Consider the following 93,834-nt stretch of genomic DNA (forward strand, 5'->3'; position numbering starts at 1 on the left):
AGAGGTCAAAAAGTGGTTGAAACCGAGATAGGCTTCCTCCTAATGAGCATGAATCTAACGAAATTGGCTAAGAAATTAGTCCAAGAGAGTAGAAAAAGAAAGAAAAACACAGACAGTTCGGCTGGATTTCATCAAAATCAGCTCAATCTGTCTGTGTATTTTTTAGTTATTGGCTAGTTATTGGCTAGTTTTTGCCCAGCCTCTTTTTGTTTTTTTCATTTTTTACCGTTTGGCCATTGATACAAAAGTGACCTTATCTGGTCGATAGGTGATGGTTCCGTACTGAAAAGGACGGCCGTCCGCCAGAAAGGTGGTACTGGTGACGGAAACCACCATGTCGTAGCCAGCCAGATCCAGCAAGGATTTTTCTTCCTCCGTTGCAAAGCGGAAGGAAATTTCCCGGCGTGAATGAGAGATTCCTAAGCCCAGGTCCGATTCTAGATACTGATAAATCGATTTTTCAGCGATTTCCTTGCTGAGATAGGGAACAATCCTGCGGTCAAAGTAGGAAATCTCATACTCTAATCGTTCTCCGTCAATAGTCCGAACGCGACTGACACGGTACAGATCCGTTTTTTCATCTACTTCCAATTCCTTCATGACTTCTAGTTGACCCTGTACGATGTAGAGATTGGTCAGTTGGGTCTGGACTTGATGGTGGGCAGAGCGGTTGAGTTCGCTAACGGTCTTCAATTCAGACACGTACGGTTTTCTGATCAGGTTGTGGTCCAAGATAATCGAGTTTCTCCCCTGACGCTTTTGAATATAGCCATCCATTTCTAATAGCGATAGTGCCTTGCGGATAGTATCCTTGGAATAGGAGTAGATCTCCATTAGCTCATTTTCGGTTGGCATCTCCTGATTGGCCTGCCAGATATTTTGTTCAATTTTTTCCTTGATGTCTGCGTAGACTTTCTTATATTTACTCATGGTGACTCCTCAACTCTTCTGTCACTAGTTTAACATATTTAGGAATAATCGTCAGTTTTATAGCTTTTTTAAAAGAATTCTAGAATAATTACGTAAAAGTTTCTAAATTGTTCCGTAAAAGAGTTGACAAATGGAAACGTTTACGTTACAATTAGTTTACAAATACGGAAACGTTTTATTTTAGAATACGATGAAGAAAGGAGACCTATGAAATTACTAACAGTCAATGTCCATGCCTGGTTAGAAGAAAATCAAGACCAAAAGTTGGACATACTTGCTCAGACCATTGCTCAACAGCAATACGATGTGATTGCCCTGCAAGAAGTCAATCAACTGATGGCAAGTCCCTTGGTAACAAAGGACTTACGCAAGGACAATTATGGTTTGGTTTTGCTTGAAAAGCTGAAAGAGCTGGGAGTAGTAGAATATTCTTATTTCTGGTCCAATTCTCATATCGGCTATGATAAGTATGATGAAGGTATTGCTTTTCTAACAAGATTACCGGTCTACGAAGTGGATGCCTTCTATTGTAGTCAGCACCAAGATCTGACATCAATCCTGTCTCGCAAGATTATTGGATTGACGGTGGCATGTGGGAATGAGTTGATTGACTTCTATTCCTGCCATATCAATCTTCCAGATAGTCAAGAAGAAAATCAGTTGGAAAATATTCGCTCGATTATTGAGAGAACGGATTCGAATCGCTTGAAAATTCTCATGGGTGATTTCAATACGGATGCTTTATCTAATCCCCAAGCCTATCAAGCTATCAAGGACCTGGGCCTTTATGATAGTTATGATTTGGCAGAGGAAAAGGACAGCGGTATCACTGTTGAAAAAGCCATTGACGGATGGGCAGGTCATAGCCAGGAAAAACGTCTGGACTATGTGTTCTTAAATCAGGAAAGACAGGTTCAATCCAGTCGAGTGATGTTCAACGGGGACAATCTTCCTGTAATATCGGACCACTTTGGTGTGGAAGTAAGATTAAGTATTTAATGGTCAACAGACCAAGAAAAATTTAAGGAGAAAAACATGAAAAAATTTCTTAGTTTCGAATTTTGGCAAAAATTCGGGAAGTGTTTGATGGTCGTGATTGCCGTTATGCCAGCGGCAGGTCTCATGGTTTCTATCGGGAACTCGATTCCACTAATCAGCCCAGAATCAGAACTCTTGATTCGTATCGGGAACATCATTGCTCAAATCGGTTGGGGGATTATCGGAAACCTTCACTTGCTCTTTGCCTTGGCAATTGGTGGTAGCTGGGCTAAGGAAAAGGCTGGTGGTGCCTTCTCAGCAGGTCTTGCCTTCATCCTTATTAACTTGATTACAGGTCACTTCTTTGGTGTGACGACTGACATGTTGGCAGATGCGACTGCGACAGTCAGCACAGTTTTTGGTACTGAGATTCCGGTTTCAGGTTACTTCGTCAATATCTTGGGTCAACCTGCCCTTAACATGGGTGTCTTCGTTGGTATCATTGCTGGTTTTGTAGGGGCAACAACCTATAACAAATACTACAATTATCGCAAATTACCAGATGTATTGACTTTCTTTAACGGTAAACGCTTCGTACCATTTGTGGTCATCTATCGTTCTGTGCTTGTGGCACTTGGTTTGGCAATTTTCTGGCCAATCGTTCAAACAGGTATCAACAGCTTTGGTAAATGGATTGCGACTTCGCAAGAAACAGCTCCAATCTTGGCACCATTTGTTTACGGTACCTTGGAACGTTTGCTTCTTCCATTCGGTCTTCACCACATGTTGACCATTCCGATGAACTATACATCACTTGGCGGTACCTATGACATCTTGACAGGTGCTCAAGCAGGTACACAGGTATTTGGACAAGATCCGCTTTGGTTGGCTTGGATCACAGACTTGATTAACCTGAAAGATGCAGGCGACATGGCTCAGTACAATGATCTCCTTGCTAATGTAACACCAGCTCGTTTCAAAGTTGGTCAAATGATTGGTTCATCAGGTATCCTTATGGGCTTGACCTACGCTATGTATCGCAACGTTGATCCAGATAAGAAGAAAAAATACAAAGGTATGTTCTTATCTTCTGCACTTGCAGTATTCTTGACAGGTGTAACCGAACCAATCGAGTTCATGTTCATGTTTGCGGCAATGCCACTTTATGTCGTTTATGCTTTTGTGCAAGGTGCGGCCTTTGCCATGGCTGACGTTGTTAACTTGCGTATGCACTCATTTGGTAATATCGAATTCCTTACACGTACACCGATGGCGATTAAAGCTGGTATCGGTATGGACGTAGTTAACTTTATTTGGGTAACAGCCCTCTTTGCAGTTGGTATGTACTTCATTGCCGACTTTATGATTAAGAAATTCAATCTAGCAACAGCTGGACGCAATGGCAACTATGATACAGAAACAACAGATGTAGTTTCTAACTCAAACGTAGATACTGCGGATGCCAATTCACAAGTAGTTCAAATCATCAACTTGCTTGGTGGCCGTGATAATATCGCAGATGTGGATGCTTGTATGACTCGCCTTCGCGTTAGTGTCAAAGATGTGGCACAGGTTGGAGATGAAAATGCTTGGAAACAGGCTGGTGCTATGGGCTTGATTATCAAAGACTCAGGTGTTCAAGCAGTCTACGGACCAAAAGCAGATGTTCTCAAATCAGACATTCAAGACTTGCTAGAATCAGGCGTAGCTATTCCTCGTACAGAGATTGTGGCGACAGAAGAAGTTGCTCCTGAGACTCAGTTCAAGGGTGTGACGGAGACAGTTTTCTCTGTTGCTGAAGGGCAAGCTATTGCCATCACAGAAGTAAAAGACCCAGTCTTTTCACAAAAAATGATGGGCGACGGTTATGCAGTTGAGCCTAGCTCCGGCAATGTTTACGCACCAGTTTCAGGTATTGTAACTAGTGTCTTCCCAACCAAACACGCTGTCGGTATTTTGTCTGACAAGGGTGTAGAAGTCTTGGTGCACGTCGGCCTAGATACGGTTGCACTAAACGGTGCTCCATTCTCGGCTAAGGTAACAGATGGTCAACGCGTTGAAGCAGGAGACTTGCTCCTTGTTGCAGACCTTGAAGCTATTCGCTCAGCAGGACGTGAAACAACCATCGTCGTTGCCTTCACAAACACAGCTGAAATCAAATCTGTCAGCCTTGAAAATCTTGGACAGATCAGTCAAGATGGCCAAGTTGCGACAGTTGAGTTGTAAAATGAAAAGACAAGTTCATGCGAGCTTGTCTTTTGCTTTTAAAAATCTTCTCAATCCTTGCTATTTATGATATAATAAAGCGATTTTATAAAATGTAGGAGGTTCCCCATGGGACGTAAATGGGCCAATATTGTAGCCAAGAAAACCGCAAAAGACGGTGCTAACTCAAAAGTTTACGCCAAATTTGGTGTTGAAATCTATGTAGCAGCGAAAAAGGGTGACCCAGATCCAGAAACAAACTCAGCGCTGAAATTCGTTATCGACCGTGCTAAGCAAGCGCAGGTTCCAAAACACATCATTGACAAGGCCATTGACAAGGCAAAAGGAAACACAGACGAAACCTTCGTGGAAGGTCGTTACGAAGGCTTTGGACCAAATGGTTCAATGTTAATTGTTGATACACTTACTTCAAATGTAAACCGTACAGCTGCTAATGTTCGCTCTGCCTTTGGTAAAAACGGCGGTAACATGGGTGCATCTGGTTCCGTATCATTCATGTTTGATAAAAAAGGTGTGGTTGTATTTGCTGGTGATGATGCAGATGCCATCTTCGAATTGCTCTTAGAAGCAGATGTCGAAGTCGATGATGTAGAAGCAGAAGACGGCACGATCACTGTCTATACAGCCCCAACTGATCTGCACAAGGCCATCGTGGCACTCAAAGAATCAGGAATCCAAGAGTTCAACGTCACTGAACTTGAAATGATCCCACAATCAGAAGTATCACTTGAAGGCGATGACCTCGCAACATTTGAAAAACTCTACGACGCCCTCGAAGACGACGAAGACGTCCAAAAAATCTACACGAATGTAGATGGCTTTTAAGCAACAAAAACTGTCCATGAGGACAATTTTGGGCTTAAAAGGTTGGTGATTGGAACTGCCGGTAGGCAGTTTTCTTTTTATCTAAAAAATAGTAGCACTTTTTTTATATTAAAAGGTTAGAAATTCTGGGGGACAGTCATTTTTATTAGAAGGTTGGAAATAGAAATCGTCGGCAGACGATTCTCATTGGACTGGGACGTCCTAGAAGGTTGGAGATGAGAACCAGCGGCAGCTGGTTTTCTATTTGTTTAAATGTTTGATAGCTACCAGTACTTTAAAGGTAGAAAATGAGGTATAAGAGATAACTATAGCAATCCTTAGTAATTAGCTATTTGAAAGCTTGTAGCTTTTCTGTTATGATAGAACAGTATCATTTTTAGGAGGAGCTATGTCAAATAATTTACTTGTTTTACAATCGGACTTCGGTCTGGTAGACGGTGCTGTGTCAGCTATGATTGGTGTGGCTCTTCAAGAGTCACGTGACTTGGTTGTCCACAACCTGACCCACGATATTACACCCTACAATATTTTCGAAGGTTCTTACCGTCTCTTTCAGACCGTAGAATATTGGCCAGAAGGAACAACCTTTGTTTCGGTCGTTGACCCAGGAGTGGGTTCTAAGCGTAAAAGTGTCGTGGCCTTGACGGAGCAGAACCATTTTATCGTAACCCCAGACAACGGAACCCTTTCCTTCATCAAAAAACATGTCGGTATCAAGGCGGTTCGTGAAATTTCAGAAGTGGCCAATCGCAGAGCCAATACGGAGCATTCCTACACCTTTCACGGTCGCGATGTGTATGCTTACACAGGTGCCAAATTGGCATCTGGTCATATCAGCTTTGAAGAAGTGGGGCCAGAGTTGGATGTAGCTTCCATCGTTGAAATTCCAACTGTTCCGACTGAAATAGGTCCTGATTTTGTAAAAGGAGCCATCGATATTTTGGATGTTCGTTTCGGTTCACTTTGGACCTCCATCACGCGTGAGGAATTTTACACCTTGAATCCTCAGTTTGAGGACCGCTTTGAGGTGACCATCTACAACAACGATATGTTGGTCTATCAAAACCAAGTGACCTACGGAAAGTCCTTTGCGGACGTGCGAATTGGTCAACCCTTGCTCTATATCAACTCGCTCTACCGAGTGGGATTGGCTATTAACCAAGGTTCCTTTGCCAAGGCCTATAATGTTGGTGTCGGTCAAAACTGGCACATTGAAATCAAACGCATTAGTAATTAAAGAATTATAAGGAGATACTTATGAAAAATAATTCAATCAGAACTGTCGTTGCGACCGGTATCGGTGCTGCCCTCTTTGTTGTCATTGGCTTGCTAATCAATATTCCTACCTTTGTTCCAAATACTTCTATTCAGCTCCAATATGCTGTTCAGGCACTTTTGTCAGTCGTGTTTGGTCCTGTAGTTGGCTTCCTTGTTGGTTTTATTGGGCATACGCTTAAAGATTCTTTGACATACGGTCCTTGGTGGTCATGGATTTTAGCCTCAGGAGTAGTTGGTTTGGTCATTGGTTTTGCCAAAAATCGTCTTCGTGTTCAAGAAGGGATTTTTGAAGGAAAAGATATTTTGGTTTTCAATATTTTCCAAGTTGTAGCCAATGTCATCGCCTGGGGGATTATCGCTCCAGTTTTGGATATTGTTATCTAAAGTGAAGCAGCCAATAAGGTTTTCACTCAAGGCTTGGTAGCAGGAGTTGTCAATAGCATTACAATAGCCATTGCTGGTACTATCCTTCTTGGTGTGTATGCTCGTTCCCAAACTAAAACAGGTAGTCTGTCAAAAGATTAATGTTTTTCAATACCTGTAGATGTAAAAATAGAATAAGTTCAAATGATGTGATCAACCTAGAAAATTTCTAGGTTGATTTTTTTGAGAAAACAATTGATAGTATGATATAATAATATAAAAGAAGGGAGGGATTATGTATGGCTTGGACAGAAGAAAATCTAGCTCCTCTCATTCACTCTATTCTCAATCCAGGTGAGGAGATACTAACGATTTATCAGTCAGAAAGGACGGATTCTCTCTATGTCTGTGTCCTGTGGAATACCTGTTATTATAAGGTCTTTCGTATCAGCAATCATTCTTCCACCTCAAGCTATAAGCAACCGACCTTCTATGACTTTCACGGAGAATTTTATATGAAGGGGGCTATCCGAAATTACCTTTATCAAGAGGGGAGCTGGTACGCCTTAACCAAACAAGGTTACTACTTACTTCAATTTTTCCAGAAGGCTTGGGATGTCAAGCAGGATATTTTTGCAAGTTGGTATAAAGGAAGGTTGCAGGTTCGGTTGCTCATAGAGGAAGAAGAAGGAAACTGTATGGTTCACTACCGGTTTCCTGATCATCAGGCTAGGGAGGTTGAGCGCCTTTTGGCATCAGGCTTACTAACAGCCACCTATCTTTCTCGTTCCTCTCTCAAGTTACGGATTAGCCGGTTTGTAGCACCCTATATAGAGGTTATCCGACAAAGCCACCTCTACCGTAAAAAACCGAGTAAATCCATGCTTCAATGGGAAAAATACCAGTCCCAATTGATTGAGCTTCAAAGGACTTACCGTTTGGTAGAAGAACCACCACCATCTACACTTATTGGAAAATGCCTGCGCAGGCTACAATTTTATCTTTGCTCTGCTATTGTCAGCTACTGGGAAGAAGTGATAAGAGATGTGGAATGGCAGGAGAGCGAGGAAGTGGAGGAACCTAAAAAAACGGATAAACAGAGCAATCCTATCGAGGATAAGTGGCAGAAAAATATTTCTAAGCGACACAAGCGAAAAGTGGGGCAACTTATTGGAGATGACACCTTGGAAAAATTAGAGAAACTCAAATCTGAATTGGAAGAATAAGTTTCAGTTCAGATTTTTGTTTTTTAGTCTTGTAAGCGGTATAATAGTCCTTGACTTTTATGAGAAATGTCAGAAATCTATCATCTATTGCAAAGATTGAGAAGGAGAAATCATGTCAAAAGACATTCGCGTATTGTTATATTACAAGTATGTTCCAATTGAAAATGCCAAAGAATATGCTGCAGAGCACTTGGCTTTCTGTCAGTCTATCGGACTCAAAGGCCGTATCTTGATTGCCGACGAAGGTATCAACGGTACCGTTTCTGGTGACTATGAAACAACTCAAAAATACATGGACTATGTTCATGCCAACCCATTGTTCAGCGATTTGTGGTTTAAGATTGACGAAGAAAATGAGCAAGCTTTCAAGAAAATGTTTGTTCGTTATAAAAAAGAAATCGTTCACCTTGGTCTAGAAGACAACGACTTCGACAGTGACATTGACCCACTTGTAACAACAGGTGCTTATTTGTCACCAAAAGAATTCAAGGAAGCTCTTTTGGACGAAGACACAGTTGTTCTAGATACCCGTAATGACTACGAGTACGACCTTGGGCATTTCCGTGGTGCCATCCGCCCAGACATCCGCAACTTCCGTGAATTGCCACAATGGGTCCGTGATAACAAAGAGAAATTCATGGACAAGCGCGTAGTTGTTTACTGTACTGGTGGTGTTCGCTGTGAGAAATTCTCAGGCTGGATGGTTCGTGAAGGTTACAAGGATGTCGGTCAGTTGCACGGTGGTATCGCAACCTATGGTAAAGACCCAGAAGTTCGTGGTGAATTGTGGGATGGTAAGATGTACGTCTTTGACGAGCGTATCGCTGTCGATGTTAACCATGTTAACCCAGTTGTCGTTGGTAAGGACTGGTTTGATGGTACACCATGTGAGCGCTATGTCAACTGTGGCAACCCATTCTGTAACCGCCGTATCTTGACATCAGAAGAAAACGAGCACAAGTATGTTCGTGGCTGTTCAGCTGAATGCCGTGCTCATGAGCGCAACCGTTACATCACTGAAAACGGCTTGACCCGTCAAGAATGGGCAGAGCGCTTGGAAGCGATTGGGGAAACCTTGGCTCCAGCAAATGCCTAATAACATCAAGATTGCATTGAGAAATCAGTGCAATTTTTCTTTTCCTGTCTTGTGCTGTCTGTTACTTGGTGAGTGCTAGGAACGAAAGAGTTAACCAGTATTTTCCAAGCTAGGCCGAATGAATAGAAATAAGTAGTTCACGAAGAAGCGTCCCCTTTAATCGTTCGTCATAGCTTATGGATTGGGAGAAAGGGAGAATTCTTCCTTTTTTTCATGCTGGATTCTGATATAATAGGAATATGAAAAAAGTCATCGAATTTAAGAATTTTTCCTTTAAATACAATGCGCAGACGGATGCGACCTTACATGGTATTGATTTGACCATTTATGAAGGAGAGAAGGTGCTGATTATTGGGCCATCTGGTTCAGGTAAGTCCACTCTCGGTCAGGTCTTGAATGGGATTATCCCTGCCATCCATAAGGGAACCCATACAGGGGATTTTGAACTGATGGGGGTCTCTGCCTTTGACCAGTCTATTTACCAAAAATCTCTTCTGGTCAGCACCGTTTTGCAGGATACGGATGGTCAGTTTATTGGGCTTTCTGTAGCGGAAGATTTGGCTTTTGCGCTGGAAAATGACATGGAAACCTTGGCGACCATGAAGGAACGAGTTCATGACTGGGCTGTACGCTTGGACTTAAAAGAACTGTTGAACCTTCGTCCCCAGGATCTTTCGGGAGGTCAGAAGCAACGGGTCAGTCTTGCGGGGGTCCTAATCGATGAAAGTCCGATTTTGCTATTCGATGAACCCTTGGCTAATTTGGATCCAAAATCTGGACAGGATACCATTGACTTGATTGATCGTTTGCATGCACAAGAGGGAACGACGACCATTATTATTGAGCACCGCTTGGAAGATGTCCTCTATCGTCAGGTAGATAGGATTGTACTGATAAATGAAGGGCGGATGTTGTTTAATGGTCATCCAGATCAGCTCCTGCAGACCAGTCTTCTCAAAGAAAATGGCATCCGTGAGCCGCTTTATATTTCCACCTTACGAGCCTTGGGTTATCCCATCCAAACAGCGGGTCAGCTCTCTTCAGTTTGGGATATTGATTTGGGTCAATTAGAAATGGGCAAACTCCCTGAAATCAGCTTGGAAGAAGTGGCAAAGGAAGTTTTGCTTGAAGTACGTGATTTACAATTTGCCTACTCGGATAGGCTCATTCTTTCAGATATCCATTTGAAGATACATAAAGGTGAGCGTTTGGCCATTGTCGGGAAAAATGGAGCTGGAAAATCAACCTTGGCCAAGGCCTTGTGTGCCTTTATCCAACCCGATGGGGAAATGCTGTGGCAGGGGCAATCAATCAAGGATGATTCTGTCAAAGAGAGGGCGGAGCGGATTGGCTATGTCCTTCAGAATCCAAATCAGATGATCAGTCAGACCATGATTTTTGATGAAGTGGCCCTTGGCTTGCGAATGAGGGGAGTGACTGAGAAGGAAATTGAAGCCAGGGTCTTTAAGATTTTAGAGGTCTGTGGTTTGTACCAGTACCGCAAGTGGCCGATTTCAGCCCTGTCCTACGGTCAGAAGAAGCGGGTGACCATTGCTTCTATCTTGGTGCTCAATCCTGAGATTATTCTATTGGATGAGCCGACGGCTGGTCAGGATCAACGTCACTATCAGGAAATGATGGACTTCTTGGACCAACTAAATGCCCAGGGGCACACCATTGTGATGATTACCCATGACATGCAGTTGATGTTGGATTACTCGGATAGGGCTATTGTTGTGGTGGATGGACAGATTATTGCGGATGCTAGTCCTGCTGAAATCTTGTCAGATGCACAAGTCATAGAAGAGGCTAATTTGAAAGAAACATCCATATTCCACTTGGCGGAACGTTTAGGCGTTAATCCACTGGAATTGACTATGTTTTACATGCAAGCAGAAAGGAGGGGGCAATGAGTCAACAACATTTAATTGGTTATCATAAGGGAACAGGCTTTATTTATGATTTGTCTGCTGTGAGTAAGCTCTTATTTTTCTTGATTGTGACCATTCTTGCAATGGTGACCTACGATACGCGTTTGATTGCCTTTATTGCTCTATTTTCGCTTTCCTTGTTTAAATTATCAGGTATTCGCTATAAGGATGTTTCCTTTGTCTTGCTGTTGACCATTGTCTTTGCCCTGCTTAACGCTCTGATGGTGCATCTTTTTGCTCCAAGATACGGAGTGGAGCTATATGGTGCGGAGACGGTTTTGATCTCTGGTTTGGGTCCCTATTCTCTAACCAGTCAACAACTCTTTTATCTTGTCAATCTACTCTTGAAGTATTTTTGTACAGTACCCCTGGCCCTTGTCTTTTTGATGACCACTCACCCAAGCCAATTTGCCTCAAGTTTAAATCAGATTGGGGTATCCTACAAAGTTGCTTATGCGGTTAGTTTGACCATGCGGTACATTCCAGACATTCAGGAGGAATTCTATACCATTCGGATGTCCCAGGAAGCGCGTGGTTTAGAGTTATCACAGAAGGGCAAGCTAATGGATCGGATAAAGGGGAATCTAGCCTTGGTTATTCCCTTGATTTTTAGTTCGCTAGAGCGGATTGATACCATTTCAACGGCTATGGAGCTGCGTCGATTTGGAAAAAATAAAAAACGGACCTGGTATACCTACCAAGCCCTGCAAAGGGTAGATTATCTTGTTCTAGCCCTTATTGTAGTTCTAGTTCTAATTACAATCGGTCTGTTAGTTGTAAACGGTGGTCGTTTTTACAACCCGTGGAGATAGAAAAAGGAGTTTCAGTCGAAACTCCTTTTATAGCGGTCGTTTATTAGGCATACCAGCCTTGCGTGGAAACTTGTTTGGGGTTTCCTTTTTCTTTTCAACGATGGTCAAGGTGCGAGGGTCGCCGTTTGGTAATTGGTAGTCAATATTTTCAATGACCTTGCCAAAAAGGAGGGTGAGGGCATTCTTGGCTTGGGCCAATTCATCCTCGGCACTGGATGCCTTGAGGGCAATGAGTTTGCCATTGAGTTTTAAGTATGGAATGGTCAATTCTGATAAGATTTGCATACGAGCAACTGCCCGAGCTGTAACCAGGTCAAATTGGGCACGAAATTGCTTGTCTTGGGCAAAATCTTCTGCTCGACCATGATAGAAATGAACATTTTCCAACCCTAATTCCTCTGCCAACAAATGCAAGAAATTGATCCGCTTGTTGAGAGAGTCAATGATGGTTACATCTAATTGAGGGTAGATGATTTTCATGGGCAGACTTGGAAATCCTGCCCCTGCTCCGATGTCTAATAGGCGGAGGGGCTCATTTTGGATATGCCCTTGCAGAATTGGCGCGATAGAGTCATAAAAATGCTTGAGATAAACATCCTCTTCTTCTGTAATGGCCGTCAAATTGATTTTTTCATTCCATTCTACTAAGAGTTGAAAGTAGCGGAGAAATTGTTGTTTTTGTAGGTCAGTTAGTTGGATGCCTTGGTCAGCCAAGGTCTTGTAAAATACTTCAGGTTTCATAGTTTTATCTTACCATAAATTCTTGAAATTGTGGAGAGGTGGATAAGGAAGAACAGACAAGAGCGCCTATTTAGTTAGTTTATAGTCATTTGAAGAGCTTTGATACATGGTCACTTTCGGATTGCTGGACTTTAAGGAAGTGACCTGCTTGGCATGTCCTATTTCCAACCTAGAACAGCCTCTAGGCTGTTCTAGCAACCTGTACCTCAGTTCCTTGTCTGAAAGCTCTTCATTCGTCTATTGTATTTGTAACCCATACAATAAGAAAAGGCTGGGCTTAGGCCCAACCCTGTTCTTATTGACCATCCGAGGATTGCTCTGAGGATGAAGTATTGGTTGCTTCTGAGTCAGCTGTAGTATTTTCAGTTTGAGATTCTGAAGAGGAGCTTTGTGTTGATTGCTCAGTTGATTCACTGGAACTAGACACTGTGCTACTATAGTTATTGTAAGTATTATAATTATTATAACTATTATAAGCATTGGATAAAGAGCGGCTGCCTCTCAAATAGTAATTTGAACCATAGCGAACCAAACCACTCGGCACTTCCCATTCAGTAGCAGTATAGTCAGAATGCATATAGGCCATCATATTGTGATAAACGTCTGTAGCAACTCGCATCCCATTATCTAAGATCGGGGTCATACGGTTGGTGTAACCGGTCCAAACGGCCATGGCATACTGGCTAGAGTAGCCGACGAAGTTCTCATCTGGAACGACACTGTAGCTATAGTTAGCTTCAGGAACAGAAGCAAGAATGGATTCTGTTTCGCTGTCGGTATAGTTTGAGGTACCGGTTTTACCAGCCATCGGAATACCGCTGACAGTAGCGTTTAGTCCGTAACCATAACTCAATACAGATTTCATCAAATCTGTCATCATATAGGCTGTTTCTTCCGTCATAACACGGTTCCCTTGAGGAGCATACTCCGAAACTGTTCCATCGCTAAAGACAATCTTATTGACATATTGTGGAGCGTAATAAGTTCCGCCATTGGCGAAGGCAGCATAGGCAGCAGCCATTTTTTCAGAACTTGCTCCGTACTGACGACCTGTATCGGAAGTGTTACTAGAAATCGCATTTGAATAGTGCATTTCAGGATAGTCAATACCGATACTGTTCAAGAAAGCTAGAGAGTTTTCCAAACCAGTTGCTTCTAGGGCCTTGACCGCTGTAACGTTTCGTGAGTACTGAATAGCCGTCTTAACCGAAATAGATCCGTAAAATTGCTTATCCCAGTTATTGATAGGAATGGTAGTGCCTGGGAAATTGTAAGGACCGTCGACGATAATGTCTGCTGTTGACGTGTAGACGCCATGTTCGTAAGCAGGGGCATAGTCGGTGATTGGTTTCATAGTCGAACCAAAGTCACGGTTGGTTTCAACGGCCTGGTTGGTACCGAAGGAAACATTACTTGATTGGTGCCGTCCGCCCAACTGTGCAACGACCTTACCGTTTGATACATCCACGACCGTAGAGGCTACCTGCATCAAATCATCCGGGTAGCTGACATACATATCGGTATTGTAAATGTCCCACAACTGCTGTTGAGCAGCAGGATCTACGTTTGTATAGACATCCATACCCGTAGTTAACAAGTTGTAGCCTGTTTTAGCCTCAACTTCTTCGATAACCTGCTTGAGATAGTTATCCATATAAGCAGGATAAGCTGCTTCATTGGATAGAGCCTGTAAACCATCAGTGACTGGAGTCAGCACAGCTTGCTCGTACTGGGCATTGTCGATGTACTTTTCTTCCAACATTTCAGCTAGGACTAAATCTCTGCGTGTTTTAGCATCTTCAGGGTTGGTATAAGGATCGTATTGGTTAGGAGCTTGAGGCATACCTGCCAGTAAGGCGAGCTGGGCTAAAGTAAGATCTTTCAATTCTTTACCATAGTAGGAATGTGCAGCTGTTTTCATCCCGTAGTTTCCATTGGCCATAAAGACTTTATTGACATAGTAGGTCATGATTTCTTGCTTAGTCTTGTCTTTTTCCAGTTGGGTTGCTAACCAGGCTTCTTGAATTTTCCGTTTGATGTTTTGGTCTTCGGAAGAAGTTGAGAAGTAGGTCAGTTTGATGAACTGCTGATCAAGTGTCGAACCACCTTGTAAGCGTCCGCCCGTCAGGTTGTTAACCAAAGAACCAGCGATACGGATAACGTCCACACCCCTATGGTTGAAGAAGCGCTGATCTTCAATCGCAACGATGGCATTGACCAAATCAGTCGGAATTTCTTCGATTTTTGCGCTGGATCGTTTTTCTGCTCCTAGGTCAGCAATCAGACTGCCATTTTTGTCATAAATCTTACTGGATACTGTGGCTGTCAAGCTTTCTTCGGTTAGCTTGGGTGCTGTTGCGATCCAGTAGCCTACCAAGAGAGAACCAGCTAGAAAGGTAATAATAAAGCCAGCTAATAAGATATTTGCAACTACTAGGAGAGTTTTTTTAATACTTGTAGTTTTCAAAAGAGTCACCACCTAATAATTTTTTTTCAACCACTTCAAGATAAGGTACGCTAGGAAAACGTCCCATTTGAACCTCAAAGCCAAATTGCCTAATGAAAGAGAGAGGCATAGATTTACTCCCCTTATCTGTTTGATAAAACTCAATCAAGTGGACAGCCGGTAAGAGATAGGTTTCTTTTAGCGTTGAAAAGTGAAGAAGAACAAAGCATACGCCACCCTGCTTTACAACCTGTTTCATGTGTTCAATCTGATGCTCATGAAAATTCTTCATGGGCATGGATGCTTTTTGTCGCGTTTCCTTGGCTTCGAAATCGATATAATGTTTTTTGAAGACTCCTGAATAATCCGTTGTAGACGCTTGGCGAAAATAGGCCTCAACAATTTTCGCACGGCTTCTCTTGGGATAATCAACCTTTACAATCTGCACAGGAGTAGGTTTCTTGTGTATAACCGCGATCTCGTGAGCTAGGTAGTACAGATTGCTATCATTGATGGCAGCTTCAAAGGACATTCCTCGATTGGCGAAGCTAATTTTTTGAGATGAAACAGAATTGGTTCTATTGATTTTTTTAGCTATCTTATGAGGATAATTGACCATAGAACTCCTTCTTGATAAAATAATATCAGCATATTATACCACAATTAGTGAAAAGAGTACAAGGAATGGATACTAAAAGCCTTTTGATAACAGGGTACAAACATACGGATTTAGGTATTTTCTCAGACAAGGATCAACGGTTAGCTATTATAAAGTTGGCTATCAAGCAGGATCTTGTTCGATTTTTGGAGGATGGGGTTACATGGTTTGTCCTGACAGGTCAGTTGGGTTTTGAATATTGGACTTTAGAAGTTTTAGAGGATTTGCGTTCGGAAGGTTATAGGTTTCAAATAGCGACCATTTTCATGTTTGAAAACCACGGAGAACACTGGAATGAAGCCAATCAGCTAAAGTTACAGCGCTTTAAACAGGCGGATTTCATCAAGTTTGCCTATCCACGTTATGAAAATCCTGGTCAATTTAGAGATTACAATCAATTTTTAATTGACAATACAGATGGTGCGTATATTTTTTATGATTCCGAAAATGAAACCAACTTGAAATATTTGTATCATCAAGTCTTAAACAAAGAGGAGTATGATAGAAAAACGCTTACCTTTGAACAACTGAATGAAGTTGCAGAAAATTTTTCAAATTCTGAGTGATTTGACTTGATTTTTCCCTATTTTTTTTAATATAATAGGGCTAATGATGTTTTAGATATGGGAGAGAGAAATGGCAAGTATTAAATTTACAACTAAAGATATTTTTGAACAAGATTTTAAGATTGGTTTCCGTGGCTATGATCAGGATGAAGTCAATGACTTTTTGGATGATATTATGAAAGATTACGACGCCTATGAAGCCATTATCAAGGAGTTGAAAGGCGAGATTGCTCGTTTGAAGGCCCAGGTAGCAAACGCTCCTAAAGTCGCTGCTGTTGAAGAAGTGAAAGATGTTCTTCCGACGGAACGTCCATCTTCAGCTACAAACTTTGATATTCTTCGTCGCTTGAATCGTTTAGAAAAAGAAGTGTTCGGTAAACAAATTGTTCAAGACTAGTATAGTCTTGTGTGCAATTTTTGGATAATCGCGTGGTAGTTTACTACCATGAGGAAAGTCCATGCTAGCACTGGCTGCGATGCCGGTAGTGTTTGTGCTAGGCGAATCAATAAGCCTAGGGACGTTGATTAACGTTACGGCGGTTAAAATGGCTACGTCTTCGGATATGCCAAAGTAGACCTGAAAGTGCCACAGTGACGAAGTTTTTATGGAAACGTAAAAAATGGAACGCGGTAAACCCCTCAAGCTAGCAACCCAAACTTTGGTCGGGGCATGGGATGGATGGAATTGAACAGAAATCCTGACTGCGAAAGCAGTAGACAGATGATTATCGAAGGTGGTAGGACCTAGTACCACTGGAACAAAACATGGCTTACAGAAAATTGCATAATAGGTAGCTAGCTTTGCTAGCTTTTATTGTAGAGGAAAAAGATGAAAAAACAGTTTGAATTGATAGCGACAGCCGCTGCTGGTTTAGAGGCAGTTGTTGGTCGTGAAATTCGTAATCTTGGCTATGACTGCCAAGTTGAAAATGGTCGTGTACGTTTTGAGGGGGGAGTGGATGCTATCGCTAGGACAAACCTCTGGCTACGTTCGGCAGACAGGATTAAAATTATTGTTGGACAATTTCCAGCAAGAACCTTTGAAGAACTCTTTCAAGGGGTCTTTGGGTTGGATTGGGAAAATTATCTGCCCTTAGGTTGCAAGTTTCCAATTTCCAAGGCCAAGTGTGTCAAATCCAAGTTGCACAATGAGCCAAGCGTACAGGCTATTTCGAAAAAAGCAGTTGTTAAGAAATTACAAAAACACTTCTCTCGCCCAGAGGGAGTGCCGCTCCAGGAAGTTGGGGCAGAGTTCAAGATTGAAGTATCTATCTTGAAAGATCTAGCGACAATCATGATTGATACGACTGGGTCTAGTCTCTTCAAACGTGGTTATCGGGTAGAAAAAGGTGGAGCACCGATTAAGGAAAATATGGCAGCAGCGATTTTGCAACTGTCCAACTGGTATCCTGATAAGCCTCTCATCGATCCAACTTGTGGCTCAGGGACATTTTGTATTGAAGCTGCTATGCTGGCCAAAAATATAGCCCCTGGCTTAAAACGCAGCTTTGCTTTTGAAGAATGGCCTTGGGTGGATGAGCAGTTGGTAGCAGATGTCCGAAAAGAAGCCCAGGCTGCTATAAAATCAGATTTGGTCTTGGATATTGCGGGTTCAGACATAGATGCTCGTATGGTTGAGATTGCCAAGAAAAATGCCTTTGCGGCTGGAGTAGACCAAGATATAGTATTCAAACAGATGCGTGTTCAAGATTTACGGACGGACAAAATCAATGGAGTTATTATTTCCAATCCCCCCTATGGTGAACGTTTGTTGGATGACGATGCAATTATCACGCTCTATCGTGAGATGGGGCAGACCTTGGAACCCTTGAAAACCTGGTCTAAGTTTATATTGACCAGTGATGAGCAATTCGAGAAGCGTTTTGGTAAGCAGGCAGATAAAAAGAGAAAATTATACAACGGTACTTTAAAAGTTGACTTGTACCAATTTTTTGGTCAGCGAGTGAAACGCCAGACCGTAGAAGAGAAAGAGTAGGAGGATATTGTGGAAGAAAATAAGAATAAACTACCTTTGGAAAATGAAAAAGTTTTGGATTTCGAGGTAGCCAAAGATTTAACCATTGCAGAAGCTGTGAAAAAACATAAGGAAATTGAAGCAGGTGTGACGGAAGATGATAGTCTTTTAGACCGTTATATCAAGCAGCACCGTGATGAAATCGAATCACAGAAATTTGAAACCAAGGTCAATCATTTGTCCCTGGTGGAGCCTTCTACCGATGAAAAAGTAGATGTAGTACAGGCAGCAAGTCTTTCAACTACCTTGCCTGAGGATCTTCAAGTAGCTAGCCAGAAGGTAACAGAGCTTGTGGAAGAACCAACAGCGACCTTGGAAGAAACGATAGTTGCAGGCGCTGCTGTCGTTGACAGTGTAACAAGCACTCCTTTAGCTGAAGAGGATGATTGGGGTCAGGCAGAGGAAGCAGAGAAGGATAGAAAGAAAAAAATCTATTTCTGGTCTGCACTAGCAGCTCTCTTTCTTGCTATCCTCGCAACAGCCTTCATGTGGTTGAACTCTGTCAATAAATCGACCACAGAAACAGCTAGCAGTTCAAGCAGTAGTCAGACATCGACCACTGCAAGTAGCTCGGCCGATGCTAACAGCCTAGCTTTTGAACAGCTCTATACTAGCTTCTTTACAGACAGTAGTTTGACCAAACTGAAGAATTCCGAGTTTGGTAAATTGGCTGAGTTGAAGGCTCTCTTGGACAAGATGGATCCGAATTCGGAGACTTATAAAAAGGCTAAAGAACAGTACGATAGCCTTGAGAAAGCCATTGCTGCTATTCAGGCAATGAATGGGCAATTCGATAAAGAGGTCATCGTAAATGGTGAAATTGATACAACTGCCACAGCTAAAGCAGATGCCAGTCTTTCAGCTACTAACACTGGTATTAGCTCGGTGGATAGCTTATTGGCTTCTGTTGTCAATTTTGGACGTTCACAGCAGGAAGTGGCGGCTAGCTCGGCTACAGCCGTTGCTGCTCCAGCTGAGAATACTCAAGCTGCTGCGACAAGCACCGAGACCAGTGCCCCAGCTTCAACAGAGAGCGCAGTAGCTAGTGGTGTGGCTGTTACTTCTGTTTCTGGAGCAGCGACTGCCTATGGTATTCCTGTACCAGATGGAGTAGTTCTGCAGCGTGATCGCAGCCGTGTGCCTTACAATCAAGCCATGATTGATGATGTCAACAATGAAGCTTGGACGTTTAACCCTGGTATACTAGAAAATATTGTGGCTATTTCGCAACAACGTGGCTATATTACTGGTAATCAATATATCTTGGAAAAAGTGAATATTATCAACGGTAATGGTTATTACAATATGTTTAAGCCAGATGGGACCTATCTCTTCTCGATTAACTGTAAAACGGGTTACTTTGTTGGTAATGGTGCTGGTCATTCGGATGCCTTGGATTACTAAGCAAAACAAAAAAGCGGTTGACCCGCTTTTTTTTGTACCCTAGATCTTAGATCGGTTTTCTTTCAAAGGCATCGCTTGAAATGCCTTGTGAAACAATCAATTTTGCCCATTCTTTAGCTGAATGCAGGCTGTGGTCCTTGTAGTTGCCACAGGATTCAATGGTTGTCCCTGGGACGTCTTCCCAAGTAATGCCATCAGCAATTTCTTGCAAGCTAGCCTTGATGACTTGAGCGATTTCTGCAGGGTCTTGCTTGCCCCACATAATCATGTGGAAACCTGTACGGCAACCAAAAGGAGAGCAGTCAATCAAACCGTCAATGCGTTGACGAATGAGCTTGGCCAAAAGATGCTCGATAGTATGCAAACCAGCAGTATCCATGGCATTTTCGTTGGGTTGAATTAAACGAATGTCAAAATTTGTGATGATATCGCCTTTTGGCCCCACTTCCTCTGAAATCAAACGGACATAGGGTGCCTTAACAATGGTGTGGTCCAATTCAAAACTTTCAACGGTAACATCTTTTTTCATGTCTTCCTCCAAACTATTTGATGAATTTATTATAACATATTTGTCAATTTGGAATTGTGAAATCGGTTCAAATATGATAAAATAGAAACAGATTTTGTGAAAATCGAATTTAAAAAAGAGGTAGAAATATGGAACTCATTACACTTGTAGTGGCTCTTGTTTCTGCTCTCATTGGTTTAGTAATTGGCTACTTTGCCATTTCTTTGAAGATGAAATCTGCAAAAGAAACTGCAGAATTAACCCTTTTAAATGCAGAACAAGAAGCTAGTAATGTTCGTGGTCGTGCGGAAGAAGAAGCGGAAGCTATTTTAAAAACAGCTGAACGTGACCGTCAGACCTTGAAAAAAGAATTACTCTTGGAAGCTAAGGAGGAGGCTCGTAAGTACCGAGAAGAAATCGCAGAAGAATTTAAGTCAGAACGTCAGGAATTGAAACAGATTGAAGTACGTTTAACCGAACGTGCCAGCAATTTGGATCGAAAAGATGACAATTTGACCAATAAAGAAAAGACTTTGGAGCAAAAAGAACAAAGTCTAACTGATAAATCTAAACACATTGATGAGCGAGAGCAAGAAGTTGCTAAGTTAGAAGAGCAAAAAGCTCTTGAATTAGAACGTGTGGCAGCACTCAGTCAAGAAGAAGCTAAAGACATTATCTTGACCGATACTCGCGACAAGTTAACGCATGAAATCGCAACTCAAATTCGTGATGCTGAACGTGAGGTCAAAGAGCGTTCGGACAAGATGGCCAAAGACTTGTTGGCCCAAGCCATGCAACGGATTTCAGGTGAGTATGTGGCAGAACAAACTATCACATCTGTTCATTTGCCAGATGATGCCATGAAAGGTCGGATTATTGGACGCGAAGGGCGTAACATCCGTACCTTTGAAAGTCTGACTGGTATTGATGTTATCATTGATGATACGCCAGAAGTCGTTGTCTTATCAGGTTTTGACCCAATTCGTCGTGAAATTGCTCGCATGACTATGGAAACCTTGCTTCAAGATGGTCGGATTCACCCGGCTCGTATTGAGGAATTGGTTGAAAAACACCGTGTGGAAATGGACAATCGCATCCGTGAGTATGGTGAGGCTGCTGCCTACGAAGTTGGCGCACCGAACCTTCACCCAGATTTGATTAAGATTATGGGACGTTTGCATTTCCGTACCTCTTATGGTCAAAATGTTCTTCGTCACTCGATTGAAGTGGCCAAATTAGCTGGGGTCCTCGCTGCTGAGTTGGGCGAAAATGTCAACTTAGCTCGCCGTGCAGGTTTCCTCCACGATGTTGGTAAGGCCATTGACCGTGAGGTAGATGGTAGCCACGTTGAAATTGGAACAGAATTGGCTAAGAAGTACAAGGAGCATCCGATTGTGGTTAACACCATTGCCAGCCACCATGGAGATGTAGAAGCGACAAGTACCATTGCTGTTATCGTAGCGGCGGCTGATGCCTTGAGTGCAGCTCGCCCAGGTTCTCGCCGTGAGTCTATGGAAGCCTACATCAAGCGTCTACAAGACTTGGAAGAAATTGCCAATAGCTTTGATGGAATTAAACAATCCTATGCTATTCAAGCAGGTCGAGAAGTGCGGATTATTGTTCATCCGAATAAGATTTCAGATGATCAAATTACCATCTTGGCCCATGATGTCCGTGAGAAAATCGAAAATAACTTGGATTATCCAGGAAATATCAAAATCACTGTCATCCGGGAAACAAGAGCAACTGATATTGCTAAATAAGTTAGGGGGAGCTAGACTAGCTCCTCTTTCTTTGTGAAAAAATCTTTTGCTCATTTAAAATCAGTTGAAATTCCTAGGGATTTTTGTTACACTAGAATGAAAGATTTTAAAGGAGATATCATGAAAGAGCGAGGCTTACTCATCGTATTTTCCGGCCCGTCGGGAGTTGGGAAGGGAACGGTTCGAAAGGAAATTTTTGACAGTTCGGATAACAAATTTGAATATTCAGTGTCGATGACGACACGCCCACAAAGACCTGGTGAAGTAGATGGAGTGGATTATTTCTTCCGTAGCCGTGAGGAATTTGAAGACTTAATTCGCCGTGGTCAGATGTTGGAATATGCTGAGTACGTTGGCAATTACTATGGAACTCCTTTGACCTATGTCAATGAAACACTTGATAAGGGAATCGATGTTTTCTTAGAAATTGAAGTGCAGGGCGCTCTTCAAGTTAAGAAAAAGGTTCCAGACGGTGTCTTTATCTTCTTGACGCCACCAGATTTGGAAGAACTACAAGACCGCTTAGTTGGTCGAGGAACGGATAGCGAGGAAGTCATTGCCCAGCGTATTGAACGTGCCAAGGAAGAAATTGCCTTGATGCGTGAGTATGACTATGCGGTTGTCAATGATGAAGTTCCATTGGCAGCTGAACGTGTAAAACGCATTATCGAAGCGGAGCATTTCCGTGTGGACCGGGTGATCGGCCGCTATGATGAAATGATTCGTGATGTAAACAAGTAACAGAACCTTAATAGAAAGTAGAGAGAATCCTATTATGATGTTGAAACCATCTATTGATACCTTGTTGGATAAGGTACCATCTAAGTACTCATTGGTTATTCTTGAGGCCAAACGTGCCCATGAATTAGAAGCAGGTGCCAAGCCAACTCAAGAATTTACTTCTGTAAAATCAACCCTTCGTGCCTTGGAAGAAATTGAATCTGGTAATGTGGTTATCCACCCAGACCCAGAAGCAAAACGAGAGGCAGTTCGTCGCCGTGCCGAAGAGGCGAAGCGTTTGGCGGAAGAAGAAGAGAAGAAAATCAAGGAACAAATCGCTAAAGAAAAAGAAGAAGGCGAAAAGATTTAATAAAAAACTCGGTTGGGATTACCATCCGGGTTTCTTTTCACTTACGGATTGATAGAATATTTACAGAAAGGAGGCAGTATGTTAGCACAGGTTATTGTAGACGTCCCTTTGATGCAGACAGATCAAGCCTATTCCTACCGCGTTCCAGCTGAGTTGGAAGAGGTGCTCATGGTTGGTGTGCGTGTCCACGTCCCCTTTGGCAAGGGAAATCGGCTGATTCAAGGGATTGTGGTTGATTTGATTGATGAAGATGACGTAAATAAGATACAAGACTTGAAAGAGCTTGCTGAGGTTCTGGACTATAGTCCCGTTCTCAATCAAGAGCAATTTTGGTTGGCGGACCAGATGAGGAAGTCAGTCTTCTCCTATAAAATTACCCTCTTAAAATCCATGCTGCCCAGCTTGCTCAATTCGACCTATGACAAATTGCTCCGTCCAGGGCTTGGTTTGGAAATGGCAGAGCAGCTTAGTCTATTTGGTGATAAGGAGCAGATCCGTTTTTCTGACTTGGACGTGACAGAGCAAGGAAAAATCATGCGCCTCGCCCAGTCAGGAAAAATCTTGGTAGACTATGTGGCCAAGGATAAGAAACAAATTAAGACAGAAAAATGGTACCGTGTTTGTTTGGAGAAATTACGAGAAGCAGAAATCAGCAATCGAGCCAAGAAACGCCAGCAATTAAGGGAATTTCTTCTTGAACACTCTGAAGACCAGCTCCTTTCAAACCTAAAATCGGACTATTCAGCTGATACGCTCCGCTATTTCCAAGAAAATGGCTATATAGAAGTCTGGGAAGAGGAAGTGTCGCGGACTCAGGGTGTTTTTGATAAGGTGGAAAAAACGCAGGCCTTGGATTTGAATCCGGAGCAGGCCATTGCGGTTCGTGAGATTGTGGCCTCTATCGGTCAGGAAAGTCAGACCTATTTGCTTCAAGGAGTGACTGGTTCTGGGAAGACGGAGGTTTATCTCCAGGTCATTGATAGGGTTTTAAAAATGGGGAAAACGGCTATTATGCTGGTACCTGAAATTTCCTTGACCCCTCAGATGACCAATCGTTTCATCTCTCGTTTTGGTCAGCAGGTTGCTATTTTGCATTCGGGCTTGTCTGAGGGTGAGAAGTATGACGAGTGGCGGAAGATTGAGGCGGGAAATGCCCAGGTGGTTGTCGGAGCTCGCTCAGCTATTTTTGCACCATTGACAAACTTAGGTGTTATCATCATTGATGAAGAGCATGAGGCGACCTACAAGCAGGACAGCAATCCGCGCTACCATGCACGTGATGTGGCAAAGTTGCGGGCTGATTATAATCGGGCAACTCTGGTCTTGGGGTCTGCTACGCCCAGTCTTGAAACACGGGCTCGGGCTAGTCGAGGAGTTTATGGAAGGCTGACTCTTAACCAGAGGGCCAATCCCTTGGCTCGTATTCCAGAAGTGGAAGTTGTGGATTTCCGTGATTACATTGGTCAGCAGGAGGCTAGTAGTTTTACCCCTATTCTGATTGATAAGATTAAAGAAAAGCTGGCTCGTAAGGAACAGGTCGTTCTTATGTTGAATCGGCGTGGTTATTCTTCTTTTGTCATGTGTCGTGATTGTGGGAGTGTTGACCAGTGTCCCAACTGTGATATTTCCCTGACGCTCCACATGGACACAAAAACAATGAATTGCCACTACTGCGGTTTTCAAAAGGGGATTCCTCAGACCTGTCCAAACTGTCAAAGTCGTTCCATTCGTTATTATGGTACGGGTACGCAAAAGGCCTACGATGAATTGCAGGAGCTCTTGCCAGAAGCTAGAATTTTGCGTATGGATGTGGATACTACCAAGAAAAAAGGTGCTCATGAGGACTTGCTCGAACGGTTTGGTCGAGGCGAAGCGGATATTCTTCTGGGAACTCAGATGATTGCCAAGGGCTTGGATTTTCCCAATGTAACGCTGGTTGGGGTGCTCAATGCTGATACGGCCCTCAATTTGCCTGATTTTCGGTCTTCTGAGCGGACCTTCCAGTTGCTAACTCAGGTAGCCGGTCGGGCCGGTCGAGCTGATAAGGAAGGGGAAGTCCTGATTCAGACCTATAACCCCAATCATTATGCCATTGCTTTTGCTAAAGAGCAGGATTATGAAGGTTTCTATCGTTATGAGATGGGCATTCGGAAAAATCTTGGCTATCCACCTTACTATTTTACCGTTGGCTTAACCTTTTCGCACAAGTCGGAAGAAGTTGTCGTGAAAAAAGCCTATGAAACAGTAGCCTTTCTCCGTCAACACTTAACAGATGCAATTCAAATCCTGGGACCGACGCCCAAGCCCATTGCCAGAACCCATAATCTCTACCACTACCAGATTATCTTGAAATACCGGCATGAAGACCGATTGGAAGAAGTCTTGAACCAGATTTTGGATTGGACACAGGAGAGAGAAAATCAAGATTTGCGGCTGATTATTGACAATGAACCGCAGAATATGATGTGATACCTTCACTAGAAAGAAGCTTATGAGCCTACTACCAATCAATCAATTTGCAAAAAGAGCGGGGTAACTTCCGAAACCCTGCGGCACTATGATCGTATTGGTCTCCTAAAACCCTATTCTCAAAATGAGAGTGGGGTTCGTTTTTACCATGTAGAGCAATATGAAAAACTCAGTACCATCAAGGAATTAAAATCTTTGGGTTTGACCTTGGCAGAAATAAAGGACTTTTTGAGGACTGTCAGATACAAACAAGTATGAATCTGATAGAATATCAATTACAGGTTGTCCGACAAGGTCAGGATCACTTGAGAAAAAAATTAGTCAGACGGCAAGAATTTTTGCAAGAGGTTCTGCAGGGAGACTATGAATTCCTGGTTGTCCGAAAGCAGTTGCCAGAAGTATCATTTTTACGTCAAAGTCTATACTTTGAAAATCCAGTTCAGTTATACGAAGCGGTTATGGAAACGAATAGAATAAATCCTACTGACTTATAGCTAAAGCTATTTTGAGTTTAATAAATGGTTAATGAATTATTAGATACCAGTGAAACATTTTGAGTCATACAGCTGATTCTTAAGCTGTTTTTTCTTACACGGAAAATTGCGAAAATCGTGAAATTGTTTTCAGTAAGCTGTTTTCGCTTGCACATTTTCTATATTATGGTATAATTATTTTCTGTGAGTATCCCTCACTTACTCGTGGCTAGACCATGAGTCATTAGACCAAAAGGAGGAACATATCAATGGCTAAATACGAAATTCTTTATATTATTCGTCCAAACATTGAAGAAGAAGCTAAAAACGCTTTGGTAGCACGCTTTGACTCTATCTTGACTGACAACGGTGCAACGATCGTTGAATCAAAAGCATGGGAAAAACGTCGCCTTGCATACGAAATCAAAGATTTCCGCGAAGGTTTGTACCATATCGTTAACGTTGAAGCAAGCAACGATGAAGCTCTTAAAGAGTTTGACCGTTTGTCAAAAATCAACGGCGACATTCTTCGTCACATGATTGTCAAACTTGACGCGTAAGAAGGTAGTTTATGATTAATAATGTAGTATTGGTTGGTCGTATGACCCGTGATGCAGAACTTCGTTATACTCCGTCTAACCAAGCTGTTGCGACTTTTACTTTGGCGGTTAACCGCAATTTTAAAAATCAAAATGGTGAGCGTGAAACGGACTTTATCAACGTAGTCATTTGGCGTCAACAAGCTGAGAATTTGGCGAATTGGGCTAAGAAAGGTGCTCTGATTGGTGTTACAGGTCGTATCCAGACTCGTAGCTATGATAACCAGCAGGGACAGCGTGTCTACGTGACTGAGGTGCTTGCAGATAGTTTCCAACTCTTGGAAAGCCGTACTGCCCGTGAAGGTCAAGGTGGTGCTTATTCGGCTGGCAACTCGTTTGCTGGTGGGAATGATTACAGTTCGCCTTATCAAGCACCTGCACAATCTACACCAAACTTCGCTCGAGAAGAAAGTCCATTTGGAGCAAGCAATCCAATGGATATATCAGACGATGACCTGCCATTCTAGGTCTGAAAATAATAATATAAAGGAGAACACACATGGCTCAACAACGTCGTGGCGGTTTCAAACGCCGTAAAAAAGTTGACTATATCGCAGCTAACAAAATTGAATATGTTGATTACAAAGATACTGAGCTTCTTAGCCGTTTCATTTCTGAACGTGGAAAAATCCTTCCACGCCGTGTAACTGGAACTTCAGCTAAAAACCAACGTAAAGTAACAACAGCTATCAAACGTGCTCGCGTTATGGCATTGCTACCATTCGTAAACGAAGATTAAAAAAACAACCCCGACGGGTTGTTTTTTCATGAGCTTGAAAATGAGAAAGCGAGTAGGTCCAGTGGACCATTTTTTCTTGCGCTCTGGAAATATGAAAAGCGCAATAACAGTATGGACTGTTTTTTCATGAGCTTGAAAATAAGCAAGTGAAGAATATTATCTATCCAGTCTGTTTCAGCTGATTATACAGGCTTATGTCAATGAATAGCATTTCCAGGTGTCTTGATAGCTGGACTGTATAGATGGATAAAAGCGACTGGAATATTCCAATCGCTTTGTTTTATTATTGAACTGGTGACATGGCATTGCGGATATTGTATTTCTTCTTCAAGAAGTAGCGACCTCCGAAAGCTGCAGCTCCAATAAGGATGGTAACAAGTGGAGGCAAGACAGGGTTTAGGCTAGTAGGGATTAGTGCTGCCAAGAGGAAGACAAGTGACCACGCCAGTGTAGCAAGACCAAGGAAGAGGACTGCTTTCAGTAATTTAGGGCGTTGGCCAGTTTTGATTTGCTCTCTGTAAACGAAGTGATACATAAAGTACATACCTGCCCCGACACCAAAACCAATAACTAAGAGGGTAAAGAATCCATATTGGGCACCTTGTCCTAACAAGTTCATCAAGCCATTGATACCAGCGATGATAGCCAGCATAAAGAGACTAGAATCCAGCCACATCAACCAAGGATTTTCGTTGTATTCTACCTGGTCTTTCTTCTCTTGTTCAGAAAGGCTCTTGCTAGCTGCCCACTCACTTGGTGCTCCATAGAGATTGCGAGCTGTTACGCCAGTTTTTTGTTTCTCGATAATAGTCGGCAAGATTTCTTCCAAGAGTTCTTTAATTTCACTATCAGACTTACCATCTTTGATAAGCTGGTTGGTTGCGATGTGGATGAATTCCTGGTTTTTCTTGGTTAATTCTTTAAATTCTGTAAATGACATTGTAATCTCCTAATGTTAGAACCATCTCTTACGAATGAAGTAGAAGGTTAATGATAAGCTGATGGCAAAGGCGAAGAGGATAATCCACCAAAATGCGTAGGGAATATCGTTAAAGGGAATGATGTTATCCTTAAAGTTCATACCATAGGCAGAGAAGACCATGGTTGGAATGGACATGACAATGGTCATGAGGGCCAAGGTTTTCATGATGGTATTCTGGTTGTTGGAAATGATGGAGGCAAAGGCATGGGTCATCGAATTCAGGATGGAACCATAGATATCTGCCATCTCGATTGCCTGTTGTGTTTCGACCAAGGTGTCTTCCAGCAAATCTTCGTCTTCTTCGTATTTTCGAAGGAGACGAGAAGAACTAGCCAACTTTTTGACTAACCGTTCGTTGGTTTTAAGGGATGCCTTGAAGTAGACGATGGTTTTTTCCAATTCCATGAGGACGATTAATTCTTCGTTACGAGTTGCTTCATGGAGTTGTTTTTCGATTTCTTCACTCTTTCTGTCGATAGTCCGTAGGGCTGACAAGTAGAGTTGTGCATTGCGGTACAAAATTTGGAAAACAAAACGTGACCGCATAAAAGTATAGAAATTGCGCAGTCTCCGATGGATAAATTGATCAAAGAGAGGCAGAGGTTCCAAGCAAGTGGTGATAATGGCATCTGCGGTCAAGACAATACCAAGCGGAATGGTGATATAGTAGGTCTTATTATTTCGCTCTTCAAGAATAGGAACGTCCACCAAGATTAGTGTGTAATCATCTTCGACGGTGATACGAGAAGATTCTTCCGCATCGAGCGGTGCTCGTAGGTCAGCGATATCAATCTTATAGTGTTCAGCCACTTCCATGGACTCGCTCTGGGAGGGGTTGACCAAATTGATCCAAGCCCCAGGTTCAAAGGTTTGGATTTCTTCTAAATCAGTCATGGTTGATAGAAAAATCTGTTTCATATGATGCCCTCCTTTGTACATTGATGCGTTGACGCAACCTCTATTATACCAAAAAATGTACTATTTCGGAAAGGTTTTATGCAGAAATGTGTTATAATATGGAGACATTTAAGTGAGTAAGTTGTACGGTCTTTTTTTATCTCTCATGGTACAGCTTAGAGCCTCTTAAGAAAGGAATTGAATACGCCTTAACCACTGTGTGAAAAATGGTCATTTCCGTGTATACGGATGAGAGTTTTTGTGTCTAAGAAATCAAAGATTTCGGACTTACCACCTATTTTCACCGTAGGTTTTACGTGTTTTGTATCTTAAATTATGCAAGAAAATATTGTGATTCATGGGGCGCGTGCCCATAATTTGAAAAATATTGATGTGACTATTCCGCGTGAGAAGTTGGTGGTGGTGACTGGTTTGTCGGGATCTGGTAAGTCGAGTTTAGCTTTCGATACTCTGTATGCCGAAGGCCAACGTCGTTATGTGGAAAGTCTATCAGCCTATGCTCGTCAATTCTTGGGCAACATGGACAAACCTGATGTGGATTCCATAGAGGGTCTCAGCCCTGCTATTTCCATAGACCAAAAAACAACTTCGCGTAACCCTCGTTCGACGGTTGGGACGGCGACTGAAATCAATGATTATCTCCGCTTGCTCTATGCTCGGGTCGGGGTGCCTTACTGTATCAATGGTCATGGTGCAATTGCGGCTTCTTCGGTGGAACAAATCGTTGATGAGGTCTTGGAATTGCCTGAACGCCAGCGTTTGCAGATTTTAGCACCTATTGTGCGAAAGAAAAAGGGGCTACACAAGACCATTTTTGAGAAAGTGCAGAAGGATGGCTATGTTCGGGTCCGTGTCAATGGAGATGTCTATGATGTGTCGGAAGTGCCTGAGTTGTCTAAGAGCAAGGCTCATAACATTGAGGTTGTGGTCGATCGGATTGTCATCAAAGAAGGCATTCGTTCGCGACTTTTTGACTCCATTGAGGCGGCCCTGCGGATTGCGGACGGCTATGTCATCATCGATACCATGGACGATAAGGAACTGCTTTTCTCTGAGTACTACGCCTGTCCAGTTTGTGGCTTTACGGTGCCTGAGTTGGAGCCTCGCCTCTTCTCTTTCAATGCTCCTTTTGGGTCTTGTAGCGACTGTGACGGTTTGGGCATGAAGCTGGAAGTGGATACGGATTTGATTGTCCCAGATGCCAGCAAGACCTTGCGTGACGGTGCCTTGGCTCCTTGGAATCCAATCTCTTCCAACTACTATCCTCAGATGCTGGAGCAAGCTATGAACCATTTTGGTGTGGACATGGACAAGCCTTTCGAGGAATTGACGGAAGAGGAGAAAAACCTGATTTTCAACGGTTCTGACGGGAAGGAATTCCATTTCCATTATGAAAATGAGTTCGGTGGGGTGCGGGATATTGACATTCCATTCGAGGGCTTGATTACCAACATCAACCGCCGTTACCGTGAAACCAATAGTGATTATACACGGACAGTCATGAAGACTTACATGAATGAATTGACCTGTGGGACCTGCCACGGCTATCGCCTCAATGACCAAGCCTTATCTGTCAAGGTCGGTGGTGAGAAGGGACTTCATATCGGGCAGTTGTCTGACTTGTCCGTAGCGGATCATCTGGAAGTCATTGAAAATCTGACCTTGTCTGAAAATGAAGCCACCATTGCGACACCGATTGTCAAGGAAATCAAGGACCGCCTGTCCTTCCTTAATAACGTAGGTTTGAATTACCTGACATTGTCCCGAGCAGCAGGTACCCTTTCGGGTGGGGAGAGTCAGCGGATTCGTCTGGCGACCCAGATTGGCTCCAACCTATCTGGTGTTCTTTACATCTTAGATGAGCCGTCGATTGGTTTGCACCAGCGGGACAATGACCGCCTGATTGCTAGTCTGAAAAAGATGCGTGATTTGGGCAATACCTTGATTGTGGTGGAGCATGATGAGGACACCATGCGTGAGGCGGACTGGTTGATTGATATCGGTCCAGGCGCAGGTGTCTTCGGTGGAGAAATCGTGGCCTCTGGAACGCCTGCCCAAGTAGCTAAAAACAAGAAATCCATTACAGGTCAGTACCTGTCTGGCAAACGAGAAATTCCAGTCCCTCTAGAACGCCGTGTCGGAAATGGTCGTTTCCTAGAGGTAACAGGTGCCAAGGAAAACAATCTGCAAGATGTAACGGTCCGTTTTCCACTCGGAAAATTTGTTGCGGTGACAGGGGTGTCTGGATCTGGTAAGTCAACTCTGGTCAACTCCATTTTGAAAAAAGCTATCGCCCAGAAACTCAATCGCAATTCGGACAAGCCAGGCAAGTTTAAAACCATTTCAGGAATTGAACACTTGGACCGCCTGATTGACATTGACCAAAGCCCGATTGGACGGACACCACGTTCCAACCCAGCTACCTACACAGGTGTCTTTGACGATATTCGTGACCTCTTTGCCCAGACAAATGAAGCCAAAATCCGTGGCTACAAGAAGGGGCGTTTCTCCTTTAACGTCAAAGGTGGTCGTTGTGAAGCCTGTTCGGGTGATGGGATTATCAAGATTGAAATGCACTTCCTGCCTGATGTCTTTGTTCCTTGTGAAGTCTGTCATGGACATCGCTACAATTCTGAAACCTTGGAAGTACACTACAAGGAGAAAAATATCGCTCAGGTCCTTGATATGACGGTTAATGATGCGGTCGAGTTCTTCAAACACATTCCAAAAATCGAACGCAAGCTCCGCACCATTCAAGATGTGGGCTTGGGCTATGTGACTTTGGGGCAACCTGCGACAACTCTTTCGGGTGGTGAGGCTCAGCGGATGAAATTGGCTTCTGAACTCCACAAGCGGTCAACTGGTAAGTCTTTGTATATCCTGGACGAGCCAACGACTGGCCTACATACTGAGGACATTGCCCAATTACTCAAGGTCTTGGCCCGATTTGTCGATGACGGCAACACTGTCCTTGTCATCGAGCACAATCTGGATGTGATCAAGACGGCTGACCACATTATCGACATGGGGCCAGAAGGCGGTGTCGGTGGCGGTACCGTTGTCGCGACAGGAACGCCAGAAGAAGTGGCTCAAAATCCAGCCAGCTTTACAGGCCAGTATCTGAAAACTAAGTTGAAATAAGCAAGTAAAAAAGAGCCGTCGGCTCTTTTTTACTCTTGAGAATACTTTTTTTTACTTGCAATTGCTTAAATGGCATAAATTCGCTATAATAGAAAAAATAAGGTTTCAATAAGGAGATGTCCATGCAATCTGAATACGTTTTACTCTGCAGTCCATACCGATATAGCTCGGTTTTTGCGAATGTAGTGAATAGACAATTTATCGAAAAAGAACTACTGAGTGTCGTCATGCCAGGTGTCAACATTACGACAAGAAGTATGCTGAGAACCATGTTGGAAACAAACTATGGTATTACGGATGAGTCGAGTTTGAAGGAAGAAATTGCCAAGCTTGAAAATGGTGATTATCATGCTTTAGAAGATATTTCTTCATTTCTCAATGGAATAGAGAATTCAGAGGTAAAAGAATTTTATCTTTCTTTACATGAATTAACAGATTCTCGAAACATCCAAGGCTTTGACGATTGCCGTATTATTGATGTCTTAACGAAATCCTATGCAGCTCGCTTGATTTCCAAAGAAGAATTTGAGGAACTCTTTACTAAGCAAACGGAACGTATCAGAAATGGTTATCAAACTTGGGAACAGTATCTAGCATCTTGTGTACTTGGAAAATTGCTTCAATTTATCCCAGCTTCAGAAACCATTAAAAGTGTTGAAGATTACATCATAGATATTTATTCCTTCTGTATTGCACCGACCAATGTATTTGCCTATGGGACGTTTTGGGCAAATCACGACTTGGCTCATTTGACAGCCTTGTTAGAAAACTTCTTGCCCGAGGAAATTCTTACAGATATCAAATCCAGACAAAATCTTGTCGATTATAAGGGGCAGATTCCAGGCTTGAATGCACCTTCAAATGCCTTGATTGCTTACTTTGATGAAAAATACATAGACACAAATTTGATTGATACCAATCGTTATGATTATCTAAGTCAGCTTGCGGACTATGTTTTTTGGACACCACTGGTTGAGAACAATCTGGAATGGCTGATTACAGAAAAGAATCTGAAAGAACAAGACACAATTCTGTTGCCGACAGAATTTGCCAGCTATTATTCAGCCAGCGAATTTTGGGATTGTTACAAAAAATACCCTGAATTACAGAATGAACATATTTTTGCCATGTTTAAAGGTGTTTTCAGTATAACTGTCTTGTTTACGGAAGAAGCAGCATACACCTTTAAGAAAAAATTATTCGGAAAACCTGCACTGGTTAAAATCCCTTGGGACCAAGTTCCTTTACAGGCTTCCCTTGATTTAGAATTTAAAGAGAGCAGAATCCTTTTGGATAAAAAGGTTATTTCTGATGTCAGTCCAGTTTTAAGTGAAATTGGTTTAAATGAAGACACATTATCAAGCCTAAATTCTCAAGAAAGAAAAGCACTTGAAAAGGAATGGCAAGAAAAAATGAATCAGTTCCTAGAGAGTATTCCACAACGAATTCGTGAATTCAAAGGGAAATGAGAGGAAACTGGTTGAGTTGTTCAAAAAGTCGCATTAGCGGCTTTTTATTTTGCTGCTGGAAAAAATTGGTATTTGCCCGCATTTCTGCTATAATAGTTACAAAATCTTTGGAGGTGTAGAATGCAAAAAAGACTTGAAAAATTTGAAGCAAAATTAGCCCAATCAGATGTGGATGGGATTTTGGTAACAGGTCAGAACAATATTTATTACCTGACAGGTTTTTGGGGAACAGAGGCAACTGTATTCATCAGTGGCAAACGCCGTTTGTTTGTAACGGATGCACGCTATACTTTGATTGCCAAGGCGACAGTGCAAGGCTTTGATATTATCGACAGCCGTTTTGCTCTTGAAGAGATTGCCAAGCTAATAAAAGAAGATCATCTTGAAAAAATTGGTTTTGATAGCGAGGTAACTTATGGTTTCTATCAAAGTCTGACCAGCATTTTTGAGGGGTATCAGTTGGTCGCTATGTCCAACTTTATTGAAGACTTGCGTATGATTAAGGACGAGAAAGAAATTGCGACCATTCGTCGTGCTTGTCAGATTTCGGATCAGGCTTTTATGGATGTTCTTGACTTTATCAAGCCAGGTCAGACGACTGAGATGGATGTCAATCATTTTCTGGATCACCGCATGCGTCAACTCGGTGCAGAAGGGGCATCGTTTGAGTTTATCGTAGCGTCTGGTTACCGCTCTGCCATGCCCCACGGAAGAGCTTCAGAAAAGCTAATCCAAACTGGTGAAAGCTTGACCTTGGACTTTGGTTGTTACTACCAGCATTATGTCAGCGATATGACGCGGACTATCCATATCGGCCATGTTACTGATCAGGAGCGAGAAATTTACGATGTGGTCTTGCGTGCCAATAAAGCCTTGATTGAGCAGGCCAAAGAGGGTGTGACTTACCGAGAGTTTGATGCGATTCCTCGTGAGATTATCAATGCGGCGGGTTACGGAGCCAACTTCACCCATGGCATCGGTCACGGAATCGGCTTGGATATTCATGAGTATCCATATTTTGGAAAATCTGACGAACCTATCAAGGCAGGAATGGTCTTGACGGATGAGCCTGGAATTTATTTGGATGACAAATACGGTGTCCGTATCGAAGATGATTTGCTAATCACGGAAAATGGCTGTGAAGTCTTGACCTTAGCTCCAAAAGAATTGATTGTTCTATAGTTTTCAGTTTATCTTTTATTACGTCGGCAAATGAGGAAACTTCGTTTCGATATTTCCAACTTCAAATACTCCACTGGAGTATTTGAACTCGCCTCGCCGTACCTTAGTACAGCCTTCAGCTCGTTGCCTAGTACTAAAAGTAAACTGATAAACTATAAACTAGGAGTATTTTCTAATGTAGTATTAGAAGATTTGAGAAATTTGTCAGTTTGTGGTAAAATAAAACGAATAAATAAATTTTTGAAGAGGTATTCAATACAATGATTGAAGCAAGTAAACTTAGAGCAGGTATGACCTTCGAAGCTGAAGGAAAATTGATTAAGGTTTTGGAAGCTAGCCACCACAAGCCAGGTAAGGGGAACACAATCATGCGTATGAAATTGCGTGATGTGCGTACAGGTTCTACTTTCGATACAACTTACCGTCCAGATGAAAAATTTGAACAAGCCATCATCGAAACTGTTCCAGCACAATATCTTTACCAAATGGATGATACAGCTTTCTTCATGAATACTGAAACATACGACCAGTATGAAATTCCAGTAGCGACTATCAAAGAAGAATTGCTCTACATCTTGGAAAACTCAGATGTGAAAATCCAGTTCTACGGAACAGAAGTAATCGGTGTGACTGTACCAACAACTGTTGAATTGGTTGTAGCAGAAACCCAACCATCTATCAAAGGTGCTACTGTGACTGGTTCAGGTAAACCAGCTACAATGGAAACAGGTTTGGTGGTAAACGTACCAGACTTTATCGAAGCAGGTCAAAAACTTGTGATTAACACAGCTGAGGGAACTTACGTATCACGCGCTTAATCGTTTCCTCCTAGAAAGGAGAGCTTATGACAACAGAATACCAAGGTGAAATTGTTATTGCACCACGCGTTCTTGAAGTGATTACAGGTATTGCAGCAGCCAAAGTAGAAGGAGTACATTCTCTCCAAAACAAACGTGTTGCAGATACTTGGTCAAAAACATCCTTAAATAAAGGCGTCTATCTTCAAACGGATGAAGAAGGTAAGGTAACAGCAGACATCTATGTTTACCTAGAGTACGGTGTCAATGTTCCAGCTGTGTCTATGGATATTCAACGTACAGTCAAAACCGCTATCTTTAACTATGCGGAAGTTGAAGTCAATGCTGTCAATATCCATGTTAACGGCATTGTTCCTGACAAAACACCTAAACCAGCCTTGAAAGATTTATTCGGAGAGGATTTCCTCGATGAAGAATAATAGACATGCCCTGCGTAAGTGTGCTTTGCAGGCGATCGTATCCCTAGAATTTGGTCAAGAACCTGTTCAGGCAGCTCAATTCTCTTATCTTTACGATCAAGAAGAGGAACAAGACGGCATTGAAATTCCACTTTTCCTCCTCAATCTTGTCAATGGTGTTGCAGATTACCGTGAGGAATTGGACAAGGACTTGTCTAGCCGATTAAAAGCTGGCTGGACCTTGGACCGCTTAACCTTGATTGATAAGAACATCATGCGTTTGGGTCTTTTTGAAATCTTGCATTTCGAAGAAACTCCAGACCGTGTAGCTGTCAATGAAGCTATCGAGCTAGCCAAAGAATTCTCAGACGAAGCTTCAGCCAAGTTCGTTAACGGTGTTTTGAGCCAATTTGTGAAAGAAGAAGCCTAATCAGGTTTCTTTTTGTTTTTGGGCAATCGTCATTTAGTTTTTCTTTTATTACTTCGTTAACTCGCCTTGCCTAACTCTAGTTATGCCTGCGGCTATTGAGGCGAAATTGCTTCGCCCAATCTCCAGCCTTCAAAGGTTCCCCGAACCTTTGAAGCGAGTACTAAAAGTAAACTAAAAGACTATAAAAAACCGTACCCGATTTCTATCAAGTACAGTTTTGAATGACAATTAAATGCTGGCCCCTGCTAACAGGGATACCGGTAGGATGTAGTTATGCTTACTCAATTCCTTACCCTCGATTGTATCAATCAATAAATCAACCATAAGTTTAGCAATGTCATCTAAGGGTTGTTTGATAGTCGTTAGTTGAGGATAGAAGTTTTCAATAAAATGGGTTCCATCATAGCCGATGAGCTTTATATCGCGAGGAATGGAGAGATTGAGTGAACGTGCTACATTCCAGACCAACATAGCTGTCGCATCACCGGATACAAAAATCCCATCCGGCTGGTGTTTTTCGATGATGGTACGGATTTCCATTTCTTTGCGAACAGGAGTAAAGTCACTAGATACGTGATAAACGATGGCATCTGGTAGGATAGAAAGAAAGCCTAATTGACGAAGTCCAGTCGGTGAATTGGAATCGTCATTACCAGAAATCATAATCGGACGTTGGCAGCCTGATTTTTTAAGAGTACGGGCTGCCAGAACACCTCCGGCATGGTTATCAGAAGATACAACTGGGATGGAAGGGGACAGGTTGCGGTCAAAGGCAATGATCGGTGCGGATACACGGTCGTAGTCCTTGATCCCCAAGTTATGACTGCCTGAAATGATCCCATCCACCTGGTTGGCAGCCAACATCTCCAAGTATTCTCTTTCCTTTTCGGATTCATGCTGGCTATTGCAAATAATCGTCTTGTAACCACGGTTGAAGAGTTGGCTTTCCAAATGGCTAATTAACTCGGCATAGAATATATTGTTGATATTAGGGAAAATCAAACCAACTAGCTTGGCAGACTTACCTTGCAAACTACGCGCTAAGTTATTAGGTTTGTAGCCTAGTTCTCGCATGGCTTCTTCAACTTTGCGGACCGTTTTTTCCGATAAGTAGCCCTTTTTATTGATAACACGAGAAACCGTTGTCGGGCTAACTCCAGCAAGCTGGGCGACATCAGTTAGTTTTGCGACCATAATCTAAATGGTAGTAGGTTCCAGTCGGATTGCCAGCAGTGATGGCGATACCATTTTGATCTGCATGAGGGAAGACACGACCAGAAAATACCTTTTCTCCTTTATTGATGAAAATTTCAAAGACTGATTTGTCAATGAAGATATTGGCAGTTAATGCACCTGCCTCAATAGCACATGAGCGGCTTGTACCGAAATCTAAAGCAAATGGCTGGCCACAATGTTCACGGTCCACTGTAATCTGTCCCTTCTCTGTATCGACAGTCAAGACAAGACCCTGATTGTCTTTATTTGCGAATAGAACGATTTCATGCTTAGTATCTGCTGAAAAATCAAGTTCCAATTCATAAACATTGTTGGTTTCGCTTTGGTTTGAAAATGGCTGAGCTTCTTGGCGAAGGCTGGTAATGGCTTCCACAGGGTACTGATAAAGTTTACCGTCCTTGATAGATAATTCTTTAACCAATGACAAACAGCCTTGGTAATCATAAGCATCTGTTGGGTATTCCACATCGGGAAGAGCCAACCAGCTGACTGACAAGGTGCGACCATCTGGAGCGTTGAAGGCTTGCGTTGCGTAGCACTCAAATCCGTAGTCTAAGTTGATCAATTCACTTGGTTCAACAATAGTTGCTGTTTCAGGATCAAAGCTCTGACCAATCTTGTACATATTTGGATAGATGTTGCCGTAGTCCAAGACTTCTTTGTCCAACCCTTGTGGGCAGTAGAGAAGGATTGGTTGCTCACCGACGAATGCAATATTTGGACATTCCATCATATAGGCAGTTAAGTCGTTTGCAAAATCCAAATCGCCGACCAAGGTCCAGTTGAGGTAGTCATTGTTTTCAGCCTTATAAAGTTTGACAATCCCTTTCTTGTCCAAGTTTTGTCCACCGACAATGGCATAATATTGGCCTTTGTAGTTGAAGATTTGCGGATCGCGGAAGTGGTCTGTCGTATCTTCTGGTTGGTCAATCAAGATTTTGTTAATTTTTTCGATATTTCCATCCTTGTCCATCAAGGCACCGATTTGGTAGGGGTGGCGGACCCAATTTTCATCACGAACATTTCCTGTATAGAAGAGGAAGAGTTTGTCGCCAAATTCCATAGCAGAACCTGAGTAGGCTCCGTGGCTATCAAGTGGTGTATCGGGATACATCACCGTACCAGTTTCTTCAAAGTGCACCAAGTCCGTTGATTCAGTATGTATCCATGATTTTAAGCCATGTGCAGCACCGAATGGGAAGTACTGGTAGAAGAGGGTCCATTTTCCGTTGAAATATGAAAAGCCATTTGGATCGTTTAAAAGCCCGTGTGGAGTTTCAATATGAAAGTTGGTTCTCCAAGGGGAACTTTCAGTGTTTTTCTTGATTTTTTCAATGTATTCAGGTGTCCAGTCAGCGTAAGCTCTGTAACGTTCTTCAGTAGTAAAAGCCATACTATCTCCAATTTTATCTAATATTTCAATTATTATAGTAAACGTTTTCTTGTTAAAAATCAAGCTTTTACCATGATTTTAAGAATTTTTTAAAAAATTCTGCAAAACGTTTGACATATTTTGTAAAAGTGATATAATTAAACCATCGAAAGAGTGAAAACACTTTCAAAAACAAATAATATTTATAAGGAGATTTTTGCAAGATGAACAATACAGAAATTGCAAAAAAAGTCATTGACGCCCTTGGCGGACGTGAGAACGTACGTAGTGTTGCCCACTGTGCGACTCGCCTTCGTGTCATGGTTGTTGATGAAGGAAAAATCGACAAGGATACAGTCGAAGACATCGAAAAAGTACAAGGTGCTTTCTTTAACTCAGGTCAATACCAAATCATCTTTGGTACTGGTACAGTAAACAAAATCTACGATGAAGTCGTTGCCCTTGGTTTGCCAACAGCGACTACTGGTGAGCAAAAAGCGGAAGCTGCGAAACAAGGTAATGCTTTCCAACGTGCAATCCGTACATTCGGTGACGTATTCGTTCCAATCATTCCTGCGATCGTAGCAACTGGTCTTTTCATGGGTCTTCGTGGCCTTCTTGGAGCTCTTGGTTATACTCTTCCAGAAGATTTGAACGTTTACTCACAAATCTTGACAGATACAGCATTCATCGTATTGCCAGCCTTGGTAGTATGGTCAACTTTCCGTGTATTCGGTGGTAACCAAACAATCGGTATCGTTCTTGGTATGATGCTCATTGCGGGTCAGTTGCCAAACGCTTGGGTTGTAGCATCAGGTGGCGATGTGAAACCAACTATCTTCTTCGGTTTCATCCCAGTTGTAGGTTTGCAAGGTTCAGTATTGCCAGCCTTCATCGTCGGTTTGATTGGTGCTAAATTTGAAAAAGCTGTCCGCAAGGTTGTTCCAGAAGTTCTTGACCTCTTGGTAACACCATTCGTAACTCTCTTTGTTATGTCTATCCTTGGCTTGTTTGTCATTGGTCCAGTCTTCCACGTGGTTGAAAACTACATCTTGGCTGGTACACAAGCTATCTTGAACTTGCCAATGGGTCTTGGTGGTCTCCTTATCGGTGGTGTTCACCAAGTTATCGTGGTATCAGGTGTTCACCATATCTTCAACTTCTTGGAAGCTCAATTGGTAGCAAACACTGGTGCTAACCCATTCAACGCTATCATCACTGCAGCTATGACAGCACAAGGTGCTGCTACAGTAGCGGTTGGTGTGAAAACTAAAAATCCTAAATTGAAAGCTCTTGCTTTCCCAGCAGCTCTTTCTGCCTTCCTCGGTATTACTGAGCCAGCTATCTTCGGTGTTAACTTGCGTTTCCGTAAGCCATTCCTTCTTTCATTGATTGCTGGTGCGATTGGTGGTGCAGTTGCGTCAATCCTTGGCCTTGCGGGCACAGGTATGGGTGTTACCATCATCCCAGGTTTGACACTTTATGCAGGTAATGGTCAGATTCTTCCATACATCTTCATGGTAGCTGTATCATTTGCCCTTGGTTTTGCTTTGACTTACTTCTTCGGTTATGAAGATGAGGAGAAAGATGTAAAAAAGCCTAGCGCTTCAGCACAAGAAACAGCAAAAACGCTTGAAGAAGCAGAGACAGGACTTGTAGCTGAAGAAACTCTTGTATCTCCACTTTCAGGTGATGTTGTTGCTCTTGAAAATGTAAATGACCCAGTTTTCTCATCAGGAGCTATGGGTAAAGGTTTGGCAGTTAAGCCAACTGAAGGTGTTGTTTACGCACCAGCAGATGCAGAAGTAACTATTGCTTTTGAAACAGGTCACGCTTATGGCTTGAAAACAGCTTCAGGTGCTGAAATCCTGATCCATATCGGTATTGATACAGTATCAATGAACGGTAATGGATTTGAGAAATTGGTAGCAGCAGGCGATAAGGTAAAAGCTGGTACGCCACTTGCTAAATTCGATGCAGCTAAGATTGCTGAAGCAGGTCTTGATGATACAACGATGATCATCGTGACAAACACTGCAGATTTCACAGAAGTTTCACCACTTGCTGAAGGTACAATTGCTCATGGTGCTGACTTCTTGAAAGTTGCTAAATAATTCTAGCCCCCCTCTTTGCTTTCATTACTTCGTTAACTCGCTTTGGCGTACTTCAGTTATGCCTGCAGCTCGTTGCCTAGTACTGAAAGTAAGATGAGAGCCTAGAAGTAAAAATATTTAGAAAAAGGCGGTAAGCCTTTTTCTTCTGTTTCTTTCTGTGGTATAATAGAACAAATAAAAAATAGGAGATATTCAGATGACAAAACTATACGGAAGCTTGGAAGCTGGTGGTACAAAATTTGTATGTGCTGTCGGTGATGAGAACTTTCAAGTAATTGAAAAAACACAATTTCCAACGACAACACCATATGAGACCATTGAACGTACAGTAGAATTCTTCAAACGCTATGAAGACCGTTTGGCAGGTATTGCCATTGGTTCATTCGGTCCAATTGATATTGACCAAAATTCACAGACCTACGGTTACATCACATCAACACCAAAACCACACTGGTCAAATATTGACTTGCTTGGTTTGATCGCCAAGGAATTTAATATCCCATTCTACTTCACGACAGATGTTAACTCATCAGCCTATGGTGAAACCTTGGTTCGTAAGGGTGTTAAGAGCCTGGTTTACTATACTATCGGTACGGGTATCGGTGCTGGTGCTATCCAAAATGGTGAATTTATCGGTGGTTTGGGCCATACAGAAGCTGGTCATACTTACGTAGCTTTGCATCCATATGATGTCAAGCATGAGTTTAATGGAACTTGCCCATTCCATAATGGTTGTTTAGAAGGATTGGCAGCGGGTCCTTCTCTTGAAGGTCGTACTGGTATCCGTGGTGAGTTGATTGAACTCAACTCAGATGTCTGGGATGTTCAAGCCTATTACATTGCTCAAGCAGCTGTTCAGGCAACTCTGCTCTACCGTCCTCAAGTCATTGTATTTGGTGGTGGCGTTATGGCACAAGAACACATGCTCAATCGTGTGCGTGAAAAATTCGTTGGTTTGATGAACGATTACCTTCCAACACCTGATGTCAAAGACTACATTGTAACGCCGGCTGTTGCTGAAAATGGTTCAGCTACACTTGGTAACTTTGCCTTGGCAAAACAAGTATCTGAAAAATAAAGGAAAATCCGAGTTATTCGGATTTTTTTGTGGCTAAAAAGCTGGTGCGAAAGGATGTAAGGGAAAGACTCTTGTAAAGACGAAGAGGTAAAGACGAAGAAGGGAATAGGATTCCTATCATCCAACATAGAATTAGGCAAATACTGCTCAAGTATGGTATAATAGGTTTTTGAAAGGACTAACTTATGATTAGAAAAGAGAAAAGATTTCCGCTAGTAGCTGATAATGAAGTGCTAGTAGGAGTAAATCCAATTATGAGTTTATATGATGAAAGCGACTTGATTAGTAATATCAAGGGGCCTTATCAAGAAAAAGAATTTGCTGGTGTATCATCTAGTCAGCCAGCGATAAGAGAGACTGGTCGCCTTGTGACAGACGATGACCTCTTGCCTCCACTCTTTGAGGCCAAATCCAGTCATTATTCGCGGAGAGAGCGTCTGCAACAATATACCCAAGCCAAACCAACTCAGGTTAAGACTCAGGGTCAAGTGGCCCGTGAGCAAGCCCGTGAGGATTTGAAGAAGAAACGGTCTGCAACCTACCTGAGAGATGAAAAACCAACGCCGGCCAAGGTCTTTGTCAAGCCACCTGTTAGCCCAACACCAGAGGTGAAGGCAGGAACCTTGTCCCACTTGGCAGATAAGCTTCGTCAGACAGACTATATCTTGGCAGATATTCCTGCGGTCTATTCCTTGAAAAAAGAGGATCGTGAGCAGGAGCAACCGGTGAGAAAAAATTCCTATGACTTTTTGAAGAAAAGCCAGGTTTATAACTATCCTGAGCGCCAGCAACAAAGAGATCGTCGCATTGCACAGGAATTAAATTTAACAACTATAGAAGAGGACTAACATGACAAAAACCTATCATTTTATCGGAATTAAAGGTTCAGGCATGAGTGCCTTGGCACTGATGTTGCACCAAATGGGCTACAAGGTTCAGGGAAGTGATGTAGAGAAATACTACTTCACTCAACGTGGCTTGGAACAAGCAGGTATCGACATTTTACCTTTCGATGAGAAAAATATCACGGCTGATGTTGAACTAATCGCTGGAAATGCCTTCCGTCCAGATAACAATGTGGAGATTGCATTTGCCGATGCACAGGGCTTTAGCTACAAACGCTACCATGAATTCTTGGGTGAATTTATGAAGGGCTTTACCAGCCTTGGTGTAGCAGGTGCCCACGGTAAGACATCAACGACAGGACTTTTGGCCCATGTGATGCGCAATATCACAGACACCTCTTTCCTGATTGGAGATGGAACAGGTCGTGGCTCAGCCAATGCCCAGTATTTTGTCTTTGAGTCAGATGAGTATGAGCGCCATTTTGCCCCTTACTATCCTGAGTACAGCATCATTACTAACATTGACTTTGATCATCCAGATTACTTCACCAGCCTAGAGGATGTCTTTAACGCCTTTAACGATTATGCCAAACAAGTCAAAAAAGGTCTGTTTGTCTATGGTGAAGACGAGCAGCTGCGTCGGATTACGGCTAATGCCCCAATCTACTACTACGGAACAGGTCCAGACAATGACTTTGTAGCCTATGATTTGAAACCATCGACGACTGGTTCACAGTTCAAGGTCCGTCACAAAGAACAAGAATTGGGAGAGTTCCAAATTCCAACCTTTGGCAAGCACAATGTCATGAATGCAACAGCCGTTATTGCTAACCTTCACATGGCTGGTTTTGATTTGAGCTTGGTTGCAGAGCACTTGAAGACCTTTGCAGGTGTCAAACGCCGCTTTACAGAGAAGGTTGTCAACGATACAGTCATCATTGATGACTTTGCCCACCATCCAACAGAAATCATTGCGACCATTGACGCGGCTCGTCAGAAGTATCCAAGCAAGGAGTTGGTAGCTATTTTCCAACCTCACACCTTTACGCGAACCATTGCCCTTTTGGATGAATTTGCGGAAGCCCTAAATGGAGCAGACGCTGTTTACTTGGCACAGATTTACGGTTCGGCGCGTGAAACAGATAATGGTCAGGTTAAGGTAGAAGATCTGGCAGCTAAAATCAATAAAAAAGGTGGTCTGGTTACTGTCGAAAATACCTCGCCGCTTTTGGATCATGACAATGCTGTCTATGTATTTATGGGGGCTGGAGATATTCAGTCTTATGAGTATTCATTTGAAAGATTGCTTTCCAGCTTGACAAATAATGTTCAATAAGAAGAAAGACGGAGGCCTATGGCCCCTGTTTTTCCGCTATTTAGGGGGATGTTTATGGAGATTCGTTTTGCTCGACTATCAGATCTAGACCAGGTTCTGGAACTTGAAACTGCTAATTTTTCCAAAGAAGAACGGATTTCGGAGCAGGTTCTGGCAACCTTTTTAAGAGAAGTACCGCAGACTTGCTTGGTCATGGAAGTAGAGGGCCAATTAGCAGGCTTTATCCTGGCCAGTCCATGGGCCTCTGCCACAGTTACAGATGAAATTTTCTATCTGGAGTCTGGTCAGTTGCCGACAGGTCAACACCTGGCTATAGCTAGCCTATCAGTAGCTCCCAACTATCAAGGCCAGGGGATAGGGACCCTCTTGCTTGCAGGTCTAAAAGAAGTAGCTGTCCAAGGAAACTATCAAGGGATTGCCCTGACCTGTAAGGAGAGCCTGATCAAGTATTACCAAATCAATCAATTTGAGGACCAGGGACCTTCACAATCTCAATTTGGAGGAAAAACCTGGTATGATATGTATTGGAAAGCTTGATATAAAGGGAATTTCTTGCATTTCCTAGGCCTTTGAGATATAATGTATAGTAACTGTGTGAAAGGAGCGATAGCGTGACAAAGGATACGAATGAAAATAACACGCAGTCTTCAAGTTTTCGCGATCAGATTTTGCGGGATTTGGAAGAATTGAAATTAAAACGTTTGGCAGACCAGGCCATCAAAGGTCAGACGGAACAACCAAACCAAGTGAAGGTTGACCAGCAAATAGAATTCCCTGCGGAACCAGTTAGCCAAAGAGAAACCATTCCAGTTGGAGAAATGACTTATCCGGAGACCTATTTGGCAGAGGAAGGTCAAGAAAATCTTGAAGAAGAGGTTGAGGAAATCATTCCATCAGAGCCTGTTGTTGAGACGGAAGACCTTGTTGTCGAGAAGGAAGAAGTACCAACTTCGGCTCCAGTGACCCAAGATACAGTCGAACGCAATCTGGAAGAGTTGAGAAGATTGGTTGCAGCGAATACCACTGGTTTTGAAAATGAACCATCACCAGTTGCGACTCCAGAAACAGAAGTTGAACCCAGCTTAGAAGAGACATTTGTTGATTTTCCAGTAGAAGATGTTTCAGCAGTGACTGGTGATACAGAAATCATCTCCCTAGAAGATACCCTTCTAGCTTCAAAAATCAATGAAACGCCTGCAGAAAAGTCAGAAGAGCCAGTAGTTGCAACAGCCCTGCCATCTAGGAAGAATCTATCGAATAAGAGCAGTCTTCAACGCCGCAAGAAACAAGACAAGGCAGCCAAGCGCATCGTATCGGTGATCATGTCTTTGATTCTCCTAGTGGTAGTTGTGACTGGAATTGCAGGTTATATGTGGATCAAATCCAGCTTAGAGCCTGTTAATGCAAAAGCTACAGAAGCTGTTCAGGTTGAAATTCCAGAAGGCTCCTCTACTTTAGAAATCGGTAAGATCTTGGTAGACAACCAGTTGGTGAAGAATGCAACGGTCTTTAATTACTATTCAAAAATCAAGAGCTATAATAACTTCCAAAGCGGTTATTACAATTTGAAGCAAAGCATGTCGGTTGACGATATTGCAAAAGCCTTACAAGAAAGTGGGACTCCGACTCCTCAGAAAGAGCCGGCAGGTAAAATCTTGATCGTCGAAGGGTATACACTGACTCAAATCTCACAGGCTATTACCAATAATACCAAGACAGAAGATAAGAACGATAAGACACCATTCACTTCAGAAGAATTTATGGCAACAGTGACCAACCCAGATTTCATCAATCGTATGGTTGCTGCTTATCCACAATTGTTTGCTAGTCTTCCAACAGCAGACAGCGGTGTTATCTATCAATTAGAGGGTTACCTCTTCCCAGCTGTCTATGAATATACTGAAGAAACAACAATGGAAGAGTTGGTTGAACAAATGATTGCGGCTATGGATGCTCGTTTGCAACCTTACTATGAGGCTATTGCTGCGAAAAACTTAACGGTTAACGAAGTGCTGACTTTGGCCTCACTCGTTGAAAAAGAAGGTTCTACAGATGAGGATCGTCGCAATATTGCAAGTGTATTCTTCAACCGTCTCAATAATGAAATGCCTTTACAGTCTAATATTGCTATTCTTTATGCACAAGGCAAGCTTGGTCAAGAAACAACTTTGGCAGAGGATGCTGGAATTGATACCAACATTGATTCACCATATAACATCTATTGGAGGGCTGGCTTGATGCCTGGTCCAGTAGATAGCCCAAGTGTATCAGCGATTGAAGCGGTTATCAATGCCAACACAACGGATTATCTTTACTTTGTGGCAGATGTAACAACAGGTACGGTTTACTATGCGAGAACAATCGAAGAACACGACCAAAACGTTGCTAAGTATGTCAACGCTCACTTAGAGTAAATTAGAAATTTATAACAAAATTATGTGGATTTCCACATAATTTTGTTTTCACAGAAAATGATAGAAAGAAAAGGAAATATAATGGCAGAAAAAACCTATCCAATGACCTTGGAAGAAAAAGAAAAATTAGAAAAAGAATTGGAAGAGCTTAAGCTCGTCCGTCGTCCAGAAATCGTAGAGCGTATTAAAATTGCACGTTCTTATGGAGACCTTTCAGAAAACTCTGAGTACGAAGCGGCTAAAGATGAGCAAGCCTTTGTTGAAGGTCAAATTTCAACGATTGAAACCAAAATTCGCTATGCTGAGATTGTCAACAGCGATGCCGTTGCTGCAGATGAAGTAGCGATTGGTAAAACCGTTACAGTTCAAGAAGTCGGTGAAACGGAAGAGGAAGTTTACCACATCGTAGGTGCTGCGGGTGCAGATGCCTTTGCAAGTAAGATTTCTAACGAAAGTCCAATCGGTCATGCCTTGATTGGTAAGAAGACAGGAGATGTGGCTATGATTGAAACACCTGCTGGCAGCTACGAAGTTAAAATCTTGAAAGTTGAAAAAACAAAATAAGGTGTGGAGAGAGTCGAATGATTCTCTCTTTTTTGCATTAGAAAACAACCATCCGACCAGATGGTTGTTCAGAACGCAGACAAACTCCTAAAAATACAAAAAATTGAAGAAGTTTGTGAATGATAGCAAGTCAATAAACTCTTAGAAACGTTGATATTTCGGTGTTTCTGAGAGTTTTTTGTTTTCAACATAAAGAAAAAAGATTGAAGAAAATTGTCCAAAATGGACTTTTTCTTCAATCTGAACAACTATCTGACCAGATGGTTGTTAGGTTTTATCTAGACCGTTGCTTGCCAGCATTTCGATTGGTCTTCTTAGAAGCTTTTTCTTCAATGATGGCAGATGCTTTTGGAGTAACATCTTTTACTGTAGATTTGTAAGGTTTTGGTGGATTGTTCTTAAATTCTTCCTCTACCTTAGCGCGAACTTTTGGCTTGAGGATGAAGTTGGTCAAGGCTTGTTGGACAAGTCCGATCATACCACCGACTACCCAGTAAAGAGTGACACCTGCTGGTGAAGTCCAGGAGAAGATGACAATCATGATTGGGTTCATATAGGCTACAGTTTGCATTTGCTTTTTCTGCTCTTCATCCATCCCCACCTGCATCAACATAGATTGGGCATAGTAGAGGATACCTGCTATAGCAGTTAGAATCATACTTGGTTGACCAAGAGGAATTCCCAGGAATGTCGCTTCGGAAATACCTGGTGTGTAGCGGGCTGCGTAGAAGAGGGCAGTGAAGAATGGCATTTGGATGAGCAGTGGAAGACAGCCCATACCGCCAAACATGCTGACACCGTATTGTTTTTGCGCCGCAAAGAATTCTTGCTGGGCAGCCAATTGTTCCTCTTGAGAACTTGCATTTTTCATGCGTTCTTGGATAGGTCCCAAGATTGGCTTGAGGTAGTTCATTTTTTCTGACTGATAGGTTGACTTCCATGATTGGTAGATACCCAATGGCATGATGAGGAAGCGGACAATCAGGGTCACTACAATGATAGCCACACCAAATCCTAAACCTTGGTTTTCAGCGAAGAAGGTGATTAGGTTCCCCATTGGTTCAACCAGATAGTTGTAAACCCATCCTTCACCGGTTGGAACACCCTTGCCATCTGTTTTGACACATCCAGCTAAAAATACAAGGCTGGCAAGAGCCATGCTGGCTAAGAGTAGACGTTTATTCTTTTTCAAATTGATACATTCCTTTTAATACATGATAGATTCTATTTTACTGTTTTTATGCACAATTTTCAAGTTTTACCTATGGCTGACCTGAAAATCATGGTAGTCTTCGAAATTGGCTAGGGTCACATCCAAATAGCTCACTTTTGCCATACGAGAGGGGCCTTTTCGGACTTCATGGATAAAATGGCTGAGCTTCTCAGCGTTCTCGGATTGAGCCAGGATGGTGACTGTCCCATCTTCATTGTTCCAAACCCTGCCGAAGATGTCTCCGATTTCCACTGCTAAAAATTGAACAGCCCAACGAAAACCAACTCCCTGCACCCGACCAGATGCAATCATTTTAACCTTTCTCATAAGTTTCTCCTTTTGACAAGACCTTTACTTTATTATATCATGGTTGGGTAAGAAAGAAAATGAGGAAATTATGGAAGTTATCCGTTCAAAATCCAATAAATTAATCAAGCAGATTAAGAAATTACAGCAGAAAAAATACCGTCGTTCATCCTACTTAATTGAGGGCTGGCATTTGTTAGAAGAGGCTTTGGCTGCTGGTGCAAGGATTGAACACATTTTGGTAGTAGAAGAGCATGTGGACAGGGTTGCCCAGTTGGAAAAGGTGACAGTGGTTAGTCCAGAAATCATGCAGGACTTGGCTGATTCCAAGTCACCTCAAGGAGTAGTAGCCCAACTGGCCCTTCCTAGTCAGGAACTCCCTGACCAGCTAGCAGGTAAATATCTGGTCTTGGAAGATGTGCAGGATCCAGGAAATGTGGGGACAATCATTCGGACGGCTGATGCAGCAGGTTTTGATGGTGTATTTTTGACCCATAAGTCAGCTGATATTTACAATATGAAGGTCCTTCGTTCTATGCAGGGTAGTCACTTTCATTTGCCGATTTATCGCTTTCCAATCGGGGATATTTTCTCTACCTTAAAACACCATCAGGTGGAGATCTTGGCGACGACCCTATCTAGTCAGTCTGTGGATTATAGGCAGGTAGCACCAGGGGCTAGTTTTGCACTTGTGATGGGAAATGAAGGTCAGGGGATTTCGGATTTTGTGGCTGAGGAAGCCAATCAGCTGGTTCACATCACCATGCCTGGTCAGGCAGAGAGTTTGAATGTTGCCATTGCAGCAGGAATTTTAGTCTTTAGCTTTATTTAAGCCAAGAAGCATAAACTGTGTTATAATAACAAAACGAGGTTTACATCTATGGGTGCTTATAAAAAAGATAAAGAATATATGGCTTATGTCGGTCACTTGATTGACACTAAAAAGGTGCAGAAGTTGGCGGACATTCCCCACCACTATCATTCGACTCGCTTGGAACATTCGATCAATGTTTCCTATACTAGCTATAAAATCGCTAAGAAGTTTGGCTGGGATGCCAAGTCGACTGCTCGAGGTGGTCTTCTACACGACCTTTTCTTCTATGACTGGCGTGAAACAAAATTTAACAAGAGTCATGCCTGGGTCCATCCACGGATTGCCAAGCGCAATGCAGAAAAATTGATTAAACTCAATAAGGTAGAAGAAGATATTATTGTCAAGCATATGTTTGGTGCAACCATTGCTCCGTCGCGTTATAAGGAATCATGGATTGTGACCTGTGTAGACAAGTATTGGGCAGTACGTGAGTTTACCCTGCCCTTACAATATAAATGGAAAAATCGAAAGGTCCTGCGTTTTCAGTAGGATGTAAAAGGAGAAGTATATGAATAACGATTCATTTATTATCAATCAGGTGGATAATACCGCCCTCAACCGTTTCTTTGGTAAGATTTATGGTGTAGTTGCTATGGGGATTGGCTTGTCAGCCCTTGTTTCCTTCTTGGCCGTTACCGTCTTCCAGCAGTTGCTTTATGCCTTGCTTAGTGCAGGTTCCATTGTGATGATGTTGGTCATGTTGGGACAGATTGCCTTGGTGGTTTCAGCTTCTACAATGGCTGCCAAAAATAGTCCAATGGCCTTGCCAATCTTCTTGGCCTACTCGGTAACAAACGGCTTGACCATCAGCATGGTCTTGATGTTTTATACGACAGAAACAGTTGCCTTGGCCTTCCTATCAGCTGCTTTGATGTTTGCTATTATGGCAGTTATCGGTATGACAACCAAGAAAAATCTTTCTGGTATGGCCCAAGCTCTGCGCGCTGCCCTCTGGGGAATTTTGATCGCTAGCGTCATCAATATCTTCCTTCGCAGCTCAGGTATTAGCTTTGCTATGTCTATCGTATCTGTCCTTGTTTTCTCAGGTTTGATTGCCTATGACAACCAACGTATCCGCGACGTTTTCGAACAGACAGGCGGCAATGTGCAGAATGGTTGGGTAGTGTCAATGGCCCTTCAACTCTACCTTGACTTTGTCAACCTCTTCCTTAACTTGCTTCGCATTTTTGGAATGATGAACAGAGATTAGTAGAATAGCGATGATAAAAAAACTCAGAAGTTTTTGGACTTCTGAGTTTTTTTGCTTACTTTGTGTCATTAGCATGGCTGGCGATGATCTCCATTTGACCAGTGAGGGTCCAGTCAGTTACATCCGCAGGTAGGATAAAGTGGCTTCCTTTTTGAAGTGGGTAGCTGGTTTCGCCGACTTGGATGGCACCTTGACCGTCAATAACACTGACGAGCAGGTAAGGAACGGTTTGCTCCATCTGGATTTCTCCCTTGGTCTGCCACTTATAGACTGTGAAGAAGGGATTTGATACCAGGAGGGTGGTGTCCAGCTTGCCTACTTTGAGTTGAGCAGGTGTTGAATTAGCTACAGGACCGATGGTCAAGACATCAATCGATTTTTCAATGTGAAGTTCACGGAGATTACCTTCATCATCACGGCGGTCAAAGTCATAAACACGGTAGGTCGTGTCGCTAGACTGCTGGGTTTCTAAAATCATGATTCCCTTACCGATGGCGTGCATGGTGCCGCTAGGGACGAAGAAGAAGTCGCCTTTTTTAACGGGTACATGGGTCAAGAGCTTGTCCCAATCTCCAGCTTGGATTTGCTGGCGGAGTTCTTCTTTGGATTGGGCATTGTGACCGTAGATGATCTCAGCCCCTTCTTCGGCTTCTAAGATATACCAACATTCTGTCTTGCCAAGTTCGCCTTCGTGAGCCAAACCATAGTTGTCATCAGGATGGACTTGGACACTGAGCCAGTCTTCTGCGTCCAGAATTTTTGTTAGGAGAGGAAAGACTTCATCTTTTGGATTGCCAAATAAATGCTTTTCATTTGTGTAGAGGTCATCTAGTCCTCTGCCCTTGTAGCGACCGTTTGAAACGGTGGTAACCCCATTTGGATGGGCAGAAATAGCCCAGCACTCGCCAGTTTTATCGCTTGGGATGTCATAGTTGTAATTGGTTTTCAGGCGATTGCCACCCCAAATTTTTTCATGCATGACAGGTGTGAGGAATAATGGTTCCATGATCTTCTCCTTATTGTTGACTTTCTATGACTAGTATAACAGATTATGGAAGAATTTTGTAGTGGGATAGAAAGGTAGGTCTTACTTGATTATGAGCTTGTCGGCTTGGCAGGCTCTATTATGAGGAAAAGGGCTAGTTGTTTTCCCCTCCCGCCCCTTGCTTGTGGTATAATATACTAAAACCGAAAGAGAGGGAAGACATGACCGTTTTTGTAAAAGACTTACTTGAAAACTTACGGATTGAATCTGCCTATAGTACAGAGGAACTGCTCCAAAAAGAGATTACGACTTCCGATATTACCCGGCCTGGTTTGGAAATGACAGGCTACTTTGACTATTATTCTCCCGAGCGTATTCAGCTCATGGGGATGAAGGAATGGTCTTATTTGATGGCCATGACAGCCCATAACCGCTACCAAGTGCTCTCGCAGATGTTCCAGCCAGAAACGCCAGTAATCATTGTGGCGCGTGGTTTGGAAATCCCAGAGGAGATGTACCGAGCGGCGAAAGAAAAGAAGATTGCTATCTGTCGCAGTAAGACAGCGACCAGCCGTCTGTCAGGAGAATTGTCCTCCTATCTGGACAGCCGATTGGCCCAACGGACCAGCGTTCACGGTGTCTTGATGGATATCTACGGCATGGGTGTTCTTATCCAAGGGGATTCTGGTATTGGTAAGAGCGAAACGGGTCTGGAGTTGGTCAAGCGTGGTCACCGTCTGGTTGCGGATGACCGTGTGGATGTCTATGCCAAGGATGATGTGACCCTCTGGGGTGAGCCAGCGGAAATTCTGCGCCACCTATTAGAAATCCGTGGTGTAGGGATTATCGACATCATGAGTTTGTATGGTGCTAGCGCGGTTAAGGATTCTTCAGAGGTCCAGTTGGCTGTTTATCTGGAAAACTATGAAACAGGTAAGGTCTTTGACCGTCTGGGGAATTCTGGTGATACCATTGAAATTGCGGGTATTTCGATTCCACAAATCCGCATCCCTGTTAAGACTGGTCGCAACATCTCTGTGGTCATTGAGGCTGCAGCCATGAACTACCGTGCCAAACAGATGGGTTATGATGCAACCAAGATTTTCGAGGAGCGTCTAGGCAAGCTTATTCAGCAGAATAAGGAAGAGGTCTAGTATGGATCCGATAGCGATTAGATTAGGTCCTTTAGAAGTTCGCTGGTATGCCATCTGTATCTTGCTAGGGTTGGTAGTGGGTGTTTACTTGGCGACCAAGGAAGCACCACGCAAGAAGATTTTGCAGGATGATATTTTAGACTTTATCTTGCTAGCCTTTCCGCTTTCCATTATCGGAGCCAGAATATATTATGTCGCTTTTTCATGGAGCGAGTACAAGGATAATCTCTTATCTGTCTTTGCTATTTGGAATGGTGGAATTGCTATCTATGGTGGTTTGATCACAGGGGCAATCGTACTCTATTTCTTCACCCGGCACCGCTTTATCAATACGCTAGACTTTCTGGATGTGGTGGCTCCCTCCGTCATGATTGCGCAAGCCATTGGGCGTTGGGGAAATTTCTTTAACCAGGAGGCCTATGGTAAGGCTGTGGAAAGCTTGAACTACCTACCATCTTTTATCCGAGAACAGATGTATATTGATGGCGCCTACCGTCAACCGACCTTCTTGTTTGAAAGTCTGTGGAATCTGCTTGGTTTTGGCTTGATTTGTGTCTTACGCAGAAGACCAAACCTGCTTAAGCAAGGTGAAATCACAGCCTTTTACCTGATTTGGTATGGTTTTGGTCGCCTCTTGATAGAAGGCCTGCGGACAGATAGCCTCATGTTCTTGGGCATCCGTATTTCCCAATGGTTGTCTGGTATTCTTATCTTAGTTGGAATCAGCATGGTTGTGGTGCGGAGAAGACAATCGTCTATTCCATTTTATCAATCCTAAAGGAGAAAATATGATTATCGAAATTTCTGTCTTGATTATTGCCCTGTCCATCGCGGCAGTAGCAGTTTACATTGTTTTGCTCTTGAAAAAATTGGGAACGGTGACGGATGAAGCCCAGCAAACTCTCAAGGTCTTGACCAGTGACATCAATGTGACCCTCTATCAGACCAACGAACTCTTGGCAAAAACAAATGTCTTGGTGGAAGATGTCAATGGGAAGGTTTCAACCTTGGATCCCTTGTTTGTTGCAGTGGCGGATCTATCCACTTCTGTGTCTGATTTGAATGCTTCGGCGCGTGATCTGACGGTCAAAGCCAAGTCGGCAGGTGCCAATACGGTAAAAGCTGGCGGAGCCCTCTCTGCCTTGTCAACTATCTCATCTCTCTTAGGTAAGAAAGGAGAAAAAAATGGTAAAAAAATCTAGTGTCTTAACCAGCCTCTTATTGGGTGTAGCAGGTGGTGCTGCCGCAGCAGCCTTCCTAGCAAGCAAGACTGGGCAGGTGGTTAAGGAAAAAGTCCTTAACTTTGCTAATGACTACAAAGAAAAACATGAGGAAATCAATGCGGATTTGGTCAACAAGGCTCAGGACTTGAGCAAGCAAGCCTCAGAGCGCTTCACAGAAGTCAAAACTCAGTTGGAAACTGGTGAATTGACAGTGGAAGATTTGGTCAAGTCAGGTAAGGAAAAATCTGTCGAAACCTTTGAGCAAATCAAGGAAAAAATCGCAGAACAAAACCTGTCAACGGCTGACATCTTGGAAGCTATCAAGGCTAAGACAGTCAAGGCACCGACTGTAGAGCTTTCTGAAGACGAGGTTGAGGATGCTGTGGTGGTGTCTGAGGATATTGAAATTGATATCGAAGATGTTCAAACTGAAGTAGTATCAGAAACTGTTTCAGAAGTAGCAAGTGAAACTGCTTCAGAAACAGGTGAAGGATAAAAAATGGCTCGTTATTAACTGTAATGGGTTGATGTTAGCTACACCTAGAGAGGATTTATTGATCCTCTCTTTTTTAATGTTGAAGGTACTTTGTATATTTATACAATTTTTGAAAGAATATGGTACAATAAGGGCAGAATAAATAAAAGTAGGAAGTCTTATGAAATTACCACGTTTTGGCGTTGAGGAATGGCTGAATGTCCATGAAAATAGCGCCATCTATGACATTGCAGGAGTATCCATTTCTGCCTTAACCTTAGAAGAATTGTTTGCCTTGTCGGGTACCAATCCTGAGGATTTTTATAAGAAATTGCAGGGCACCAAGCTCAACTATGGCTGGATAGAAGGTTCGCCAGCATTTAAAAAATCGGTTAGTCAACTCTATACAGGCGTCAAGCCAGAACAAATTCTCCAGACCAACGGGGCAACAGGGGCCAACTTGTTAGTTCTTTATAGTTTGATTGAACCAGGAGACCATGTCATTTCCCTTTATCCGACCTATCAACAACTCTACGATATTCCAAAGTCCTTGGGAGCGGAAGTGGATTTGTGGCAGATTGAGGAGGAAAATGGCTGGTTGCCAGACTTGGAAAAACTGCGTCAGCTCATTGGTCCTAACACTAAGATGATTTGCATTAACAATGCCAATAATCCAACTGGTGCTGTCATGGATAGGACCTATTTGGAAGAATTGGCGGAAATTGCTGCTGAAGTGGGGGCTTACATACTCTCGGATGAAGTCTATCGTTCCTTTTCTGAGCTGGATGTGCCATCCATTATAGAAGTCTATGATAAAGGAATTGCTGTCAATAGCTTATCCAAGACCTACTCCCTGCCTGGTATTCGTGTGGGCTGGGTGGCTGCCAATCATCAAGTGACAGATATTCTGCGAGATTATCGGGATTACACCATGATTTGTGCAGGTGTTTTTGATGATCTGGTAGCTCAATTAGCTCTGGCTTCTCGCCAAGAGATTTTGAAGAGAAATCGGCGCATTTTAGAAGAAAATCTAGCTATTTTGGACCAATGGATTGAGAATGAACCTCTCGTTTCCTATATTCGTCCAGCGGTTGTTTCTACCAGCTTTGTCAAGATTGCAGTGGATATGCCCATGGAAGATTTTTGCTTGCAACTTCTGCAGGAATACGGTGTTCTTCTGGTACCGGGCAATCGTTTTGAACGTGACGGCTATGTCCGTCTAGGTTTTGCCTGTGAACAAGAAACTCTAATCAAAGGATTAGAAAAACTATCCCAATTTTTAAGAAGATTTGATAAAGAAAACTAGCTCAGGTGGTTGAGCTAGTTTTCCTTGTTTTCAGGTGTAGTTCTTTGGAACAATTTCCGCCAATCTGGTAGAGAGATTTCAGGGCTTGGAATGGAAGTGCTAATATTGTCCCTCCAAATTTGGTAGCGGGTGTCAAAGAGTAGCCGAATGAGTTTGTCCATCATGTCCGCCTCTTGAGGAGATAATTCTTTTCTCAATCGGTCCATTTCCTGTAATTTCTGTAGGGGATTTACCGTGATGTCGCTAAATCGTTCAATCCCTGCTTGGATGAAAATTCCGAAAAAGAGGTCAAAGAAATCTTTCAATTCTTCATCCGTTAGACTAGCAGTCCAAGCTTTTAAAGTCTGGTCGGTTTGAAGGCTGTCGCTAGTTAGGGCAGGGGCTGACTTGAAATCAGTTCCTTCAATTTCCCAAGAAAATGTGATGTGTTGGAGAAGACCGATGGTGTTGCTCTGAACAATTTGGGCATTTTCAGGTGTTTCCAACATCATTCCCACGATGGAATTTTGTGGAATGAGGGGGTAAATCCGATTTTGAATGGCTCGGTAGCCAGGAGCTTCCAAATGCTTTTTATGGAGCCCTGGTGCGTCAAAGGGATAGACAGCCACAATTCGCTCTTGTAAATCTGAGGACTGCTTACTTGCGGAATAAAGGGCTAAATTACCACCTTTGGAATGCCCTGCGATATAGAAGTTCTCCTTTTGATTAGACATTATTTTTTCCAAATAATCACTTGCAGAACGCTGGGCAGGAATTTCATCCATATAGGTCATTTGGAAGTCTTCCTTCCAACCGATAATGGTGTCATCTGTTCCCCTAAAACAAGTCAGGACAGTCTGTCTGTCCAAGTGGTAGCTAATGGCGGCGAATTGTTGCTCTTGGTCCAACTGATAATCGTCAACGAAGCCAAATGCCTTGATAGACTTGAAGCGTATGGATTTGGCAAGAAGGGCAAATAAGGCTAGGCGATTTTTGGTCACCATAGAAAAGGGAGGGAAGTCATTCTGATAAGTTGCTTCAAAATGCTCAGCCAGATGATCCAGTCGGATACCATTTTCGGTAAAGGAGGTGGGCACAAGCTTGTCGAAAGGCAGGTAGGAAAGCTCAGTCAGGGCCAAAATGTCCAGTTTGTTCAGGGGCTGGTCGTAAAAACTGTCGTATTGACTTTCTTCTATGTAATTTAATAAATTTGGCATGGTAATCCTTTCCTTTTTCTTCTAGTATAGCGAAATATGTGTGGAATGACAAATTTTGATTGGAGATTTAGAAAAATCCCCCTTTTTTCCTGAATTTTAGGCTATAATATATAGTATATATGAAAAAGTGAGAGAGAGCGATGCAGAAAATACTTCTTGTTGAAGATGATAAGACCATTAGCCAACTAGTTGCCAAAAACCTGATAAACTGGGGTTATCAGGTCCAAGAGGTCAAGGATTTTCAGACGGTTTTGGACCAGATAAGAGATTTTCAGCCCCATTTGATTTTACTGGATATTGGCCTGCCTTTTTTCAATGGCTATTACTGGTGTCAGGAAATTCGCAAGACATCCCGTGTGCCCATTATGTTTCTGTCTTCCCATGATCAGCCCATGGATATTGTCATGGCGATCAATATGGGAGCAGATGACTATGTGACCAAGCCCTTTGAAATGACGGTTCTCCTAGCCAAAATACAGGGGCTTTTGCGGAGAACTTACGATTTCGTGGGTGAACAAAGTTTACTCTGGTTTGAAGAGGCTTCCTTAGATTTGAAGACTATGCAGGTGTCATATGGACAGGCTGTAGAGGAGTTGACACGAAATGAATTTCAGATATTACGGGTGCTTTTTGAGCATGGTAAGGAAGTGGTCAGTCGTGAGGAGCTGATGAGAGAACTCTGGAACAGCGATATTTTTGTGGATGACAATACCTTGTCGGTTAACATCGCTCGCCTGCGTAAAAAGTTGGCAGAACTGGGTCTACCAGATTTGATTGCGACCAAGAAAGGAGTGGGTTACGGCCTGGTGTGGACACATGAATAAGGATGATTTTAGCTCACTAGTATCAGAATTTTTACCCACTTGGCTCCGTCATCGTTGGCTGTTTTTAGTTAGCTACGGTCTTTTTGCCACGACAATTATGGCTTATAGTAGTCTCTTTGACATCGAGAGGGACCTGGTTCTCTATGCCCTCATCCTCCTTAGCATTTGTTGGCTCTTTGCCCTCCTCTGGGATTTTGTCAGGGAATTTTTCCGCTTTGGAAAAATCTGGCGTGGTCAGAAAGTAGCCACTGGTACAGCCAGTGAACGTTGTTTGCAGGAGAGAGTGGAGCGACTAGAAGTCCAAAACAAGCTCCTGCTGGAAAAACAACGTCAGGAACAGACAGAATTAGATGACTACTACACCCTCTGGGCCCACCAGATGAAAACGCCTATCGCAGCCAGTCAGCTCTTGGTAAAGGAAGTAGGCAGTAGTTCAGTCCGTCATCAGCTTGAATCAGAACTTTTTAAAATCGAACAATATACAGGTTTGGTCTTGAACTATCTCCGTCTACAGTCTTTCCATGATGATTTGGTTATCGAATCTGTCAATTTGGAAGAACTGGTCAGAAGTTTGGTCAAGAAATATTCCCTCTTTTTTATTCAGGCCAGTACCAGCTTGGACTTGGGACCGCTGGATAGGACAGTAAAGACCGACAAACGCTGGCTGGGTCTCTTGATTGAGCAGATTTTATCCAACGCCCTCAAATATTGTCAGGGGGGAACCATTTCGATTGCTCTGGACGGAGATGAGTTGGTCATTCGTGATACAGGAATAGGGATTGCAGAGAGTGACTTGGAGCGGGTTTTTGAGCGTGGTTTTTCAGGTTTCAATGGCCGCAGAACCCAGCAATCTTCGGGTCTGGGACTTTATCTCTCCCGGAAAATCGCTGCGGAGCTGGGCTATTCCCTCAAACTAAGCTCCAAAGTGGGTCAGGGAACAGAGGTGCGAATAGGTATCAAAGAAGTGGAGATGATTTTTGACTAATCTTACAAAATTGTCACGCAAATGAAAGCTAGGGCTATGGCAGACTGTCGGAGGATGGGCTAGAATGGGGGTAGAAAAAGAAAAGGAGGCAGTAAGATGACACTTTTAGATGTACAACACGTTCAAAAAATTTACCAAACCCGCTTTCAAGCCAGTCAGGTTGAAGCCTTGAAAGACATTCATTTTACAGTTGAAAAGGGTGAATATGTCGCCATCATGGGGGAATCTGGTTCTGGAAAATCCACCTTGCTCAATATTTTGGCAACCCTTGATAAGCCAACGCATGGCAAGGTCCTGCTCAATGGTGTCAATACAGAAACGATTAAGAGCAAGGAAGCTGCAGCCTTTCGTCGAGAGAAATTGGGATTTGTCTTCCAAGATTTCAACCTCTTAGATACCCTCTCGGTCAAGGACAATGTGCTCTTGCCTCTGGTTTTGTCTCGCTATCCGATTGATGAGATGAACAAGCGACTGGTTCATACACTGAATAGTCTAGGAATTGCGACCTTACAAGACAAGATGCCCTACGAGCTTTCAGGCGGTCAGCAGCAACGGGTTGCGGTGGCGCGTGCCATCATTACCCAGCCAGAAATCCTCTTAGCGGATGAGCCGACTGGAGCCCTCGACTCCAAATCAACGGCCACCCTTCTCGATATTTTTGAAAAAATCAACCAAGAGGGGCAAACCATTTTGATGGTAACCCACTCGACAGCGGCAGCTAGCCGTGCCAAACGGGCCCTCTTTATCAAGGATGGTATCCTCTACAATCAAATCTACCGAGGTGAAAGAAACAATCAGGAGATGTACCAACTGATTTCAGATACCTTGACAGTCATGGCGAATCGAGGTGAGTAATATGTTTGGACTAACCTTTCGATTGGCTCTGACCAATCTCAAAAAGAACCGCAGGCTCTATTTTCCCTATGCCCTGATGACCAGCTTGTCCACAGCCATTGCCTATATTTTCACTGCGCTTGCCTTTCATCCTGATTTAGGTCAGGTCAAGGGAGCCAATGGGGTAACCATGGTTTTGGGCTTCGGTATGATTGTAGTCATGTTGGCAGTTGCCATCATGGTCTTCTATGCCAATAGTTTTGTCATGAAGCAGCGGTCAAAAGAGTTTGGTGTCTATAGTATCCTAGGCTTGGAGAAAAAACACCTTCTCTTGATGACTTTTCTAGAAAATCTAGTTTTTGCAGCCGGTACCATTCTGACAGGCTTGTTGCTAGGATTGACCTTGGATAAACTATTCTATGCCCTCTTGCTGAAGACCATGCAGATGCCTGTGGTCCTGGCTTCAACCTTCCAGTTGAAGAGTCTGGTCACAGTGCTTATCTATCTCTTTGGGATTTTCGCCTTGGTCAGTCTATTTAATATTGGGAAACTGGGCTTGACCGACTCGCTCAAACTGGTTCAAGGTAAGAAGCGAGGGGATAAGAAAACTGGCTTCCTCTGGCTACAAACCCTCTTAGCCCTTATCCTATTGGGGTCAGGCTATGCCATTGCCCAGCTAGTGACCAATCCTTTTCAGGCGGTTCCGAGTTTCTTTGGTGCAACCTTACTGGTTATCTTTGGGACCTACCTGCTCTTCCAAGCAGGTGTTATCAGTCTCTTAAACTGGCTAAAACACCGTCAGACCTATTACTACAAGCCTGAGAATTTTATTTCTGTATCCAACTTGATTTTTCGTATGCGGAAAAATGCTCTGGGCCTTGCGACCATTACCATCCTCTCAAGCATGTTCTTGGTGACCATGGTTGGAGGACTTAATATATACATCGGTGGCAAAGATTATATTGCCAATCAAAATCCAAATGATTATTCGATTGATGTTGGAATGCAACCAACCACTTCAAAAGATCAAACGGTGAAGTGGGAGGAGTGGGCGGAAGCTATCTTAGAAGAGACGGATATTCCTGTTGAAAGTAAGGTAGTCTATCCTTACCAGCAAGCCTATTTTTCTGAGGTGACAACCCAGCAAATAAAATTTTTGACGGATGAAGAGGCCGCTGGTATGGATTTCTCTGATCGAGTGGGGATCGGTTTTGTCCTTGATCAAGCCAGCTATGAAAAGATGACAGGAGAAGCACTCCAGTTGGCATCTGACCAAGTGGCAATTTTTAGTAAGGGAGTCCAGTATCAAGCTGGTCAAACCCTCACCTTTGATGAAAAGGAGATGGAAGTTGCCCAAGTCTTGCCCAAGAATGTGACTTTAGGACATCTACCAGACCATGGTTCCTTCCTTCTCAGCCAGTATCTGGTCATTGTTGTTCAAGACTTGGCTGTTTTTGAACATCAAGCTGAGAATCGCTATTATATGGGCTTTGAAAGCAGTTTATCAGAAGAAGAGCAGGTAGATAGCCATGAATCAGGACGTTTTGAAAGTGAGCTTTGGGAGTCCAATATATTACCGAATGGAACGAACTCCATCATTCTGGCCTATCGTGCCTATGCGATGCGTGGTTTCTTCAGTTTTGCAGGTTCACTTTTCTTCATCGGCCTCTTGTTATCACTCATCTTTTTGATGGCGGTGGTGCTGGTGATTTACTTCAAACAGATTTCAGAAGGCTATGAAGACAGAGATCGCTTCGTCATTATGACCAAGGTTGGTCTGGATGAGGATCAGACGAGACAGTCCATTCGCAAGCAATTGCTGACCGTCTTTTTCCTACCTATCCTACTTGCCTTTGTCCATCTTGCCTTTGCCTACAAGATGCTATCATCCATTCTTTTGTCTATCGGCGTGGTTAATGCAGGGCTTATGTTGCAGGTGACAGCAGGCATCTGTGGTGGCTATCTCCTACTCTACCTAGTGGTCTATGCCATCACAACACGATCTTACAAACAGATTATTTCCTAAACTTGGGGTGACCCAAGTTTTTAATTTTTCCACTATTTTGTTTTACATACTAGTCACCTTGTGTTATACTATAGGTACAAAGCTAATAGGTAAAACAAACTAGTGATAGAAGACAAAGAAAATCACTTTTATTTTTATCAGACTAGTCGGTATTACAAACTAAGGAGAGGAGAGCTTATGAAAGAAACCCAGATGCTTAAGGGGGTCCTGGATGGCTGTGTATTGCAAATAATCAGCCAGAAGGAGATTTATGGTTATGAGCTGGTTCAGGAATTGCGAAGTCAGGGCTTTGAAAACATGGTCGGAGGGACAGTCTATCCCCTCCTTCAGAAGTTAGAGAAAAATAGCCTGATTTTTAGTCAGAACAAGCCATCGCCAGACGGGCCAGACAGAAAGTATTTTTATCTGACAGACCAGGGGAAGGCTTATTTAGAAGATTTTTGGTCTCAGTGGGCTGAGCTGGTTCAAAAGGTTCAGCGATTGAAAGGAGAATAAGATGAGCAAACAAATGGAATACCGCAAGCAGATTGAAGTGATTGAAAGCCAGTTGACCAAGGAAAACAAGGAGTATATGGGCCGTATCAATGGCTATATGATGATTGCCTCTGTCTTTCACAGGCAGGAAGAAGCAGTGACTGCCCAGCTCTTATCCATTTACCAAGATGTTCTTGAAGCCCAAAAAGACGGGCTTTCGGCGGAGGATTTTCTGGGTAAAGATAGCAAGCAGATGGCGGACGACCTACTCAGCTATCTCCCACCCATTGGTTTTTCTGAAGTCGCCAATCTGAGCGGCCTCATGCTGGTCATCTATCTAGGTAGCCAATGGCTGATGGATTTTGCAGGGACAGGAACCATCTCCCTCAACTGGCTGGACCTGATATGCGACGCGCTACTTAGCCTCCTCCTCCCTGCTGGGATTTTCCTCATCATTCGCAGTCTGATTTACCAGACCAGCAAAATCAAGATATGGGCAAGCTTTCTCTGCATTCCCCTTCTTTTTCTTGTTATTTGCGGACTTCGTCTCTGGGCAATGCCCAAGGAACCTGACCTAGTCTTGACTGGCTGGGGACTTCTAGTGCCACTCACCTTGCTCGGTCTCGCTCTGCTATTTTTCCAAAAGGAAAAATTAGTCCGCTATGTCTTTTTACCGACCTATCTCTTTATGATTGTTGGTGGTGTGGTAAATATGGTCATGACCGTTCCAGTTTGGCTCAATCTGATGTTGGTCATCCTTCCAGCCATGGCCTTTTGGATCGGAACTGCGATTTTGTTGGTGGGGAAAAGGAAATAGATGGTATATTTTGGTATAATAGAGTGAGGTTTTTAGGGTTCGATTGATAGACTGGAAATAAGAAGTCACATTCGGCGCGTTATGCTAGCCCCTCGTGTCAGGTAAACTGCGGGGGTATTCTGATACTAGACTATATTTTGCCAATTCAGAGATAGTCTATGAATCGCTAACGAAAATAAACCATTTGACAATTGAATAAAGGGGTGCTATACTCTAAGTAATGATGATGAGAGTTCCAAAGGAACACAAAAAGCCCCCAACGTTGCAGCGTTGAGGGTTTTCTTTTTGGCTCTAAGCTTTTTCAAGCTATGCCCTAGGGTTATTTGTTGCGTGAGTTGAGCCAATACTCAAACAATGCTGTCAGGATAGATACCAGCAAAGGAGCAACAAACGTGATGATAAGTAATTCCATTTAGAACACTTCACCCCCTTTCTATCCCAAAGGGGCAAGCAAAGTATATCAGAATAGCGATTGACCTGTCAATCGCTCGAATTCATCCCTATTTGCTTATTTGTAATCAGATTATAGTTCTAGCAAGAAGCACCCCTGTATGAACGGAATATCTAGTAAAATCGGAGATAGAAGATGACCGACAGGAAAAAAGGCTGTTTCATATTACGAAAAAGCCATCAATACTCTCTAGGGTGAATACGAGGGTGAACAAATTACTAAAACAACTCATTCCAAGGTTACAGAAACCTTATTAAATCAACATTTATAGACAACAAAGGAGTAAACCATGACATTTGAAGAGATTTTACCAGGCCTCAAGGCCAAGAAAAAGTATGTTCGCACAGGCTGGGGCGGGGCGGAGAACTACGTCCAGCTCTTTGACACCATTGAGGTCCACGGGCAAAAGCTGGAGGCGACGCCCTACTTCCTCATCAACGTGACGGGCGAGGGCGAAGGCTTCTCCATGTGGAGCCCGACCCCTTGCGACGTCCTTGCGACCGACTGGGTAGAAGTTCATGACTAAGACAGCCCTCATCACAGGCGTTTCCAGTGGCATCGGACTAGCTCAGGCAAGGATTTTTTTGGAAAATGGCTGGCGTGTCTACGGGATTGACCAGGCCAGCAAGCCTGATTTGGCAGGCGATTTCCACTTTCTACAGCTGGACCTGACTGGCGATTTAAGCCCAGTCTTTTCCTGGTGCCAGACAGTTGACGTCCTTTGTAATACCGCAGGCATTTTAGACGATTACCGACCCCACCTCGATATTGAGGAGGATGAATTAGTTCGCATTTTCGCGGTGAATTTTTTTGCGGTGACAAGACTGACTCGCCCCTATCTACAGCAAATGGTGGACAGACAGGCCGGTATCATTATCAATATGTGCTCCATTGCTTCTAGCCTTGCAGGTGGAGGAGGCTCCGCCTATACGGCCTCCAAGCACGCTTTGGCAGGTTTTACCAAGCAGCTGGCACTGGACTATGCCAAGGACAAGGTTCAGGTCTTCGGCATCGCCCCTGGTGCAGTCCAGACAGGTATGACCCAGAAGGACTTTGAGCCTGGTGGCCTAGCGGACTGGGTGGCAGATCAGACCCCTATCGGACGCTGGACCCAGCCCAGCGAAATAGCAGAGCTGACCTTCATGCTGGCTACTGGCAAACTTGCCTCCATGCAAGGCCAGATTATCACCATTGACGGCGGCTGGAGTTTGAAGTAGAAAGGAGCACCCATGACCCCTACACAACTCTGGCAAGAATTTCTTGCCATCAACCCCCAAGCAGGTCCTGAGCCAGAGGCCTGGGCTTTTGGGGCGGAAGCTGATCGGCTGGCTGACTTGGTGGCTAGAGGCATAAAAACTTCGACCAGCTCTGCCCATGCCCTCTACGCAGTAGAGGGAGAAGAAATTCCAACAGCTGGTGGCTATGCCATCATTCTGGACGGTCAAGGTCAGGCTGCCTGCATTATCCAGACCACCAAGGTCTATGTGACGCCCTTTTCCCAAGTGACGGAAGATCATGCCTATAAGGAGGGCGAGTTCCGTCAGGAAGGGGACTTGTCCGTTGTAAAAGAGAAAAGTTTGGCTCACTGGCGACAGGTCCATGAAGAACTTTTCACGATTTGGCTGGCAGAAGCAGGCCTGTCCTTCTCAGAAGATATGCTAGTCGTCTGTGAAGAATTTGAATTGGTTTACCCTAAATAGACCATTCTACTGGATGCAACCAACCTGTAGTTTGTTTTCTAATACTAACATTTTTTGAGAAACTGGCTTCATTCCAGTTTCTTTTATTGTTCACGAAAATTCCTTATCATACTGCCATTTTCCAAAAAAAGTAAAATTTGCTATAATAGGGTCATAACAATGAAAAGAGAGATACTTATGAGCAATAACTATGCAATTATCCTAGCGGCGGGTAAGGGAACTCGCATGAAGTCTGACTTGCCAAAGGTCTTACACAAAGTGGCAGGAATTACCATGTTGGAGCATGTCAAACGGGCTGTAGATGCTATGGAACCTGCTAAAACAGTAACCATTGTCGGTCATAAGGCAGAATTGGTGCAGACTGTTCTCGAAGGGCAGTCAGAGTTTGCCCTTCAATCTGAACAGTTGGGGACAGGCCACGCCGTTATGATGGCAGAGCCAGCTTTGGCAGGACTAGATGGTCATACCCTTGTTATTGCAGGTGACACACCACTGATTACAGGCGAGAGCTTGAAAAACTTGATTAACTTCCACATCAGCCACAAAAACGTTGCGACTATTTTGACAGCTCAGGCTGATAATCCTTTCGGCTATGGTCGTATTATCCGCAATGCAGACGGCGAAGTCTTGAAAATTGTTGAGCAAAAAGATGCCAATGATTTTGAAAAACAAGTCAAGGAAATCAATACTGGAACCTACCTTTTTGACAACAAGCGTTTGTTTGAAGCCCTTAAGGACATCAATACGGATAATGCCCAAGGTGAATACTATTTGACGGATGTTATTTCCATTTTCCGTCAGGCAGGGGAAAAGGTCGGTGCCTATGTCCTCAAAGACTTCGATGAAAGTCTGGGTGTCAATGACCGTATCGCCCTTGCGACTGCAGAAGCTGTCATGCGCAAGCGGATCACTGAAAAGCACATGATTAACGGAGTAACGTTTGTTAATCCAGAAGCGACTTATATTGACATCGATGTGGAAATTGGTGCAGAAGCAGTCATCGAAGCCAATGTTGTCTTGAAAGGTCAAACAGTCATCGGTGAGCGAACTGTCTTGACAAACGGAACCCGAGTACGTGATTCAAAAATCGCAGCAGATGTCGTTATTAGCAATTCAGACATTGAAGAATCAGTTATCGAGGAAGGAGTGACAGTAGGACCATTCGCCCATATCCGTCCAGATAGCCTTCTGAAAAAAGATGTTCACGTTGGAAACTTTGTGGAAGTCAAGGCTTCGACACTGGGTGAAGGAACCAAGTCAGGTCACTTGACCTATTTGGGTAACGCAACTATCGGCAGTAATGTCAATGTTGGTGCAGGTACCATTACTGTCAACTACGATGGGAAGAACAAATACAAGACGACCATCGGCGACAACGCCTTTATCGGTTCCAACTCAACCATCATCGCTCCAGTAACAATCGGTGACAATGCCCTGCTTGCTGCTGGCTCTGCCATTACCAAGGACATTCCAAAAGATGCCATCGGTATTGGTCGTGGTCGTCAGGAAAACAAGGAAGGCTATGCGACCCGCTTTCCCTTCCATCCAAGCCAAAAATAGGTGATACCATGAATTTTGAAGAAAAAACAATTGAGCGAAAAGAGATTTTCAAGGGGCATATCTTTGATGTCGTTGTTGACGATGTCTTACTGCCAGATGGTAACACAGGCAAGCGTGAACTGATTTTCCACAAGGGGGCAGTATGTGTCTTGGCAGTCACTCCTGAAGGTAAAATGATTTTGGTTAAACAATACCGCAAGGCTATCGAGCGTGCTATCTATGAAATTCCAGCAGGTAAGTTGGAACTAGGCGAAGAAGATACGCTGGAAGATGCTGCCTTGCGTGAATTGGAAGAGGAAACAGGCTATACCAGTGACAAGCTGACCTTGTTAGCAGATTTTTACTCTGCTATCGGTTTTTGTAATGAGCGTATTCGCCTCTATTTAGCTGATAACTTGGTTAAAGTGGAAAACCCTCGTCCCATGGATGAGGACGAGGTCATTGAACTGTCTTATGTAACTCTAGAAGAAGCCTTGGAGCTTATCGCAAGTGGAGATATTTGTGATGCCAAGACCATCATGGCGGTTCAATATTTACAACTCATGAGAAAGTAGGAGATGACAGTGGGCAAGCCCTTGTTAACGGATGACATACTAAAACGAGTGAAAAAAATGCAGGAAGCTGATACAGATGAACGCTTTGGGCATTTTAGTCCCAAGCAAACGGTATCCATGGATGAAAAGATTTTTGAGCCCATTTTAGATGAAGACTACCAAGGCTACGAGGAAGGACAGACCATCCGTATTCCCGTCAAACCATCGGTGGTAAAAAGTCGTAGAATTGAAACCATCAAACGCGAAGAATTTCGGGGAAAAGTCAATAAAATTCTCTTTTGGGTCATCCTTTTACTAATTGTCTTTATTATTGCTGTCTTGTTTATTTAAGGAGAAATCATGAAATTTGGAATTATCGCAGCCATGCCCCAGGAGCTGAAGATTTTGGTAGAGCAGCTCCAAGACAAGGTAGAAGTAGCTGTCTTGGGTCGGACCTATTACCAAGGCCGTATTGGTCAGCATGAAGTAGTGCTTGTCCAGTCGGGCATTGGCAAGGTCATGTCAGCTATGTCGGTGGCCATCTTGGCTGACCGCTTTGCAGTGGACGCCATTGTCAACACAGGCTCAGCAGGGGCAGTAGCTGACGGGATTGCCATCGGTGATGTGGTGGTAGCTACTCACTTGGCCTACCACGATGTTGATGTGACGGCTTTTGGCTACGCCTATGGGCAAATGGCAGGGCAGGAATTGTATTATCCAGCTGACCAAGTCTTGTTAGAACAGTTAACAGGCGTTTTGGCAGAGCAGGAAATAACCAGTCATCAGGGTCTGATTGTGACCGGTGACAGTTTTATTGCTGGTCAGGATAAGATCGCCAGCATAAAGGAAAACTTCCCAGATGTTCTTGCTGTGGAGATGGAAGGAGCGGCCATTGCCCAAGCGGCCGTTAATACAGGTAAACCTTTCTTAGTCATCCGTGCCATGAGTGACACAGCTCAGGGAGATGCCAATATCACCTTTGATGAATTTATTATCCAGGCAGGTGAACGGTCTGCTCAGACCCTGATTGCCTTCTTAGAACAAGCATAAAGCAAGCCTCGCGAGGCTTGCTTTTTCTGAAAACCATGAAAAGACCTTTGAAACAGCTGAAAATACCGAATTTTTATCTATAAAACACAAAATTGCTTGACCAGATACTTTTTTTTTTTAGTATACTAGTGAAAGTGTTTTTTGACACAAAAATATGAATATAAAACGGAGGTTTTTATATGAAACTCAAAAGATGTTCTAGCAAGAAACAACTTCATAAGTGGGCCAAGTCGGGTGTTGTTTTTGCTTCAATCGCAGTCCTTGGTGGCGTGGTTGCTCCTGTGGGCGGTCAGCTACTGAATACTCCTAACACTGTTTACGCTCAGGAGAAGACTACTAAGGTTATTTATGGTATCAGTAAGTTTTCGAGCAGCTCTATGACGAGTGAAAGTTCGACAATTATTGAATATATACCTACAGGTGTCTCAAAAACATACGTAGCCCCTGTTATCGAAGGGTATAGGTTAGAAGCTGCTAGGGCAAGCTATCTAGATACGATGACGACCGTTCCTCATAAGGATGGGGTTGTTACTTTGCCGGATGGGTTTAGTGATAGTGTTATTGGAGTAACTTTTGCATATTTTGCAATTGAACAGCCGGTTGAGACTCCAGTTGAACAACCAGTTGAGCAGCCGGTTGAAACCAAGCCAACCGAAACCAATCCGTCAGATACTAAGCCATCAGCTTCAAGCGAGTCCACTAGTCCGTCCAGCACTAGCCAATCAAGCGCCACTAAGCCATCAGCTTCAAGTAGCTCCACTAGTCCGTCCAGCACTAGCCAATCAAGCGCCACCAATCCATCAGCTTCAAGCAGTTCCGCTAGCCAATCAAGCGCCAGCAAGCCAGATGAGACGAAACCAACCGAAACCAAGGTTACTGAGGACCAAGTATCCACTTCACCAGTCTATCGCCTTTATCATGAAGACTTGAAGGTCCATCTCTATACCAGAGATGCCCATGAATATAAGGTCTTGGCAGGTCGTGGTTGGAGACAGGAAGGTCAGGCATTCTTGTCCGCATCAAAAGGTAGCCCAGTTTATCGTCTCTATCATGAGGGTTTGAAAGTCCATCTCTATACCAGAGATGCTCACGAGTACAAGGTTTTAGCAGGTCGTGGTTGGAGACAAGAAGGCACTGCCTTTTACTCAGTGACAGATGGCATACCTGTTTACCGCCTTTACAATGAAGGATTGAAAAAACATCTTTACACTACAGATGCAAATGAATACAAAGTGCTAGCTACACGTGGCTGGACACAGGAAGGAATCGCCTTCTACTCGGCTAAGTAAATAGAACATGCATAAAGCAAGCCCATTGGACTTGCTTTATTTCTTATTCACGAACGACAAGGACAACATTTCTAGTGATTACTTCTTGCTCAGCTTTACAACCGCCTCTGTTCGTGCGGTATGGGGAAACATATCAACGGATTGGATGTATTCCACCTTATAAGCCTTGGTTAGCTCTACTAAATCTCTGGCTAGGGTTGAAACGTTGCAGGATACATAGACCATTTTCGCTGGTTTGTATTCCAAGATGGTTTTGAGGAGTTTTTCATCGAGTCCAGTCCGTGGTGGGTCAACTACTAAGGCATCTGCACGGTAGCCTTCTTTGTACCACTTAGGAATAATCTCTTCTGCCTTACCAGCTTCGTAGTAGGTATTGGTCAGTCCCATTCGTTGAGCGTTGGCCTTGGCATCTTCGATGGCTTCTGGGATGATATCCATGCCACGAACAGACTTGACCTTTCGTGCAAAGGCAAAGCCAATGGTTCCCACGCCACAGTAGGCATCAATCAAATCTTCATCGCCAGAAATATCCAGTGCCTTGACTGCTTCTCCATAGAGAACTTCCGTTTGTTGGGGATTTAATTGGTAAAATGCCCGAGGTGACAGGGAGAACTCGTAGTCCAAAACAGCTTCTTCAATGGCCTGTTTGCCCCATAGAATTTCTGTTTTTTCCCCATAGATGTCGCTGGTTTTCTGCCTGTTCCAGTTAAGAGCAACAGTGACAATAGTTGGAAATTGTTTGGTTAAGTCTCCAATGAGTTTGGTCAGATTGACCTGACAGGAGGTGACAAAAATGACCTGAACTTGACCAGATTGACGGGCTCTGCGGACCATAACCGTGCGAATGCCCTGTTCTTTACGCTCGTTGTAAATGGGAATGCGGTGCTTGGTCAGCAAATCAGCAATGCTATTGATAATCTTCTGGGTCTCTTGGTCTTGAACGTAGCAGTCTGTAATACCAATCAAGCGGTGGGAATTTTCAGCATAGAGCCCAGCCTTGACCTGCCCCTTGAAAGAGCGGGTTTGGAATTGTAATTTTGCCCGGTAATGACTTGGCTGATCCATACCAATGGTCGGATGGATAGTATAATTTTCATAGCCAGCTGGTTTGAACTTCTTCAAGGCTTGTTGTAGCAGGTCTTGCTTGAAATCCAGTTGCTTGTCATAGCGGAGGTGCATGATTTGGCAGCCTCCACAGGCTTGGTAGAACTCACAGGCAGGCTTGACACGGAATTTGGATTCCTTATTGATTTTTAAGAGCTTGGCTTCGACAAAATTTCGTTTGACCGAAGTGACCTGGCAATAGATTTCTTCTCCCTTGAGGGCACCAGGAACGAAGACTAGCGTTTTTTGATAAAAGCCGATTCCTTCGCCATTGATACCCATTCGCTTGATTTTCAAGGGAATTCGTTGGTTTACTTGTAGATTCATATTATTATTTTACCGAAAATTCCTGTATAATGAAAGAATGAAAATCACAAAAATTGAAAAGAAGAAACGCCTCTATCTCCTAGAAGTTGAGGGGCAGGAAAATACCTATGTTACGGAAGATACCATTGTCCGCTTCATGCTTAGTAAGGACAAGGATATCACAGAAGAGGAATTTCATGTCATTCGGGATTTTGCCCAGTTCTCTTATGGAAAAAATTTAGCCTTGTATTTTATTTCTTTTAAACAGAGAACAAGAAAAGAAGTGCTTGATTATCTGGCAAAGTATGAAATTAGCGGAACACCTGCTCAAAAAATTGTCGCAAACTTGGAAGAGGACAAGTGGATTGACGATAAAGGCTATGTGGAGGCCTACATCCGTCAGAATGGATTGAGTGGTGACAAGGGACCAGCTATGCTTCGTCAAAAGTTAATGGCCAAGGGAATTTCAAAAACCTTGATTGATGGCAGCTTGGCAGAGGTCGATTTTTCAGACCTGGCTGGTAAGGTGGCAGAGAAGTTGCTTCGGAAATACCAGAACAAGTTGCCTCTACGTGCCTTGCAGGATAAGCTGGTTCAGGGCTTGATGGCTAAAGGATTTTCCTATGAGCTGGCCAAACAGAGTATGACTCAATTAGAATTGACTTCAGATGAAGAAAATGAGACAGAGTTGATTTTCAAGGAGTTAGATAAGCAATACAGGAAATACAGTCGAAAATATGAGGGATATGAGCTGAAACAACGTTTGATGCAGGCTTTGGCTCGCAAGGGCTTTGATTTTGATACCATAAAATCTGCTCTTCGTGAATATCTATGAGAAAAATCTTCGCCTAGGTTGAAAAAATATGGTATAATAGTCAAGATAAATTGTAATAGTAGAAAGTTGGTAACAAAGTGAAATTACCAAAGGAAGGCGACTTTATTACTATTCAAAGTTATAAACATGACGGTGAAATTCATCGCACTTGGCGTGACACCATGGTATTAAAAACAACGGAAAATGCTATTATTGGAGTCAATAATCATACCTTAGTGACTGAAAATGACGGCAGACGTTGGGTAACGAGAGAGCCAGCAATCGTTTATTTTCATAAGAAATACTGGTTCAATATCATTGCAATGATTCGTGAGAACGGAGTTTCCTATTATTGCAATCTTGCCAGCCCTTATGTTCTCGACAATGAAGCACTCAAGTACATCGACTATGACCTAGATGTTAAGGTTTTTGCGGATGGTGAGAAAAGGCTCTTGGATGTGGACGAATATGAGCGTCATCGCAAGGCTATGAAGTATTCCAATGATATTGATTTTATTTTGAAAGAAAATGTCAAGATTCTGGTGGATTGGATCAACAATCAACGTGGTCCCTTCTCTCCAGCCTATGTCAATATCTGGTACAAACGCTATTTAGAACTGAGAAGTAGATAAAGTTAGAGAAAGAAAATCCTGTTTTGCAGGTTTTTTTCTTACCATAAAGGAGGAAAGATGGCTTTTGATCAAACAAATGGACGATACGCAAGTTTTGGTATTGTCACCTCATTGCCTGGAGAGGTTATTGACAGTTTTTGGTATTTTATTGATAACTACTTAAAGGGAGTTATTCCCTTAAAAAGTGTCCTGCGTTTTTCCATCAAAAATCGAAAAGGAAAGGTGACACTTGTTTTTTCTCAAGAGGGCTATAAAAATGCCATTGCTCTAGATTTGAACAGTCGTTTCGATCCTTTTTATCCGTCAACGATTTTAGTGATGGATAAGCAGGGCAAGGAAACCATTACTCTGCCAGATGAGGTGACCTTGTTATAGGTCGGATGGCTGTAGGGAGCTGGAGACTGTTTGACCCATGAAAGTAAAAGGATAGAAAATTCCTATCTACCACGTTATATGTATTGTTAATATATGATATTTATTGTAAAATAAATATAGAGATTTCGTTGGTTAGAAAGGAGGACATGATGGTCAATCAAGTTGATGAGAAACCCCTTTATTTGCAACTGGTCGATGAGCTTGAGGTGGCTATTCGTGAGAGGATGGCTCCAAACGATAAATTATTCTCAGAACGCGAATTGACACAGGTCTATGGGGTTAGTCGCATTACTGTTCGTCTGGCCTTGCAGGAATTGGAGAAGCGTGGTCTTGTTTATAAGAAACATGGAAAGGGGACCTATGTTTCAGAAATTTCGAATACAGCTGTGGATTTATCGCAAGCCTATAGTTTTACCGAGCAGATGAAAAAAATTGGGAAGTGCCCACGGACAGCTATTTTATCTTTTGGATGCGTTCAAGCTACGGATTATATTGCCCAACATTTGCAGGTTAATCTTGGTGAGAAAGTCTTTGAAATAGAACGTCTTCGCCTAGCTGATGAGGTTCCAATGATGTTGGAAAGAACCTATGTACCTGCTTCCCTCTTTCCTGCCTTGACAGCCAGCAGGATGAGTGAAAAACCACTCTATGAAATCTTTCTTGAAGATTATGGTCAGATGATTCGATTGGCAGAAGAAGAGTTTTACGCTAGCATTTCTTTAGACAATGAAGCGAAGATTTTAGGTATTCCAAGTAACAGTCCAGTTCTTCATTTGGTGAGAAAAACCTATAATGATAAAAATAGGATAATAGAGTTTACCTTTAGTATTGCTAGGGCAGACCAGTTTCGCTATAAGATTAGCCATCAGAAACAGAAAAACGCAGATAGTTAAGTCTGCGTTTTTGCTTTTAACGGTGGTTGGCCGTGATTTCGAATTTATAGTATTTCCAGTGCTTATAGGTTTCAGTATATTCCATAATTTCGCCACTTGCACTGTGAGTGGTCGTTTTGTTTTGAAGAACGGCTGGCTCAGTGGTTTTCAACTGCAAGTGTTTTGCAACTTCTTTTGGACATGGGCTAACAATTTCATTTGTTTCCACAAATGGTTCTTCAGACATGTGGATGTTGTAATCCAACTTGAAGCGTTGGTAGATAGATTGGTAGTGCTCTAGTGGAGCATCTGGATTTTGGATATATCGTTGTGGAATATAGGAGTTATGGAAAATGTATGGCGTATTTTCTGCTGAACGGACACGAACAATTTTATAATAGAAATCATTTTTGTCTAAATTAAGTTTTTCAAGGATTTCAGGATCATTGCCTTTTTCACAAGAGAGCACGACGATGGTATCTTTATCCATAGGGAAAACTTCAATATCAGAGAATTCCACCAAACGTCCTTTACGTGAACGAGATACAAAGGTTCCTTTACCCTGCTGACGAACTAGATAACCATCTTTAACCAATTCATTGACAGCACGGATAACCGTAATAGAGCTAACATTAAAGAGCTTGGTTAATTCAGATTCTGTGTAAAATTTGTCGCCATTTTCAAATTTACCAGAAATAATCTGTTGACGTAAGTCATTCTGTATAAGTTGATACTTAGGTACTTTCATCTTTATTACTTCCTTTCTAGCGATTATTATACTAAATGGATAGAAAAAAATCAAAAAATATAGCTAGAATTTCTAAAAAAATCCTTGTAAACCCCTTTCATGACGGGATTTATCAAAAAATGTAGAAATTATTTCAAAAAATAATAAAAAGTAGTGGACATAACCAGTAAAAAGTGTTATTATATTAACAGAAAGGTATATGGTTATAAAGGTGACAAGATGACAGAGTTCTATATAAAAGATCAAATTTACTTAGATCATCAACCCTTTAAAATTTTATCGGGTGCTATCCACTATTTCCGAGTACACCCTGATGACTGGTATCATTCCTTGTATAATTTGAAAGCTTTAGGTTTTAATACGGTTGAAACCTATGTTCCTTGGAATATGCACGAACCTAAAAAAGGGGAGTTTTGCTATGAAGGAATACTAGATCTTGAGCGCTTTTTACAGCTGGCTCAGGATTTGGGGCTTTATGCTATTGTTCGCCCTTCCCCATATATTTGTGCTGAGTGGGAATGGGGAGGTCTCCCCGCTTGGCTGATGCAGGAAGAGCTGCGGGTTCGTTCGCATGACGAGCGCTACCTAAAGCACTTAGATGAATATTACGCTTCTCTTCTTCCTAAATTAGCCAAGTTCCAACTCGCACAAGGTGGTAATATCCTTATGTTCCAGGTAGAGAATGAATATGGCTCTTATGGTGAGGACAAGGAATACCTGAGAGCAGTAGCAAGTCTGATGCGTAAGCATGGCTTGACAGCTCCCCTCTTCACCTCGGACGGTGCTTGGCGGGCGACGCTTCGAGCAGGAACGCTGATTGAAGATGACATCTTTGTGACGGGTAACTTTGGTTCAAAAGCCAAGGAAAATTTTGCAAATATGCAGGCTTTCTTTGAGGAACATGGTAAAAAGTGGCCCTTCATGTGTATGGAATTCTGGGATGGCTGGTTCAATCGCTGGGGCGATGAGGTCATTCGCCGTGATCCAGACGAGATGGTCGATGCTGTTATGGAATGTATTGAATTGGGTTCTATCAATCTCTACATGTTCCATGGTGGAACCAACTTTGGGTTCATGAATGGTTGCTCTGCCCGCGGTCAGATTGATTTGCCACAGGTAACTTCTTACGATTACGATGCGATTTTAGATGAGGCTGGTAATCCAACCAAGAAATTCTATGCCTTGCAAAAACGTATGAAGGAAACCTATCCAGATTTGGACTATGCTGAGCCACTGGTAAAAGAAGCCAGGGCCTTGCCAAGTGTGGACTTGAAGGATAAGGTAAGCCTCTTTGCTGTAGCAGAAAATGTAAGCGATTACTCCTCTAGCTTCTATCCAAAAAATATGGAAGAGCTGGGGCAATCGACGGGCTATATCCTCTATAAAACGCAGTTAGAGCGGGATAAGGAGGAGGCAGAACGGCTTCGTGTCATTGATGCGCGTGACCGTATTCAAGTCTATGCAGATGGTCGTTTGGTTACCACACAATACCAGACAGAAATTGGTGAAGACATTGCACTAGAGTTTGCATCCAACCATGTTGAACTGGCTGTCTTGGTTGAAAACATGGGACGGGTCAATTATGGTCATAAGTTGACAGCACCGACGCAGTCTAAAGGTTTGGGTCGAGGGGCTATAGCAGACTTGCACTACATTGGTAATTGGGACATGTATCCATTGCCACTGGATGATATTTCTGGTCTGGATTTCACGAAAGAGTGGCAGGAGGGTCAACCAGCCTTCTATCGCTACCAGTTTGAAGTGGAAGAACTGGCAGATACTTACTTAGACATGACAGGTTTTGGTAAGGGTGTCGTATTTGTTAATAATGTCAATATCGGACGTTTCTGGGAAAAAGGTCCAATCCTCTATCTCTATATTCCAAAAGGATACTTAAAGAAAGGAGTTAATGAAATAGTCGTTTTTGAAACGGAAGGGCAATATAGAGACAAGATTAGCTTTTCACAGGAACCCGTTTATAAAAAAGTATAGGTGCTCCGCTGAGGGTGTCTAACAGAAAGATTTATGAAGAAAAGGAGAACACTGTATGGCAATTATTGCTACACGTATTGACGGTCGTTTGATTCACGGTCAGGTTGCTAACCTTTGGACTACAAAATTAAATATTAGTCGTATCATGGTTATTGACGATGCTGTTGCTCAAAACGACATTGAGAAACAAGGTTTGAAATTAGCTTGCCCACCGGGTGTAAAATTATCTATTTTGCCAATCGAAAAAGCAGCTACTAACATCAAGGAAGGTAAGTATGACGCACAACGCTTATTGATTGTTGCTCGTCGTCCTGAAAACTTCCTGCGCTTAGTTGAATATGGTGTAGAACTCGCTGAATTGAATGTCGGCAATATGTCACAATCACCAGAAACTCGCTCTGTTACTCGCTCCATTAACGTTGTAGATAAAGACATTGCGGACTTTGATGCCTTGGTTGCTAAGGGAGTAAAATTGATTGCTCAAATGGTACCAGGCGACTCACCAAAAGACTTTATGCCTCTCTTGGATAAGGTTAGATAAATTTCGGATATTTTTGAAAAATTTAAAAGGAGGTTCACTATTATGCAATGGTGGCAAATATTACTTCTAACGCTCTACTCTGCTTATCAGATCTGTGATGAGTTGACAATTGTATCGTCAGCTGGTTCACCAGTCTTTGCAGGGTTCATCTCTGGTTTGATCATGGGTGACATGGCAACTGGTTTGACTATTGGAGCGTCACTTCAATTGATGGTACTTGGTGTCGGTACGTTCGGTGGTGCATCACGTATCGACGCAACTTCTGGTGCGGTTCTTGCAACAGCTTTCTCAGTATCACAAGGTATTGACCCAGAATTGGCCGTATCTACTATCGCAGTACCTGTAGCAGCACTTCTTGTTTATACAGATATTGCAGGTCGTTTCTCTACTACATACTTCGCACACCGTGTAGATGCTGCTGTTGAAAAATTTGACTATGCAGCAATCGAACGCAACTACCTACTTGGTGCTATTCCATGGGCTGCATCTCGTGCACTTCCTGTGTTCCTAGCGCTTGCATTTGGTGGTGAGTTCGTAGAATTGATGGTTACAAAAATCCAAGAATATCAATGGATTGCAGATGGTTTGACTCTTGCAGCTCGTATGCTTCCAGGTCTTGGTTTTGCAATCTTGCTCCACTACCTTCCATTGAAACGCAACCTTCACTACTTGGCAGTTGGTTTTGCCCTTACAGCTATGTTGACTGTTCTTTACGGTAACGTTTCAGCTTTGGGTGGTGCTGTTGCTGGTATCGTTGGCACTCTTCCTGAAGATGCAGGTATCGCTTTTGTGAACAACTTCAAAGGCTTGTCAATGATCGGTATCGCTATTGTGGGTGCTTTCCTTTCAGTGCTTCACTTCAAAAATAGCCAAAAAGTAGCAGTGGTTGCTCCATCAGTTTCAGAAAGTGGGGAAATTGAAGATGACGAAATCTAATTACAAACTAACAAAAGAAGATTTTAATCAAATCAACAAACGTAGCTTGTTCACTTATCAGTTGGGCTGGAACTATGAGCGCATGCAGGGTTCTGGTTACCTCTACATGATTTTGCCACAGCTTCGTAAAATGTATGGAGATGGTACTCCTGAATTGAAGGAAATGATGAAATTGCATACTCAATTCTTCAACACTTCTCCATTCTTCCATACTATCATTACTGGTATTGACTTGGCGCTTGAAGAAAGCGACGGTGTCGCTTCTAAGGATGCGGTTAACGGTATTAAGACAGCCTTGATGGGACCATTTGCCCCAATCGGTGACTCTATCTTTGGTTCCCTTGTTCCAGCTATCATGGGTACTGTAGCAGCGACTATGGCTAAAGAAGGAACTCCAGCAGGTATCTTCCTTTGGGTAGCAGTAGCAGTAGCTTATGACATCTTCCGTTGGAAACAGTTGGAAATTGCCTATAAAGAAGGGACTAAACTCATCACAACTATGCGTGATAAGTTGACAGCTCTTGTAGATGCTGCTTCTGTAATGGGTGTCTTCATGATGGGTGCCTTGATTGCAACTATGATTAACTTTGAAGTATCTTGGGCTCCAAGTGTTGGTGAAAAAGTGATTGATGTACAAGACTTGCTTAACACTATCTTCCCTCGTTTGGTACCAGCTATCTTCACAGGCTTTGTCTTCTGGTTGCTAGGACGCAAAGGTATGACTTCTACTAAGGCTATCTTGATTATCATTGTGCTTGCGGTAACGCTTTCAGCAATCGGTAAGTTTGTCTTTGGCATGTAAGCATATGGGTAAGAGTTTAGTTTTAGTAAGTCATGGTATCTTCTGTGAAGAGTTGAAAAAATCAACTGAGATGATTATGGGTCCTCAGGAGGACATCTATACAGTAGCCCTCTTGCCAGAAGAAGGTCCAGAAGACTTCCAGAAAAAATTTGAAGAAACAGTTGCTGAATTAGATGACTTTGTTGTATTCGCTGACTTGTTGGGCGGAACACCAGCTAACGTTGTTTCCCGTAAATTGATTGACGGTGGGCAGTTTGACCTCTATGCAGGTATGAACATGCCGATGGTCATTGGTTTCTTGAACGGCGTCCTACTTGGTGAAGCAGTTGACTATGTGGAATTTGGTACAAGCAACCTCGTCCACGTCAACAACCTATTAACAAGTGATGAGGATGATGAAGATGAGTGAAACAGTCAGGGAAGTGACTGTTTCAGCCCGAGCTTAGAAACTGGAAAGCGAGGGGGAGTGGGAAAGAACTCGATATGTTGAAGAGAGTTCGTCTTCCCACCCCCGCACAGTTGATTAGGTTAGCTTTGGAGTATATAATGCGAACAAAGCTACCAATCAACCACTGCGCTGAGATGTTGCATGAAATCTGAGAAGTGGTGGAAACTTATCACCCAGACAGTTCGGTACATTTTAGCGCAGGAGAATTGCTCTCCTTCTAGTTTTCTGACTAGTCATCTATATGATGAGGCTTTAAGTATCCTGAGGGGAAGCACGTTGAATGCCTCCCCTCCTTTGTTTTCGTGAGGAAAAGCAATGATTGAAGTAAAAGAATTTGGTGAAAAAGCGAAGCTCTATTGCTTGAAAAATAAAAATGGTATGCAGGTCAGTCTGACAGATTTTGGTGCTAGAGTGGTGGAAGTGCTTTTGCCAGTAGAAGAAAATGGTGGTTTACGAAATGTCAGTTTGGCGGCAGGGGCAGATCTTGATTACCGTAAGACAGATTTGTATCCTGGTTCTACTATTGTTCCAGTTGCTGGACGGATTTCAGGTGCACAGGCTGAGATAAAGGGAACACGCTATCATTTCACAGAAAATGAACCAGGTCGAACCTTGCATGGTGGGGTTGACACGGCCAATGAGCAGTATTGGAATGTTGAGCTGGACCAGGAACACAATCAAGTGACCTTTGGTATGGTCCTAAAAGATGGTTTTAATGGTTTTCCTGGTGATGTGCGGGTCAAGGCTATCTATGGTTTGACAGACCAAAATGAGTTGACGGTTGACTATCAGGCTGTGTCAGAAAAGGATACGATTTTCAACCCAACCAACCACATCTATTTCAACTTGATGGGAGATTTTCAGCAGTCGGTGGCAGAGCATAAAATTCGGATTGCGGCCAATCGCTATGCTCCACTTGGTGAGGACAATCTGCCGACAGGTGTTTTAGAGGATGTGACAGGAACACCATTTGACTTCAGAGAATTGGCTCCATTTGCTCAGGGATTTGATAGCCAGCACCCTCAGAATGTCCTTGTGAAAGGCTACGACCATCCGTGGCTCTTGGAGGATGTGGATAGGCCAGTTGAAGTGGTCAGTCCAGATGGAAAAATTGTTCTGCGCGTGCGAACCAATCAGCCATCAGTGGTTATCTACACCTACAATTATCCTGTCGAAGCTTTGGCTGCCTATCATGGAGCTTTTAGCTTGGAATGTCAGGCCTTGCCGAATGCTTGCAACCTAGATGGCTTCGGCTCTATTTTGCTGGAAAAAGATGAGGAATTCTTGTCCCAGACTGTTTATCAATTTACATGGTAAGAATGAGAAGCTCTAACTGTTATACAGATAGGGCTTCTTGTCTTTTTTGGAAAATGTGGTATAATAAATCGGTGTGTTTCGATTGAAGCAGACGAAAGAGGAAAATAATGACAAAAGAACAAGAATTTTTAAAGGAATTTGAAGCTTGGGTCAATACTCAAGTTATGGTAAACGAGATGGCGGTGGAAGAAAGCCGTCGTGTCTTGGAAGAGGATAAGGATGAGCGGGCAGCGGATGCTTATATTCGTTATGAAAGTAAGTTAGATGCCTATCGCTTTATCCAAGGGAAATTTGCCAACTACCATGCTGGCAAGGGCTTCCATGATTTACCAGATGGCTTGTTTGGCCAGAGACATTATTAAAGAGAGGATAGAAATCTTGGCAAAGAAAAAAGTAAATCGTAAGAAACAATTGAAAAAATACATAGCAGACTTAAGACGTGCAGGTCATCTGACTACGAATGTAGCGCGTGAGGTTGTTGCACCTGTCGCTGAAAAGGTAGAAACGGTAGTGGAGAAGGCTCTTGAACAAGTAAAAGAAGTTGCAGCAGAGGTGTCTTCTTCAGCGCCTTCTTTGGAAAACTTTTTGGCACTTCCTAAGTTGGAAGGCATTGCGGCAGCACGTTTGGAAACCTTCTACCAAGCAGGTATTCAATCTGTGGCTGATTTTGCAAACCATACAGAAAAAGAGCTCTTGGCTCTTAAAGGTATCGGTCCTGCAACCATCAAGCAGTTGAAAGAAAAAGGGATTGACTTGAAAGCTTAAATCCCTTGCTTTTCAAGGTGTATTTTGTTACAATAAAGCCATTCAGAGGTGTTTTGAGCCCCATTTGTCACAGGAAGCGGTGATACTGAGAAATCCGCACAAATGTCAAAACTGGTTGCTGATGATGTGAATCGAATAAGCAAAGTGCAGATAATCTATCTGAACAAGGGTGGTACCGCGGAATAACTTCGTCCCTGTCTAGCAAGTCTAGGCAGGGATTTTCATTTGGAAAGGAGAAGATATGCTACATCATGTTGAAATATATGTTTCAGACTTGGAAACCTCACGTGCATTTTACGATTTTCTTCTGACCAAGCTGGGCTACTCGCTCTATCAGGAGTGGGATAAAGGGCTGTCTTATAAAAAAGCAGAGCAGTACCTGGTCTTTATCCAAACGCCAAAGGATTTCCTAGAGGCAGGCTATCACCGTTGCCGAACAGGTCTCAATCATCTAGCCTTTCATGCGGGAACACCTGATGACATTGACCAATGGCGGAAGGAATTTTTGACCAGACGAGTCAAACTGCTCTACGATGACCGCTATCCCCACGCAGGAGGACCAGACCACTATGCACTCTATTTGGAAGACCCAGATGGGATCAAGATAGAGTTGGTGGGGGAGGAAGGATGAATCTAATTATTATTGGAGCACAAGCTTCTGGCAAGATGACCGTTGGGCAGGAAGTTGAGAAATTGACAGGGATGACCCTCTTTCATAATCACGATTCGATTGATTTTAGCCTACGATTTATCCCTGAATTTTCTGAGGATATGTTTGACCTCAATACACGTATTACATTTGCTGTTTATGATGTATTTGCTAGGTCAAACCGCCCACTAATCGGAACTGCCTTGATTAATTTTAAAAATCCCATAGATGTTCAATTCCTTACAACAGTTCAGACGATTTTTCATCATCATGGTCAGGAAATTTTATTTGTTGAATTGGAAACTGCTTTAGAAGAACGTCTGCGGCGTAATCGGACAGAAAATCGACTGGCCCATAAACCTTTGAAACGAAACATTGAAGTTTCAGAGGCTGAGATTCTTTCTACAGCTGAGACATGTCAATACACCTCATTAGGCATTCCAGAGGGCATTCAGTATTATCTCAAAATTAATAATACCCATCTTTCTGCCAATGATGTAGCTCAACTGATTATCCAAAAAATGGAGGAGCTTGAGCAAGAACAAACGAAATAGCCAGCCCAAGGGACTGACTATTTCTAGGAGATTATATGAAAAAGAATTGGGCTATTTCTAGCTTGAGGATAGTATAAACCAATTTTCTTAAAGAATACTAAAGGAGAAAAAATAATGTCAAAAGAATTATCACCAAAATACAATCCAGCCGAGGTTGAGGCTGGTCGTTACCAAACTTGGTTGGACCAAGATGTCTTTAAGCCGTCAGGCGATGCGGAGGCTAAGCCTTATTCTATCGTCATTCCGCCGCCAAACGTAACAGGTAAGTTGCACCTGGGGCACGCTTGGGATACCACTCTTCAAGACATCATTATCCGTCAAAAACGCATGCAGGGCTTTGATACCCTCTGGCTTCCAGGTATGGACCACGCGGGGATTGCTACTCAGGCTAAGGTTGAGGAACGCTTGCGGGAGCAAGGCGTGACTCGCTATGACTTGGGTCGTGAAAAATTCCTCGACAAAGTCTGGGAATGGAAGGATGAGTACGCAGCGACTATTCGTGAGCAATGGGGCAAGTTGGGTCTGTCTTTGGACTACCAACGTGACCGCTTCACGCTGGACGAAGGCTTGTCGAAAGCTGTTCGCAAGGTCTTTGTAGAACTCTATAAAAAAGGCTGGATCTACCGTGGTGAATTTATCATCAACTGGGACCCAGCGGCTCGCACAGCTCTTTCTGATATCGAAGTTATTCACAAGGACGTAGAAGGTGCTTTCTACCACATGAATTACATGTTGGAAGATGGCTCTCGTGCCCTTCAAGTTGCGACAACTCGTCCTGAAACCATGTTCGGTGACGTTGCGGTTGCGGTTAACCCAGAAGACCCACGTTACAAGGACTTGATTGGTAAAAACGTTATCCTACCGATCGTTAACAAGCCAATCCCAATCGTTGCGGATGAACACGCAGATCCAGAATTTGGTACAGGGGTTGTGAAAATCACTCCAGCCCACGATCCGAATGACTTCCTCGTAGGTCAACGCCACAATCTGCCACAAGTCAACGTTATGAACGACGACGGCACTATGAACGAGTTGGCAGGCGAATTTGCAGGTATGGACCGCTTTGAAGCTCGTAAGGCAACGGTTGCTAAGTTGCAAGAACTTGGAGCCCTTGTGGAAATCGAAAACCGTGTGCATTCCGTTGGACACTCTGAACGTACAGGTGTGGTAGTTGAGCCACGTTTGTCAACCCAGTGGTTTGTTAAGATGGACCAACTGGCTAAGAACGCCATTGCCAACCAAGACACAGCTGACAAGGTAGAATTTTACCCACCACGTTTCAACGACACCTTCCTACAATGGATGGAAAATGTACATGACTGGGTTATCTCGCGTCAGCTTTGGTGGGGTCATCAAATTCCAGCATGGTATAACGAATCTGGCGAAATGTACGTCGGAGAAGAGGCTCCAGCAGGTGACGGATGGGTACAGGATGAGGATGTCTTAGATACCTGGTTCAGCTCTGCCCTTTGGCCATTCTCAACTATGGGTTGGCCTGATGAAAATGCGGCGGACTTCCAGCGTTACTTCCCAACCTCAACCTTGGTAACGGGCTACGACATCATCTTCTTCTGGGTGTCACGGATGATTTTCCAATCGCTTGAGTTTACAGGCCGTCAGCCATTCAAGAATGTGCTGATCCACGGTTTGATCCGTGACGAAGAAGGTCGCAAGATGTCCAAGTCGCTCGGAAATGGTATCGACCCAATGGACGTCATCGAGAAATACGGTGCGGACGCTTTGCGTTGGTTCCTGTCAAACGGCTCTGCCCCTGGTCAAGATGTTCGTTTCTCTTATGAGAAGATGGACGCGTCTTGGAACTTCATTAACAAGATTTGGAACATTTCCCGCTACATCCTCATGAACAATGAAGGGTTGACCTTGGAAGCGGCGCGTGAGAATGTCGCCAAAGTTGCAGCTGGTGAGGCTGGTAACGTGACGGACCGCTGGATTCTCCACAACCTTAACGAAACCATTGCCAAGGTCACTGAAAACTTCGACAAGTTCGAGTTTGGTGTGGCTGGTCATATCCTTTACAACTTTATCTGGGAAGAGTTTGCCAACTGGTATGTTGAGTTGACCAAGGAAGTGCTTTACAGTGCTGACGAGGCTGAGAAAGTCATGACTCGCTCTGTTCTTCTCTACACGTTGGACCAAATCCTTCGTCTCCTCCACCCAATTATGCCGTTTGTGACGGAAGAGATCTTCGCCCAGTACGCAGAGGGCTCTATCGTAGTGGCGGCTTACCCTGTGGTTAACCCAGCCTTTGAGAATACAGAAGCACATAAGGGAGTGGAAAGCCTCAAGGATTTGATTCGTTCGGTGCGAAATAGCAGAGCAGAAGTGAATGTTGCTCCTTCTAAGCCGATTACCATTTTGATTAAGACGGCAGATAGCGAGCTTGAAACCTTCTTCAAAGCTAACGAAAACTACATCCGACGCTTTACCAATCCAGAACATCTGGAAATCAGCTCAAGTATCGCTGCACCAGAACTAGCCATGTCAGCCGTTATCACCGGTGCTGAAATCTTCTTGCCACTAGCCGACCTCCTCAACGTAGAAGAAGAGTTGGCTCGTCTAGACAAGGAACTTGCCAAATGGCAAAAAGAACTAGACATGGTCGGCAAAAAACTCAGCAACGAACGCTTCATCGCCAACGCCAAACCAGAAGTCGTTGAAAAAGAAAAAGAAAAACAAGCCGACTACCAAGCAAAATATGATGCGACAGTAGGACGGATTGAAGAGATGAAGAAACTGGTCTAGTGGCCTAACATCACTTGATACTTCGTCAACTCACCTTGCCGTACTCAAGTACTGCCTGCGGTGTCGTTTCCTAGTCTCAAGCAGATGTTAACCGCACTAGATTAAACAAATGCCCAGCCTAAAAAGGGCTGGGTTTTGTGGTATAATAAGGCTAGAAATTCAAACAGGAGGAGCCTATGCAACCAACTTACAATATTGATAATCCCAACCTTTCCTACGAAGCCAAGCAAGAACTCTGGGAAACAGGTTTTGGTCTTCAAAAAGTGGATGGGTTGACTCCGTCTGTTTATATGGAAGAGTTGGCTGATAGGCAGGCTCGTGGAGAGTATACCTATGAGCAGGTGTACGAGGAAATTACGAAATATCACCAGTCAACTGATGCTAGTACGCAGGAGGCAGATATTGTATCTCTCCGAATTGTTGAAATGCTCTCTCAAAACGGTTTTAGCCTCCGACCAACTACCCTCTTACATATCCACAAAGAGCTTTTTCAGGGTATTTTTGACAGCAGTATTCCAGTTGGTGAGTATCGAACGGTTAATATTACAAAAAATGAGCCAGTTTTAAAGGGGGATACTGTGATTTATTCAGATTTTCCATTGATCGCCGCCACTTTGGACTATGATTTCCAGCAAGAAAGAGATTTTTCTTATGTTGGATTAGATAAACAAGCCATTGTTGCCCATATCCAATCCTTTATTTCAGGTATTTGGCAAATCCATCCCTTCCGAGAAGGAAATACTCGAACAATCACTGTATTTCTCATCAAATACCTTCGCTCACTTGGATTCGACATTGACAAGGAGCCTTTCCAAAAACATGCCAAATATTTCCGAGATGCCCTTGTACTTGACAATGCGAAGCTATTCGATAAACGCTCAGACTTTTTGACAGCTTTCTTTGAAAATCTCCTCTTGAATGGGCAGAATGAGTTATCGAGTGAGAGGATGTATGAGGAGTTGGGGATTATTGAATATCAATAAAGACAGGATAGTTTTCAATCCGGAAATAGACCAGTGAATACTTGGGCTTTTGACTTTTCGTTGATAAGCTTGTTAGGTAATTTGGAGAAATCATATGTCCTATTATTATGAAAAATCAACGGGTAAGGTTGCAAAGCATCTTGCTCGTTTTCCCTATTATGCTACCGATAAGATTCTGAACTTATTGCAATTTCAAGATAGTAATCAGCAATTTCTGATAAGCGATAAGCATTTACACGATTACTTTGAAGAACAAAAACATCAACTAAGTACCGATGAAAAACTCGCCATTCTGCTCAATCTTTTTAAGGGGCGTTTGGATGTCTATGCGAAGTCCTATATTGATGAAAATGGGAAAATCAACTATTTTCCTTCTTACAACTATGGTTGGAAAAACCTTCCTGTTGAAAAGAGAACCTGTCAACCCTTGACTAAACAGGTATTATTGGCTCACCTACGTGGCGAAATGAGTATTGGCATTTTTCCAATGAGCCTATCAGACACGTGTTCTTTTTTGGTGATTGATTTTGATAAAAAGAATTGGAGAGAAGAGGTCTCCATTCTACGAGATACAGCAGAAAAATATGGTTTTGAGGGTCATATTGAAATCTCTCGTTCTGGCAATGGTGCTCACCTCTGGTTTTTCTTCGAGGAAGAAATTGCTTGTCAGCAGGCAAGAAATGTTGGGAAACGATTGCTGGAATTGGCTATGCAGGAGTCAAAAGAGATTCGCTTTTCTTCATTTGACCGTATGTTTCCAAATCAAGATATTCTGCCCAAGGGAGGATTTGGCAATCTTATCGCCCTGCCCTTACAAGGGGAAACTTTCAAGAAGGGAAGAACCGTTTTTGTTGATAAACATTTTCAGCCCTTTTCTGAACAATGGATCTATCTTCAACAGGTTCAAAAGATTGGACAGAAGAAAATTCTAGATTTCTTAGGGCAGGAGTTTTCGGATTCTGTAGATGATACAGTGTTAGATTGTAGCCTATCAAATCTTATTCGAGTTGAGAAGAGGACAATTTCTTCAAAGACAAATTATTTATTGAGAAAGCTGGCATCTTTTCCTAATCCTGAATTTTATCTAAAACAAGCGACCAGACAACCAACCTATCAGACTCCAGAACGTATCTACTTATTTGAAGAAACGGATGAAGCCTTGCATCTTCCAAGAGGAATACTTGCTAGCTTACAAGAAATATTTGAAACAGTAACTGTTAGGGATAATCGCAACAGTTTATCTCCGATTCAGATTTCCTTCAAAGGGAGGTTGCGTTTTGAGCAGGAGCTTGCTTTGGCAGATTTATTCGCTAGTGAGAATGGTTTGCTATGTGCTGAAACAGGTTTTGGGAAGACAGTTCTGGGGGCAGCCTTGATTGCACAAAGGAAATGCCGAACGATTATCTTAGTCCACAATCGTCAACTGCTGGAGCAGTGGTTGGAAAGGTTGGGTGAATTTTTAGAGATTGAAGAGGAAGAAGCGGTTCGCTATACTCCTTCAGGGCGTATAAAAGTAATAGGGCATATTGGGCAATATGGTGCTTCTAAAAAATGGAGGAGCAAACTGGTGGATGTAGTTATGATTCAATCTCTCTTCCAATTGGACACTATTTCTGGCTTTTTGTCGGAATACGATATGATGATTGTGGATGAGTGCCATCATGTAACAGCCTTGCAGTTTGAAAAGGTAGTTGCTCAATTTGCTGGTCAATATCTATATGGTCTAACAGCAACGCCAGAGCGTAAAAATGGACATCAACCGATTGTCTTTCAACGGATTGGCCCAATTTTACATACTGCCCAATCAGGCCGATACGATTTTAAAAAGAGGTTGCTACTCCGTCTAACATCTTTTGGGAAATTGGACTTGGAACAGTCGAATAGTACGAACTTTTCAGCCCTTAATGATTGGCTTGCCAAAGATTTACATCGCAATACGTTGATCGTGCAAGATATTTTCAAACTATATCAAGAAAAACGAAACATCCTTGTCTTAGTCAATCGACGGGAACATATAGAACTATTGGAAAAGCTACTTATTGAAAAAGAAATGACCAATATTTTTTGTCTGAGTGGAGCGAGTAAAAGACGAGATACGAAAGAACTCCTGAAAAGAATCAGTGAGCTAGATGAGAATAGTCCCTTTGTCCTCATTTCAACAGGAAAGTATATTGGTGAGGGTTTTGATATGCCAAAGTTGGATACATTAATTTTGGCCGCTCCTTTGTCTTGGAAAAATAATCTTATACAGTATGCAGGGAGGCTTCATCGTCCCTATCAAGGCAAAACTGAGGTGAGAATAGTTGACTATCTTGATATACACGTTCCCTATCTTGAAAGAATGTACCAGAAACGTCAGATAGCCTATCGTAAAATGGCCTATCAGGTTGGAGAGAAAGAACAAACCCAAGTATTGTTCAGTGGTAGGGACTATGAAGAGAAATTTAGAGAGGATTTGCGGAATACACGTTCAATAGTCTATTTACAATTGCATTCCTTCACTTCTAATAAGCTTCAAGAGTTATTGGGGTTGTTACAAGGAAAACAAGTAGTTATTTATGTTTCCAAAAATCATAAGTTAAGTGAGTGGCTGACGGGGGTAAACAGTGACAATGTGAAGGTGAAGCTTGTACCAGAAAGGATTGGTACGACCACAGTCATCTTAGATAGTAATCTCGTTTGGTATGGCAATTTTACATATCATTCGGATGACCAAGCTAGTTTGCTAAGGTTGGAAAGTCAATCGATCGCAACTGAGTTGCTTGAAAAATTTGATGATTTAAATTTAAACATTAGATAATGAACAAAAAACCGAAAAATGTATTCAGATTTTTCTTTAAAAAATAGATCGTTTTTGTAGTGAAATTTAATGTTTTTTATAAAAATATGATAGAATGATGTAAATGGAGGTGTTTATGGAAAGAGAAATTTTTACACCGAATCAAAGCCAAGCTATTGTAGATGCTATATTAAAAGGATATAAGTCATATCTTGATGAGCGAATTGAAAAGAGAAAATCAATGCATGTTTCTGCGGGTTATGCTTGGACTAAAGCGAACCATATCAATGATGCCCTTGCGGTTGCGGACTTAACCTTCATTGATACATTTGAGTTAAAACATGCCGGTCAATCTTGGGAATTTTTAGAATTTAACTCAGAAAATCAACTGTTAGGGCGTGTATGTTTTGTTTTGAAGGGGCTGACGCGCTTGCAACAGGTTTTTCCGACAGCAGTAAAAAGTGGAAAGGGCTATTTATTTGACTATGCTCAAATAAATACAGCTTACCTAGAAAATCTTTCACGGCATACCGATGAAAGTACGCCTTTCCCAGTTCAGATGGAGCTGTTTGATGACAATTTATTTGAACTTTTGAATCGGTCTGAACAATCTATCAATAACTTTTTCTTTATCACATATCAGGCTGATGAATTACATCACTTGACGAATATTCAAGTCATCATGCCTGATTCAAGAAATGGAAAATTGATTGAAATACAAGATCTATCAACATATATTTCTACAAGTAGTATCGATTTTAGCGATGAAAAATATCAAGAGTTACAAGGCTTATCAGAGATTGATGATGTAGCTGATTTTGAGATTATCCCACGTCTCGCTTCAGAAAAAGAAGCTTAGAAAGGCTTAGAAATGTTTAATGGTTCAAGGCTAGAAGAATTACGACTTCTGAATGGTCTTACGCGTGCAGATTTGGCAAAGGAGCTAGGCGTAACTGAACAGGCCATTTGGCAATTTGAAACTGGAGTAACACTTCCAAAAATGAAAAATAAGATAGCAATGGCTGGATTTTTTCAAGTCGAAGTGGACTATTTTGATGGTTTTGAGGAAGTGTTCTCGTTTGCTCTTAGTCGCATTGCCTTTCGGAATGCAGACCTTGAGGCTAAGAAGACCATTCACATTCAAATGGTTTATTTGGAAAAAATGAACCAGATGATAGATTATCTGGAGGACTTTGTGTCTATTCCCAACCAGTCGATCTATCGTTTGATTGATAGTGTCCAGAAAAAGCTTCGACACAATGAGTCGCTTGAGCATATTGCAGATTATGCTAGAGAGGTATTGGCAATAGCCGTTGATAATGCCAATCTGCTTTACTGTTTGGAAAAATCAGGTATATATATTTCGGAGAGATTAATCAATGGGAATGCGGATGCCTATAGTGCCTGGTCACGTAACGGTCGTCCGTTTATCGTTTTGGGGGTTGGAAAATCAGCGGTACGACGTAATTTTGATTTAGCACATGAACTAGGACACCTACTCTTGCACAACCAAGTAGATTTTGAGGAACTATCGAAAGAAGAATTAGAGGAAAAGGAGAAGGAAGCAAATCAATTTGCTTCGTATTTCTTATTATCTAGGAAACAATTTTTAATGGATTTTGAGAACATTGTAGGTAAGCGTGTCAGCAATCCTGACCAATACATCTTGTTAAAAAAACGGTACAATGTTTCTATTCAAGCCTTAGAATATAGGGCGTATAAGCTTGGTATACTTACTCCGCAACAAAACTCCTATTTTTATCGTCAGATTTCTAAGAAGGGCTATAAAACTGTTGAGCCACTAGATTTAGAAATTCCCTTAAAAAAACCAAGTAAAATCAGAAGTATCTTAGATGTTATCCTTTCAAACAATCTTTTAACTCTGTCAGATATTGAACGAAACCAGAGGGTATCAAAGAATTTTATCAGCCAATTATTTGCATTTGATGTGCAATTTTTTGATAAGTATTTGCTGCCTTCAGATACATTTGATAATGTCATTCCTTTATTTTCTAGGAAGAGAGGATGATCTAGGAAAATAATGAACAAATCTAATTCTTACCAAGTCCACCTCCCCTCTCTCCTCCCTTTCGGTTTCATATTTTCTGACAATCGTTACACCTACCGTGAGGTGTTCATGGAGGGGCAGTTTGAGGTGGTGGTGGAGGTTGATGAGGCTGGTCAGCTGTCGTCCTTTGTCTGGGATTGTGAGATGGAGGAGGTCTATACCGCCCATCTGGTAACTGCGCCAGCTGGGGCTTTTGTGGGGCAGGTGAGAGAAAGCTATCAGTCCATTTTGGCTCGGGTTGAGGAGGCTTGTTGTGTCGCTCTGCCATTTTCAAAAGACCAAAGCAACCGCATAGCCCAACTCATCAAGGAGAAGTGGGGTGACCTACCTGATTATCCTTTTGCCAAGTCGCCGACCTATGGGGCCTTTCGCCACCCTTCCAATAACAAGTGGTACGCTTTGGTCAGTCAGATTCCGAGAGATAAGTTGGACGGAAGTGGGTCGCAAGAGCTGGTGGAGATTATCAATCTCAAGGTTGACGGTCGGGAAATAGCAGAGCTGCTGAGCCAGTCGGGCATCTATCCTGCCTATCATATGTCAAAGAAGACCTGGGTGTCGGTCTTGCTGGATGATACTGTGGAGGACCAGATGGTTTTTGCCCTCCTTGAGAAGAGTCGCTATCTGGTAGGACCAAAATCCTACAAGGCGGAGCAAGGGCCTGATTACTGGGTTATTCCAGCCAATCCCAAGGTCTATGATATTGATACCGAGTTTGCGGAAAATAAGGTAGTCTATTGGCCACAAAAATCAACCATTCAAGCCGGGGACATCGTTGCCATATATGTGACGGCACCTGTACAGGCCATTCGGTATGTTTGTCGTGTCTTGGGGTCGAATCTAGAAAATCATGGACAATCAGACATTCCGACAGAAAAGAAAGTCATGCAGGTGGAATTGCTCGCTCAGTTTTCCGATGATGTTTTGCCGAGAGCGCGCATGATGGACCTGGGTGTCAGGGCGGTACGTGGGCCAAGACGCTTAACTGAGGAGGTGATTCGCTACCTGACATCAAAAGTTAAGATTTTTTATTAAATTATCAGAATTTTTAATAAAAAGACTTTACAAGTAGGTAAAAAAGAGTATAATAGGGTGTATAAATTTAAGGAGGTAAGGTATGAAGAAAAGCTTCATTCATCAGCAAGAGGAGATTTCTTTCGTCAAAAATACATTCACTCAGTATTTGAAAGACAAGCTAGAAATCGTAGAAGTGCAAGGACCGATTTTGAGTCGTGTCGGGGATGGTATGCAGGATAATTTGTCCGGTGTGGAGAATGCGGTTACGGTTAATGTGAAGCTGATTCCAGATGCGACCTATGAAGTGGTTCACTCACTTGCTAAGTGGAAGCGCCATACCTTGGCTCGTTTCGGTTTTAATGAGGGAGAAGGGCTCTTTGTTCACATGAAGGCTCTTCGTCCAGATGAGGATTCCTTGGATCCCATTCACTCAGTTTACGTTGATCAGTGGGACTGGGAAAAGGTTATTCCTGATGGTCGTCGGAATTTAGCTTACTTGAAAGAGACAGTGGAGCAGATTTACAAGGCTATCCGTCTGACCGAATTGGCCGTTGAAGCTCGTTACGACATTGAGTCTGTTTTGCCTAAGAAAATCACCTTTATCCACACGGAGGATTTGGTCAAGAACTTCCCAGACTTGACACCAAAAGAGCGTGAGAACGTGGTTGCCAAAGAATACGGTGCAGTTTTCCTAATCGGTATCGGCGGTGAACTGGCAGATGGTAAACCACATGATGGACGCGCCCCAGACTATGATGACTGGACAAGCCCATCAGAAGCAGGCTACAAAGGACTCAATGGCGACATCTTGGTTTGGAATGAAGCGCTTGGATCAGCCTTTGAGTTGTCCTCAATGGGGATTCGTGTGGATGAAGAAGCGCTGAAGCGCCAGGTTGCTATTACAGGTGACGAGGATCGTTTGGAATTTGATTGGCATCGTGCCCTTTTGAATGGGCTATTCCCACTTTCGATTGGTGGCGGTATCGGTCAATCCCGTTTGGCCATGTTCTTGCTTCGTAAGAAACATATCGGTGAAGTGCAGTCCAGTGTTTGGCCACAAGAAGTACGTGATAGTTTTGAAAATATTTTGTAAGAGAGAATAAAAGGTGAGTCTGTGCAAGATATTCATGATGGATTCGCCTTCACCATTGAATAATGAAAACGAGCATATAGCCCTCACCAGGTGTATAACCTTAGTGGGGGCTTTGTGATTTACGAGCTAATGATGTTAGTAATTGTAGGGAAAACTAATCCTTGGAAAGGTAACACTTTTCTGTACAAAATTTATAAAGTATTTTTGTTATACGATTGCTATTATAGACAATATGTAAAGACCCCCAGTTGAGAATTCGTGGATTTACCTGTACACTAGAATAAAAAACAATCAACTTCTAGCAGGAATTACCACACTCAATTGGAGGTCTTATATGTTTC

General features: G+C 42.9%; 93 protein-coding genes, 1 other RNA gene and 1 pseudogene. 79 read left to right on the top strand and 16 right to left on the bottom strand.

The features are described from left to right. Nucleotides 1-222 precede the first annotated feature (222 nt). Entirely contained in the window at nucleotides 223-930 is a 708-nt protein-coding gene (locus tag C1G57_RS02165) for a UTRA domain-containing protein (protein WP_105113565.1), read from the bottom strand. A gap of 207 nt (nucleotides 931-1,137) precedes the next feature. On the opposite strand from C1G57_RS02165, the gene C1G57_RS02170 reads away from it, so the two are divergent. The 9 genes and pseudogenes from C1G57_RS02170 to C1G57_RS02210 all read left to right on the top strand — a co-directional run bounded on the left by C1G57_RS02170 (nucleotide 1,138) and on the right by C1G57_RS02210 (nucleotide 11,665). Beyond that, entirely contained in the window at nucleotides 1,138-1,929 is a 792-nt protein-coding gene (locus C1G57_RS02170; RefSeq protein WP_105113566.1) for an endonuclease/exonuclease/phosphatase family protein, read from the top strand. Between the two features lie 36 nt (nucleotides 1,930-1,965). Further along, on the top strand, nucleotides 1,966-4,134 hold the full coding sequence (locus C1G57_RS02175) for a PTS transporter subunit IIBC (protein ID WP_105113567.1): 2,169 nt from the start codon (nucleotides 1,966-1,968) through the stop codon (nucleotides 4,132-4,134). A 108-nt stretch (nucleotides 4,135-4,242) separates the two neighbouring features. Beyond that, the gene (locus tag C1G57_RS02180) at nucleotides 4,243-4,959 is read left to right on the top strand and encodes a YebC/PmpR family DNA-binding transcriptional regulator (protein WP_105113568.1); all 717 of its coding nucleotides are present in this window, start codon (nucleotides 4,243-4,245) and stop codon (nucleotides 4,957-4,959) included. Between the two features lie 388 nt (nucleotides 4,960-5,347). Next, a complete protein-coding gene (locus C1G57_RS02185) occupies nucleotides 5,348-6,196 on the top strand; it encodes an SAM hydrolase/SAM-dependent halogenase family protein (protein WP_105113569.1) in 849 nt (282 codons plus the stop codon). Nucleotides 6,197-6,210: 14 nt separating this feature from the next. Beyond that, a pseudogene (locus tag C1G57_RS02190) lies at nucleotides 6,211-6,762 on the top strand (ECF-type riboflavin transporter substrate-binding protein). 137 nt (nucleotides 6,763-6,899) lie between these two features. Continuing rightward, a complete protein-coding gene (locus C1G57_RS02195; protein WP_105113570.1) occupies nucleotides 6,900-7,826 on the top strand; it encodes a hypothetical protein in 927 nt (308 codons plus the stop codon). A gap of 112 nt (nucleotides 7,827-7,938) precedes the next feature. Then, nucleotides 7,939-8,922 (top strand): rhodanese-related sulfurtransferase, encoded by a 984-nt coding sequence (locus tag C1G57_RS02200; protein ID WP_105113571.1) that lies wholly within the window; start codon nucleotides 7,939-7,941, stop codon nucleotides 8,920-8,922. 239 nt (nucleotides 8,923-9,161) lie between these two features. Next, the gene (locus tag C1G57_RS02205) at nucleotides 9,162-10,835 is read left to right on the top strand and encodes an ABC transporter ATP-binding protein (protein WP_105113572.1); all 1,674 of its coding nucleotides are present in this window, start codon (nucleotides 9,162-9,164) and stop codon (nucleotides 10,833-10,835) included. Continuing rightward, nucleotides 10,832-11,665 (top strand): energy-coupling factor transporter transmembrane component T family protein, encoded by an 834-nt coding sequence (locus C1G57_RS02210; protein ID WP_105113573.1) that lies wholly within the window; start codon nucleotides 10,832-10,834, stop codon nucleotides 11,663-11,665. The genes C1G57_RS02205 and C1G57_RS02210 overlap by 4 nt, the downstream gene beginning before the upstream one ends. A 27-nt stretch (nucleotides 11,666-11,692) precedes the next feature. On the opposite strand, the gene rsmG is transcribed toward C1G57_RS02210, so the two are convergent. The 3 genes from rsmG to recU form a co-directional block, all read right to left on the bottom strand. Continuing rightward, complete coding sequence (rsmG, locus tag C1G57_RS02215; protein WP_105113574.1) at nucleotides 11,693-12,406, bottom strand: 16S rRNA (guanine(527)-N(7))-methyltransferase RsmG; 714 nt, start codon at nucleotides 12,404-12,406, stop codon at nucleotides 11,693-11,695. Nucleotides 12,407-12,701: 295 nt separating this feature from the next. After that, entirely contained in the window at nucleotides 12,702-14,873 is a 2,172-nt protein-coding gene (gene pbp1a / locus C1G57_RS02220) for a penicillin-binding protein PBP1A (protein ID WP_161941089.1), read from the bottom strand. Further along, nucleotides 14,854-15,471 (bottom strand): Holliday junction resolvase RecU, encoded by a 618-nt coding sequence (gene recU / locus C1G57_RS02225; protein ID WP_105113576.1) that lies wholly within the window; start codon nucleotides 15,469-15,471, stop codon nucleotides 14,854-14,856. Before recU ends, pbp1a begins: the two co-directional genes overlap by 20 nt. Before the next feature lie 65 nt (nucleotides 15,472-15,536). Here recU and C1G57_RS02230 point away from each other — a divergent pair, with 65 nt between their 5' ends. From C1G57_RS02230 to C1G57_RS02250, 5 genes are all read left to right on the top strand, one after another. Beyond that, nucleotides 15,537-16,076, top strand: a complete 540-nt coding sequence (locus tag C1G57_RS02230; RefSeq protein WP_105113577.1) for a DUF1273 domain-containing protein — start codon at nucleotides 15,537-15,539, stop codon at nucleotides 16,074-16,076. Between the two features lie 70 nt (nucleotides 16,077-16,146). Then, complete coding sequence (gene gpsB / locus C1G57_RS02235; RefSeq protein ID WP_105113578.1) at nucleotides 16,147-16,473, top strand: cell division regulator GpsB; 327 nt, start codon at nucleotides 16,147-16,149, stop codon at nucleotides 16,471-16,473. Between the two features lie 16 nt (nucleotides 16,474-16,489). Beyond that, an RNA gene (gene rnpB / locus C1G57_RS02240) (RNase P RNA component class B) lies at nucleotides 16,490-16,854 on the top strand. Between the two features lie 51 nt (nucleotides 16,855-16,905). Then, nucleotides 16,906-18,072 carry a THUMP domain-containing class I SAM-dependent RNA methyltransferase gene (locus C1G57_RS02245; protein WP_105113579.1) on the top strand — a complete coding sequence of 389 codons (1,167 nt, stop codon included), beginning with the start codon at nucleotides 16,906-16,908 and terminating at the stop codon, nucleotides 18,070-18,072. Between the two features lie 9 nt (nucleotides 18,073-18,081). Beyond that, complete coding sequence (locus C1G57_RS02250; RefSeq protein WP_238595256.1) at nucleotides 18,082-19,515, top strand: cell division site-positioning protein MapZ family protein; 1,434 nt, start codon at nucleotides 18,082-18,084, stop codon at nucleotides 19,513-19,515. A 46-nt stretch (nucleotides 19,516-19,561) separates the two neighbouring features. Here C1G57_RS02250 and C1G57_RS02255 read toward each other — a convergent pair whose 3' ends face one another. After that, entirely contained in the window at nucleotides 19,562-20,044 is a 483-nt protein-coding gene (locus tag C1G57_RS02255; protein WP_105113581.1) for an S-ribosylhomocysteine lyase, read from the bottom strand. Nucleotides 20,045-20,172: 128 nt separating this feature from the next. Between C1G57_RS02255 and C1G57_RS02260 the strand changes: the two genes are divergently transcribed. The 9 genes from C1G57_RS02260 (at nucleotide 20,173) to rpsR (ending at nucleotide 27,156) form a co-directional block, all read left to right on the top strand. Continuing rightward, a complete protein-coding gene (locus tag C1G57_RS02260; RefSeq protein WP_105113582.1) occupies nucleotides 20,173-21,786 on the top strand; it encodes a ribonuclease Y in 1,614 nt (537 codons plus the stop codon). 120 nt (nucleotides 21,787-21,906) lie between these two features. Continuing rightward, nucleotides 21,907-22,527, top strand: coding sequence for a guanylate kinase (gene gmk, locus C1G57_RS02265; protein ID WP_105113583.1), 621 nt, complete (start codon nucleotides 21,907-21,909; stop codon nucleotides 22,525-22,527). Between the two features lie 34 nt (nucleotides 22,528-22,561). Further along, complete coding sequence (gene rpoZ, locus C1G57_RS02270; protein ID WP_004195201.1) at nucleotides 22,562-22,876, top strand: DNA-directed RNA polymerase subunit omega; 315 nt, start codon at nucleotides 22,562-22,564, stop codon at nucleotides 22,874-22,876. A gap of 78 nt (nucleotides 22,877-22,954) precedes the next feature. Then, the gene (locus tag C1G57_RS02275; RefSeq protein WP_105113584.1) at nucleotides 22,955-25,345 is read left to right on the top strand and encodes a primosomal protein N'; all 2,391 of its coding nucleotides are present in this window, start codon (nucleotides 22,955-22,957) and stop codon (nucleotides 25,343-25,345) included. Between the two features lie 45 nt (nucleotides 25,346-25,390). Continuing rightward, nucleotides 25,391-25,603, top strand: coding sequence for a MerR family transcriptional regulator (locus C1G57_RS11635; protein WP_105113649.1), 213 nt, complete (start codon nucleotides 25,391-25,393; stop codon nucleotides 25,601-25,603). Then, nucleotides 25,600-25,839 (top strand): hypothetical protein, encoded by a 240-nt coding sequence (locus C1G57_RS02285; protein ID WP_105113585.1) that lies wholly within the window; start codon nucleotides 25,600-25,602, stop codon nucleotides 25,837-25,839. Before C1G57_RS11635 ends, C1G57_RS02285 begins: the two co-directional genes overlap by 4 nt. 248 nt (nucleotides 25,840-26,087) lie before the next feature. Then, nucleotides 26,088-26,378: a 30S ribosomal protein S6 gene (gene rpsF, locus C1G57_RS02290; protein WP_024418487.1), complete on the top strand. Its 291-nt coding sequence runs from the start codon at nucleotides 26,088-26,090 to the stop codon at nucleotides 26,376-26,378. Between the two features lie 11 nt (nucleotides 26,379-26,389). Next, complete coding sequence (locus tag C1G57_RS02295; protein ID WP_105113586.1) at nucleotides 26,390-26,884, top strand: single-stranded DNA-binding protein; 495 nt, start codon at nucleotides 26,390-26,392, stop codon at nucleotides 26,882-26,884. Between the two features lie 32 nt (nucleotides 26,885-26,916). After that, a complete protein-coding gene (gene rpsR / locus C1G57_RS02300) occupies nucleotides 26,917-27,156 on the top strand; it encodes a 30S ribosomal protein S18 (RefSeq protein ID WP_002939250.1) in 240 nt (79 codons plus the stop codon). A 283-nt stretch (nucleotides 27,157-27,439) separates the two neighbouring features. Here rpsR and C1G57_RS02305 read toward each other — a convergent pair whose 3' ends face one another. Further along, nucleotides 27,440-28,096 carry a DUF1129 domain-containing protein gene (locus C1G57_RS02305; protein ID WP_105113587.1) on the bottom strand — a complete coding sequence of 219 codons (657 nt, stop codon included), beginning with the start codon at nucleotides 28,094-28,096 and terminating at the stop codon, nucleotides 27,440-27,442. Nucleotides 28,097-28,111: 15 nt separating this feature from the next. Beyond that, a complete protein-coding gene (locus tag C1G57_RS02310) occupies nucleotides 28,112-29,056 on the bottom strand; it encodes a magnesium transporter CorA family protein (protein WP_105113588.1) in 945 nt (314 codons plus the stop codon). 315 nt (nucleotides 29,057-29,371) lie between these two features. Here C1G57_RS02310 and uvrA point away from each other — a divergent pair, with 315 nt between their 5' ends. The 6 genes from uvrA (at nucleotide 29,372) to nusB (ending at nucleotide 36,494) form a co-directional block, all read left to right on the top strand. Further along, on the top strand, nucleotides 29,372-32,197 hold the full coding sequence (gene uvrA / locus C1G57_RS02315; protein ID WP_105113589.1) for an excinuclease ABC subunit UvrA: 2,826 nt from the start codon (nucleotides 29,372-29,374) through the stop codon (nucleotides 32,195-32,197). A gap of 122 nt (nucleotides 32,198-32,319) precedes the next feature. Beyond that, nucleotides 32,320-33,666: a DUF1266 domain-containing protein gene (locus C1G57_RS02320; RefSeq protein WP_161941090.1), complete on the top strand. Its 1,347-nt coding sequence runs from the start codon at nucleotides 32,320-32,322 to the stop codon at nucleotides 33,664-33,666. Nucleotides 33,667-33,786: 120 nt separating this feature from the next. Then, entirely contained in the window at nucleotides 33,787-34,848 is a 1,062-nt protein-coding gene (locus tag C1G57_RS02325; protein WP_105113591.1) for a M24 family metallopeptidase, read from the top strand. Nucleotides 34,849-35,108: 260 nt separating this feature from the next. Next, nucleotides 35,109-35,666: an elongation factor P gene (efp, locus tag C1G57_RS02330; RefSeq protein WP_029998462.1), complete on the top strand. Its 558-nt coding sequence runs from the start codon at nucleotides 35,109-35,111 to the stop codon at nucleotides 35,664-35,666. A 26-nt stretch (nucleotides 35,667-35,692) separates the two neighbouring features. Beyond that, the gene (locus C1G57_RS02335; protein ID WP_105113592.1) at nucleotides 35,693-36,085 is read left to right on the top strand and encodes an Asp23/Gls24 family envelope stress response protein; all 393 of its coding nucleotides are present in this window, start codon (nucleotides 35,693-35,695) and stop codon (nucleotides 36,083-36,085) included. Next, nucleotides 36,075-36,494, top strand: a complete 420-nt coding sequence (gene nusB / locus C1G57_RS02340) for a transcription antitermination factor NusB (protein ID WP_105113593.1) — start codon at nucleotides 36,075-36,077, stop codon at nucleotides 36,492-36,494. Before C1G57_RS02335 ends, nusB begins: the two co-directional genes overlap by 11 nt. 228 nt (nucleotides 36,495-36,722) lie before the next feature. Here the strand turns inward: nusB and C1G57_RS02345 are convergent, their stop codons facing one another. Both C1G57_RS02345 and C1G57_RS02350 read right to left on the bottom strand, forming a co-directional pair. Next, a complete protein-coding gene (locus C1G57_RS02345; protein WP_105113594.1) occupies nucleotides 36,723-37,688 on the bottom strand; it encodes a LacI family DNA-binding transcriptional regulator in 966 nt (321 codons plus the stop codon). Further along, the gene (locus C1G57_RS02350) at nucleotides 37,669-39,123 is read right to left on the bottom strand and encodes a sucrose-6-phosphate hydrolase (protein WP_105113595.1); all 1,455 of its coding nucleotides are present in this window, start codon (nucleotides 39,121-39,123) and stop codon (nucleotides 37,669-37,671) included. Before C1G57_RS02350 ends, C1G57_RS02345 begins: the two co-directional genes overlap by 20 nt. A 203-nt stretch (nucleotides 39,124-39,326) precedes the next feature. On the opposite strand from C1G57_RS02350, the gene C1G57_RS02355 reads away from it, so the two are divergent. The 7 genes from C1G57_RS02355 to greA all read left to right on the top strand — a co-directional run bounded on the left by C1G57_RS02355 (nucleotide 39,327) and on the right by greA (nucleotide 47,453). Further along, nucleotides 39,327-41,216, top strand: coding sequence for a sucrose-specific PTS transporter subunit IIBC (locus C1G57_RS02355; RefSeq protein WP_105113596.1), 1,890 nt, complete (start codon nucleotides 39,327-39,329; stop codon nucleotides 41,214-41,216). Nucleotides 41,217-41,412: 196 nt separating this feature from the next. Then, nucleotides 41,413-42,294, top strand: coding sequence for a fructokinase ScrK (gene scrK, locus C1G57_RS02360; protein ID WP_105113597.1), 882 nt, complete (start codon nucleotides 41,413-41,415; stop codon nucleotides 42,292-42,294). Between the two features lie 185 nt (nucleotides 42,295-42,479). Further along, complete coding sequence (locus C1G57_RS02365; RefSeq protein ID WP_105113598.1) at nucleotides 42,480-43,142, top strand: hypothetical protein; 663 nt, start codon at nucleotides 42,480-42,482, stop codon at nucleotides 43,140-43,142. Nucleotide 43,143: 1 nt separating this feature from the next. Next, nucleotides 43,144-44,475, top strand: coding sequence for a UDP-N-acetylmuramate--L-alanine ligase (gene murC / locus C1G57_RS02370; RefSeq protein ID WP_105113599.1), 1,332 nt, complete (start codon nucleotides 43,144-43,146; stop codon nucleotides 44,473-44,475). 54 nt (nucleotides 44,476-44,529) lie between these two features. After that, a complete protein-coding gene (locus C1G57_RS02375; RefSeq protein WP_105113600.1) occupies nucleotides 44,530-45,012 on the top strand; it encodes a GNAT family N-acetyltransferase in 483 nt (160 codons plus the stop codon). 74 nt (nucleotides 45,013-45,086) lie between these two features. Continuing rightward, complete coding sequence (gene mltG / locus C1G57_RS02380; RefSeq protein WP_105113601.1) at nucleotides 45,087-46,889, top strand: endolytic transglycosylase MltG; 1,803 nt, start codon at nucleotides 45,087-45,089, stop codon at nucleotides 46,887-46,889. 81 nt (nucleotides 46,890-46,970) lie between these two features. After that, entirely contained in the window at nucleotides 46,971-47,453 is a 483-nt protein-coding gene (gene greA / locus C1G57_RS02385; RefSeq protein ID WP_105113602.1) for a transcription elongation factor GreA, read from the top strand. 274 nt (nucleotides 47,454-47,727) lie between these two features. Here greA and yidC read toward each other — a convergent pair whose 3' ends face one another. Both yidC and C1G57_RS02395 read right to left on the bottom strand, forming a co-directional pair. Further along, nucleotides 47,728-48,645 (bottom strand): membrane protein insertase YidC, encoded by a 918-nt coding sequence (gene yidC / locus C1G57_RS02390; protein ID WP_105113603.1) that lies wholly within the window; start codon nucleotides 48,643-48,645, stop codon nucleotides 47,728-47,730. Between the two features lie 66 nt (nucleotides 48,646-48,711). Then, nucleotides 48,712-48,993, bottom strand: a complete 282-nt coding sequence (locus C1G57_RS02395; RefSeq protein WP_105113604.1) for an acylphosphatase — start codon at nucleotides 48,991-48,993, stop codon at nucleotides 48,712-48,714. Nucleotides 48,994-49,063: 70 nt separating this feature from the next. Here C1G57_RS02395 and C1G57_RS02400 point away from each other — a divergent pair, with 70 nt between their 5' ends. From C1G57_RS02400 to C1G57_RS02410, 3 genes are read left to right on the top strand one after another with little or no spacing between them, the layout of a single operon-like run. After that, a complete protein-coding gene (locus C1G57_RS02400; RefSeq protein WP_105113605.1) occupies nucleotides 49,064-49,804 on the top strand; it encodes a TrmH family RNA methyltransferase in 741 nt (246 codons plus the stop codon). A 48-nt stretch (nucleotides 49,805-49,852) separates the two neighbouring features. Then, nucleotides 49,853-50,335: an HD domain-containing protein gene (locus C1G57_RS02405; RefSeq protein WP_105113606.1), complete on the top strand. Its 483-nt coding sequence runs from the start codon at nucleotides 49,853-49,855 to the stop codon at nucleotides 50,333-50,335. A 19-nt stretch (nucleotides 50,336-50,354) separates the two neighbouring features. Then, a complete protein-coding gene (locus C1G57_RS02410) occupies nucleotides 50,355-51,056 on the top strand; it encodes a Bax inhibitor-1/YccA family protein (RefSeq protein ID WP_105113607.1) in 702 nt (233 codons plus the stop codon). 55 nt (nucleotides 51,057-51,111) lie between these two features. Here the strand turns inward: C1G57_RS02410 and manA are convergent, their stop codons facing one another. Beyond that, nucleotides 51,112-52,065, bottom strand: a complete 954-nt coding sequence (gene manA / locus C1G57_RS02415; protein ID WP_161941091.1) for a mannose-6-phosphate isomerase, class I — start codon at nucleotides 52,063-52,065, stop codon at nucleotides 51,112-51,114. Between the two features lie 197 nt (nucleotides 52,066-52,262). On the opposite strand from manA, the gene hprK reads away from it, so the two are divergent. The 5 genes from hprK to C1G57_RS02440 all read left to right on the top strand — a co-directional run bounded on the left by hprK (nucleotide 52,263) and on the right by C1G57_RS02440 (nucleotide 56,199). Further along, nucleotides 52,263-53,195, top strand: a complete 933-nt coding sequence (hprK, locus tag C1G57_RS02420; protein ID WP_105113609.1) for an HPr(Ser) kinase/phosphatase — start codon at nucleotides 52,263-52,265, stop codon at nucleotides 53,193-53,195. Nucleotide 53,196: 1 nt separating this feature from the next. Next, the gene (lgt, locus tag C1G57_RS02425) at nucleotides 53,197-53,973 is read left to right on the top strand and encodes a prolipoprotein diacylglyceryl transferase (protein WP_105113610.1); all 777 of its coding nucleotides are present in this window, start codon (nucleotides 53,197-53,199) and stop codon (nucleotides 53,971-53,973) included. A gap of 13 nt (nucleotides 53,974-53,986) precedes the next feature. Next, on the top strand, nucleotides 53,987-54,397 hold the full coding sequence (locus tag C1G57_RS02430; protein WP_172029289.1) for a DUF948 domain-containing protein: 411 nt from the start codon (nucleotides 53,987-53,989) through the stop codon (nucleotides 54,395-54,397). Then, entirely contained in the window at nucleotides 54,381-54,914 is a 534-nt protein-coding gene (locus tag C1G57_RS02435) for a YtxH domain-containing protein (RefSeq protein WP_105113612.1), read from the top strand. Before C1G57_RS02430 ends, C1G57_RS02435 begins: the two co-directional genes overlap by 17 nt. A gap of 160 nt (nucleotides 54,915-55,074) precedes the next feature. Beyond that, on the top strand, nucleotides 55,075-56,199 hold the full coding sequence (locus C1G57_RS02440) for an aminotransferase (RefSeq protein ID WP_105113613.1): 1,125 nt from the start codon (nucleotides 55,075-55,077) through the stop codon (nucleotides 56,197-56,199). Nucleotides 56,200-56,213: 14 nt separating this feature from the next. Here the strand turns inward: C1G57_RS02440 and C1G57_RS02445 are convergent, their stop codons facing one another. Next, nucleotides 56,214-57,395, bottom strand: coding sequence for a DUF2974 domain-containing protein (locus C1G57_RS02445; RefSeq protein ID WP_105113614.1), 1,182 nt, complete (start codon nucleotides 57,393-57,395; stop codon nucleotides 56,214-56,216). 140 nt (nucleotides 57,396-57,535) lie between these two features. On the opposite strand from C1G57_RS02445, the gene C1G57_RS02450 reads away from it, so the two are divergent. From C1G57_RS02450 to C1G57_RS02475, 6 genes are all read left to right on the top strand, one after another. Then, nucleotides 57,536-58,219: a response regulator transcription factor gene (locus C1G57_RS02450; RefSeq protein WP_105113615.1), complete on the top strand. Its 684-nt coding sequence runs from the start codon at nucleotides 57,536-57,538 to the stop codon at nucleotides 58,217-58,219. Continuing rightward, the gene (locus tag C1G57_RS02455) at nucleotides 58,212-59,204 is read left to right on the top strand and encodes a sensor histidine kinase (protein ID WP_105113616.1); all 993 of its coding nucleotides are present in this window, start codon (nucleotides 58,212-58,214) and stop codon (nucleotides 59,202-59,204) included. Before C1G57_RS02450 ends, C1G57_RS02455 begins: the two co-directional genes overlap by 8 nt. Before the next feature lie 96 nt (nucleotides 59,205-59,300). Then, the gene (locus C1G57_RS02460; RefSeq protein WP_105113617.1) at nucleotides 59,301-60,059 is read left to right on the top strand and encodes an ABC transporter ATP-binding protein; all 759 of its coding nucleotides are present in this window, start codon (nucleotides 59,301-59,303) and stop codon (nucleotides 60,057-60,059) included. A 1-nt stretch (nucleotide 60,060) separates the two neighbouring features. Further along, nucleotides 60,061-62,064 (top strand): ABC transporter permease, encoded by a 2,004-nt coding sequence (locus C1G57_RS02465; protein WP_105113618.1) that lies wholly within the window; start codon nucleotides 60,061-60,063, stop codon nucleotides 62,062-62,064. 177 nt (nucleotides 62,065-62,241) lie between these two features. After that, nucleotides 62,242-62,559 carry a PadR family transcriptional regulator gene (locus C1G57_RS02470; RefSeq protein ID WP_105113619.1) on the top strand — a complete coding sequence of 106 codons (318 nt, stop codon included), beginning with the start codon at nucleotides 62,242-62,244 and terminating at the stop codon, nucleotides 62,557-62,559. Nucleotide 62,560: 1 nt separating this feature from the next. After that, nucleotides 62,561-63,355, top strand: a complete 795-nt coding sequence (locus C1G57_RS02475; protein WP_105113620.1) for a hypothetical protein — start codon at nucleotides 62,561-62,563, stop codon at nucleotides 63,353-63,355. Between the two features lie 319 nt (nucleotides 63,356-63,674). Here C1G57_RS02475 and C1G57_RS11035 read toward each other — a convergent pair whose 3' ends face one another. Further along, complete coding sequence (locus tag C1G57_RS11035) at nucleotides 63,675-63,767, bottom strand: type I toxin-antitoxin system Fst family toxin (protein ID WP_125175730.1); 93 nt, start codon at nucleotides 63,765-63,767, stop codon at nucleotides 63,675-63,677. A 328-nt stretch (nucleotides 63,768-64,095) separates the two neighbouring features. Here C1G57_RS11035 and C1G57_RS02480 point away from each other — a divergent pair, with 328 nt between their 5' ends. From C1G57_RS02480 to C1G57_RS02515, 8 genes are all read left to right on the top strand, one after another. Continuing rightward, complete coding sequence (locus C1G57_RS02480) at nucleotides 64,096-64,332, top strand: DUF2829 domain-containing protein (protein ID WP_004194840.1); 237 nt, start codon at nucleotides 64,096-64,098, stop codon at nucleotides 64,330-64,332. Next, nucleotides 64,325-65,023: a 3-oxoacyl-ACP reductase gene (locus C1G57_RS02485; protein ID WP_105113621.1), complete on the top strand. Its 699-nt coding sequence runs from the start codon at nucleotides 64,325-64,327 to the stop codon at nucleotides 65,021-65,023. The genes C1G57_RS02480 and C1G57_RS02485 overlap by 8 nt, the downstream gene beginning before the upstream one ends. A 12-nt stretch (nucleotides 65,024-65,035) precedes the next feature. Next, nucleotides 65,036-65,506 (top strand): ASCH domain-containing protein, encoded by a 471-nt coding sequence (locus C1G57_RS02490; RefSeq protein WP_105113622.1) that lies wholly within the window; start codon nucleotides 65,036-65,038, stop codon nucleotides 65,504-65,506. 177 nt (nucleotides 65,507-65,683) lie between these two features. Further along, entirely contained in the window at nucleotides 65,684-67,066 is a 1,383-nt protein-coding gene (glmU, locus tag C1G57_RS02495; protein WP_105113623.1) for a bifunctional UDP-N-acetylglucosamine diphosphorylase/glucosamine-1-phosphate N-acetyltransferase GlmU, read from the top strand. An 8-nt stretch (nucleotides 67,067-67,074) separates the two neighbouring features. Further along, nucleotides 67,075-67,620: an NUDIX hydrolase gene (locus tag C1G57_RS02500; RefSeq protein WP_105113624.1), complete on the top strand. Its 546-nt coding sequence runs from the start codon at nucleotides 67,075-67,077 to the stop codon at nucleotides 67,618-67,620. 9 nt (nucleotides 67,621-67,629) lie between these two features. Beyond that, entirely contained in the window at nucleotides 67,630-67,950 is a 321-nt protein-coding gene (gene macP / locus C1G57_RS02505) for a cell wall synthase accessory phosphoprotein MacP (RefSeq protein WP_105113625.1), read from the top strand. A gap of 9 nt (nucleotides 67,951-67,959) precedes the next feature. Beyond that, nucleotides 67,960-68,649, top strand: a complete 690-nt coding sequence (locus tag C1G57_RS02510) for a 5'-methylthioadenosine/adenosylhomocysteine nucleosidase (protein WP_105113626.1) — start codon at nucleotides 67,960-67,962, stop codon at nucleotides 68,647-68,649. A 179-nt stretch (nucleotides 68,650-68,828) separates the two neighbouring features. After that, nucleotides 68,829-69,938, top strand: coding sequence for a hypothetical protein (locus C1G57_RS02515; RefSeq protein WP_105113627.1), 1,110 nt, complete (start codon nucleotides 68,829-68,831; stop codon nucleotides 69,936-69,938). 78 nt (nucleotides 69,939-70,016) lie between these two features. Here C1G57_RS02515 and rlmD read toward each other — a convergent pair whose 3' ends face one another. After that, on the bottom strand, nucleotides 70,017-71,369 hold the full coding sequence (rlmD, locus tag C1G57_RS02520) for a 23S rRNA (uracil(1939)-C(5))-methyltransferase RlmD (protein ID WP_105113628.1): 1,353 nt from the start codon (nucleotides 71,367-71,369) through the stop codon (nucleotides 70,017-70,019). Nucleotides 71,370-71,406: 37 nt separating this feature from the next. On the opposite strand from rlmD, the gene recX reads away from it, so the two are divergent. The 4 genes from recX to C1G57_RS02540 all read left to right on the top strand — a co-directional run bounded on the left by recX (nucleotide 71,407) and on the right by C1G57_RS02540 (nucleotide 74,062). Continuing rightward, a complete protein-coding gene (gene recX / locus C1G57_RS02525; RefSeq protein WP_105113629.1) occupies nucleotides 71,407-72,183 on the top strand; it encodes a recombination regulator RecX in 777 nt (258 codons plus the stop codon). 77 nt (nucleotides 72,184-72,260) lie between these two features. Then, nucleotides 72,261-72,794 (top strand): DUF402 domain-containing protein, encoded by a 534-nt coding sequence (locus C1G57_RS02530; protein WP_105113630.1) that lies wholly within the window; start codon nucleotides 72,261-72,263, stop codon nucleotides 72,792-72,794. Between the two features lie 57 nt (nucleotides 72,795-72,851). Continuing rightward, entirely contained in the window at nucleotides 72,852-73,169 is a 318-nt protein-coding gene (locus C1G57_RS02535) for a DUF960 domain-containing protein (RefSeq protein ID WP_105113631.1), read from the top strand. A 149-nt stretch (nucleotides 73,170-73,318) separates the two neighbouring features. Next, a complete protein-coding gene (locus C1G57_RS02540; RefSeq protein ID WP_105113632.1) occupies nucleotides 73,319-74,062 on the top strand; it encodes a GntR family transcriptional regulator in 744 nt (247 codons plus the stop codon). Nucleotides 74,063-74,078: 16 nt separating this feature from the next. Here the strand turns inward: C1G57_RS02540 and C1G57_RS02545 are convergent, their stop codons facing one another. Then, on the bottom strand, nucleotides 74,079-74,789 hold the full coding sequence (locus C1G57_RS02545) for a GntR family transcriptional regulator (protein ID WP_105113633.1): 711 nt from the start codon (nucleotides 74,787-74,789) through the stop codon (nucleotides 74,079-74,081). Nucleotides 74,790-75,008: 219 nt separating this feature from the next. Between C1G57_RS02545 and C1G57_RS02550 the strand changes: the two genes are divergently transcribed. The 17 genes from C1G57_RS02550 (at nucleotide 75,009) to asnA (ending at nucleotide 93,493) form a co-directional block, all read left to right on the top strand. Continuing rightward, a complete protein-coding gene (locus C1G57_RS02550) occupies nucleotides 75,009-76,781 on the top strand; it encodes a glycoside hydrolase family 35 protein (protein ID WP_105113634.1) in 1,773 nt (590 codons plus the stop codon). A gap of 55 nt (nucleotides 76,782-76,836) precedes the next feature. Then, the gene (locus C1G57_RS02555) at nucleotides 76,837-77,322 is read left to right on the top strand and encodes a PTS system mannose/fructose/N-acetylgalactosamine-transporter subunit IIB (RefSeq protein ID WP_105113635.1); all 486 of its coding nucleotides are present in this window, start codon (nucleotides 76,837-76,839) and stop codon (nucleotides 77,320-77,322) included. A 39-nt stretch (nucleotides 77,323-77,361) separates the two neighbouring features. After that, complete coding sequence (locus tag C1G57_RS02560) at nucleotides 77,362-78,258, top strand: PTS mannose/fructose/sorbose/N-acetylgalactosamine transporter subunit IIC (RefSeq protein ID WP_105113636.1); 897 nt, start codon at nucleotides 77,362-77,364, stop codon at nucleotides 78,256-78,258. Continuing rightward, complete coding sequence (locus tag C1G57_RS02565; RefSeq protein ID WP_105113637.1) at nucleotides 78,245-79,060, top strand: PTS system mannose/fructose/sorbose family transporter subunit IID; 816 nt, start codon at nucleotides 78,245-78,247, stop codon at nucleotides 79,058-79,060. The genes C1G57_RS02560 and C1G57_RS02565 overlap by 14 nt, the downstream gene beginning before the upstream one ends. Before the next feature lie 4 nt (nucleotides 79,061-79,064). Beyond that, nucleotides 79,065-79,469, top strand: coding sequence for a PTS sugar transporter subunit IIA (locus C1G57_RS02570; RefSeq protein ID WP_105113638.1), 405 nt, complete (start codon nucleotides 79,065-79,067; stop codon nucleotides 79,467-79,469). A gap of 354 nt (nucleotides 79,470-79,823) precedes the next feature. Then, nucleotides 79,824-80,825, top strand: coding sequence for an aldose epimerase family protein (locus C1G57_RS02580; protein WP_105113639.1), 1,002 nt, complete (start codon nucleotides 79,824-79,826; stop codon nucleotides 80,823-80,825). A gap of 107 nt (nucleotides 80,826-80,932) precedes the next feature. Beyond that, complete coding sequence (locus C1G57_RS02585) at nucleotides 80,933-81,187, top strand: DUF1912 family protein (RefSeq protein WP_105107204.1); 255 nt, start codon at nucleotides 80,933-80,935, stop codon at nucleotides 81,185-81,187. A gap of 16 nt (nucleotides 81,188-81,203) precedes the next feature. Next, complete coding sequence (locus tag C1G57_RS02590; RefSeq protein WP_105113640.1) at nucleotides 81,204-81,590, top strand: helix-hairpin-helix domain-containing protein; 387 nt, start codon at nucleotides 81,204-81,206, stop codon at nucleotides 81,588-81,590. Between the two features lie 241 nt (nucleotides 81,591-81,831). Further along, complete coding sequence (locus tag C1G57_RS02595) at nucleotides 81,832-82,221, top strand: VOC family protein (protein ID WP_105113641.1); 390 nt, start codon at nucleotides 81,832-81,834, stop codon at nucleotides 82,219-82,221. Beyond that, nucleotides 82,218-82,793, top strand: a complete 576-nt coding sequence (locus tag C1G57_RS02600) for a shikimate kinase (protein ID WP_105113642.1) — start codon at nucleotides 82,218-82,220, stop codon at nucleotides 82,791-82,793. The genes C1G57_RS02595 and C1G57_RS02600 overlap by 4 nt, the downstream gene beginning before the upstream one ends. 114 nt (nucleotides 82,794-82,907) lie before the next feature. After that, nucleotides 82,908-85,556: a valine--tRNA ligase gene (locus C1G57_RS02605; RefSeq protein ID WP_105113643.1), complete on the top strand. Its 2,649-nt coding sequence runs from the start codon at nucleotides 82,908-82,910 to the stop codon at nucleotides 85,554-85,556. A 176-nt stretch (nucleotides 85,557-85,732) separates the two neighbouring features. Beyond that, complete coding sequence (locus C1G57_RS02610) at nucleotides 85,733-86,539, top strand: Fic family protein (protein ID WP_105113644.1); 807 nt, start codon at nucleotides 85,733-85,735, stop codon at nucleotides 86,537-86,539. Nucleotides 86,540-86,633: 94 nt separating this feature from the next. After that, nucleotides 86,634-89,339: a TOTE conflict system archaeo-eukaryotic primase domain-containing protein gene (locus tag C1G57_RS02615; RefSeq protein ID WP_105113645.1), complete on the top strand. Its 2,706-nt coding sequence runs from the start codon at nucleotides 86,634-86,636 to the stop codon at nucleotides 89,337-89,339. A 115-nt stretch (nucleotides 89,340-89,454) separates the two neighbouring features. Next, nucleotides 89,455-90,177 carry a hypothetical protein gene (locus tag C1G57_RS02620; RefSeq protein WP_105113646.1) on the top strand — a complete coding sequence of 241 codons (723 nt, stop codon included), beginning with the start codon at nucleotides 89,455-89,457 and terminating at the stop codon, nucleotides 90,175-90,177. A 12-nt stretch (nucleotides 90,178-90,189) separates the two neighbouring features. Beyond that, nucleotides 90,190-91,347 (top strand): XRE family transcriptional regulator, encoded by a 1,158-nt coding sequence (locus C1G57_RS02625; RefSeq protein WP_105113647.1) that lies wholly within the window; start codon nucleotides 90,190-90,192, stop codon nucleotides 91,345-91,347. A 12-nt stretch (nucleotides 91,348-91,359) separates the two neighbouring features. Further along, on the top strand, nucleotides 91,360-92,418 hold the full coding sequence (locus tag C1G57_RS02630; RefSeq protein ID WP_105113648.1) for an MmcQ/YjbR family DNA-binding protein: 1,059 nt from the start codon (nucleotides 91,360-91,362) through the stop codon (nucleotides 92,416-92,418). Between the two features lie 82 nt (nucleotides 92,419-92,500). After that, nucleotides 92,501-93,493 (top strand): aspartate--ammonia ligase, encoded by a 993-nt coding sequence (asnA, locus tag C1G57_RS02635; RefSeq protein ID WP_015646534.1) that lies wholly within the window; start codon nucleotides 92,501-92,503, stop codon nucleotides 93,491-93,493. The last annotated feature ends 341 nt before the right edge of the window (nucleotides 93,494-93,834 follow it).

Origin of the sequence: Streptococcus suis (assembly GCF_002960425.1) — a bacterium.
Taxonomy (GTDB): Bacteria; Bacillota; Bacilli; order Lactobacillales; family Streptococcaceae; genus Streptococcus; species Streptococcus suis_S.

What these genes read in the sequence shown, in the direction of transcription:
- C1G57_RS02165 (WP_105113565.1), bottom strand. Translation starts at nt 930, where the DNA reads ATGAGTAAATATAAGAAAGTCTACGCAGACATCAAGGAAAAAATTGAA.
- C1G57_RS02170 (WP_105113566.1), top strand. Translation starts at nt 1,138, where the DNA reads ATGAAATTACTAACAGTCAATGTCCATGCCTGGTTAGAAGAAAATCAA.
- C1G57_RS02175 (WP_105113567.1), top strand. Translation starts at nt 1,966, where the DNA reads ATGAAAAAATTTCTTAGTTTCGAATTTTGGCAAAAATTCGGGAAGTGT.
- C1G57_RS02180 (WP_105113568.1), top strand. Translation starts at nt 4,243, where the DNA reads ATGGGACGTAAATGGGCCAATATTGTAGCCAAGAAAACCGCAAAAGAC.
- C1G57_RS02185 (WP_105113569.1), top strand. Translation starts at nt 5,348, where the DNA reads ATGTCAAATAATTTACTTGTTTTACAATCGGACTTCGGTCTGGTAGAC.
- C1G57_RS02195 (WP_105113570.1), top strand. Translation starts at nt 6,900, where the DNA reads ATGGCTTGGACAGAAGAAAATCTAGCTCCTCTCATTCACTCTATTCTC.
- C1G57_RS02200 (WP_105113571.1), top strand. Translation starts at nt 7,939, where the DNA reads ATGTCAAAAGACATTCGCGTATTGTTATATTACAAGTATGTTCCAATT.
- C1G57_RS02205 (WP_105113572.1), top strand. Translation starts at nt 9,162, where the DNA reads ATGAAAAAAGTCATCGAATTTAAGAATTTTTCCTTTAAATACAATGCG.
- C1G57_RS02210 (WP_105113573.1), top strand. Translation starts at nt 10,832, where the DNA reads ATGAGTCAACAACATTTAATTGGTTATCATAAGGGAACAGGCTTTATT.
- rsmG (WP_105113574.1), bottom strand. Translation starts at nt 12,406, where the DNA reads ATGAAACCTGAAGTATTTTACAAGACCTTGGCTGACCAAGGCATCCAA.
- recU (WP_105113576.1), bottom strand. Translation starts at nt 15,471, where the DNA reads ATGGTCAATTATCCTCATAAGATAGCTAAAAAAATCAATAGAACCAAT.
- C1G57_RS02230 (WP_105113577.1), top strand. Translation starts at nt 15,537, where the DNA reads ATGGATACTAAAAGCCTTTTGATAACAGGGTACAAACATACGGATTTA.
- gpsB (WP_105113578.1), top strand. Translation starts at nt 16,147, where the DNA reads ATGGCAAGTATTAAATTTACAACTAAAGATATTTTTGAACAAGATTTT.
- C1G57_RS02245 (WP_105113579.1), top strand. Translation starts at nt 16,906, where the DNA reads ATGAAAAAACAGTTTGAATTGATAGCGACAGCCGCTGCTGGTTTAGAG.
- C1G57_RS02255 (WP_105113581.1), bottom strand. Translation starts at nt 20,044, where the DNA reads ATGAAAAAAGATGTTACCGTTGAAAGTTTTGAATTGGACCACACCATT.
- C1G57_RS02260 (WP_105113582.1), top strand. Translation starts at nt 20,173, where the DNA reads ATGGAACTCATTACACTTGTAGTGGCTCTTGTTTCTGCTCTCATTGGT.
- gmk (WP_105113583.1), top strand. Translation starts at nt 21,907, where the DNA reads ATGAAAGAGCGAGGCTTACTCATCGTATTTTCCGGCCCGTCGGGAGTT.
- rpoZ (WP_004195201.1), top strand. Translation starts at nt 22,562, where the DNA reads ATGATGTTGAAACCATCTATTGATACCTTGTTGGATAAGGTACCATCT.
- C1G57_RS02275 (WP_105113584.1), top strand. Translation starts at nt 22,955, where the DNA reads ATGTTAGCACAGGTTATTGTAGACGTCCCTTTGATGCAGACAGATCAA.
- C1G57_RS02285 (WP_105113585.1), top strand. Translation starts at nt 25,600, where the DNA reads ATGAATCTGATAGAATATCAATTACAGGTTGTCCGACAAGGTCAGGAT.
- rpsF (WP_024418487.1), top strand. Translation starts at nt 26,088, where the DNA reads ATGGCTAAATACGAAATTCTTTATATTATTCGTCCAAACATTGAAGAA.
- C1G57_RS02295 (WP_105113586.1), top strand. Translation starts at nt 26,390, where the DNA reads ATGATTAATAATGTAGTATTGGTTGGTCGTATGACCCGTGATGCAGAA.
- rpsR (WP_002939250.1), top strand. Translation starts at nt 26,917, where the DNA reads ATGGCTCAACAACGTCGTGGCGGTTTCAAACGCCGTAAAAAAGTTGAC.
- C1G57_RS02305 (WP_105113587.1), bottom strand. Translation starts at nt 28,096, where the DNA reads ATGTCATTTACAGAATTTAAAGAATTAACCAAGAAAAACCAGGAATTC.
- C1G57_RS02310 (WP_105113588.1), bottom strand. Translation starts at nt 29,056, where the DNA reads ATGAAACAGATTTTTCTATCAACCATGACTGATTTAGAAGAAATCCAA.
- uvrA (WP_105113589.1), top strand. Translation starts at nt 29,372, where the DNA reads ATGCAAGAAAATATTGTGATTCATGGGGCGCGTGCCCATAATTTGAAA.
- C1G57_RS02320 (WP_161941090.1), top strand. Translation starts at nt 32,320, where the DNA reads ATGCAATCTGAATACGTTTTACTCTGCAGTCCATACCGATATAGCTCG.
- C1G57_RS02325 (WP_105113591.1), top strand. Translation starts at nt 33,787, where the DNA reads ATGCAAAAAAGACTTGAAAAATTTGAAGCAAAATTAGCCCAATCAGAT.
- efp (WP_029998462.1), top strand. Translation starts at nt 35,109, where the DNA reads ATGATTGAAGCAAGTAAACTTAGAGCAGGTATGACCTTCGAAGCTGAA.
- C1G57_RS02335 (WP_105113592.1), top strand. Translation starts at nt 35,693, where the DNA reads ATGACAACAGAATACCAAGGTGAAATTGTTATTGCACCACGCGTTCTT.
- nusB (WP_105113593.1), top strand. Translation starts at nt 36,075, where the DNA reads ATGAAGAATAATAGACATGCCCTGCGTAAGTGTGCTTTGCAGGCGATC.
- C1G57_RS02345 (WP_105113594.1), bottom strand. Translation starts at nt 37,688, where the DNA reads ATGGTCGCAAAACTAACTGATGTCGCCCAGCTTGCTGGAGTTAGCCCG.
- C1G57_RS02350 (WP_105113595.1), bottom strand. Translation starts at nt 39,123, where the DNA reads ATGGCTTTTACTACTGAAGAACGTTACAGAGCTTACGCTGACTGGACA.
- C1G57_RS02355 (WP_105113596.1), top strand. Translation starts at nt 39,327, where the DNA reads ATGAACAATACAGAAATTGCAAAAAAAGTCATTGACGCCCTTGGCGGA.
- scrK (WP_105113597.1), top strand. Translation starts at nt 41,413, where the DNA reads ATGACAAAACTATACGGAAGCTTGGAAGCTGGTGGTACAAAATTTGTA.
- C1G57_RS02365 (WP_105113598.1), top strand. Translation starts at nt 42,480, where the DNA reads ATGATTAGAAAAGAGAAAAGATTTCCGCTAGTAGCTGATAATGAAGTG.
- murC (WP_105113599.1), top strand. Translation starts at nt 43,144, where the DNA reads ATGACAAAAACCTATCATTTTATCGGAATTAAAGGTTCAGGCATGAGT.
- C1G57_RS02375 (WP_105113600.1), top strand. Translation starts at nt 44,530, where the DNA reads ATGGAGATTCGTTTTGCTCGACTATCAGATCTAGACCAGGTTCTGGAA.
- greA (WP_105113602.1), top strand. Translation starts at nt 46,971, where the DNA reads ATGGCAGAAAAAACCTATCCAATGACCTTGGAAGAAAAAGAAAAATTA.
- C1G57_RS02395 (WP_105113604.1), bottom strand. Translation starts at nt 48,993, where the DNA reads ATGAGAAAGGTTAAAATGATTGCATCTGGTCGGGTGCAGGGAGTTGGT.
- C1G57_RS02400 (WP_105113605.1), top strand. Translation starts at nt 49,064, where the DNA reads ATGGAAGTTATCCGTTCAAAATCCAATAAATTAATCAAGCAGATTAAG.
- C1G57_RS02405 (WP_105113606.1), top strand. Translation starts at nt 49,853, where the DNA reads ATGGGTGCTTATAAAAAAGATAAAGAATATATGGCTTATGTCGGTCAC.
- C1G57_RS02410 (WP_105113607.1), top strand. Translation starts at nt 50,355, where the DNA reads ATGAATAACGATTCATTTATTATCAATCAGGTGGATAATACCGCCCTC.
- hprK (WP_105113609.1), top strand. Translation starts at nt 52,263, where the DNA reads ATGACCGTTTTTGTAAAAGACTTACTTGAAAACTTACGGATTGAATCT.
- lgt (WP_105113610.1), top strand. Translation starts at nt 53,197, where the DNA reads ATGGATCCGATAGCGATTAGATTAGGTCCTTTAGAAGTTCGCTGGTAT.
- C1G57_RS02435 (WP_105113612.1), top strand. Translation starts at nt 54,381, where the DNA reads ATGGTAAAAAAATCTAGTGTCTTAACCAGCCTCTTATTGGGTGTAGCA.
- C1G57_RS02440 (WP_105113613.1), top strand. Translation starts at nt 55,075, where the DNA reads ATGAAATTACCACGTTTTGGCGTTGAGGAATGGCTGAATGTCCATGAA.
- C1G57_RS02445 (WP_105113614.1), bottom strand. Translation starts at nt 57,395, where the DNA reads ATGCCAAATTTATTAAATTACATAGAAGAAAGTCAATACGACAGTTTT.
- C1G57_RS02450 (WP_105113615.1), top strand. Translation starts at nt 57,536, where the DNA reads ATGCAGAAAATACTTCTTGTTGAAGATGATAAGACCATTAGCCAACTA.
- C1G57_RS02455 (WP_105113616.1), top strand. Translation starts at nt 58,212, where the DNA reads ATGAATAAGGATGATTTTAGCTCACTAGTATCAGAATTTTTACCCACT.
- C1G57_RS02460 (WP_105113617.1), top strand. Translation starts at nt 59,301, where the DNA reads ATGACACTTTTAGATGTACAACACGTTCAAAAAATTTACCAAACCCGC.
- C1G57_RS02465 (WP_105113618.1), top strand. Translation starts at nt 60,061, where the DNA reads ATGTTTGGACTAACCTTTCGATTGGCTCTGACCAATCTCAAAAAGAAC.
- C1G57_RS02470 (WP_105113619.1), top strand. Translation starts at nt 62,242, where the DNA reads ATGAAAGAAACCCAGATGCTTAAGGGGGTCCTGGATGGCTGTGTATTG.
- C1G57_RS02475 (WP_105113620.1), top strand. Translation starts at nt 62,561, where the DNA reads ATGAGCAAACAAATGGAATACCGCAAGCAGATTGAAGTGATTGAAAGC.
- C1G57_RS11035 (WP_125175730.1), bottom strand. Translation starts at nt 63,767, where the DNA reads ATGGAATTACTTATCATCACGTTTGTTGCTCCTTTGCTGGTATCTATC.
- C1G57_RS02480 (WP_004194840.1), top strand. Translation starts at nt 64,096, where the DNA reads ATGACATTTGAAGAGATTTTACCAGGCCTCAAGGCCAAGAAAAAGTAT.
- C1G57_RS02485 (WP_105113621.1), top strand. Translation starts at nt 64,325, where the DNA reads ATGACTAAGACAGCCCTCATCACAGGCGTTTCCAGTGGCATCGGACTA.
- C1G57_RS02490 (WP_105113622.1), top strand. Translation starts at nt 65,036, where the DNA reads ATGACCCCTACACAACTCTGGCAAGAATTTCTTGCCATCAACCCCCAA.
- glmU (WP_105113623.1), top strand. Translation starts at nt 65,684, where the DNA reads ATGAGCAATAACTATGCAATTATCCTAGCGGCGGGTAAGGGAACTCGC.
- C1G57_RS02500 (WP_105113624.1), top strand. Translation starts at nt 67,075, where the DNA reads ATGAATTTTGAAGAAAAAACAATTGAGCGAAAAGAGATTTTCAAGGGG.
- C1G57_RS02510 (WP_105113626.1), top strand. Translation starts at nt 67,960, where the DNA reads ATGAAATTTGGAATTATCGCAGCCATGCCCCAGGAGCTGAAGATTTTG.
- C1G57_RS02515 (WP_105113627.1), top strand. Translation starts at nt 68,829, where the DNA reads ATGAAACTCAAAAGATGTTCTAGCAAGAAACAACTTCATAAGTGGGCC.
- rlmD (WP_105113628.1), bottom strand. Translation starts at nt 71,369, where the DNA reads ATGAATCTACAAGTAAACCAACGAATTCCCTTGAAAATCAAGCGAATG.
- recX (WP_105113629.1), top strand. Translation starts at nt 71,407, where the DNA reads ATGAAAATCACAAAAATTGAAAAGAAGAAACGCCTCTATCTCCTAGAA.
- C1G57_RS02535 (WP_105113631.1), top strand. Translation starts at nt 72,852, where the DNA reads ATGGCTTTTGATCAAACAAATGGACGATACGCAAGTTTTGGTATTGTC.
- C1G57_RS02540 (WP_105113632.1), top strand. Translation starts at nt 73,319, where the DNA reads ATGGTCAATCAAGTTGATGAGAAACCCCTTTATTTGCAACTGGTCGAT.
- C1G57_RS02545 (WP_105113633.1), bottom strand. Translation starts at nt 74,789, where the DNA reads ATGAAAGTACCTAAGTATCAACTTATACAGAATGACTTACGTCAACAG.
- C1G57_RS02550 (WP_105113634.1), top strand. Translation starts at nt 75,009, where the DNA reads ATGACAGAGTTCTATATAAAAGATCAAATTTACTTAGATCATCAACCC.
- C1G57_RS02555 (WP_105113635.1), top strand. Translation starts at nt 76,837, where the DNA reads ATGGCAATTATTGCTACACGTATTGACGGTCGTTTGATTCACGGTCAG.
- C1G57_RS02565 (WP_105113637.1), top strand. Translation starts at nt 78,245, where the DNA reads ATGACGAAATCTAATTACAAACTAACAAAAGAAGATTTTAATCAAATC.
- C1G57_RS02570 (WP_105113638.1), top strand. Translation starts at nt 79,065, where the DNA reads ATGGGTAAGAGTTTAGTTTTAGTAAGTCATGGTATCTTCTGTGAAGAG.
- C1G57_RS02580 (WP_105113639.1), top strand. Translation starts at nt 79,824, where the DNA reads ATGATTGAAGTAAAAGAATTTGGTGAAAAAGCGAAGCTCTATTGCTTG.
- C1G57_RS02585 (WP_105107204.1), top strand. Translation starts at nt 80,933, where the DNA reads ATGACAAAAGAACAAGAATTTTTAAAGGAATTTGAAGCTTGGGTCAAT.
- C1G57_RS02595 (WP_105113641.1), top strand. Translation starts at nt 81,832, where the DNA reads ATGCTACATCATGTTGAAATATATGTTTCAGACTTGGAAACCTCACGT.
- C1G57_RS02600 (WP_105113642.1), top strand. Translation starts at nt 82,218, where the DNA reads ATGAATCTAATTATTATTGGAGCACAAGCTTCTGGCAAGATGACCGTT.
- C1G57_RS02605 (WP_105113643.1), top strand. Translation starts at nt 82,908, where the DNA reads ATGTCAAAAGAATTATCACCAAAATACAATCCAGCCGAGGTTGAGGCT.
- C1G57_RS02610 (WP_105113644.1), top strand. Translation starts at nt 85,733, where the DNA reads ATGCAACCAACTTACAATATTGATAATCCCAACCTTTCCTACGAAGCC.
- C1G57_RS02615 (WP_105113645.1), top strand. Translation starts at nt 86,634, where the DNA reads ATGTCCTATTATTATGAAAAATCAACGGGTAAGGTTGCAAAGCATCTT.
- C1G57_RS02620 (WP_105113646.1), top strand. Translation starts at nt 89,455, where the DNA reads ATGGAAAGAGAAATTTTTACACCGAATCAAAGCCAAGCTATTGTAGAT.
- C1G57_RS02625 (WP_105113647.1), top strand. Translation starts at nt 90,190, where the DNA reads ATGTTTAATGGTTCAAGGCTAGAAGAATTACGACTTCTGAATGGTCTT.
- C1G57_RS02630 (WP_105113648.1), top strand. Translation starts at nt 91,360, where the DNA reads ATGAACAAATCTAATTCTTACCAAGTCCACCTCCCCTCTCTCCTCCCT.
- asnA (WP_015646534.1), top strand. Translation starts at nt 92,501, where the DNA reads ATGAAGAAAAGCTTCATTCATCAGCAAGAGGAGATTTCTTTCGTCAAA.